Here is a 115343-nt window from a genome sequence, read left to right as displayed (position 1 = left end):
GCGCAACGGCGAACCGCTGCTGCTGATTCTGGCCCATGACCTGGTCGAGGCTTGCCTGCAACGCTACGGCCTGCAAGGCAAGGTCATCGCCACCGCCAGGGGCGAAGCGCTGTCGCTGATCGCGTTCCGCCATCCGCTGGCGGCGGCCGACCAAGACTACGACCGCCTGTCGCCGGTCTACCTGGGCGACTACGTGACTGCCGACAGCGGCACCGGCATCGTCCACTCGGCGCCGGCCTACGGCATCGAAGACTTCATCTCGTGCAAGGCGCACGGCATGAAGGATGACGACTTCATCAACCCGGTCATGGGCGATGGCCGCTATGCCTCGACATTGCCGCTGTTCGCCGGCCTGACCATCTGGGAAGCCTCCAAGCCGATCTGCGCCAAGCTGGAAGAAACCGGCGCGCTGTTCAAGCTGGTGATGTTCGACCATAGCTACATGCACTGCTGGCGCCACAAGACGCCGATCATCTATCGCGCCACCTCGCAATGGTTCGCCAGCATGGACAACGCGCCCAGGGACGGCGGCAAGAACCTGCGCGAAACCGCGCTGCAAAGCGTCGAGGACACCGCCTTCTTCCCGGCCTGGGGCAAGGCGCGCCTGCACGGCATGATCGCCAACCGTCCGGACTGGACGCTGTCGCGCCAACGCCAATGGGGCGTGCCGATGGCCTTCTTCGTGCACAAGGAAACCGGCGAACTGCACCCGCGCACGCCCGAGCTGATCGAGCAGGTGGCGCAGCGCATCGAACAAGGCGGCATCGAAGCCTGGCAGGCGCTGGATCCGAAGGAATTGCTGGGCGACGAGGCCGACCAGTACCTCAAGAACAAGGACACGCTGGATGTCTGGTTCGACTCCGGCTCGACCCACCAGACCGTGCTGCGCGGCTCCCACAAGCAGGAGCTGCAATTCCCGGCCGACCTCTACCTGGAAGGTTCGGACCAGCACCGCGGCTGGTTCCACTCGTCGCTGCTGACCTCCGCCATGCTCAACGGCCGCGCGCCCTACAAGGCCTTGCTCACGCACGGTTTCGTAGTGGACGGCGAAGGCCGCAAGATGTCCAAGTCGCTCAAGAACGGGGTGGAGCCGCAAAAGGTGGCCGACTCGCTGGGCGCGGAAATCCTGCGCCTGTGGGTGGCGTCGAGCGATTACTCCGGCGAGATCTCGATCTCCGATGAAATCTTGAAGCGCGTCACCGAATCCTACCGCCGCATCCGCAACACGCTGCGCTTCCTGCTGGCCAACACCTCGGACTTCGATCCGGTCCGGCACGCCGTGCCGATGGCCGAACTGCTGGAAATCGACCGCTACGCGATCGCCAACATGGCGCGCCTGCAGGCCGAGGTGCTGACGCACTTCGACGCCTACGAATTCCACCCGGTGGTGGCCAAGCTGCAGATGTATTGCTCGGAAGACCTGGGCGGCTTCTACCTCGACATCCTCAAGGACCGCCTGTACACCAGCGGCGTCGAATCGGCCGCGCGCCGCTCCGCGCAGACCGCGATCTGGCACATCACCCAGGCGCTGCTGCGCCTGATGGCGCCGATCCTGTCGTTCACCGCGGAAGAGGCATGGAGCTTCTTCGCCGACAGGGAAGCCTTCGAGCAAAGCGGCGAAACCATCTTCTCGCAGACTTACTATGCCCTGCCCGAGATGGCGGATGCCGACGCGCTGCTGGCCAAGTTCGCGGTGCTGCATGAAGTGCGCGCGACGGTGACCAAGCAACTGGAAGAAGTGCGCATCGCCGGCAACATCGGTTCCTCGCTGCAGGCCGAAGTCGAAGTCAAGGCCGCCGGCGACAAGGCGGCGGTGCTGGAAAGCCTGGGCGACGACCTGAAATTCGTGCTGATCACTTCCGCGGCCCGCGTGACCCAGGTCGCATCCGTGGAAGAAGAAGCCGTGGTCGTCACGCCTTCGACCCACCAGAAATGCGAACGCTGCTGGCACTATCGCGCCGATGTCGGGTCTCATGCCGAGCATCCCGGCCTGTGCGGCCGCTGCTTCGCCAACCTGTTCGGCCAGGGCGAGCAACGCCGCTTCGCCTGACCTGACCGATGCAAGCCGTCCTGCGCCTGGCTCCCCGGCGCAGGACGGCGTCCCAGCCTTCAACCAGAACTCTCATGGCAACCAAAAAGCGCTCCTCCTCTTCCTCCGGCCCCTCCGCCTCGCTGTCGGGCCTCTTGCCGTGGATCGGCATCGCCGCCATCGTCCTGCTGCTGGACCAGCTCACCAAGATCACCGTCCTCAAGCTGTTCCACTATGGCGAATCGCTGCCGGTGACCGGTTTCTTCAATCTCGTGCTGGTCTACAACAAGGGCGCGGCCTTCAGCTTCCTGGCTGCCAGCGGCGGCTGGCAGCGTTACCTGTTTACCGCCATCGGCATCGTCGCCGCGATCTTCATCGTCCACCTGCTGCGCAAGCACCCCGGGCAGCGCATGTTCTGCTGGGCGCTGGCGCTGATCCTGGGCGGCGCCATCGGCAACGTGATCGACCGCGTCGCCTACGGCCATGTGATCGACTTCCTCGACGTCTATGTCGGCAACTGGCACTGGCCGGCCTTCAACCTGGCCGATAGTGCGATTTGCGTAGGTGCGGTATTGTTCGTCGTGGACGAACTGCGCCGGGTTTCCAAAAAGTAAAGAACCCGCCGTTCGCCTCATCAGGGACAAGGGACAAGACATGGATCTCGCTGGCAAGAAAATCGTACTCGGCCTGACCGGCGGCGTGGCCTGCTACAAGGCCGCCATGCTGGCGCGCGAACTGGGCCGCGCCGGCGCCGCCGTGCAGGTGGTGATGACGGCCGCGGCCACGCAGTTCATCACCACGGTCACCATGCAGGCGCTGACCGGCAACACGGTCTATACCGACCAGTGGGATGCGCGCATCGCCAACAACATGCCGCACATCGACCTCACGCGCGATGCCGACGCCATCGTGATCGTGCCCTGCTCCACCGATTTCATGTCCAAGCTGGCGCATGGCGCCTGCGACGACCTGCTCTCCACGCTGTGCATCGCGCGTCCGGCGCGCGTGCCGCTGATGGTGGCGCCGGCCATGAATGTGGAGATGTGGCAGAACCCGGCCACCCAGCGCAACGTGCGCCAGTTGCGCGAAGACGGCATCCTGCTGCTGGGCCCCGACGCCGGCGCGCAAGCCTGCGGCGAAATGGGCGAAGGCCGCATGCTGGAGCCGGCCCAATTGCTGGAAGACATCATTGCCGCATTCCAGCCCAAGTTGCTGGCGGGGCGCCGGGTGCTGCTCACCGCCGGGCCGACCTTCGAGCCGATCGACCCGGTGCGCGGCATCACCAACCTCTCGTCCGGCAAGATGGGCTACGCGCTGGCGCGCGCGGCGCGCGAAGCCGGCGCCGAGGTCACGCTGGTGTCCGGCCCGACCGCGCTGCAGCCACCTCACGGGGTACAGCGCATCGACGTGCAGACCGCGCAGCAGATGCATGATGCGGTGATGGCCAACGTCGCCGGGCAAGACCTGTTCGTCGCGGTGGCGGCGGTGGCCGACTGGCGCGTGGCCAACGCCAGCGCGCAAAAGCTGAAGAAGAATGCCGACGGCGGCGCGCCGCAATTGCAGTTCGCACAAAATCCCGACATCCTGGCCGAGGTCGCGGCCCTGCCCAAGCGCCCCTATTGCGTGGGCTTTGCCGCCGAGTCGGAGAACCTCGAACAATACGGCGCCGCCAAGCGGGCGAAGAAGAACATCCCGCTGCTGGTGGGCAACCTCGGCCCCCAGACCTTCGGCCGTGACGACAATGCCCTGATGCTGTTCGACGAACAGGGCCACGCCAGCCTGCCGCCGGCCGACAAGCTGACGCTGGCGCGCCAGCTGGTGCGCGAAATCGCGCGCCGCATGGCCACCTGAAATCCCGCGGCCCGCGTCCTTCGCGGGCCATGTTTTTTTACCCTATTGAAGCAGATCTCCGCCTCCATGAAGACCATCGACATCAAGATCCTCGACCCGCGCATGCAAGACCAGTTGCCCGCCTACGCTACGCCCGGCAGCGCCGGCCTGGATCTGCGCGCCTGCATCGACGCGCCGCTGACGCTCGCCCCCGGCAGCACCCACCTGATCCCCACCGGCCTGGCGATCCACCTGGCCGATCCCAACTATGCGGCCGTGATCCTGCCGCGCAGCGGGATGGGCCACAAGCACGGCATCGTGCTCGGCAACCTGGTGGGGCTGATCGATTCCGACTATCAGGGCCAGTTGATGGTCTCGACATGGAACCGGGGGGCGACCGAATTTGTCCTAAACCCCATGGAACGCCTGGCCCAGCTGGTGATCGTCCCGGTACTGCAGGTCGGCTTCAATGTGGTGGAAGAATTCGACAGCAGCGCGCGCGGCGCCGGCGGTTTCGGCAGCACAGGCAAACACTGATGGAGAACCGAATGTCCGTACCCTACCTGCCCGCGTGGCGGAAGATCAGAAGTCTCGCCGTACTGGCGCCGCTGGCCGTATTGGCGGCCTGCGCCACGCAGGAAACCGGCGTCTCCGTTGCGCCCGCCGCCAGCAGCGGCAGCCCTGCCGCGGTCGTGACGCCAGCGCCCAAGCCGGCGGAAACCCCTCAGCAAAAGGAACTGCGCGATCTGATCGCGCAACAGGATCGCCTGTACCGTGTGGCGGCGCCGCTGTTGACCAGCAATGCGCAACTGTGCCGCGGCAATGCGCGCAACCTGCTTGGCTTCACCGCCAAGAACAAGTACTCGTTCCCCATCGAATATGCCGATACCGCGCGCAGCCTGGGCTATGACGATCGCCTGCAGGTGACCGGCGTGCTGCCCGGCAGCGGCGCCGAGCAAGCCGGCATCCAGCGTGGCGACCTGCTGGTCATGTTGGCCGGCAAGCCGATGCCGCAAGGCACCGACGCCGAGCGCCAGGCCGCCGTGCTGCTCTCCCCGCTGGTGGTGAAGAAAGCGCCGATCAGCCTGGGCGTGCTGCGCAACGGCCAGCAACGCAACATCAATGTCCCGCTGACGTTCGCCTGCGCCTTCAGCATCGAGCTGGGCAACGCCGACAACGTCAATACCTATGCCGACGGCCGCCGCGTGCTGATCACCCGCGGCATGCTCAAATTCACCCAGACCGACGAGGAACTGGCCTACCTGATCGCCAAGGACATGGCCCACAATATCCTCGGCCACGCGATCCGCCAGCGCATGGTGTCGACCATTGCCGAAGTCATCGACAACCTGCTGCTGCCGCATCCGGATCCGACCACCACCGCCGGCACCGCAGGCATCCGCGTCTATCCCCAGGATCTCGACGCGGCCGCCGATACGCTCTCGCTCTACCTGCTGGCGCGCGCCGGCTACAGCATCGACAACGTGCCGGCCTTCTGGAAGCGCCTGTCGGACCAATATCCGGCCAGCGTGACCAATGGCTATACGGCCCTGCACCCATCGACGGCGTATCGCCTCTCGATGATCGACAAGGTGACGCAGATCGTGAAGGCCAAACAGCAGTCGGACAAGCCGCTGGTGCCCTGAACGGCGAACTAATCAAGCAAGAAACGGCGCGCAAGGATGACCCTTGCGCGCCGTTCTTGTTTCCAGCCTGCGCCAACCCAGGCGTCATCGTTGCCACGGCAAGCGCGCATGAAAAAGCCGGAACGATGTTCCGGCTTTTTCGTGACTGCGGCCTGAAGCTTATTCCACTTCCAGCTTTTCCTGCGGCTCTTCGGGAGGCGCCGAGTCGTCGCCTTCCGGGAACTCCAGCTTGACCTGGTCCTTATCATCCATCTCGACAGTGACGCGACCGCCGCTGACCAGCTTGCCGAACAACAGTTCGTCGGCCAGCGCCTTGCGGATCAGATCCTGGATCAGGCGCGACATCGGACGTGCGCCCATCAGCGGATCGAAGCCCTTCTTGCCCAGGAACTTGCGCAGGCTGTCGGAGAAGACGGCTTCCACCTTCTTCTCATGCAACTGCTCTTCCAGTTGCATCAGGAACTTGTCGACCACGCGCAGGATGATGTCTTCATCCAGCGGACGGAAGCTGATGATGGCGTCCAGGCGGTTGCGGAATTCAGGCGTGAACATGCGCTTGATATCCACCATCTCGTCGCCGGCTTCCTTCTTCTCGGTGAAGCCGATGGTGCGCTTCTGCAAGCTCTCGGCGCCCGCGTTGGTGGTCATGATGATGATCACGTTGCGGAAGTCGGTCTTGCGGCCGTTGTTATCGGTCAGCGTGCCATGGTCCATCACCTGCAGCAGGATATTGAAGATATCCGGATGCGCCTTTTCGATTTCATCCAGCAGCAGCACGGCATGCGGCTTCTTGTTGATCGCCTCGGTCAGCAGGCCGCCCTGGTCGAAACCGACATAACCCGGCGGCGCGCCGATCAGGCGGCTCACCGCATGGCGCTCCATGTATTCGGACATGTCGAAGCGCACCAACTCGATGCCCAGGATGAAGGCCAATTGCTTCGCCACTTCGGTCTTGCCCACTCCGGTCGGGCCGGAGAACAGGAAGGAGCCGATCGGCTTGTCGGTCTTGCCCAGGCCGGCGCGCGCCATCTTGATGGCCGACGCCAATGCCTCGATCGCCGGATCCTGGCCGAACACCACGTTCTTCAGGTCGCGGTCGATGGTCTGCAGCTTGACGCGGTCGTCCTGGTTGACCGATTGCGGCGGGATACGCGCGATCTTGGAAATGATTTCCTCGATCTCGGACTTGCCGATGGTCTTCTTCTGCTTCGACTTCGGCAGGATGCGCTGGGCCGCGCCGGCTTCGTCGATGACGTCGATCGCCTTGTCGGGCAGATGGCGGTCATTGATGAAGCGGGCCGCCAGTTCAGCCGCCGAGGTCAGCGCCGAAGCGGAATACTTCACGCCGTGGTGCTCTTCGAACTTGGACTTCAGGCCGCGCAGGATCTGGATAGTCTGTTCGACGGTCGGTTCGTTGACGTCGATCTTCTGGAAACGCCGGGACAGCGCGTGGTCCTTTTCGAACACGCCGCGGAATTCGGTGTAGGTGGTCGCGCCAATGCACTTCAACTGGCCGCTGGAGAGCGCCGGCTTGAGCAGGTTGGACGCGTCCAGCGTACCGCCCGAGGCCGAACCGGCGCCGATGATGGTATGGATCTCGTCGATGAAGAGGATGCCGTTGGGGCTGTCCTTCAATTGCTTCAACACCGCCTTCAGGCGCTGCTCGAAGTCGCCGCGATACTTGGTGCCGGCCAGCAATGCGCCCATGTCGAGCGAATACACGACGGCGTTCTTGAGGATTTCCGGAACCTCGCCCTGGGTCACGCGCCATGCCAGGCCTTCGGCGATGGCGGTCTTGCCCACGCCGGCTTCGCCGACCAGCAGCGGATTGTTCTTGCGGCGGCGGCACAGGGTCTGGATCACGCGCTCGACCTCGGACTCGCGGCCGATCAGCGGATCGATCCGGCCTTCCGCGGCGGCCTTGTTCAGGTTCTGCGTGAACTGGTCCAGCGGGCTTTCTTTCTGCTGGCCCTCGACCTGCACATCCTCGGCGCCTTCCGGCGCCTTCTGCGGATCGGCCTGCTGGTCCTTGCGCACGCCATGCGAAATGAAGTTGACCACATCCAGGCGGGTCACGCCCTGCTGGTGCAGGTAGTAGACGGCGTGCGAATCCTTCTCGCCGAAGATGGCCACCAGCACGTTGGCGCCGGTCACTTCCTTCTTGCCGTTGGAAGCCGATTGCACATGCATGATGGCGCGCTGGATGACGCGCTGGAATCCCAGCGTGGGCTGGGTGTCCACCTCGTTGGTGCCGGGCACGGTCGGGGTGTTGTCGGTAATAAAATTGGTCAGCGTTTTGCGCAAATCGTCGATATTCACCGAGCAGGCGCGCAGCACCTCGGCCGCGGACGGATTGTCCAGCAGCGCGAGCAGCAGGTGCTCCACGGTAATGAATTCATGACGCGATTGTCTGGCTTCGACAAAGGCCATATGCAAACTGACTTCAAGTTCCTGCGCAATCATGCTTCCTCCATCACGCATTGCAGGGGATGCCCTGCCTTTCGAGCGTGGGTTAAAACGAGTTCCACTTTTGTGGATGCAATATCTTTGGGATATACACCACACATACCCTTCCCATCGCGGTGAACCTTGAGCATGATCTGCGTCGCAGTTTCACGGTCTTTGTTGAAGTACTCCTGGATGACGGCGACGACGAATTCCATCGGCGTATAGTCATCGTTCAACAAAAGAACTTGGTACATAGGGGGCGGCTTAAGTTTCGCCTCTTGCCGCTCCAGCACTGTACCGCCATCATTTTCGTGCTTGGTTGCCATGCGTTTATTTGACCATCAAAAGCTGTGCAACGCACAATGATTACGTAAGATCCAGATGGGGAGATATTACGCGTTTTCCAGATGCTGCGCAGATGACGGTGATTTATCCTAAATCAAGGGCCGTCGTAGTCATCCAAGAAACAAGCGGCCAAACTTTAAGCTGAAAACCGCTTGACTTTTAGATTTCCAGCGAGAACAATGGATTCATTGATTAGTAGTTACTACTTGTCAATGCTGAAGGTATGTATGTAAGGGGGCACGGTTTAAGGGGGGCTGCGTGACGCGCGATGCTTCTTGCTTTAACGGCTCGTGTGATAGTTTAAAATTTGAAAGATGCTTTTATGGCAACAGGTACAGTCAAGTGGTTCAACGATTCCAAAGGTTTTGGTTTCATCACTCCGGATGACGGCGGCGAAGATTTGTTCGCTCACTTCTCGGCCATCAATATGAATGGCTTCAAGACCCTGAAAGAAGGTCAGAAAGTCCAGTTTGATGTCACGCAAGGCCCCAAAGGCAAGCAAGCTTCGAACATCCAGCAAGCCGCTTAATCCCGGTTAGCACCTGAAAAAGCCTCGCATCGCGAGGCTTTTTCATTGCCGCACGCGCGCCCTCTCCCCGCACTTTTGCCAGGCCTGTGCAGCCTGTACGGGCAAGTTTGGGCCGCCATGCAAAAAAGCCGGGCATTGCCCGGCCTTCGCCGTTCCCACATGTGTCAACGTACTCACATGTTTTCGATCATTACCTCACCAAATCCCGAGCAGGAAACCTGGGTCGCACCTTCAAGCAAGCGTGCGAAGTCGTAAGTCACGCGCTTGGACGACACCGATTTCTGCATTGCATTGATGATCAGGTCGGCGGCCTCGGTCCAGCCCATATGGCGCAGCATCATTTCGGCCGACAGGATCACCGATCCCGGGTTGACGTAATCCTTGCCGGCATACTTGGGCGCGGTGCCGTGGGTGGCTTCGAACATCGCCACCGAGTCGGACATGTTGGCGCCCGGCGCGATGCCGATCCCGCCGACCTGGGCCGCAACGGCGTCGGAAATGTAGTCGCCGTTCAGGTTGAGCGTGGCGATCACGCTGTATTCGGCCGGACGCATCAGGATCTGCAGGAAGAACGCATCGGTGATCGCATCCTTGATCATGATGTAGCGCCCGGTCTTGGGATTCTTCAGCCGCATCCACGGGCCGCCGTCGATCAGTTCGGCGCCGAACTCCCTGGCCGCCAGCGCATAGCCCCAATCGCGGAAGGCGCCTTCGGTGAATTTCATGATGTTGCCCTTGTGGACCAGGGTCACCGAAGGCTTGTCATTGTCGATGGCGTACTGGATCGCCTTGCGCACCAGGCGCTCGGTGCCTTCGCGCGACACCGGCTTGATGCCCAGCGCCGAGGTCTCGGGGAAGCGCAACTTCTTGACGCCCATTTCATTGACCAGGAAATCGATCACTTTCCTGACCTCAGCCGAACCGCTCTGCCATTCGATGCCGGCGTAAATATCTTCCGAATTCTCGCGGAACACGACCATGTCGGTCTTTTCCGGTTCGCGCAGCGGCGACGGCACGCCCTTGAAGTAGCGCACCGGACGCAGGCAGACATACAGGTCCAGATGCTGGCGCAGCGTGACATTGAGCGAACGGATGCCGCCGCTGACCGGCGTCGTCAGCGGCCCCTTGATCGAGACCAGATAGTCCTTCACCGCCGCCAGCGTTTCATCCGGCATCCAGACATCCTTGCCATAGATCCTGGTCGCCTTTTCGCCGGCATAGATTTCCATCCAGTGGATCTTGCGCGCGCCGCCATAAGCCTTTTCCACCGCCGCGTTGACCACCTTGAGCATCACCGGCGTAACGTCCACGCCGATGCCATCGCCTTCGATGTAGGGAATGATCGGATTATTCGGGACATTCAGGGTGAAGTCGCCATTGGCGGTAATCTTCCGGCCTTCGGCAGGCACTTGGATATGTTGGTACGACATCGTGGTCTCCGGCGTTTAAGCAGAACAAGCGGGGAATTTTAAGAGATTTCGCGAAAGCAGGTCGGAAGAATGCTCAGGGAAGGCAAAACTATCGTCGGCCAGACGCCATGTCCTCTATAAGACATAAGATATGCCCTCGATTATGCATGAGGATTTTACGGAATCCCATGATTTTGCGACGCCAGGGACTGTTAACATTCAATTTACGCTTGCGAGCTGCTCCCGAAGGGTCGCATCTCGCAAATTAAATGTTAACAGGCCCTAACGCATGCCTCTCATATTATTCAACAAGCCGTTCCAGGTGATGAGCCAGTTCTCCGCTCATCCGGAGCGCGAAACCCTCGCCGGCTACATCCAGATCCCCAACGTTTATCCGGCCGGCCGCCTCGATGCCGACAGCGAAGGCCTGCTGCTGCTCACCGACGACGGCAAGCTCCAGCATGAAATCAGCAACCCGCGCCACAAGCAGCCCAAGACCTATCTCGCACAAGTGGAAGGCGACGCCTCCCCGGAAGTGCTGCAGCGCCTGCGCGATCCGCTCGACCTGGGCGACTTCGTCACGCAGGAAAGCCAAGCCCGGCTGATCCAGGAACCTGGCTGGCTATGGCCGCGCAATCCCCCTATCCGCGAACGCAAGAGCCGGCCGACCAGCTGGATCGCGCTCACCATCAGCGAAGGCAAGAATCGCCAGGTGCGGCGCATGACGGCGGCGGTCGGCCTGCCGACGCTGCGCCTGGTGCGCATCGCCATCGGCCCGTTTTCGCTGGCCACGCATCCGCTGCTGCCAGGGGAATGGCGCGAGGTGGATCCGGATGAGCTGAAACCTTAGGCGACAAGGCACGCGCTGGAATTATCAAAACAACATCAATCGTCCATCGCACGCCCGGCGACGCCCAAAAAAGATCAAAAAGGTTGTCAACCTCTGTTGTCTGCTACCGTTATTGTCAGTGATTCGCACGAATCATCGTTTGCCTCACATCCCTAACATGTTGAATTGAAGGACGCAAAATGAAAAAATTGATCGCCGCTCTGGTCGCTGGTCTGTTCGCAACTGCCGCTTTCGCACAAGCGCCGGCCGCTCCGGAAGCTTCGAAGGCTGAAGCTGCCGCTCCGAAGGCAAAGAAGGCCAAGAAAGCCAAGAAGGCTAAGAAGGCAAAGAAGGCTGCTGAAGCTAAGTAATTAGCGTCGCGCAATTCAAAAAGGCAGGCCAGTCCTGCCTTTTTTCACGTCCGGACGCTTCATTTCCCGCCGCCAAGCATTGCCGGATTGACATGTTCCCCGGTCGCGCCAAAGCACAACTGCGGCGAATCGCTATAATCCTGCAGATTCAACTCCCCGATTGATCGAACACCAATATTGACCATGCGCCAACTCAATCGCACCCGCCTGTTCGCCGGCATCGCCGCCACCCTGCTCACGGCATTGTGCCTTGCCGACGCTGCCGCCCAGACGCCGCAACAAGTCCGCCGCTTCCCGACCACCCAGCTCAACATCGGCATCCACCTGATCAAGGCCGAAGTCGCCCAGACCGAAGCCGAGCGCGAGCAGGGCCTGATGTTCCGGGAAAAAATGGGCGATAACGAAGGCATGCTGTTCCTGTTCGGCGCACCGGCAGGCGTTTGCATGTGGATGAAGAACACGCTGATCCCGTTGTCGGTCGCCTTCATGGATGACAAAGGCGAGATCATCAACATCGAGGAAATGAAGCAACAGACCCTGGATTCGCATTGCGCCAAACGCGGCGCGGTCTATGCGCTGGAAATGAACCAGGGCTGGTTCAAGCAAAAGAACATCAAGCCCGGCGCCAAAATCGAAGGACTGCCCAAGTAAGTCCCCAACGGCGCCTCGGGGCGGAATGCCCCGGCGCCTGCAGCGAACAGCGCGCGCCGAACCGGAAACGATACAAACGCAAAAACCCGCCTGAAAAGACGGGTTTCTGTTTTACTGCAACCGCACTGCGCCGGACTGGCCGGCTCAGCCAAAGGCCGGCGAATTAGGCAGCCAAGGCCTTCAGGGCAGCAGCCAGGCGGCTCTTGTGGCGAGCGGCCTTGTTCTTGTGGATGATCTTCTTGTCGGCGATGCTGTCGATGGTCGACACCGATGCCTGGAACACGCTGGTTGCCGCAGCCTTGTCGCCACCGGCGATTGCCTTGCGAACGGCCTTGATAGCGGTGCGCAGGGTCGAACGCTGGCTCGAGTTGTGCGCGTTTTGCTTAACTGCTTGACGTGCACGCTTGCGTGCCTGTGCGGTATTTGCCATGAAATTATCCTAAATCGAGAGTCGTATGCGCCGCAAACCCTTAGGACTCGCGAAGCCAAATTCTGTAAAGCCTCGGATTATAACCATTTTTCCCTGCTTGGGCAAATACCTTATCCCAACAAGGAGGCCTCCGCGCCGATCCGTTGCATTCAGGTCAAAACGGCACACGCCATCCTGGCTTGCCGCCAGCTGCCCTACCCGACCAGCATAGCAAATGAGCATGCGGATTCAATGACGGACATCAATGTTGCAATAAAGAAATTTCATTGATGTACAGAACCGATTTCAAATCAGGACACTCTACCGCCACCGCTCATCAGGCCACAACGCTTGCCCGCGCCGCCGATTCCCGGCCGCCGGACTGCGCCGCGCCGCTATAATGCCGCACCATGAACTTGCATAAAACGCTCGCGACCATCTCCGGCATGACGATGCTCTCCCGCATCACCGGACTGGCCAGGGAAATCCTGTTTGCCCGCGCTTTTGGCGCCTCCGCCTATACCGATGCGTTCAACATCGCCTTCCGCATTCCCAACCTGCTGCGCCGGCTGTTCGCCGAGGGCGCCTTTTCGCAGGCCTTCGTCCCCATCCTCGCCGAATACAAGAACCAGCGCGGCGAGGAACAGACCAAGCACCTGGTCGACCATGTCGCCACCGTGCTGATGTGGGTGATGCTGGTCACCTGCGTGGCCGGCATCGTCGCCACCCCCTTCGTGGTCTATTTCATCGCCACCGGCCTGAAATACAATCCGGAAGCGTTCGACGCCTCGGTGACGATGACCCGCATCATGTTTCCCTATATCGGCTTCATGGCCTTTGTGGCGCTGGCCGGCGGCATCCTCAACACCTGGAAGGAATTCAAGATTCCGGCCTTTACCTCGGTGCTGCTGAACCTGGCTTTCATCGTCGCATCGCTATTCGTCGCGCCGTTCATGAAACAGCCGATCTACGCCATGGCCTTCGCCGTGCTGGTCGGCGGCATCCTGCAAGTGGCGCTGCAATTGCCGGCGCTGGTGAAGATCGGCATGCTGCCGCGCCTGTACTGGAACCCGATGATCGGCCTCTCCGACGCCGGCGTGAAGCGCGTGCTGCAGAAAATGGGCCCCGCCGTCTTTGCCGTTTCGGCCGCCCAGATCAGCCTGATGATCAACACCAACATCGCTTCGCGCCTGGAGCACGGCAGCGTGTCCTGGCTCTCCTACGCCGACCGCCTGATGGAATTCCCGACCGCGCTCCTGGGCGTGGCGCTGGGGACCATCCTCCTGCCCAGCCTGTCCAATGCCCATTCCGCCGATGACATGGACGAATACTCGGCCCTGCTCGACTGGGGCCTGCGCCTGACGTTCATGCTGGCCATGCCGGCGGCGGTGGCGCTGGCCACCTTGTCGGAGCCGCTGACGGCCACCCTGTTCCACTATGGCAAATTCGACAACCTGTCGGTCACCATGACCGGCCATGCGCTGGTGGCCTACGGCGTCGGCCTGATCGGCCTGGTCACGGTCAAGATCCTGGCGCCGGGGTTTTATGCCAAGCAAGACATCCGCACCCCGGTCATGATCGCCATCGGCGTACTGATCGCCACCCAGTTGATGAACGGCATTTTCGTGCCGATGTTCGCGCATGCCGGCCTGGCCTTGTCGATCGGCCTGGGCGCTTGCCTGAACGCAGCGCTCCTGTTCGTGGGATTGCGCCGCCGCAAAATCTACATGCCGCGTCCGGGCTGGGGGATCTTCCTGGCGCGGCTTACCGGTGCGCTGCTGGTGCTGGCAGGCGTGTCATTGTGGATGGCCGGCCAGTTCGACTGGATCGCCTTGCGGGCCCATCCGCTGGCGCGCATCGGCGCGCTGCTGCTGGTGATCGCGGTATGCGGGCTCGCCTATTTCGGGCCGCTGCTGGCGATGGGATTCAGGTTGCGCGAATTCAAGCGCATCGCCCGGCGTTAAGAACCTGAACAGGTTCCAGGAAGACAAGCAAGTGGAAGAGAATAAACCGGGGCGACCTTGTGTGCCAGAGTAGCTGGCCAGAAACAACAAGTATTTTTTCCGGCGCGTTGCCGAGCGTGACGCACGCCAAAATATTTTGATAGGATGGACGCCATGACGCTCACCTCCCTCGACTATTTTGCTTCGCTGGTGCGCCAGGACGATTCGATCCCGCTATTCGAATCCGCCTTGACGCTGGGTCAGGACTTTTATCCCGAAATGGACTTCGCCGAACAGGAGGTCGAACTCGACCTGCTGGCGCAAAAGCTGCGGCTGCGCTTGCCGTCGGATGCTTCGCAGATCCAGAAGCTGCGCATGCTCAACCATTTCTTCTTCCAGGAAATGGCCTTCGCCGGCAACATCAACAATTATTACGACCCCGACAACAGCTATATCCACCGCGTCATCGCGACGCGGCGCGGCATCCCGATCTCGCTGGCGGTGGTCTATATCGAACTGGCGCAACAGGTCGGCCTGGACATGAAGGGCGTCTCTTTCCCCGGCCATTTCCTGATGAAGCTGTCGGTGCAGTCGGGCGAGATCGTGCTGGACCCGATGAACGGCTCCAGCCTGTCGCGGGAAGAATTGGAAGAACGCCTGGAACCGTACCTGGAACGCCAGCACGAACAGGACTTCGGCGATGAACTGCCGCTGGGGGCTTACCTGCGCGCCGCCCATCCGCGCGAGATCCTGGCGCGCATGCTGCGCAACCTCAAGGCCATTTTCATGGAAAGCCAGCGCTGGCAACAGGTGCTGGACGTGCAGGAACGCCTGGTGATCCTGCTTCCCGAAGAGATCACCGAAAAGCGCGACCGCGGGCTGGCGCGCGCCAACCTCGGCCTGCCCCAGGCTGCGCTGGAAGACCTGGAAGCCTACCTGGCGCTGCGCCCGCATGCGGACGATGCGCAAAACCTGCGCGAGATGCTGCCCGACTTGCGCGACGCCCTGCGCAAGCCCAACTGAGACCCTGTCAAACAGGAACGGCGGCTCCGGACTCCGTCCGGGCGCCGCTTACTTGCGCGTCTCGATCTCTTCCCAGCGCTCCAGGCTGACCAGCAATTCCTCGTCGATCTCGGCAAAGCGCTGGTTCAGCTTCACCGCGTCGTCGGCATTGCTCTTGTACAGATCGGGATCAGCCAGCTTTTCCGAGATCGACTTCTGCTCCGCCTCCAGGGCGGCGATACGCTTGGGCAGCTCCTCCAGCTCACGCTGCTCCTTGTAACTGAGCTTCTTTTTCGGCTGTGCGGGCGCCACGGGCTGTGCGGCCGCCATGCTCGACTCTGCCTTGACTTCGTTCTTGTCGGCCTTGGCCGCCGGCCTGGCCGACGCGGCGGGAGAGGCCGCGCGCACGCGCTCCCAATCGGAATAACCGCCGACATATTCGCGCCAGACGCCATCGCCTTCGGCGGCGATCACCTGGGTCACCACGTTGTCCAGGAACATGCGGTCGTGGCTGACCAGGAACACGGTGCCGTCGTACTCTTCCAGCAATTCCTCCAGCAGTTCCAGCGTGTCGATATCAAGGTCGTTGGTCGGTTCGTCCAGCACCAGCACGTTGGCCGGCTTGGCGAACAGGCGCGCCAGCAGCAGGCGGTTGCGTTCGCCGCCGGACAGCGTGCGCACCGGCGAACGCGCGCGCTCGGGCGAGAACAGGAAGTCGCTGAGGTAGGTCATGACGTGCTTGCGCTGGCCGTTGACCTCGACCCAGTCGCTGCCCGGCGCAATGGTGTCGGCCAGGCTGGCTTCTTCATTGAGCTGGGCGCGCATCTGGTCGAAATACGCCACCTGCATCTTGGTGCCTTGCTTGACCGTGCCGCTGTCGGGCGTTTCTTCGCCCAGGATCAGCTTGAGCAGGGTGGTCTTGCCGGCGCCGTTCTGGCCGATCAGGCCGACCTTGTCGCCGCGCATGAGGATGGAGCTGAAGTCGCGCACCACGGTCTTGGGGCCGTAGGCCTTGTTGACGTTTTCCAGCTCCGCCACGATCTTGCCCGAACGCTCGCCGGCCGACACCTCCAGCTTGACCTGGCCCTGGCGGTCGCGACGGTCGCTGCGCTGCACGCGCAATGCCTCCAGCCGGCGCACGCGCCCTTCGTCGCGGGTACGGCGCGCCTGCACGCCCTTGCGGATCCACACTTCTTCCTGCGCCAGGAATTTGTCGAACTTGGCGTTCTCCACTTCTTCATTGGCCAGCAGCTCGGCCTTGCGCGCCTGGTAAGTACTGAAATTGCCGGGGAAGGACAACAATTTGCCGCGGTCCAGTTCGATGATGCGGGTCGAGACGTTGTCGAGGAAACTGCGGTCGTGGGTAACGAACAGGATGCTGCCCTTGAAGTCGCGCAGCAACCCTTCCAGCCACAGGATGGAGCCGAAGTCGAGGTGGTTGGTCGGTTCGTCCAGCAGCAGCACGTCGGGATTGCCGACCAGGCCGCAGGCCAGCGCCACGCGCTTTTGCATGCCGCCCGAGAGTTCGCCGATCCTGGCGTCGCGGTTCAGGTTGAGCTTGTCCAGCGTGGTCTCGACCTTGTTGCCGATGGACCAGGCATCGGCCGCATCCAGCACGGTCTGGATCTGGTGCATGCGTTCCAGCAAGGCGTCATCGTTGTCGCCGCCGAACTGGCCGGTGATCGCCTCATATTCGGCCAACAACGCGGGCAATTCGCCCAGGCCGGAGGCCACGGCGTCGAACACCGTCATCTCGACCGGGAAATGCGGCTCCTGGTCGACATAGGCGATCTTCAGGCCCTGTTGCATCACCAGCAAGCCATCGTCCAGCCTGGAGCGACCGGCGATGACCTTCAGCAACGACGACTTGCCGGTGCCGTTGCGGCCGATCAGGCCGACGCGTTCGCCGGTCTCCAGCGAGAATTCTGCATGATCGAGGAGTGCGACGTGGCCAAAGGCCAGTTGCGCGTCGCTAAGGGAAATGACTGCCATAGGGAGATGTGCCGCGGCCTGCTGCACCGCGTCTGGAATGTGCGTAAAGAGCGGCATTGTACCGACTGCGGCGAGGAAATGCGGCGCCGCATGGCAGGTTTGTCGAAATGCTTGCCAGGAAGTACATAAAAACATTCCCCGAAACACTTTTTACATCCTGTTAAGCATTGCCGGCGCCCGTCTTTCCGGGCCGGCAGGCTTGATGCTGTAAGATAGCGCATCCAGATTTCCGCCTACTCCATGCATCTTCCAACGTCTCCGGGCCGCTTGCGCCGTCAACGCGGCTTCCTCAATCCCAATATCGCCAAATTCATCGGACTGTCCATCCTCGGCCTCGGCATCGCCGGCGCCCTGCTGGTGGTCTATGCGCTGATCTTCATCAATCCGCGCCTGCCCTCGCTGGACCTGATCACCGACTACCGGCCCAAGGTTCCGCTGCGCATCTATTCCGAAGACAAGGTCTTGCTGGGCGAATTCGGCGAGGAAAAGCGCAGCCTGGTCAAGCTGGACGACATTCCGGCCGACATGAAGAATGCCGTGCTGGCCATCGAAGACTATCGCTTCTACCAGCATGGCGGCATCGACTACATCGGCATCGCCCGCGCGCTGGTGACCGACGTGCTGCGCGGCAGCGCCTCCCAGGGCGCCAGCACCATCACCATGCAGGTGGCGCGCAACGTGTTCCTGACCAAGGAAAAGACCTTCTCGCGCAAGCTCTATGAAGTCCTACTGGCCAACAAGATCGAGAACGCGCTGACCAAGGACCAGATCCTTGAGGTCTACATGAACCAGATCTACCTGGGCCAGCGCGCCTTCGGCTTCGCCGCCGCCGCCCGCACCTATTTCGGCAAGGACCTCAAGGACGTCTCGCTGGCCGAAGCCGCGATGCTGGCCGGCCTGCCCAAGGCGCCGTCGGCCTACAACCCCATCGTCAACCCCAAGCGCGCGCACATCCGCCAGCAATACATCCTGCAGCGCATGCTGGACGTGGGCTTCATCACCCAGGCCCAATACGACGTGGCCGCCAAGGAAGAACTGAAGGTGCGCGCACCGGGCAGCCAGTACAACACCCACGCCGAATACGTCAACGAAATGGTGCGCCAGATGGTGTATGCGCAATACAAGGAAGACACCTACACCCAAGGCTTCAACGTCTACACCACCATCAACGCCGCCGACCAGCAGGCCGCCTATCTTGCCGTGCGCAAGGGCGTGATGGACTACGACCGCCGCCACGGCTACCGCGGCCCGGAAGAGACGGTGGAACTGCCGGCCAACGCCGACGACCGCGCCAGCGCCATCGACGATGTGATGGACGACCATCCCGACAACGACGACATCCTGGCCGCCGTGGTGGTGGCCGCCGGCCCCAAGCAGGTCGACGCGGTGCTGCGCTCGGGCGACAAGGTGAGCATCAAGGGCGACGCCCTGCGCTTCGTCGCCAACGCGCTGTCCGACAAGGCCAAGAAGGAAATCCGCATCCAGCCGGGTTCGCTGATCCGCGTGATGCAGGATGCCAAGCAGAACTGGCAGGTCGTGCAGTTGCCGCAAGTGGAGGCGGCACTGGTGTCGGTGGTGCCGCAGGATGGCTCCATCCGCGCCCTGATCGGCGGCTTCGACTTCACCCAGAACAACTTCAACCACGTCACCCAGGCCTGGCGCCAGCCGGGTTCCACCTTCAAGCCTTTCATCTATTCGGCGGCGCTGGAAAAGGGTTTCGCCCCGGCCAGCATCGTCAACGATGCGCCGGTTTCCTACCCGGCCGGCCCCGGCCAGCCGAACTGGGAACCGCGGGATGACGAAACCCCGGCCGGGCCGATGAGCGTGCGCACCGCGCTGCAAAAGTCGGTCAACCTGGTGGCCATCCGCACGCTCGACTACATCGGCGTGCCCTATGCCAAGGACTTCATCACCGGCACCTACGGCTTCGACCCCGACAAGGTTCCGCCCTACCTGCCGATGGCACTGGGCGCCGGCCAGACCAATCCGCTGCAGCTTTCCGCAGCCTACTCGGTGTTCGCCAACGGCGGCTACAAGATCCAGCCCTACCTGATCGCGCAGATCACCGACTCCCGCGGCAAGGTCTTGTCCAAGGCCGATCCGCTGGTGGTGGGCAACGGCGCGCCGCGGGTGGTGGCCGAACGCAACAGCTACATGATGACCAACCTGCTCAAGTCGGTGGCCCAGCGCGGCACCGGCGCACGCAGCAACAGCCTCGGCCGCGCCGACCTGGCGGGCAAGACCGGCACCACCAACGAAGCCTTCGACGGCTGGTTCGCCGGCTACCAGCGCTCGCTGGCTACCGTGGTATGGATGGGTTACGACCAGCCCAAGAGCCTGGGCGGCATGGAGTTCGGCGCGCAGCTTGCCTTGCCGATCTGGGTCGATTACATGGGCAAGGCCTTGAAGGGCGTCCCGCAATTCGACCAGCCGGTGCCGGACGGCATCCGCTTCATCGATGGCGAACCGTATTACGACAACTTCACGCCCGAGAATGGCCTGGTGACCAACGTCGGCGTGACGGTGGTCGACGCGATTTCCAACTTCTTCGGCTGGACGCCAAGCCAGGCGCCGGCCACGGGCACGCAGCCCGCGCCTAACGCACCTAACGCACCGGGCACGCAACAAGCGCCGCCGTCATCGCGCAACGCGCCTGCCAACAATTTCGACAGCAAACTGTACCAGGGGCATTGAAGCGAAGCGGACCGGAACCCAAAAAGGAAAAAGCGCAGAAGACATCTTCTGCGCTTTTTTTATGCTGGCGCCCCCGACACGGATCGAACGTGTGACCTATCCCTTCGTACCACTATGGCTTTCGCCACCAGATGAATGTTTGTGGTCTGGACTATACCTTGGCCTTGGGCGGCTATCGCCATTGAGGCAACGTCGCCGACAGGCCGGAGCCGTCTAGTCTCTACACCTTCCGGTTCCCATGCTTGCCTGGAACCGGCTTGGCTCGGTATCGCCAGCAGCCGCACGCCATGTTGGCCGATGCGCTGTCAGGGTTCACCGAATTTGACTCCATTCACGCGGCGCCTTTCGGCATCCGGTGCCCAATTGTCTTTAGGAGGGGATCGCTCTATCCACTGAGCTACGGGGGCAGCAGGTCGCTATTGTAGCCGCTGCGCCCCGGCTTGGAAAGCAAAGGCCGCGCCGCGCGCAGTGTTGTGCGCATGCGCCATGCAGGGATATGTATGGAATGCCGGCCTGCGCCCTTCCACTACAATGGCCGGATCGCTGCCCAGGCAGCGCCAGAAAAAACCATAAAAATCGCATCGGCCCCGGCCATCCCGGCCGATGCCGGTAAAGGGAGACCGACGTTGGCGTTCATACCGTACAGCCGGTTCGCGCGATGCCTGATGTTGCTGGCATGCAGCCTTGCCATCGGCGCGGCGCAGGCGCAAACCCCGTGGACACAAACCCCGCCGGCGCCTCCTGCGGTTGCGACCGCTGCCATTCCCGGCATGCCGGAGCGGGTTGCGGCCTGCATCGCCTGCCATGGCAAGGAAGGCCGCGCCACTCCGGACGGCTACTATCCGCGTATCGCGGGCAAACCCGAAACCTATCTGTACAACCAGTTGCAACACTTCCGCGACGGCCGGCGCCAGTATCCGATGATGAACTACCTGCTCGGCAACCTTTCGGACGACTACCTGCATCAGATCGCCGCCTTCTTCGCCAACCAGCATCCGCCTTATCCGGCGCCAGCGCCGGCCGATGCCTCGGCCGCCGTCTTGCGGCACGGCCAGCAGCTCGTGACGCAAGGCATCAAGGAGCGCCAGATCCCCGCCTGCGCCGCCTGCCACGGGGCGGCGCTGACCGGCGTGCAGCCCGCCATTCCCGGCCTGCTCGGCCTGCCGCGCGACTACATCAATGCGCAACTGGGCGCATGGACCAATGGCGTGCGCCAGGCCAGATCCCCCGATTGCATGGCGGCGATTGCCCATAAACTCACCCCGGAAGACATCAACGCCGCCAGCAGCTGGCTGTCGGCGCAACCGGTGCCGCACAATGCCGCGCCGGCAACGTCACTGCCGGCGCCGTTGCCGCTGACCTGCGGCAGCATGGCGCCGGCAGGAGGGCCGGGATCATGAAAAAAGCGCTCTGCATTATCGCCGCTACCGTGATGGCCGCTGCCATCGCAGTACCTGCCGCAGTCGTGGCATGGCAGTTGCTGCGCAACGAAGATCCCGGCATCGCCACGCCCGTTGCCGACCGCGCGCAGCAGATCGAACGCGGCCAATACCTGGCGCGCGCCGGCAATTGCATCGGCTGCCACACCCCGCGCGGCGGCGACGCCTATGCCGGCGGCCGTGCGATCGCCACCAAGTTCGGCACGCTCTACTCCTCCAATATCACGCCGGACAAGAAGACCGGCATCGGCAGCTGGGATGCCGACGACTTCTGGCGCGCGCTGCACCATGGGCGCGCCAAGGATGGCCGCTTCCTCTATCCGGCCTTCCCCTTCCCCAGCTATACCAAGGTCAGCCGCGACGATTCCGATGCGCTGTTCGCCTTCCTGCAGACGATCCCGGCCACAGACCGCCCCAACCGGGAACACGCGCTGCGCTTTCCCTACAACCAGCGCATCCTGCTGGCCGGCTGGCGCGCCCTGTACTTCGAACCGGGCGAATACCGCGCCGATGCCGGACAATCGGTCCAATGGAACCGCGGCGCCTATCTGGTCCAGGGGCTGGGGCATTGCAGCGCCTGCCACACCGCGCGCAACGCCTTTGGCGCCACCGTCGCCCAGGCGGAATTGGCAGGCGGCATGATCGCGATGCTGGACTGGTATGCGCCGCCGCTCAACGGCGACCGCGAAAACGGCCTGGGCAACTGGGAAACCGCCCATCTCGCCGCCCTGCTCAAGACCGGCGTCTCGCCGCGCGGCGCGGCCTTCGGGCCAATGGCCGAGGTGGTGGGACGCAGCCTGCAATACCTGGACGACGCCGATATCGACGCCATGGCCATCTACCTGAAGTCGCTGCCGCCGGACGCGTCATCGGCACGCCCGCCAGCGCAATCGCCGGAACCGGCCGAAGCCGCGCGCATCATCAAGCTCGGCAAACAGCTTTACGGGGATTTATGCCTCGACTGCCACCGCGACCAGGGCCAAGGCATGCCGCCCGGCTATCCGCCGCTCAATGGCAACCAGGCGCTCACCGCTTCATCCCCGGTCAATGCCATCCGCATCGTGCTCAACGGCGGCTACCCGCCCTCGACGGCGGGCAACCCTTATCCGTTCGGCATGCCGCCCTTCGGGCCGAGGCTGAGCGACCAGGAAGTGGCGGCCGTGGTTTCCTACATCCGCAACAGTTGGGACAACCGGGCCGGTTTCGTCTCGCCGTCGGAGGTGAACCGCTATCGCGGCGTGCCGCTGGATTGAACGTTACAGACGTAAAAAAAGCGAACCGGACAGATGGCTCGCTTTCTTGTCCAGCCTGCATGCGGCAGGTCAATCCTGCGCTTCCACACACATCCGGTATCCCACGCCGCGCACCGTCTGCACATAGTGCGACAGATCGCCTAACGACTTGCGCAGGCGCATGATGTGGACATCCACGGTGCGCTCTTCGATAAAGGTATGGTCGCCCCACACCTTGTCCAGCAGTTGCGAGCGCGAGAAGATGCGGTCCGGATGCGCCACCAGATAGCGCAACAGCTTGAATTCGGCCTGGTCCAGCGCCACCGGCTGCCCGGCCACCGACACCTGGCGGCGCTCGACGTCGATGCTGATCTCGCCGTACTTGAGCAACTGGCTGCCAATCTCCGGCGTCTTGCGGCGCAACAGCGCCTGTACCCGCGCCACCAGTTCCTTGGGCGAGAACGGCTTGGTCACGTAATCGTCGGCGCCTTCATTCAAGCCTTTGACCTTGTCCTCCTCCATCCCCTTGGCGGTCAGCATGATCACCGGCAGCGCGGCGGTGCGCGGCTCCCGGCGCAGCTCGTTGAGCAATACCAGGCCGGAACTGTCGGGCAGCATCCAGTCCAGCAGCACCGCATGCGGCAGCGACTCGGCGATCGATTTGCGGGCTTGCGCAACATCGGTGGCAATGGTCGTGACAAAACCCGCCCCTTGCATCGTGAAACGCAACAATTCAGCGATGCTGGGCTCATCTTCGACCAGCAGGATATGGGGCGACTCTTTTGACATGGTCCTTCTGCCTGGAAACTACGTCACGGCTTGGGCGCCCACGGACAAACCCGCAAGCGCCATGGAGTTACAGCACCTTGTCGGCGATGCGCTGGGCCATGCTGCGCGCCAGCTCGGCATCCTCGGCTTCGACCATCACGCGAATCAGCGGCTCGGTGCCGGAAGGACGCAGCAATACCCGGCCGCGCTCGCCCAGCGACTCTTCCACGGCCGCCCGCTCGGCCTGCAGCGCCGCATTCGACTTCCAATCGTAGCCGGCCGGGATCCTGACATTGACCAGCGACTGCGGAAACAGCTTGATGTCGGCCGTCATCTGCGCCAGCGACTGGCCGCCGCGCTTCAACGCCGACAGCACCTGCAAGGCAGAAACGATGCCGTCGCCGGTGGTGTGCTTGTCCAGGCACAGCAAGTGGCCCGAACCTTCGCCGCCCAGCAGCCAGCCCTTTTCCTGCAGCACTTCGAGCACATAGCGGTCGCCCACCTTGGCGCGCTCGAACGGGATGCCCATCTTCTTGAAGGCCACCTGCAGCGCCATATTGGTCATCAGGGTGCCCACCGCGCCGTCGACCGGGCCGGTAGCGAGGCGGTCCTTGACCATCAGGTACAGCAGCTCGTCGCCATTGTAGATGCGGCCCGATGCGTCAACCATCAGCAAACGGTCGGCGTCGCCATCCAGCGCGATGCCGAGGTCGGCGCGGTTGGCGCGCACCGCATTCGACAGGGCCTGGGGCGCCGTGGCGCCGCATTCTTCGTTGATGTTCAGGCCGTTGGGCTTGTTGCCGATGGTGATGACCTCGGCCCCCAGTTCGTGGAACACGTGGGGCGCGATGTTGTAGGCGGCGCCATGCGCGCAGTCGAGCACGATGGTCATGCCGCGCAGGTCCAGCGCATTGGGGAAGGTGCTCTTGCAGAATTCGATGTAGCGGCCCTGGGCATCGTCCAGGCGGCGCGCCTTGCCGAGTTTTTCCGAGGGCACGCAATCCATGGGCTGTTCCAGCGCCGCTTCGATGTCGGCCTCGAGCGCGTCGGGCAGCTTGTTGCCCGACGCCGAAAAGAACTTGATGCCATTGTCGTGGAAGGGATTATGCGAGGCCGAAATCACCACGCCGGCCGACAGCCGCAACGCCCGCGTGAGGTAGGCGACGGCCGGCGTGGGCACCGGGCCGGCCAGCATCACGTCCACGCCGGCGGCGGCAAAACCCGCTTCCAGGGCGGCTTCCAGCATGTAGCCGGAGATCCGCGTGTCCTTCCCGATCAGCACCGTGGGACGCGCAGCCCCGTCGCGCGCCTTGGCCAGTACCTTGCCCGCGGCATAACCCAGGCGCATGACGAAATCGGGAGTGATGGGCGCGACGCCCACGCGGCCGCGAATGCCATCGGTGCCGAAATATTTTGCTGCCATAAATCGTTTCCTTCTAAATTGATTGCCGCTCTGTGGCGGCATCGCGGGATGCCGGCATGGCACGCCCTGTCATTCCATTCTATTTTTTATTTACCGGGATCAATGCTCTTCCCGTCCGGCTTGCCACATGTTGAGCGCATCGACGGTTTCGGCCACATCGTGCACCCGGATGATCATCGCCCCCTGCTGGGCCGCCGCCAGCGCCGCCCCGATACTGCCTGCCATGCGCTTTTCCAGCGGTTTTCCCGTGACCGCGCCGACCATGGATTTGCGCGACATCCCCGCCAGCAAAGGCAGGCCGAGCGCGCCGATCATGCGTCGGGTGTTCTTGAGCAAAGCCAGATTATGCGCCAGTGTCTTGCCAAAGCCAAAACCCGGATCGATACAGATGCGCTCGCGCGCCACGCCGGCCGCCGTCATCCTGTCCACCTGGCGGCGCAGGAAATCTTCCACCTCCGCCACCACATCATCGTAATGCGGCTCCTGCTGCATGGTCTGCGGCTCGCCCTGCATGTGCATCACGCACAGGCCGGCTTCGCTGTCCTTGACGGCGTCGATCGCCCCCTCGGCGCGAAAGCCGTTGATGTCATTGATCATGTCGACTTCAGCCAGCAGCGCCTCGCGCATGACAGCCGGCTTGTAGGTATCGATCGAGAGCGGCTTGCCGCAGTCGCGCAGCGCATAGATCACCGGCATCACGCGCGCCAGTTCCTGCTCCAGCGACAGCGGCGCGATGCCGGGGCGGGTCGACTCGCCGCCGATGTCGATGATGTCGACGCCGTCGGCGATCATCTGCTCCGCATGGGAAAGCGCGAATTCGAGCGAATTGTGGCGCCCGCCGTCGGAAAAGGAATCCGGCGTGACATTGAGAATGCCCATCACCAGGGGGCGACGGCCTTGTTGCATCGGCAGGCGGAACCTGCCGCATTTCAGGAATGCTGGTGTCATCGTGCGTTGTTGCCTGTTTCTTTGTTGCTGTCTTGTATTTTTCTTGTATTGCCCGGACGGCCCAGCCTCGCAACCGGACATGCGGCGACCGATGCAATGGCCGCGCCGGGCAGAAAAAAGGGTGAGGATCGCTCCTCACCCTTTGATCGGTTCGCTTGCCAAACCCGGCGGCCGGGATGATCAGGCCGGCGCAGTGGCGTTGGGCGAGATGTCGCCCGGGCGATTGTTGTCCGACGAGGACTTCTTGGCCGGCACGCCGTTGCGCGGCGGGCGCGGCTCGTCGCCGTTCATGATGTCGCTGATCTGGTCGGCATCGAGGGTTTCCCACTCCAGCAGCGACTGCGCCATCACTTCGACCTTGTCGCGGTTTTCTTCCAGCAGCTTGCGCGACAGCGCGTATTGCTCGTCGAGGATGCTGCGGATTTCGGCATCGACCTTTTGCTGGGTGGCTTCCGACACGGTCTTGGACGCCATGCGGCCGAAGTAGGCATCTTGCTCGGAATCCTCGTAGACCATGGTGCCCAGGGTCTCGGACATGCCGTAGCGGGTCACCATCGCGCGGGCCAGCTTGGTGGCGCGCTCGAAGTCGTTGGAAGCGCCGGTGGACATCTGGTGCATGAAGATCTCTTCGGCGATACGGCCGCCGAACAGGATGGAGATTTCCTCCAGCATCTTGTCCTTGTACATGTTCACACGGTCATGCTCAGGCAGTTGCCAGGTCAGGCCCAATGCGTAACCGCGCGGCATGATGGTGACCTTGTGCACCGGATCGGCCTTGGGCAGCAGCTTGGCGACCACTGCGTGGCCGGACTCGTGGTAGGCGGTGTTGCGGCGTTCTTCTTCGCGCATCACGGCCGACTTGCGTTCCGGGCCCATGACGATCTTGTCCTTGGCGTCTTCGAAGTCCTGCATCTCGACCAGGCGCTTGTTGCGGCGCGCGGCGAACAGGGCCGCCTCGTTGACCAGGTTGGCCAGGTCGGCGCCGGAGAAGCCGGGAGTGCCGCGGGCCAGGATGTCGGCCTTGACGTCCGGGGCGATAGGCACCTTGCGCATGTGCACGTACAGGATCTGTTCGCGGCCGCGGATGTCGGGCAGGCCGACCATCACCTGGCGGTCGAAACGGCCCGGACGCAGCAGCGCCTTGTCCAGCACGTCGGCGCGGTTGGTCGCTGCGATCACGATGACGCCGGAATTGGCTTCGAAGCCGTCCATCTCGACCAGCATCTGGTTCAGGGTCTGCTCGCGCTCGTCGTTGCCGCCGCCCATGCCGGCGCCGCGATGGCGGCCGACAGCGTCGATTTCGTCGATGAAGATGATGCAGGGGGCGTGCTTCTTGGCGTTCTCGAACATGTCGCGCACGCGGGATGCGCCCACGCCGACGAACATTTCAACGAAATCCGAACCGGAGATGGTGAAGAACGGCACCTTGGCTTCGCCGGCGATGGCGCGCGCCAGCAGCGTCTTGCCGGTACCCGGGGGGCCGACCATCAGCACGCCGTGCGGAATGCGGCCGCCCAGTTTCTGGAATTTGGTGGGGTCGCGCAGGAACTCGACCAGCTCCTGCACTTCTTCCTTGGCTTCGTCGCAGCCGGCGACGTCGGCGAAGGTGACCGAGTTGCTGTTCTCATCGAGCATGCGCGCCTTCGACTTGCCGAAGGAGAACGCGCCGCCCTTGCCGCCGCCCTGCATCTGCCGCATGAAGAAGACCCACACGCCGATCAGCAGCAGCATCGGGAACCAGGAAATGAAGACTTGCGACAGGAAGGATTGCTCTTCCGGCTGCTTGACGTCGAACTTGACGCCGTTATTGAGCAGGTCGCCGACCAGGCCGCGATCCAGGTAGGTAGCGGCGGTCTTGACCTTGGTGCCGTCCTGCGTGGTGGCAACGATGGTGCGGTCTTCGATGGTCGCATCCTTGATGTGGCCGGCCTTCACCTCGCTGATGAAGTCGGAATACGCGATCGCCTTTGCGTTCGACGCCATGGTGCGGCTGTCGAACTGTTTGAACACCATAAACAGAACGAGCGCGATGACCACCCAGATGGCGGCTTTGGAAAACATGTTGTTCACTGGAACTCCTCCGACGCCGATGCGCCACGTTGCCTTTATATGCCCCGATTTTACCCGGATTCAAACACCCTTACTAGGAAACCGCCCATCCCGTCGTGCTTGCCTGCAACGCCGCGCCGGCCTGATCGCCAACGCGGGCATTGCCAAACCAATATCGGAATCACGACTCGGGGAAATATGCGATGAAAGCAAACTACATCGATCTTGCCGAAATGACAGCCACCTCAAGCATAAGTTGCTTCCTATAATGCGATATAGGGCTGAAGCGGCGCAAAACAAGACGCAAAACAGGCTGGAACCGGAGAATTGGAGATAAGGCCGACCTTCGATCCACTTTATCCGATTTTCAGCGAGGATTCTTCAGGATTTTCCCCAACAGGAAGATTTCGGAAGATTTGTCCCGGCTGGCCTTGGGTTTCTTGGAGGCCACCGTCTTGAACTCGGCGCGGAACTTGTGCACCAGTTCGTTGTAGCCGGTGCCGTTGAAGCATTTCACCAGCAGCGCGCCGCCGGGCTTCATGTGCGCCTGGGCGAACTCGATTGCCAGATCGATAAGATACTCGACCCGCGCCGCATCGGCGATCGCCACCCCCGACAGGTTGGGCGCCATGTCGGACAGCACCAGATCGACCTTGCGCCCATCCAGCAAGGCCTCCAGCTGGCGCAGCGGCTCTTCCTCGCGGAAGTCCCCCTGGATGAAATGCACGTCGGCGATCGGGTCCATCGGCAGGATATCCAGGCCGATGATGATGCCGTGGATACCGCCGCCCTCGGCCCCCGCCAGCTTGTTGCGCACATACTGGCACCAGCTGCCGGGCGTGCAGCCCAGGTCGACGATGATCTGTCCCGGCTTGACCAGGCGCTCTTCTTCATCGATCTCTTTGAGCTTGTAGGCCGCACGCGCACGATAGCCTTCCTTCTGCGCGAGCTTCACATAAGGATCGTTGATATGGTCGTGTAACCAGTTTTTGTTTAATTTGTTCTTTGCCATTCGCGTAGAATACTGTTTTTATCTCTTTCAGGGACAGCTTCGCGCCGCCCGGCGCGGTTCCGCCATCGCATTCCCATGTTGAAACTTACCCCCGCCGAGCGCAGCGAACTGCGCGCCCAGGCCCATGCCTTGAATCCGGTCGTGATCGTCGGCGAAAGCGGCCTGTCCGACTCCGTGCTGAAGGAAATCGACAAGAGCCTCGACTCCCACGGCCTGATCAAGGTCCGCGTGTTCGGCGACGACCGCGAGGCCCGCATTGCCATCTACGAAACCGTCTGCGAACAGCTCAAGGCGGCGCCGGTCCAGCATATCGGCAAGCTGCTGGTGCTCTATCGCCCCAAGAAGGAAGACGAGAAAAAGAAGCCGGCCGGCAGCAAGGGCGGCCTGCGCGAGGTCACCATCGTCAAGACGCATACGACCAAGCGCCCCACCGTCAACAAGATCATGCTCAAGGGCAATGAACGCGTCACCGCCGGCGGCAACGTACGCAAGGCCAAACCGCGCCAGCGCAGCACCAAGAAGCCGCTGGGCTGAACATGCCCGCTTTCCGGGATAACCGGGAAAACGGAAACCGCCGAAAAACAGAATGCCCGCAGATTGCGGGCATTTTCATTGCTGCAACTACTGCCTGGAGTCGGGGATACCGCCGCGGCATGAGCCAGCGGCGGCACCCGCCTTCATCAGACGTAGCGCACTTCCAGGATTTCATACTCCTTCACGCCGGACGGCGCTTCCACCGCCACCACGTCGCCGGCGCTCTTGCCAATCAATGCGCGCGCGATGGGCGAGGTCACGGAAACCTTGGCTTCCTTGATATCGGCTTCGTCCAGGCCCACGATCTGGTAGGTCACCTTCTCGCCGCTGTCCAGGTTTTCCAGGTCCACGGTGGACGCGAACACCACGCGGCCTTCCGCGCTCAGCTCGGTGGGATCGACGACCTGGGCCGAACCCAGCTTGCCTTCCAGGTCGGCAATGCGGCCTTCGATGAACGCCTGGCGTTCCTTGGCCGATTCATATTCGGCATTTTCCGACAGGTCGCCCTGCGCGCGCGCTTCGGCGATCGCATTGATGACCTCCGGACGATCTTTGGATTTCAAACGTTGCAGCTCTTCTTTCAGGAGTTCTGCACCACGCTTGGTCATGGGAACTGTGCTCATAAGTCTCTTACTCAAGGTTATGGAATTGAGGAAAACGCCGACGGCGCCCACCGTAACAGACTGAAAACGCAAAAAGAAAACACCGTCGCCGACAGGGCAACTGGTCGAGGTCTTTTCATGGGAACAATCTTTACCGGTGAACGAAACGCCGCTGCAGATGTTCCGTCAGCTCGTCTCCAACACGTGCGTCCGACTCAGAGCCGCTAACAAAATCCCACTGGCCGCGCTGCGGTGGCAGGATTTTGTTAGCGGCCCCTGGACGGCGCTGCCCTGCAACATTGAACATGTTGTGGCCGCAGGGAGTCGTCCTAAAAGTCAGAGAGGGCATCGATTGCTCAGATGCCCTCTGCGCTTGCCGACCCTGATTCAGCCGGCAAAGTAACGTGTTGTGGGTTTAGTGTATAGCTTTATGCAGGCCTTGTAAATCGTAGACATCCAGCGCGTCCAGATGGCGCATGCCCTCCACCGCGGCTTCGGCGCCGGCGATGGTGGTGAAGGTGGTCACGCGCGCGGCCAGGGCCGAGGTACGGATCGCTCCGGAGTCGGCAATCGCATTGCGCTTTTCCTCAACGGTGTTCACCACCAGGGCGATCTCGTTGTTCTTCACCATGTCGACGATGTGCGGACGGCCTTCGACCACCTTGTTGACGGTCGTCACCGGAATGCCGGCGGCGCTGATGGCGGCCGCAGTGCCCTTGGTCGCCACCACCGAGAAGCCCAGTGCGACCAGGTCGCGCGCCACTTGCACGGCGCGCGGCTTGTCGCTGCCCTTCACCGACAGGAACACCTTGCCCGAGGTCGGCAGCTTCACGCCCGCCCCCATCTGCGACTTCACGAAGGCTTCGCCGAAGGTCTTGCCCACGCCCATGACTTCGCCGGTCGACTTCATTTCAGGGCCGAGGATGGTGTCCACGCCCGGGAACTTGACGAACGGGAACACGGCCTCCTTGACGCTGAAATAAGGCGGCACCACTTCGTTCTTGATGCCCTGGCTGTCCAGCGACTGGCCGACCATGCAGCGCGCCGCGATCTTGGCCAGTTGCAGGCCGGTAGCCTTGGACACGAACGGCACGGTACGCGAGGCGCGCGGGTTCACTTCCAGCACGAACACGGTGTCGACCGTCTTGCCGTCGACTTCGGCCTGCTGGATCGCGAACTGCACGTTCATCAGGCCGACCACGTTCAGGCCCTTGGCCATCAGCGCGGTCTGGCGCTTCAATTCGTCGATGGTGTCTTTCGACAGCGAGTACGGCGGCAGCGAGCAGGCCGAGTCGCCCGAGTGCACGCCGGCCTGTTCGATGTGTTCCATCACGCCGCCGATGAAGGTGCGCTCGCCGTCGGACAGGCAGTCCACGTCGACTTCGATGGCGTCGTTCAGGAAGCGGTCCAGCAGCACCGGCGAGTCGTGCGAGACCTTGACGGCCTCACGCATGTAGCGCTCCAGGTCGCGCTGCTCGTGCACGATTTCCATCGCGCGGCCGCCCAGGACGTAGGACGGGCGCACCACCAGCGGATAGCCGATTTCCTGCGCCAGGCGCAGTGCGTCGGCTTCGGTGCGGGCGGTGCGGTTGGGCGGCTGGCGCAGGCCCAGGTCTTGCAACAGCTTCTGGAAGCGCTCGCGGTCTTCGGCCGCATCGATCATGTCGGGCGAGGTGCCGACGATGGGCACGCCGTTGGCTTCCAGGTCCAGCGCCAGCTTCAACGGGGTCTGGCCGCCGTACTGCACGATCACGCCGACCGGCTTTTCCTTGTCGACGATTTCCAGCACGTCTTCCAGCGTCACCGGCTCGAAGTACAGGCGGTCGGAAGTGTCGTAGTCGGTGGAGACGGTTTCCGGGTTGCAGTTGACCATGATGGTTTCGTAGCCGTCATCGCGCATCGCCAGCGCCGCGTGCACGCAGCAGTAATCGAACTCGATGCCCTGGCCGATGCGGTTCGGACCGCCGCCCAGCACCATGATCTTCTTCTTGTCGGTGGGATTGGACTCGCACTCTTCGTCGTAGGTCGAATACATGTAGGCGGTGTCGGTCGAGAACTCGCCGGCGCAGGTATCGACGCGCTTGAACACCGGACGCACGCCCAGCTTCTTGCGCAGCTCGCGCACCACGGTGTCGGTCGTCTTCAACAGCTTGGCCAGGCGCCTGTCGGAGAAGCCCTTCTGCTTCAGCTGGAACAGGGTGGCCTTGTCCAGCGATTCCAGCGCCACGTCCTTTTCCAGCCACAGTTCGATGTCGACGATCTCCTTGATCTGCGACAGGAACCACGGGTCGATGTGGGTCAGGCCATGCACTTCTTCCAGCGAGAAGCCTTGCGCGAAGGCGTCGCCCACGTACCAGATGCGGTCCGGGCCGGGCTCGCCCAGCTCTTCCTCGATGGTCTCGCGGTCGGTGGTCTTTTCGTTCATGCCGTCGACGCCGACTTCCAGGCCGCGCAAGGCTTTCTGGAACGACTCCTGGAAGGTGCGGCCGATGGCCATCACTTCGCCCACCGACTTCATCTGGGTGGTCAGGTGCTTGTCGGCCTGCGGGAATTTTTCAAACGTGAAGCGCGGGATCTTGGTCACGACGTAGTCGATCGACGGCTCGAACGAAGCCGGGGTCGCGCCGCCGGTGATTTCGTTGCGCAGTTCGTCCAGCGTGAAGCCGACCGCCAGCTTGGCGGCGATCTTGGCGATCGGGAAGCCGGTCGCCTTGGAAGCCAGCGCCGACGAACGCGACACGCGCGGGTTCATTTCGATGACGATCATGCGGCCGTCAGCCGGGTTCACCGAGAACTGCACGTTGGAGCCGCCGGTGTCCACGCCGATCTCGCGCAGCACCGCCAGCGAGGCGTTACGCATGATCTGGTATTCCTTGTCGGTCAGCGTCTGCGCCGGCGCCACGGTGATCGAGTCGCCGGTGTGCACGCCCATCGGGTCGAGGTTTTCGATCGAGCACACGATGATGCAGTTGTCGGCCTTGTCGCGCACGACTTCCATCTCGTATTCCTTCCAGCCGATCAGCGATTCTTCAATCAGCAGTTCGGAGGTCGGCGAGGCTTCCAGGCCGCGCCTGCAGATGGTCTCGAATTCTTCGGCGTTGTAGGCTATGCCGCCGCCGGTGCCGCCCATGGTGAAGGACGGACGGATGATGACCGGGAAGCCCAACTCCCGCTGCACCGCCCACGATTCTTCCATCGTGTGCGATACGCCCGAGCGCGCCGAACCCAGACCGATCTTGGTCATGGCGTCCTTGAACTTGGAACGGTCTTCAGCCTTGTCGATGGCTTCCGGCGTGGCGCCGATCAACTCGACCTGATACTTGTCGAGTACGCCGTGGCGGTGCAGGTCGAGCGCGCAGTTCAGCGCGGTCTGGCCGCCCATGGTCGGCAGGATCGCATCCGGCTTTTCCTTGGCGATGATGCGTTCCACCGCTTGCCAGGTGATCGGCTCGATGTAGGTGGCGTCGGCCATTTCCGGGTCGGTCATGATGGTGGCCGGGTTGCTGTTGACCAGGATGACCTTGAAACCTTCTTCACGCAGGGCCTTGCAGGCCTGTGCGCCGGAATAGTCGAATTCGCAGGCCTGGCCGATGATGATCGGGCCGGCGCCAATGATCAGGATGCTTTTAATGTCGTTACGCTTAGGCATTTTGTTTCTTCTCCATCATCGCCACGAATTTGTCGAACAGCGGGGCGATGTCATGCGGTCCAGGGGATGCTTCGGGGTGGCCCTGGAAGCAGAAAGCAGGCTTGTCGGTGCGCTCGAAACCTTGCAGCGAGCCGTCGAACAGCGAGACGTGGGTGACGCGGCAATTGGCCGGCAGGGTCGCCTGGTCCACGGCGAAACCGTGGTTCTGCGAAGTGATCATCACCTGCTTGCTGTCGAGGTCTTGCACCGGGTGGTTGGCGCCGTGGTGGCCGAACTTCATCTTCAGCGTCTTGGCGCCGGAAGCCAGCGCCATGATCTGGTGGCCCAGGCAAATGCCGAAGGTCGGGATGCCGCGCTCGATCAGTTCCCTGGACGCGGCGATCGCGTAATCGCAAGGTTCCGGGTCGCCGGGGCCGTTGGACAGGAAGATGCCGTCCGGATTCAGGGCCAGCGCCTCGGCGGCAGTCGCCTGCGCCGGCAGCACGGTGACCTTGCAGCCGCGCTGGGCCAGCATGCGCAGGATATTGAACTTGACGCCGTAGTCGAACGCAACCACATGGAATTTCGGGGTGATCTGCTGGCCGTAGCCGCGGCCCAGTTGCCACTCGGTCTCGGTCCAGTTGTAGGCCTTCTGGGTCGACACCACCTTGGCCAGGTCCATGCCGGCCAGGCCCGGGAAGGCGCGCGCCAGTTCCAGCGCTTTCGCGGTGGCGGCTTCGATATTGGCCTCGCCGGCGACGATGGCGCCGTTCTGGGCGCCCTTCTCGCGCAGGATGCGGGTCAGCTTGCGGGTGTCGATGCCGGCGATGGCAACGATGTTGCCTTCCTGCAGATAGTCGGACAGCGATTGCTGGGTGCGGAAGTTGGACACCAGGCGCGGCAGATCCTTGATGATCAGGCCGGCGGCGTGGATTTGCGACGCTTCGACGTCTTCGCGGTTGACGCCGGTATTGCCGATGTGGGGGTAAGTCAGGGTGACGATCTGGCGGCTATAGCTGGGGTCGGTCAGGATTTCCTGGTAACCGGTCATGGCCGTGTTGAACACCACTTCGCCAGTGGTATTGCCCGCGGCGCCGATGGAAAATCCTTGAAAGACAGACCCGTCTGCGAGCGCGAGGATTGCCGGAATCGCGGAACCGGAAAGAAGAGGCAGCAAGGGTAACTCCTGAGATTGTTACCGTCGCTGCTGGATGACCGGAAGACCTTGCGCACCAAACCGACCGGCGCAAAGACCCCGACTCATTCGGTTCGGGTGCTTGTTGGCCTGCTGGAACGAGGTGGAGGATGGGTATGCGCTACGACGGAATTTAAATTAGCTAAACCGCATAATTATAGCGCAAGAGACTCCCTCCGGCAAATCCAGGATCGCCGAAAGTTACCGCAAGATGCGTCCAAATGAACGCAAATAGCGGGGTTCGCCGGCCAGGCGCGGCCTGCCGGCGAGGAACGGAATTACAGCGCCAGGGCGGCGATGCCGGCCTTGGCGATCTGCACGTCTTCCGACGACTTCACGCCCGACACGCCCACGGCGCCGACGTAATGGCCATCGACCACGACCGGCAAGCCGCCTTCCAGCAGCGCATCCAGCTCGGGCGCCGACAGGAAGGAGAAGCGGCCGTTGTTGATCATGTCTTCATAGATCTTGGTTTCGCGGCGACCCAGCGCGGCGGTGCGCGCCTTGCCCGGGGCGATGTGCGCGGAGATCGGGGCGGCGCCGTCCAGGCGTTGCAGCCACAGCAGATGGCCGCCATCGTCGACGATGGAAATCGTCACGGCCCAGTTGTTGGCCTTCGCTTCGGCTTCCGCGCCGGCGGCGATCTTCTTGACATCGTCCAGCGTCAGGAATGGTTTGGTTTGCATGTTGGCTCCGGTGTGCTGAAAAAAATTGAACGGTGATTGTACGGCGAGAAAGATGTTTTGACATCAGGCCTGAACAAACTCTTCAGTAAGCGTTTTTCATGCAAGCCGCCGGGGACCAGCAACCTGATACCGGCCGTAAATCGTTTAGCGCAAAAAAGAAATTACTAACAATATCCGCCCCTTGCATGAAAAATGCTTGCCGATGGGAAGCAGAAAAATCCCGGCCAGGCCCTAGAAATAATGCAATTATTGCAAGCTGGCATGAAATTAGCTTTTGACACGCTATAAGAATTCACTTACAGTCCCGCAATCCTACTTCCAGAGGATCCTGATGACTTTACGCCGATCTGTCCGATTCCGACGCCAAACCGTGCGAGCGTGCGTGCTCGCGGCCGGACTCTGGATCAGCGCATCGGCTGGCGCCGCCGACCTCTCCCTGGCGGCCCAGGATCTTCCCCCTCCCCAGGCACAAACCCCGCAAGCCCTGCAGCAGATCAGCAAGACCAATCTTGCCATCGCCCGCCTGCAAGCCATCACCGACCGCGCATCCGAACTGGCAACCCAGGCCCTGGCCATGCTGGGCATCAACTACCGTTACGGCGGCAATTCGCCCGATACCGGCCTGGATTGCAGCGGACTGGTGCGCTACGTCTTCAAGGAAGCATGGGGCACCGACCTGCCGCGCACCTCGGCTGAAATCAGCCGCGTCGGCGAAAAGATCGGCAAGGACAACCTGCAGCCCGGCGACCTGGTGTTCTACAACACCTTGCGCCGCAGCTTCTCCCACGTCGGCATCTACCTGGGCGATGGCAAGTTCATCCACTCGCCCTCCAGCGGCGGCCAGGTTCGCATCGAGAGCATGGACGAGTCCTACTGGAAGAAACGTTTCAGCGGCGCGCGCCGGATCGCCACGGACGACAGCGATACCCAATAAGCACCATCCAGCGTCATCCGGCACCATTCTGATGCATTGCATGCGACAAAGCCGCCTTCTGGCGGCTTTGTCTTTTCCGGCGCTGATGCTGCTGATGCTGACGTTGCCTTGACCCCGCTCAATTCCCCGCCAGCAACTTCAGCTTGCGCTTGATCTCCGGCATGGCCGCCATCGCCGCCTGCTCGCCGGCCAGGATGGCCACGTTGCGGCTGGCGAAGTCGCTGCCCTTCATGGCGCCCAGGCTGGGCTGCAGCACGATGTCGGCGTTCTTCAATTCATACTGGTTGATGGTTTGCCCCATGATGGCGAACGTCTGCAGCAGCACGTCCAGCGAACTGGCCGACGCCTGCCCCTCGGGCTGCGCCGAGATGTTGACCGCGATCACGAAGTCGGCCCCCATCTGCCGCGCGAAGCGCACCGGCACCGGCGCCACCAGGCCGCCGTCCACATAATAGCGGTCGCCGATCTTGACCGACTGGAACACCCCCGGCACCGCCGACGACGCCCGCACCGCGATACCGGCATTGCCGCGCTGGAACAGGATCGGCTGGCCGCTCTTCAGGTCGGTCGCCACCGCGCCGAATGGGATCTTGAATTGCTCGATGGGCAAGTTGTTCAGGGCCTTGTTGACGTAGTTCTGCACGCCCTCGCCCTTGAGCACGCCGGCGACCTTGGCGAAGAACGGCACCGACCAGTCGGAAATGGTGGCCTCGTCCATCTGCAGCGCCAGCTTCTGCAGCGCGAAACCGTCATTACCGGCCGCATACAGCGCGCCCACCAGGCTGCCGGCGCTGGTGCCGGCGACGATATCGGCGTCGATGCCCTGCGACTCCAGCGCCTTGATCACGCCGATATGGGCGAAGCCGCGCGCGGCGCCGCCGCCCAGGGCCAGGCCGATGCGGATTTTCTTCGGCGCCGTCGCGGCCGGCGGCGCCGGCGTGGCGGCGGCCGATTCGGCCGGCTTGGCGTCGGAAGAGCCGGGCAGCCAGGTGGTCGTGCCGCAGGCGGCCAGCAACAGGGAAGATGTCAGGACGGCGAGGGTCGCCAGGTGTGAAGCGATACGCATGGAGAGAAATAGTAACCAGGAGAAACCAGCAGCCATACACAAGTCGCCACGATGGCGGCCGCGCCCGCTGACGACGCCGCGTCATTTTACTTGAAGCCACTTGCAACGGCCGCGCCCGCCCGCTGGTGTAGAATGCGCCGCCCGGTTCCGAATCCGGCTCCGCCATGCAAACGATAGAACGAAGTCCATGAATATCGTCATCAACGAAGAACTGCAAAAGTACATCGATCCCCTCACCCCCAACGAATACGCCGCGCTTGAGCGCAGCATCCTGGCCGAAGGCTGCCGCGACGCGCTGGTGCTGTGGGGCGAGGTGCTGATCGACGGCCACAACCGCTACGAGATCTGCCGCAAGTACGAACTCGAATTCAAGACCGTGCAGAACGACAGCTTCAAGTCGCTGGAAGACGTGCTGCTGTGGATGATCGACAACCAGCTGGGCCGCCGCAGCGTCTCCGATTTCCAGCGCGGCATGCTGGCGCTGCGCAAGCGCGACATCCTCGCCACCCGCATCAAGGCCGACGCCAAGCCGTCCAAGGCCGCCGCTGACGCCGCCGACGCCGATAATGCCGCTGCCGAACCCAACACATCCGGCGGCGCCAACGCCGCGCCGGCCGATGGCGGCGATCCGCCATGGGACACCTCGTCCGATGGCGCCGCGCCGATCAAGACACGCGAAGACATCGCCCGCGCCGCCGGCATTAGCAGCGCCACCATCGGCCAGATCGACCGCATCCGCAAGACTGCCGCGCCGGAACTGGTGCAGGCGGTGCGCAGCGGCGCCATCTCCATCAACGCCGCCGCCGCGGTGGCTTCGCTGCCCAGCGATGTCCAGGTCAACGCGGTAGCCGGCGGCAAGAAGGAACTGCGCGAAGCCGCCAAGAAAGTGCGCGAACAAAAGGCCGCCACCCGCACGCCGCGCGCGCCCAAGGCAAACGATGGCGAAGGTGAAGGCGCAGGCAGCGCGGTGGCCGTCGTGGAAGGCATGGAAAACGAAGTCACCGCCGCGCTGCGCCGCGAAATCGGCGCGCTGCAGGCGCGCGTGACCCGATTGACGCAAGAGAACCAGGGCCTGCAGGCCGAACTGGCGCTGCTCAAGGGCAGCGGCGCCTGAGTCGCGCATCCGCCCGCCATGCCCACCTTCACCATCGCCGCGCGCGCCGAGATCGAACTGGATATCCGCAAGAGCCGCTTCATCGGCATCGTCATGCCGGTGGCCGGCCGTGAGGCCGCGATACAGGAAGTCGAACGCATGCGCGACGCCCACCGCGGCGCCACGCATGTGTGCTGGGCGCTGATGGCCGGCGGCCATTCCGGCATGTCGGACGATGGCGAACCCTCGGGCACCGCCGGGCGGCCGATGCTGGAAGTGCTGCGCCATCATGAACTCGATGGCGTGCTGGCGATGGTGGTGCGCTACTACGGCGGCATCAAACTGGGCGCGGGCGGCCTGGTGCGGGCCTACACCGAAGCGATCGCCACCGCGCTCAAGCACGCCGAACGCATCGAACGAGTGCTGCAAGCCGAGCTCGACATCGGCGTCAGCTATGCCGCCGAACCGCAGCTGCGCCACTGGCTGGCGCAACACAACTACGCATTGCTGGACAGCCGCCACGACACGCTGGCCCACTTGCGGCTGCGCCTGCCGGCGGCCGAGCTCGATCAGGCCGAAGAGGCGATTCGCCGCATCGCTTCGAACGCCTCGATCAAACGCATCATCTGATCCATGCGTTGGCGGTCGCCCGGCAGCGGCCGGCGCGACCACAACAAGTCGAACTCGGCCAGCAACAGGTAATACCCGATCTCATCCAGTTCGGCAGGCGTCGCCATCATCGCCCTCCTCCTTATTGCGCCAGTAGCTTCAATGCGCGCGCGTCAGGCGCCGGGCCAGTTGCACCGCCAGCGCCGGCGCCAGCGCGAATACCGCAAACAGCACCGCCGCCGCATCCTGCGCGCCGGCCACGCCGCCCGGCACGGTAAGACCGGCTTCGTTGGCCGTCAGGCCGACCAGCGCCGCCCCCATCGCCATGGCGTACAACTGCACGGTGGTCACGGCCGACGACGTCAGGTTCTCTTCGCCCGGCTTGGCCGCATGCAATGCGCGCGCGATCAGGTGCGGCCAGCCCAGTCCGATCCCCATGCCGGCCGCGGCCAACGCCAGCACGATACTGGCATCGGCAGCCAGGCTCGCCGCCAGCAGCCGGCCCGGCAACAACAGCGCCAGCGCCATCAGGCCCAGCGCCATCAGCAGCGGGCCGATACGCACCATGCGGTCGGCCGCCGCGCCGCTGCGTCCCGAACTGGCGAGCGAACCGATGCTCCAGCCTCCCGCCATGGCGGCCGTCATGTAACCGGCCGCCAGCGGCTGGTAGCCATGCAGCATCTGCAAGAAATACGGCACGAAGATTTCGGTGCAACTGCCGATCACCAGCAGCGACACGCAGGCAAACACTTTTCCCATTTCTGAGGAAAGCGCATAGCCGCTGCGCGGCAACAAGCTGATGCGATGGCGCAAATCGATGCGCATCACCAGCAAGCCCAGCAAGGCGCCGCCGGCAACGCAGGCCGCGGCTTTCCATCCGGCATCGGCCTGCGCGGCCAGCGCCACCAACAGCACCGAAGCCGCCAGCAGCAGGATACGGCCCAAGGGCATGGCGTTGTCCTGCGTGTTATCCATCTTGACTGAACGCGGCCCCAGTTGCGCCGTCACCAGGATGGCCTGCAACAGCAGCAACGGCATCAGCGCCCAGAACGCCAGGCGCCAATGGCCGCTGGCGGCGAACAGCCCGCCCACCGCCGGCCCCAGCAAGGTGGAAATGCCCCACATGCCCGACACCAGTGCGATCGCGCGCGACCACAGGCGCTGCTCGAACACCAGGGGAATCAGCGCATACCCCAGCGCCGCCAGCAGGCCGCCGCCGATGCCTTGCACCGCGCGCCCGGCCAGCATCCACGTCATGCTGCCGGCGGCGGCGCACACCAGCGCGCCGGCGCCGAACACCGCCAGCCCCAGCAGGTAGGTGCGGCGCGCGCCCAGGGTCGAGAGCAGTTTGCCGGTCAGGGTGGAACCGATGATGGAAGCCGCCACGAACAGGGTCACGTTCCAGGCGTAGTAATCGAGGCCGCCGATGTCGCGCACCACCGACGGCAGGATGGTGGTGACGATGTGCACATTGATCGCATGCAGCGCCACGCCGCCGGTCAGCGCTACCGCGCGCGGCGCGTTGCGGGCGTTGAGCAGTTCGCCCCAGGACGCGATGCGTCCGGCGAGTTCGGAGGGCTGCAATGCCGCTTCGGTGGAAGAGCTGTTGGTCGTCATATCATGTCTTTCATCTCTGGCTGCGGCCGGTGGCCGGGGCGCCTGCATGGCCGGTTCGACAATTCCCCGAAGCAGGCATAATATGCAAGCAGTTATTTGGATATTTAGACCGAATCTTAGAATGTTCCCATGGATTTAACAAGTAAACACTTGGAAAATAAATTGTCCGCCGCGACGGACCAGGCCGGGCCGTCCACCCCCGAGCGCATCCTGTTCCGCCTCAAGACGCGCGGCCCCGCCTCCACCGCCGAGCTGGGACGCGAGCTTGGCATGACGGCCGAGGCCGCGCGCCAGCAAGTCCAGAAACTGGTGGCCGAAGGCTTGATCGCCGGCCACCAGGAACATGCCGCGCCGCGCGCCGGCCGCCCGCGCCAGAACTGGGACCTGACCGCCGCCGGCCATGCGCGCTTTCCCGATTCGCACGCGCAACTCACGGTGCAACTGATCGGCTCGATCCGCCAGCTGTTCGGCGAACAAGGCCTGGACCAGCTGATCGGCCAGCGCGAACAGGAAATGCGCGCCGATTACCAGCGCCACTGCGCCGGCATCGCGGCGCTGCCGAAGCGGCTGGAAAAGCTGGCCGAGATCCGCAGCGCCGAGGGCTACATGGCGCGCATCGAGAAGCAGGGGAAAGATTGGCTGCTGGTGGAAGACCACTGCCCCATCTGCGCCGCCGCGCAAAGCTGCCAGGGGTTTTGCCGCTCGGAACTGCAGCTGTTCCGTGAAGTGGTGGGAGACGAAGCCAGCGTCACGCGCGAAGAGCACCTGCCGGCGGGCGGGCGACGCTGTGTCTACCGCATCGCACGCGCCTGAATTTTTCTTATCGTTGACATCGCGCATTTCACGTAATAATATTAGTTACATGAAACGCAGCGACCGCCTCTCCATTGCCTTGCACATCCTGTTGCACATGGGCCAACGTCCCGGCACCGCGATGACCTCGGAACAGATCGCCGGTTGGGTCGACACCAATCCCGTTGTCATCCGCCGCACCTTCGCCGGGCTGCGCGAGGCCGGCATTGTCACGTCCACCAAAGGCCATGGCGGCGGCTGGTCGCTCGCGCGGCCGATGGCGCAGATCAGCCTGCAGCAGGTCCAGCAAGCACTCGGTGAACGCCTGATCACGCTGGGCGCACGCGAAGAATCCCCCGGCTGCCTGGTCGAGATCGCCGTCAATCGCGCACTCGACGATGCCCTGGACGAAGCCAACCGCCTGCTCGACCAACGCCTGGCCGGCATCACGCTGGCCGACCTGGCGCGCGACATCGGCCCGCACTTCAAGCTGGGCCAGCCGCCGCCGCATTAACGTTCGCCAGGAACCGCCCTTCCCTGCCGACATCTTTACGCGCCTTGCATCGCAAGGCGTGCGGGGCAGCTCATGCCCGCATCCGCGCAAAGCCGCCGGCGTTCCATGCATCCTCCATGAAAGGAAATTCCATGCAATACGATGTCATCATCGTCGGCGCCAGTTTCGCTGGCGCCTCGGCCGCCATGCAGCTGGCGCGCGCACGCCGCAACGTCCTCATGGTCGACGCCGGCCAGCCGCGCAACCGCTTCGCAGAAGCCTCGCACGGCTTCCTTGGCCAGGACGGCGTCGCCCCGCATGAGATCATGGCGATCGCCATAGAGCAGTTGCTCGCCTATCCGACTTTCGCGCTGGCAATGGCGCAGGCAGAGCACGCCACTGCCGACGACCATGGCGTTGCCGTGACACTGGACGACGGCAGGCGTTTCAGCGCACGCCGCCTGCTCCTCGCCACCGGCGTGCGCGACGAGCTGCCCGCCATCCCCGGCCTGCAGGAACGCTGGGGGCAGACCGCCATCCACTGTCCGTACTGCCACGGCTACGAAGTGCGCGACCGCAAACTGGGCGTGATCGCCACCACCCCGCTGTCGGCCCATCAGGGACTGATGCTGCCGGACTGGGGGCCGACCACCTATTTCACGCAAGGCCAGTTCGAACCGGAAGAGCAGGAGTTGAAGCAGATGGCCAAGCGCGGCGTGACGATAGAACGCACACCGGTCATCGCGGTGCTCGGCACTGCTCCCGACATCGCAGCCCTGCGCCTGGCCGATGGCCGCACGGTGGAGATCGGCGCGGTATTCGTCGGCCCGCGCGTGCACATGGCCAGCCCGCTAGCGATGCAACTGGGCTGCGCCTTCGAACAAGGGCCGATGGGGCCTTATATCCGCACCGACGAATTGCGCCAGACCTCGGTGAAGCACGTCTTCGCCGCCGGCGATGCCGCCGCAGCCTTCCACAACGCCACCATGGCGTCGGCCTCGGGCGTCATGGCGGGAGTCAGCGCGCATCGCTCGCTGGTGATGGAATGAAATGAAAAAAGAGCACCACACGGGTGCTCTTCGATACATCGGCCTCTGCCGGTCGCCGTCGTCCCGGTTTCCGCCTGGACGACGGCGGAGCCGGTACCGCCGCCTTACATGCCCATGTAGCGACCGGGACGATGGTTCAGCGCGATCACCAGGTTGGCCGCCACCGCGCCCGCGATCGACGCCAGCAGCACCGTCGGCGTGACCACGAACAGCGACGCCAGCACGATCACCACATCCACGCCCATCTGCAGCTTGCCCGCGCGCAGGCCGTAGCGGTCCTGCAGGAACAGCGTCACCACATTGATGCCGCCCAGGCTGGCGCCATGGCGAAACAGCATCACGAAACCGGTGCCCATCAGCAAGCCGCCGAGGATGGCGCAATAGAACAGGTTGAGCTTCTCATATGCGATGAACTGCGGATGCAACAGCGAAAAGCCCGACACCAGCGCCACCGCGCAAAACGTCTTGCCCATGAAACGCAGGCCCATGCGGCGGAAGGCGAAGTAGTAGAACGGAATGTTGATGGTGAAGAACACCACCCCGAACGGCCACCCCGTCAGGTAATGCACCAGGAAGGCCAACCCGGCGGTGCTGCCGGTGAGCAGGCCCACATGGCTGTACATGTTCACCCCCAGCGAGACGAACAGGGTGCCGATCACCAGCGCCAGCGCATCCTCATAACCCTTGTGGCGCACATCGGCCGGCGCCGCCGGCTTGGCGAGCGCCTCAGCCACGCAGCACCTCGGCCATCGCTTCGGCCACGCGCGCCACGTTGCCGTCGTTCAGGCCGGCCACGCAGATGCGGCCGCTGGCCACGGCGTACACGCCGAACTCGTCGCGCAGGCGCTCGACCTGGGCGGCGCTCAGCCCGGTGTAGCCGAACATGCCGTTCTGGCGCAGCAGGAAACCGAAATCGCGGTCGGGCACGGCAGCCTTCAGTTGGTCACTCAGCTTGACGCGCATGTCGCGCACGCGCACACGCATCTGTTCCACCTCGGCTTGCCATTGCGTGCGCAGTGAGGCGTCCGACAGCACGCGCGCCACGATCAGCGCGCCATGCATCGGCGGGCTGGAGTAGTTGCGGCGCACGGTCAGCTTCAACTGGCCCAGCACATTGGCGGCCTGGTCCGGATGCGGACAGAACACCGACAGCGCCCCCACGCGTTCGCCATACAACGAGAAGATCTTGGAGAACGAATTGCTGAGGAAGAAGGCGATACCACGGCGCACGCATTCGCGCACCGCCCACACGTCTTCCTCCAGGCTCGCGGCGAAACCCTGGTAAGCCAGGTCGAAGAACGGCAGCAGGCCGCGCTGCTCGACCGTGTCGATGATCCGCACCCATTGCTCGCGCAGCGGGTCGACCCCGGTGGGGTTGTGGCAGCACGGGTGCAGCAGCACCACCGCGCCCCTGGGCAACGCATCCAGCGTGGCCAGCATGGCGTCGAAGGCCAGGCCATGGGTCTTGCCATCGTAATAGGGATAACGCTCGGTCTTGAAGCCGGCGCCTTCGAAAATGCCGATATGGTTGTCCCAGGTCGGATCGGGAATCCAGATGGTCGGCTGCGGGAAGAAGCGCGTGATCAGGTCGGCGCCCACCTTGAGCGCGCCGGAGCCGCCCAGGGTCTGCACCACGGCCAGGTGTTCCGGCGCCGGCTGTTCGGCGCCGAACAGCAGTTGCGCCACCGCCTGGCGGTAGCCGGCATGCCCTTCCATCGGCAGGTAGGTATAAGGTGTGGCGACCCCGGCCAGGGCCTGGTCGACGCCGCGCACCGAAGGCAGCACCGGCACGGCGCCGTGGCCGTCGGCGTAGATGCCGATGCCGAGGTTGACCTTGCCGGGGCGCTCATCGCGCAGGTACTGCTCCATCAGGCTCAGGATGGGGTCGCCGGCATAGGCGGGAAGATGGGAAAACATGACAACCTCTCGAAAACAAAACAGGAAACCCGGAAATCGGCGCACCAGCGCATCGGCGCCGGCAACCCGTCATGTTAACGCGGCGCCCCCGGGCCTGCACAGGAGAATCCGGCGCCGGCGGCTATTGCTGGCCCAGCGCCCGGTACAGTTCGTTGGCGCGCGTCAGGTGGGCGCGCATCGCCTCGGCGGCGGCATCGCCGTCATGCGCGGCAATGGCGTCGACGATGCGCTGGTGTTCGGCCAGCGTCAGTTCCTCGGCGCCCGGCGCGCGCACCAGCGTGGTGTAGAACTCGCTGGCCCAGCGGAACATCGATTCGACGATGGAAGGGAAGATGGGGTTGCCGCTGATGTCGGCGATCTCGCGGTGGAAGGCCATGTCGCGCTCGATGAACTCTTCCAGGTTGACCATCGAGGCGCGGTGCTCCGCGATCGCCTGGCGCAGGCGCGCCACCTGCTCCTCAGTGGCGCGCTCGGCGGCCATGCGGGCGGTGCTGGTTTCCAGGAACACGCGCGCTTCCTTCATGTGCCGCAACATGTCGGGCTTGGTGCGCAGCAGGTGCTGGGCGCCGGCGGCGATCTGGGCGATCAGGCGCTCGGCGGTCGGGTCGACCACGCGCGCGCGCTCGCCATGGGCGATCTCGACGAAGCCGGAGCGTTCCATCGCCTGCAATGCCTCGCGCACGGCGGGGCGGCCCACGCCGTACTGTTCCATCAGTTCGCGTTCGGACGGCAATTGCGAATCCGGCGGAAACTCGCCGGCATGGATACGGCCCATCAGGCGTTCCAGCACTTCCTGGTATAACTTGCGTCGCTGTATCGGTTCCGGCATGGGAGAAGCTGTCTCTGACTTTTAGGCATCGTTGGACGCGAACTCTACCACAATCCCAGTCCCCGCCTGACTTTGCGCCGGTTTTGCTGCGCCCGGCATCAAGCCGCGGCACGCCCTTCCAGCACATCGCCAAAGAAGCTTTTGGCGCCGATCTGCCCGCCCTTCAATACCAGTTCCAGCCCGTCGCGGCGCGCATTGTCCGACCATGCGCGGCACAACGGTGCGCCCGGCGCCAAGCCGGCGCGCACCGACAGCGCGGCGATGTCGAGCGCGCCGGCCACCTCGCCCGAGCTGTCGCCGCCAGCGATGGCGATGCGCTGCACGTCATTGGCATCCAGGATGCGCCGCATCGTCTCGGCCAGCGCCACGCCGACAGCGCGGGCGGCATCGGCGCGGGCCATGCCGGCCGCGCGGGCAATGGCGTCGAAATCGGTGACCGACGGATCGTCCGGCCCTTCGGCGGAAAACACCAAGGGGCTGTGGCCGGAAGCAATTGCCGCACCGGCGCGCGCGACCAGGCGCGCCAACTCCGTCTCGCGCGTGCCTTCGGCCAGCACCGCCGGCAAGTCCATGCGCTCGACGGCAAAACCATGCGCGCGCGCCCAAGCGATCTGGCCGGCCGTTACCGGCGAACAGCTGCCGCTGACGGCGGCGATCACCGGCACCGGGCCGGCCTGCGGCAACGAAGGCTGGTCCGCAATCCAGCCGCGCGCGCGCCAGTAGGCCGCCAGCGCATATTGCAAGCCCGAAGAGGAAGCGCTGAACACGCCCGCGCCCTTGCCTTCCCACACCAGTCGGCCGGCTTCGCGCAGGGTTTCCTCATCCAGCACATCCACCAGCACCACCGGCTTGTCCTTGCCGCGCAAGGCAGGCAGGCATGCGTGCGCAACCGAGGCGCCGTCGCGCAACTGCACCATGTCCACCAGTTCGATGCGGCGCCCGGTCTGCTTGCCCAGATGGCGGCGCAGGTCGGCCTCATCCATCGGCGTGACGGGGTGGCGCGACATGGTGGGATGGCGATCCAGCCGGTGGCCGACGCCATCGACCGCGGCGAACAGGTTGCCGAACATCTGGTAGCGCTTCAGGCGCGGCGCGCCCACCACCATCGGCGACCAGTCGCCCGGCATGGCGCGCACGCCGAGGTCGATGGCGCGGCCGATGGAGCCGGTCGCAGGCGCAGAGTCGAACGTGGAGCACACCTTGTATTGCAGCAGCGGCGGCTGCAACGCCGCCAGTACATCGAATGCCGGCGGCAAGTGTTCTTCCATCCATTGCGGCGAGCGCCCGCGCGAGGAACCGGCGATGCCGATGCAGCGCGCATCGGGAAAGCGCGCCAGCATGGCCCGGTCCGGCGTGCGCAAAAACAGCACGGTGGACAGGCCGGCGGCCGTCATCACTTCCATCGCATCGGTGGAGCCGGTGAAATCGTCGCCGTAGTAGGCCAGCAGCAAACCCGGCGGCAATGCGTTGCCTTGCGTTGTCATTTCCAGAATCCCAGCGCGGCCTGCAAGGCCGGGTTGCCCTTGGCGTGCTGCGCCAGCGGCACGCCTTCCATCGCCGCCACCCAGGCCTCGCGCAGCGCTTCGACGCCGGCCGACACGCCTTGCGGGTGGCCGAAGATACCGCCGCCGGCGGTATGGATCAGGTCGGCGCAGCCGATCGCAGCATAGGTGTCGGCCGCTTGCAGGCCGGTCTGGCCGGAGCTGAATACCGGCATGGTGGAAACCATGCCGGCGCCCTCGATCACCGGCGCCAGCACCGAGCGCGCGGCGGCGATGACGCTGTCGTCCGGTTCGCTGAACTTGTTGCGCAGGCCATTGACGTGCATGTGGTCGGCGCCGGCCAGCCGCCATAGCTGCTGCCAGGGCGCGTAGTCCCAGCCCAGTTGCGGGCAACGCGTGAGGTAACCCCAACCGGCGCGGTGCGCATGGATCGGCAGTTGCGCATGGCGGCGCAGCTCCTGCAGACCGACCAGGCCGATGGCGTTCAGGCTGGCCATCACGCAAGTGCCGCCGGCGGCCAGCACCAGGTCGTGGCGGCGGCGCATCTGGTCGAGGTCGCCAGTGAGGTTGAAGGCCACCATGACCTTCTTGCCGGTGCGTTCGGCGTGTTCGTTGATGACGCGCATGACGGCGCGCACGCGTTCGTCGAACGGGCAGCGACCGCCATCGGCTTGCAGCTCGTCGTCCTTGATGAAATCGATGCCGCCGGCCACCAGCTCGCGCACCTGCTGCACCGTCTCGTCCACGGACAGGCCGATGCTGGGCTTGATGATGGTGCCGATCAGCGGGCCATGCGCGATGCCGGACAGCTTGCGCGTGCCCTCGATGCCGAAGGCCGGCCCCGGGTAAGCGTCGGCGAAGGCCTTGGGCAGTTTCAGCCCGGTCAGGCGCAGGCCCGACACCTGGCGCAGCTCGAACAGGTTGCCGGCGATGGTGGCCATCAGGTTGGGCAAGGAGGCGCCGGTGTTTTCCAGCGGCCACGACAGTTCCAGTTCGCATTGCGTGTAGCGCTCGGCGCGCATGCCGCCCGGCAGGCTGGGCTCCTTGCTGTGGCCGAGGATGTCCAGCCGTTCGACACGGGCGCCGGAGCGCTCCTTCAGTTCCGGCGTTTCGGTGGCCAGGGCGACGAAGGTGCCGCTCGATTGCTCGCCGGCGATGACCTCGGCGGCGCGCGCGGGGTCGTCGCCGGTTTCCAGCCAGTAGCTGGCGTAGATGCGTTCCATGCGTTGTCTCTCGTATTCGTTCTTCATGCGCTGCGACGGGCCGCCATCATGTGGTGCGGTCGGTGCGGTTGGTGCGGGCGGCCCGGGCGCGCTCAGGTGATGCGGCGGATGCTCTCCGCGATTTCCTCATGCTCGAACACCTTGAGCCAGTCGTCGCGCAGCAGGCGCGGCAAGCCGTTCTGGATGGCCTTGTTGCAGGCATCCGAGAAGGCGCCCGGGATTTCCTTGAAGATTACCGCGCCCAGAATGTTCATGTGGCCCAGCAGGAAGTCGCGCGCGGCTTCTTCCGGCACGCCGCGGCGCACGGTCTCGTCCATGGCCTGCTTCATCGCGTAGAGCAGCGTGGCGCACACGGTTTCCGACAGGCCCGGCTCCAGGATCGCCATCTGCTCCACGGTCAGGCGATAGCTGCGCAGGATCGGCTGGTAGATCACCTTGGCCACGTCCTCGCCGAGGTCGAAGGCCGACTCCGGGCCTTGCATCAGCGCGCTGGTGATCGACTGCCTGGCCGCACCGCCGCCGAAGAAATCGCGCCGGCCTTCGGGCGTGGTCTCGTCGTTGAAGATCGGCGGATGGCAAGGGTGCGCGACAAAATAGACCAGGTCCGGACGCTCCGGCAGGTGGCCGGCGAAGGGCGCGGCCGCATCCAGCGTCATCACCATCACGCCGGCGCGCAGCTTGGGCGAGATCTCGGCGGCGACCTTGCCGATCAGGGTATCGGGCACCGCCAGGATGACCACGTCGACATTGTCCAGCGCGGCATCGATGCCCACGCAGTCGATGCCGGCCTCATCCTTGAGGCGCTTCTGCCCGACCTCGCTCACTTCCACGTGGGCGACCTGGTAGTCCGACTTCTTGAGGTTCTTGGCCAGGCGCACGCCCATCTTGCCGCCGGCGCCGAACAAGGCGATTTTTTCTTTCATGATGACTCTCCGTTCAAAACTGCATCTCTGCACAAATGATTCGACAACAATCGTTTTATTCCGCAATGGCCCGGCCTTGCAGCTCGGGGATGTCTTCCCGCGCGCCGGCGCCGATGGCGAAGATCACCACCGCCGACAGCAGCATCAGCGCCCCCACCACGAACATCGGCGCCTGGTAGGAGCCGGTCGCATCCTTGATGGCGCCGGTGATGAAAGGCGCCATGAAACCGGCGGCGTTGCCCACGGTATTGATCAGCGCGATGCCGGCAGCGGCCGCCGCGCCCGACAGGAAGCGCGCCGGGATCGACCAGAAGGTCGGCAGCGCCGAGAAGATGGCGCAGGCCGTCACGGTGATGGCCAGCACGGTAGCGGCCGGGGTCTGCATGTACAGCGCGGCCGGGATGCTGACCGCGCCCAGCAGCGCCGGCAGGCCGACGTGCCAGCTGCGCACGCCGCGGCGGGTGGCGTCACGGCTCCACAGGAACAGCGCGATGGCGGCCGGCAGATACGGGATCGCCGTGATCAGGCCCTTCTGGAACACATTGAATTTGGCGCCGAACTGGGTTTCGAAACCGCCGATGATGGTGGGCAGGAAGAAGGCCAAGGCATACAGGCCGTAGATCAATCCGAAGTAGACCAGCGACAACATCCATACGCGGCCGTTCTTCAGCGCCGCCGTGGCGTGCGGCACATGCCGCGATTGCTTGCTGCCCTGCTCGGCCTGCAGCGCGGCGGTGAGCCATTTGCGCTCGGCTTCGTTGAGCCACTTGGCGTCGGCCGGCTTGTCGGCCAGGTAGAACCAGGCGATCACACCCACCACGATGGCCGGCAAGGCGACGCCGGCGAACATCACGCGCCAGCCTTCCAGGCCGAACAGGCCATGCGCCTCGATCAGCAGCGCCGCCACCGGCGCGCCGATGACGATGGTCAGCGGCTGCGCCAGGTAGAACAGTGCCAGGATGTGGCTGCGGTGCCGCGCCGGCACCCACAGGCTCAGGTACAGGATGGCGCCGGGGAAGAAACCGGCCTCGGCCACCCCCAGCAGGAAACGCAGCGCGTACAGCCCCTCCACACTGCTGACCCAGGTAAACAGCAGGGCCACGATGCCCCAGGTGACCATGATGCGCGCCAGCCAGCGGCGCGCGCCGTACTTGTGCAGGGCCAGGTTGCTGGGGATTTCCAGCAGCACGTAGCCGATGAAGAACACGCCGGCGGCGAAACCGAACTGGGCCGCGGTCAGCGCCAGGTCGCGGGTCATGCCGTTGGGACCGGCGAACGAGATCGCGGTGCGGTCGAGGAAATTGATGAAGAACATCAGGCCGACGAAAGGCACGAGCCTCATCGCGACCTTGCGGATGGCCGATTTCTCGACCGCGCTGGCGGTGGTTTGCATATTGTCTCCTGGCTGGTTGCGAGGCTATTGCCCTTCAACAACAACCTCTCTTGTTGTGTGTGCGCCAGGATCTGCGGGGGCTGCGAACGCCTGTGCTCGCCTGGCTGCCGTCTTTTGCTGGTTCTGCGGTTTTGCTGGTTGCTGCTGCTTGATGCCTGGTATCGCCGCGCTGTGCGCTGTTATGGCCAGTTAGCGCGCCTTTCCCTTACAAAAGGCGTGTTTTCACAACTGGTATCATCACTATACCAGTTTACTTTTTCAGCGATCGATTAATTTTTTGCAAGCGAAAGATGAACGCGGGCGACGATGCCGGATGGCAACCGGCTTCGGGCCCGCGTTCAGGTGAAGGAAGAAATGTGGAAGGGATGAGGCGGAAGATCAGGCTGCGGCCGGCTTGCGTCCGCTCCCCTGCTCCAGCAGCAACTGCACGAAGGAGCGCGCCGCCGGCGACAGCTCGCCGCCCTTGCGCGTGACGATGCCGATGGTCTGCGACATCGACTTCAGCGCCACCGGCAGGATGCGCAGCACGCCGCTGTCGACGAACATGCCGGCCACGCTGGTGGGCAGGATGGCGACCGTGTCGCTGGCCTGGCGCAGCACCGCCACCGTCACGAAGGTGGACGCCGTGGCAATGGCGCCGGCCGGCAAATCCAGCCCGGCCAGGTCGAACTCGCGTTCCAGCACCGCCCGCAACGGCATGTGGCTGGGATAGGTGACCCAGCGGTAGCCCCGCAGGTCGGCCAGGTTGACCGACTTGCTGCGCAGGCGCGGATGCTCGCTCGACACCACCACCGACAATGGCTCGTCCGACAACGGCTGGTAGTGGTACTTGCCGGGGTTGTCCGACACGCTGGAACGCCCCAGCAGCAGGTCGATGTGGCCATCGTCGAGCAAGCCCAGCATGTGCACGCTGGTGTCTTCGATGATGTCGATGGACAGCTCCGGATGGCTCTTGTGCAACGCATTGACGGCCGGCACCACCAGCTCCGGCACCGCCCCCATCACGGCGCCGATGGCCAGCCGGCCGCCGCGCCCGGAGCGGATCTGCGCCATCTCCTCGCACAGGGCGCCCAGGTCGGTCGCCATCAGGCGCGCGTAGCGGATCACGCAATGGCCGAACTGGTTGGGGATCAGCCCGCTTCGGGTGCGCTCGAACAATTGCGCCTCCAGCACCGCCTCCAGCTCGGCCAGCGACTTGCTGGCGGCCGACTGCGTCATGGCCAGCGCATTGGAGGCCTTGTGCAGGGATTTATGGTCGTCCAGCGCGATCAGCAACTGAAGCTGCTTCATGCGCAGGCGCGACAGGAGGCTGTTGAGGCTCTGCTGGCTGGAGGCGGGTTTCATGAGATGGGCGGCGCAATAGATGGAGCAAAAGCAGGTGAGTCGCAAAAGCGATCACATGATGGAAAGTCTTCACTATACAGCCCCAGCCGCCGGACGTATATTCATCGCCATCCGGAGCACAGGCATCCGGCCAGCCCCATTCCAAACACAAGCGGAGACACTGATGAGCACCCCTATCTACCGCGGCGTATTCCCCGTCGCCCCGACCATTTTCGACCAGAACGGCAAGCTCGACCTGGAAGGCCAGAAGCGCGCCATCGATTTCATGATCGACGCCGGTTCCAATGGCCTGTGCATCCTGGCCAACTTCTCGGAGCAGTTCGTGCTGTCCGACGAGGAACGCACCCAGGTGCAAAACACCGTGCTGGAACATGTGGCCGGCCGCGTGCCGGTGATCGTCACCACCACCCACTACGGCAGCCAGATCTGCGCCGAGCGCAGCCGCGCCGCGCAGGATGCCGGCGCCGCCATGGTGATGGTGATGCCGCCGTACCACGGCGCCACTTTCCGCGTCTCGGAAAAGCAGACCTACGAATTCTATGAACGCGTCTCCGCCGCCATCGACATCCCGATCATGATCCAGGATGCGCCGGTGGCCGGCACGCCACTGTCGGCGCCGTTCCTGGCGAAGATGGCCAAGGAAATCGAAAACGTCTCCTACTTCAAGATCGAGACCGCCGGCGCCGCCTCCAAGCTGCGCGACCTGATCGAACTGGGCGGCGACGCCATCGTCGGCCCGTGGGACGGCGAGGAAGCCATCACCCTGATCCCCGACCTCGACGCCGGCGCCACCGGCGCCATGACCGGCGGCGGTTATCCGGACGGCATCCGCAAGATCACCGACGCCTACTTCGCCGGCGACACCGAGAAGGCCGCCGAGCTGTACATGCACTGGCTGCCGCTGATCAACTACGAAAACCGCCAATGCGGCCTGGCCGCCTGCAAGGCGCTGATGCTCGAAGGCGGCGTGATCAAGTCCGACATGCTGCGCCATCCGCAGCCGCCGATGCACCCGAAGGTGCGCGAAGGCCTGCTGCGCGTGGCGCGCCGCTTGAATCCGCTGGTGCTGACCTGGGGCAAGTAAGAAGTAAGGTAACGAGTAACGAGAAAACGGGAGCGAGGCTCCCGTTTTTTTATCCGCCCGGCGCCGCCGATGACAGCACGGCGCGTTACGGTGAACTATGTCATCCTGCCGCTTTGCGCTTGCCAGACACAGGAGATTGCCTTGAACCACTTCCGCCCCGTCGAACTGCACCACGCCAGCCGCCTGGTCAACCACGGCCCGACCGTGCTGGTCACCGCCGCCCGTGGCGGACGGCGCAACATCATGGCCGCGGCCTGGTCGATGCCGGTGGAATTCACGCCGCCGCGCATCGCGGTGGTGATCGACAAGAGCACCTATACGCGCGAGCTGATCACCGCCTCCGGCGGCTTCGGCATCATCGTGCCGGGCGCGGCGCTGATGGACCTGACCTATGCGGTGGGCAGCGCAAGCGGGCGCGACATGGACAAGTTCGCGCACCACGGCATCGCCGCCGGCGCCGGCCCGGTGTTAGGCATGCCGACGCTGGAACAAGGCTGCGCCGCCTGGCTGGAATGCCGCTGGATCGAAGAGGCGCATACCGAGAACGCCTACGACACCTTCTTCGGCGAAGTGGTCGCGGCCGCCGCCGACGCCCGCATCTTCGATAACGGCCACTGGAATTTCACCGAAGAAAACGCCGGCTTGCACACGCTGCACCACCTGGGCGCCGGCAAGTTCGTCGTCGCCGGCAATCAGAAACAGGCCGCGCTCCCAGCAGGCAAGTAAGCTCGCCGTCCTTGCGCGACAGTCATCGGGAATGATGCCGTCATGTGGTAATACCTTTTTACCTTTGATGTGATCTCGTATAATTCCCAAGCCCGGAACCCTACAACAAACACACGTCCGGGCGCGGGCAGAAATGCGGCAAACGGCATGTCTGCCTGACCACCATCAAAAAACAAGGAGACAACATGTCCTACGCCAATCCGGCTGCCGCCGCGCAGCCGATGGACGGCGAATCCGCCGTCGGCCGCCGCGTCATCAGCAAGCTGCACCGCAAGATCGTCTGGTACTGCTTCTTCCTCTTCATGATCAATTACCTGGACCGGGTCAACGTCGGCTTCGCCGCGCTGACGATGAACGCCGACCTGGGGCTGTCGGCCAAGGTCTACGGGCTGGGCGCGGGGATCTTCTTCCTCGGCTACATCGCCTTCGAGATTCCCAGCAACATGATCCTGCACCGGGTCGGCCCGCGCATCTGGATCGCCCGCATCATGATCACCTGGGGCCTGGTCGGCTGCGCCATGGCCGCCATCGAAGGGCCGCTCAGCTTCTATGCGCTGCGCTTTTTGCTGGGGCTGGCCGAAGCCGGCTTCGCGCCGGGCGTGCTGCTGTACATGACCTACTGGTTCCCGAAGAAGGAACGCGGCAAGGCCGTGGCCGGCTTCATGCTCGCCACCGTGCTGTCCTCGGTGGTCGGCGCGCCGCTGTCGGGCTGGCTGCTCAGTTCCACCCACGGCTGGGCCGGGCTCTCCGGCTGGCAATGGATGTTCATCCTGGAAGGCCTGCCGGCGGTCATCATGGGCGTGGTCACGCTGTTTTACCTGGTGGACCGCCCCGAGCAAGGCAAGTGGCTCGACGCCGAGGAACGCCAATGGCTCACCGCCACCCTGGCGGCCGAGCAGCAAAGCAACGCCTCGCATGCCCAGCATGATTTCGCCACCATCTTCCGCGACCCGCGCATGTGGATCCTGACGCTGATCTACATGTTCAACGCCGTGGCGATCTACGGCGTGGTGCTGTGGCTGCCGCAGATCGTCAAGAGCCTGGGCGGCCTGAACAACTTCCAGACCGGCCTGGTCGCCGCCATCCCCTTCATCTGCGCCGCCGTCGGCCTGGTCCTGGTGGCGCGCAGCTCGGACCGCACCGGCGAGCGCAAGCTGCACACCGCCTGCGCCGGCCTGTGCGGCGGCGTGTTCCTGGCCGCCAGCGCGCTGTCGCCTTCGCCGCTGCTGGGCCTGGTGCTGCTATGCATCGCCGCCATGGGCTTATGGGCCACGCTGGGCGTGTTCTGGACGCTGCCCACGCAATTCCTGGCCGGCGCCGCCGCGGCCGGCGGCATCGCCATGATCAACGGCTTCGCCCAGATCGGCGGCTTCGTCGGCCCCTACCTGGTGGGCTGGATCCGCGAAAGCACGCAAAGCTTCTCGACCGCCCTGCTGGTGCTGGCGATGAGCCCGATCATCGGCTTCTTCCTGTGCCTGACGCTGAAAATGCGCAACGACAGGACCGGGCGTTAAACCACCCTGGCGCCGGACGCATGGCGGCCGGCGCCATTATTTTTGCGGGAACGACATGACAAGCACCTCATTGGCCCAACGCCTGCGCCAGCCCGGCATCGTGGTGGCGCCCGGCTGCCACGACGCGCTGGGCGCGCGCATCTACCAGCAGGCCGGCTTCGAAGCCGTGTACATGACCGGCAACGGCCTCTCGGCCAGCCTGCTGGGCGCGCCCGACATCGGCCTGCTCGGCATGAGCGAAATGGTGGAACGCGGACGCGCCTTCGCCGCCGCCGTCGATGTGCCGGTGATCGCCGATGCCGACACCGGCTACGGCAACCTCAACAACGTGGCGCGCACGGTGCAAAGCTATGAAGCCGCCGGCGTACAGGCGATCCACCTGGAAGACCAGGTCACGCCCAAGAAATGCGGCGCCATGAAGGGCCTGGCGCTGGTGTCGAAGGAAGAACATGCGGAGAAGATCCGCATCGCGGTGGCCACCCGCAAGAGCGCCGACTTCCTGATCATCGGTCGCAGCGACGCCCGCATCCCGCTCGGGCTGGACGAGGCGATCGCGCGCGGCCAGGCCTACGCCGCGGCCGGCGCCGACCTGGTGTTGCTGGAGATGCTGCAATCGGAAGAGGAAATGCGGCGCGCATTGTCGGCCATCGACGCGCCGCTGATGTTCAACGCGGTCGACGGCAAGACGCCGCCGCTGAACGCCGCGCAGTTCGAGCGCCTGGGTTTCCGCTTGCTGAGTTTCCCGATCTCGGCGACGCTGGCCTACACCCACATGATGCAGCGCCTGGCCGAACATATCCGCGCCACCGGCAGCGCCTTCGGTGTACCGTCGGGCTCGGTGGCGATCGCCGATTACGAAGCAGTGCTGGGGCTGGAGCGCTACCAATAACCATCGGCGCCCGCCGCTTCAGTCGATGTATTTGAGCCCGGCCGCGGCCAGCGGCTCTCGCATCTTGTACATGTCCAGCCCCAGCACGCCGGCAGCCAGTTTGGCGCGCTTGTCGGCTTCGTTGTTTTCCCGCGCCTCGGCGGCATCGGCCACCCGCTGCGCGATGGCCGCCGGCACCACCACCACGCCGTCGGCGTCGGCCACCACCACATCGCCCGGATTGACCAGGGCGCCGGCGCAAACCACCGGGATGTTGACCGAGCCCAGCGTGGCCTTGACCGTGCCCTTGGCGCTGATGGCGCGCGAAAACACCGCAAACCCCATTTGCTGCAAGTCCTTCACATCGCGCACGCCGCCGTCGATCACCAGACCCCTGGCGCCTTGCGCGCGATAGGACGTGGCCAGCAGGTCGCCAAAGAAACCGTCTTCGTTATCGGCGGTGCAAGCCGCCACCACCACATCGCCCGGCCGGACCTGCTCGGCCGCCACATGCAGCATCCAGTTGTCGCCCGGCTGCAGCAGCACGGTCACGGCGGTGCCGCACATGGCGGCGCCGGCATAGGCGGGACGGATATGGGTCTTCATCAGGCCCACGCGTCCCATCGCCTCATGGATGGTGGCCACGCCGAAGCGCGAGAGCTTCTCGACGGCTGCCGCGTCGGCGCGTTCAACATTGCGCTTGACGATGCCCAGTTGATTGATCAGGGGTGTGCTCATGTTTTTACAGTCCTTGGCTCTTGAGTGCGGCATCCAGTCGCGGATACACCCGGCGTGCATTACCTTCGAAGATCTTGCCGCGTTCCTCGTCGCTCAACGCCGCCGCCTGGATGTAGCGTTTGGTGTCGTCGTAGTAATGCCCGGTCTCCGGATCGATGCCGCGCACCGCGCCGATCATCTCGGAAGCGAACAGCACGTTGTCCACCGGAATCACCTTGGTCAGCAGGTCGATGCCCGGCTGGTGGTACACGCAGGTATCGAAGAAGATGTTGTTCAACAGGTGGTCCTGCAACAACGGCTTCTTCATCTCCTGCGCCAGTCCGCGGAAACGCCCCCAGTGGTAAGGCACCGCGCCGCCGCCGTGCGGGATCAGGAACTTCAGCGTCGGGAAGTCCTTGAACAGGTCGCTGGTCAGGCATTGCATGAAGGCGGTGGTGTCGGCGTTCAGGTAATGCGCGCCGGTGGTGTGGAAGCAGGCGTTGCAACTGGTGCTGACGTGGATCATCGCCGGCACTTCCAGCTCCACCATCTTCTCGTACAGCGGATACCAGGACTTGTCGGACAGCGGCGGCGAACTCCAGTGGCCGCCGGACGGGTCCGGGTTCAGGTTGATGCCGACGAAGCCGTACTCCTTGACGCACTTCTCCAGCTCGGCAATCGAGGTGCGGATATCCGCACCCGGCGACTGCGGCAGCATGGCCGCGCCGATGAAGTGCTGCGGGAACAGTTGCGCCACCCGGTGGCAGAGTTCATTGCAAATCGCCGCCCAGGTCTGGCTGGTTTCCAGGTCGCCGATGTGGTGCGCCATGAAGCTGGCGCGCGGCGAGAAGATGGTCAGGTCGGCGCCGCGTTGCTTCATCAGGCGCAACTGGTTGCCTTCGATCGATTCGCGCAGTTCGTCGTCGCTGATCTTGAGTTCGGACGGCCTGGGCCCCAGCGCCGGCGTCTTCAGGTTGGCGATCTGCCGGTTGCGCCAGTCTTCCAGCGCCTTGGGCGCCGTCGTGTAGTGGCCGTGGCAATCGATGATCATGCGGGTTCTCCTGATGAAAAAAAACGGCAGGCCGCCCACAGGGGACGACCACGCCGAAAACTAGAAGCGGTGGTTGATGCCGACGGTATAGGCCATCTGGTGCCCGACCCCGGCGGTGTTCAGGGTGGAGACGACCGCCGAGCGGTACTTGTTGTAGTCGGCCTCGACATACAGCTTGGTGCGCTTGGACAGGAAGTAGTCCAGACCGACGATGGTCATGTTCTTGCTCTGCGCCTGGTCGGTCGACACGGCGGTCTTGTAGAAACCGCCGGTCAGCTTGACGCGGTCATTGAAGGAATAGCTGGCGCCGCCGAAGATGTTGCGCGTGACGGTGTTGGCGATATTGGCCGGCATGTCGATGGTATCGATCATGTAACCGCCGGAGATGCCGAAGCTGCCGATCTTGTACGCGATGCCGGTCAGGTAGTAGTTCTCGTTGCGAAAGGCGGTGCCGACCTGGACGAAGCGCCGGTTGTAGGACGCGCCCACGGTCAGGTCGCCGGCGTAGTATTGCAGGCCCACGCCGCGCGCCGAGCCGTTATTGAAGCTGCCGGCATTCTCGCCGAAGGAGTTTTCCAGTTCCAGCTTGAAGCCGCCGAATTCGCCGGTGTATTTGAGGTCGTTGGAAAAACGCGTGCCGCTGGATGCCTGGGTCAGCGGAATCAGCGAGGTGTAGTTGAAGTGGAACGGATCGTAGTCCGCAATGAAGTCGTGGGCGATGGTGTACTGGCGCCCCATGTCGATGGCCCCGAAACCGCCCTTGATGCCGACGAAGGATTGCCGGTTGAACAGCGTGTTGGTGGTATTGTCGAGCGCGCCGGTGGCCAGGTTGAATCCGTTTTCCAGCAGGAAATGCGCCTGCATGCCGCCGCCCAGGTCTTCCGTGCCGGCGATATCAAGCTTGTTGGAACTGTTCCAGCCGTTGGTGCCCATGAATACCTTGCTGCCGCCGGCATGGTTGGCATTGGTCTGGTAGCGCACGCCGCCGTCGACGGTACCGAAGATGGTAATGCTGGTTTGCGCATGCGCCGCAGGCATCAACGGCGCGGAAATGGCGACAGCGGCGCAGGCAGCGCAAGTAAAGGCGAATTTTTTCATGAGTGATCTCCCCCGCATGCCCCAGGGCATTCGGTCTGGTTGGTTATTGGTTTATATTGTTTGCGACAGCCGGGCCGCTTGTTGTCCCGTTTTTTGTCCAGCTTGTTGCCGCCGGCCCGGCATTCAATGGCTGGAACGGGTCAGTGCCTGGCCGCCGCCCTGATGGCGACTTCGGGTTCGACATAACCCGCATCCAGTTCAGCTTGCAGCCTGACGCGATCGAGCGCCTGTTCCCACCTTGCGACGACCACGGTAGCCACCGCGTTGCCGGTGATGTTGACGAACACGAAGGCAGAAGACAGCAGGCGGTGCACGCCGAGGATGATCGCGATCGACGACACCGGGATCGCATTGGTCGCCGCCAGCGTCGCGGCCAGCACGGCAATGGCCGAACCCGCCACGCCTGCGCCGCCCTTGGACGTGATCAGCAGCACCATCAGCAGCCCGACCTGCTGCTCCCAGCCCAGTGCGGTATTGGTGGCCTGCGCCAGGAACACCGACACTGCGGCGAAGTAGAGGCAGGTGCCGTCATGGTTGAACGAATAGCCGCCGGGCAGCACCAGGCCCACCACCGACTTTTCGCAGCCCAGTTGCTCCAGCTTGCGCAGCAGTTGCGGGAACACGCTTTCGGATGAGCTGGTGCCCAGCACCAGCAGCAGTTCGGAACGGATATAGCGCATCAGCTTGAGCAGCGAAAAACCGCTGAAATGCGCCACCGGCCACAGCACCAGCACGAAAAACAGCAGGCAGGTCAGGTAGAACTCGCCCACCAGCTTGCCCAGCGACACCAGCGAGCCGACGCCGAACTTGCTGACGGTGAAGGCGATGGCGCCGTAGGCGGCGATCGGCGAGACCTTCATCGCCAGCCCGATGATCCAGTACACGCCCTGGGCGAAGCTGTCCAGCACATTGAGCATGGGCTTGGCGCGCTCCCCGGCGGCGGCCAGGCCGAAGCCGAACAGCACCGACACGAACAGGATCTGCAGGATGTCGCCGTTGGCGAAGCCCGAGACCATGGTCTTGGGGATCAGGTTGAGCAGGAAGGTGCTGGTCGAGACGAAGTGGTGCGCCTGCGTGATGTAGCTGTCGGCCGCGCCGGTGTCGAGCGCCTTGACGTCGATGTTCATGCCCACGCCGGGCTGCAGCAGGTTGATGGTGACCAGGCCGATCACCAGCGCGATCGAGGTGACCACCTCGAAATAGATCAGCGCCTTGACGGCCACCCGCCCGACCTTCTTCATGTCGCCGGCATTGGCGATGCCGCTGACGACCGAGCAGAAGATGACCGGGCCGACCACCATCTGGATCAGCTTGATGAAGGCATCGCCCAGCGGTTGCGAAGCCTTGCCGATGTCGGGCCAGTAATGGCCGACAACCACGCCGATGACGATGCCGGCCAGCACCTGGAAGGAAATGTCGCGGTAGAACGGTTTCCGGTTTTTGTGTCGCGGGACGGGTAGATCTTTCATGTCCACGTTGTGCTCTCCTCTCTAAGATGGTCTGATGGTTTCCATATCGCTCTTGTTGGCGACTTCGGAACGACAGGCGGCGCCGCTATGCGGTACCGCAGTCGTCGCCCAGGTAGTGCAGGCAATCGGCGAAGATTTCATCCACGCCGATCTTACGCGGCATCAATTGCTGCCGTTCGCAAAAACCGATGATCTGTTCCAGCGGGCCGCGCATCGCTTCCAGCCCATCCGGCAGGCGCCGGCGCAGCGCGACCGGATCGGCCACCGCATCCTTGCCCTGGCGCAACAGGCTGTAGACCGCGCGCACGCTGTCCGGCCGGGCCTCGGCCACGGCCCGGTGCATCACCGCGATGTGGTTGTAGGGCACGAAGCCGTGCTGCTCGTGCCACAGCTTGTCAGCTGCGACATGGTCGGGGATCAGCGGCGCGATGTCTTCATGGCTGGGCAGGTCGTTGCCGAAGACGGCGGCGTCGAGCTCGCCGTCCAGCAGCATCTGCAGCATTTCCTTGCCGTCCGGCGCGCGCGTGACGAAGGCCGGGTCCAGGTATTCCTGCAGGTGGCCGCCTTCGAAGGTGATCCACTCGATCTTCTCCGCCGGCACGCCATAGGTCTGGTCCAGGATGGCGCGCACCCACATGCCGGTGGTCTGGGTATAGGCGCGCACGCCGACCCGGGCGCCCGGCATGTCGATCACGCCCAGCGGGCCACGGCGCTTGTTGTAGACGATGCATCCTTGCTGCAGGCGCGCCGCCAGCACCGTGGGCAGCATGAGCAGCGGCTTGCCGTAGGCCCTGGCCTGCAGGTAGGTGACGATGGCCATTTCGCTCACGTCATACGCCTGGATGCGCGCCATGGGCGCAAAGGCGCGATGGATGGGTTCGATCTCCAGGCAGTCCAGGTGCAAGCCCGGAACCGTGATATCGCCGCGCATCAGTTTTTCGGTGTGCGGGTATTGCTTGAACGCTGCGCTCAGGTGCAGCACGCCGTTGTCCAGCTTCATTTGCCTGCTCCCATGCGCGTGAGCTCGGGATAGATGGCGCGCGCGGTGTCGCCGAAGATCCACTTCAGGTCGGCCTCGGACAGCATCGACAAGCCGGCCCTGGCTTGCTCCAGCAGCGATTGCAGCGAGCCCTCCGCCGACGGGAAGTTCGACCCCCAGGCGATACGGCTGGCGCCGAACGCCTCCAGCACCTTGGGGAAGAACGCCTGCGGCGTCGACAGGCCGCGCCCGGCTTCGGTAATGGTGCGGTTGGTCAGCTTGAGGTAGACGCCGGGATGGGCCGCCAGGTCGAACAGCGACTGCGCCGAGGCATACGGCGCACCGCCGGCCAGGTCGGGGCGCGCCAGATGGTCGAGCAGCACCCGCACCCTGGGGAACAGGCCCAGCATGCGCTGCAGCGCCGGGATCCCGGCCGCCGTCATCTGCAGGCAGATCGAGATATGGTTGGCCTGCGCGTATTCCCACACCGGATAGGAGCGCGGATCGTCCAGCCAGTTGGCCTGGCCGGGCATGGTGGTGCCGGTCAGGAACAGGCGCAGGCCGGACAAGCCCGCGGCCAGCCAGTAACGGAACTTGTCGAGCGCGTCCGGCGCCAGCACGTCGATGGAAAACACGCCGCAGAAACGCTGCGGATGGGCGGCCACCGCGTCGACCACGTAGCGGTTGTCGTTGCCATAAGCGGTGGATGCCTGCACCACCATCGCATGCGCGATGCCGGCCGCATCCATCGACGCCAGCAGGCTCTCGAAATCCGCCGGACGGTGCGCCGACCAGTCCGACTGCTTGCCGCCGACCGGCGCCAGCGGATAGCGCTCGTGGTCCGGCGAAATGGCGTGGGTATGCGTATCGACGATGTCGTACATTGTTAAGCTCCAATATTTCCTTGCCTTGAAAAGTAGGCCAAGTGTATTGAAGCTGCTCGAATTTAACTAATTTCATCTACGCCTCATTCCATAAATTTATATTAAGCTTAATAACCTGGAACGAGCGAGAAACATATGCCTGACGAGAATTTGCGCTTGCGCCGCCTGGCGCTGTTCGATGCGGTCTGCCGCGAAGGCGGCATCAGCCACGCGGCGGCGGCGGTCGGCCTGACGCAACCGGCGGTCAGCCTGGCGATCAAGAAACTGGAGGAAGGTTTCGGCGCGGTGCTGTTCGACCGCGGCTATGGCGGCAGCGACCTGACGCCGGAAGGCGCCCTGCTGCACCGGCGCGTACGGCGCATGCTGGAACAGATCGAGGCTGCGGTCGCCCAATTGCTGGCCGGCGCCAGGTCGCGCACGCACGACGCCGCCGCAGTCTGCCGCCACCTGACCGATGCCCAGGTGCGCTGCCATATCGCCATCGCGCAACTGGGCTCGGCGGCGGAGGCCGCGCGCCATCTCGGCATCTCGCAGCCGGCCGTGCACCGCGCCGCCCGCGAACTGGAAGCCACCGTGGGCGCGACGCTGTACCGGCGCCGCGTGCACAGCGTCGCCGCCAATCCCGTGGGCATCGAATTCGCGCGGCGCCTGGGCATCGCCTTCAATGAAATCAGCCAGGCCGCGGTCGAACTGGTCGCCGCGCGCGGGCTGGCCAGCGGCCAGGTATCGGTGGGAGTGCTGCCCTTGCTGCCGCAGCGCCTGCTGGCGCGCACCATCGGCCGGCTGCAGGAAGACTATCCGAATGTCGCCGTCACCATCCGCGAAGGCGCGCATTCACGGCTGTTGGAGGATCTGCGTTTCGGCAAGCTGGACATTATCGTCGGCGCGCTGCGCGAGCCGCGCCTGGAAGGCGGCGTGACGGAAACCGGGTTGTTCACCGATCCCTACGCCGTGGTGGTGCGCCGCGGCCATGCCCTGGCCAGCCGCAAATCGATCTCCAAAAAAGACCTCACCGCCTATGGCTGGGTAGTGCCGCAGCAAGACATGCCGCGCCGCACGGTGGTCGAACAGATGCTGGCCACCCTGCCGCAGCGGCCGCGCGTGGTGGTCGAGACCAGTTCATTGGCGATGATGATGGCCATGCTGGAAGAAAACGACTGCATCTCGCTGCTCTCGCGCTCCCACATCCTCTACGGCAACTACCGCAACGACGTGGTGGCGCTCAACATCGTCCCGCCCAGGGCCGAACGCACCGTCGGCTTCACCACCCGTGCCGACTGGCTGGCCACGCCGGTGCAGCAGGCGTTCATCGAGCATTTGCGGGAGCAATGCCGGATTGACCATTGAAACGGCGCAGACCGATCGGGCTCAGGCCCCTATGCGATACACCTCTTGCGCGCACGCGCTGAAAAGCGCGGTGCGCTCCGGCGCGGACAGCGCCATCGTCAGGCGCTTGAATGCATTCCATAAGCTGACGTAGCCGAACATCCCCTTGTCCACCGGGAAATTGCTTTCGAACATGCACCGCTGCGGCCCGAACAGGTCGATACAGCACATCACATACGGCCGCCATGCCTGCGCCAGTTCGGCCGAGGTCGGCGGCGCGGCGCGCAGATGGAAGTCCCAGCCGCCCACCGGCATGCCCAGGCCACCCAGTTTCAGCCAGACATTGGGCAGCGCCGCGATCCTGCGCATTGCCGCTTCCCACTCGCGCATCACCTCGTCGCGCTTGCCGGCATAGGGGCCGGCGCCCAGCGGTCCGCCGGCATGGTCGAGAACGAAACGGGTATCGGGACAAGCCTGGGCCAGCGCCAGCACTTCATCCAGCTGGGTGTGGTAGGCCCAGATATCGAGCGACAGATCGTGCCGGGCCAATTGGCGCGCGCCCGCCTGGAAACGGGGATCGGCAAGCATGCCCGGCGGCGGCGGGATGGGGTTGGTCCGAATGGCCGGATCGGCATGCCATGCGGTGGTATTGCGGATGCCGCGCAGGCGGCCGTTCCCTGCCTGTTTCAGGGCTTCCAGCACCGGGACAACGTCATCCCCCAGCATCAAATCCGCAAAACCCACGATCGCGGCGCAGGCGCGCGCCGGACCATACAGGCCGGAAGCCGATTGCGCCGCCAGGCCGTTGATGAATTCCACCTCGCCGACCGGCTTCATCCGCTCCGGCCCGTCGGCGCGATACATCGAACGGCATTGCACGAAGATGCTGGCGATGACATTGTGGCCGGCGCCGATATCGGCCAGAAATTCGTCAAACAGATAGCGCCCGCTCGCCCGATCCCAGATGTGGTGGTGGGCATCGACGATGGGCAGGTCCGGTTCCAGCACTTCTTCGCGCGTCAGCGCGAGCCAATCCTCCCGCACATGCAAGTGCGGGGAAGATTGCATGGAAGGCGTCTCAGCCATACGCTTTGGCCGGGACGAACTCGCAGCCCAGCTTGACCAGCGAGGCATCGACCCAGCCGCGGTCATTGCTGCCGGCGACGATCGCCGCCATCTGCTCGGCTTCGGCATCATTCTTGGCCTTGGCTGCCGCATAGACGGCGCCGATGTCGCCGTAGGCCACGCACAGCAAGCCGTCGCTGTCGCCCACCACCAGGTCGCCCGGCTCGATCACCATGCCGTCGATGGCGATGGGCACGTTGATCTCGCCCGGGCCGTCCTTATACGGGCCGCGATGCGTCACGCCGGCGGCGAATACCGGGAAGCTCCCGGACTGAATGGCATCGAGGTCGCGCACGGCGCCATTGATGACGATGCCGCCCAGCTTGCGCCGGATGGCGTGGGCCACCATCAGCTCGCCGATGATCGCATTCGAGAGGTCGCCGTCGGCATCCACCACCACGATGTCGCCCGGCTCCGCCATATCGAGGGCCTTGTGCACCATCAGGTTGTCGCCGGGGCGCGACTTCACGGTGAGCGCGGCGCCGGCCAGCTTGCCGCCGCGATGCAGCGGGCGCAGCCGAGGGCCGCCGGCGCTCATGCGCGACATGGAGTCGCTGATGTTGGCCACCGGGATGGCCGAGAACTTTTGCACGATCTCATCGGCCACCTTGCGCTGGCGTTCGAGAATCCGGAATCCTGCTGTCATTGTCTATGCTCCTTGGAAAACCTGGCCGGCTTGCCGGCTTGCCTGCTTGCCTGCTTAACGCAGCGTCGCGCAAAAGCGCTGGACGCGTGTGCAGGCCTCGCGCAGGCGCTCGGTCGCATCCGCGTACGAAAGGCGGAAATTGGGGCCCTGGCCAAATGCGCTGCCGTGCACCAGCGCCACGCCTTCGGCTTCCAGCAGCGCGGAAACGAAATCCTCGTCGGTCTCGATGATCTTGCCGGCCTCGGTACGCTTGCCGATCAGGCGTTGGCAAGAGGGGAACACATAGAACGCGCCCTCCGGGACCGGGCAATCGATGCCTTCGGCGCCATTGAGCATCGACACCACCAGGTTGCGGCGCTCCTCGAACACGGTGCGGCTGGTGTGGATGTAATCCTGGGGGCCGCTCAGCGCTTCCAATGCCGCCCACTGCGACACCGAGCTAGGGCCCGATGTGACTTGCCCCTGGATTTTTTCCATGGCCTTGACCAGTTGCTGCGGCCCGGCCGCATAGCCGATGCGCCAGCCGGTCATCGCGTAAGCCTTGGAGACGCCATTCATGGTCAGCGTGCGCTCGTACAGCTCGGGCGCGACCTGCGCCGGCGTGGTGAACGTGAAGCCGTCGTAGACCAGGTGTTCGTAGATGTCGTCCGACAGGATCCACACATGCGGATGGCGCTTCACGACCTCGGCCAGCGCTTCCAGCTCCGCGCGGGTGTAGGCGGCGCCGCTGGGGTTGCAGGGGGAGTTGAACATCAGCCATTTGGTACGCGGCGTAATGGCCGCTTCCAGATCTTCCGGGCGCAGCTTGTAGCCGTTTGCGCGGGTAGTCGGCACAAAGACCGGCACCCCGCCGAACAGGGCCACCAGCTCCGGATACGAGACCCAGTACGGGGCCGGGACGATCACCTCGTCGCCCGGATTGATGGTGGCCATCAAGGCATTGGCGATGACTTGCTTGCCGCCGTTGCAGACGATGGTCTGCGCCACGGTGTAGTCGAGCTGGTTTTCCCGCTTGAACTTGGCCACGATGGCTTCGCGCAGTTCGGTAATGCCGGCCACGGCAGTGTATTTTGTCTCGCCGCGGGCGATGGCGGCATAGGCCGCTTGCTTGATATTTTCGGGGGTATCGAAATCGGGCTGGCCGGAACTCAGGGCGATGATGTTGCGTCCTTGCGCCTGCATTTCGCGGGCCTTCTGGCTGATCGCAATGGTGGCCGAAGCTTTGATACGCGCAAGCGAATCGGAAATGAATGCCATGTAGGTCTCTTGGTCGATGTTGGATGAGTGGATAGGGGCCGATAAATGGAGCCGATATAGGGAGCCGATATGGGGAGCCAGCCTCAGGCGTGGCGGATGTCGGCCACGAATTTCTGCGCGCGCGGATGCTGCGCGTGTTCAAAGAAGTCTTGCGGCGTGGCGCGCTCCAGCACTTCGCCGTCGGCCATGAAGATCAGGCGGTCGGCCACTTCGCGCGCAAAGCCCATTTCGTGCGTGACGCAGACCATGGTCATGCCCTCGGAGGCCAGCTGCTTCATGACTTGCAGCACTTCGCCCACCATCTCGGGGTCGAGCGCGGAAGTGGGTTCATCGAACAGCATCACCGGCGGCTTCATGGCCAGCGCGCGGGCGATCGCCACGCGCTGCTGCTGGCCGCCCGAAAGCTGCCCCGGATAAGCCTCGGCCTTGCCTGCCAGGCCCACTTTCTCAAGCAGGCCCATGGCGGTTTCGCGCGCCTCCTTGTCGGACAGCTTGAGCACGCGCATGGTGGCCAGCATGACGTTGCGCATCACGCTCATGTGCGGGAACAGGTTGAACGACTGGAAGACAAAACCGATGCCGCTGCGCAGTTTGTTGATGTCGACGCCGTTGCCGTGGATATCCTGGCCGTCGACGTAAATCTGGCCGTCGTTGATCGGCTCCAGGCGATTGATGGTGCGAATCAGCGTGGACTTGCCCGAGCCCGACGGCCCGCACACGATCACCACCTCGCCGCGCTTGATTTCCTCGTTGATGTTACGCAAGGCGTGATAGTCGCCATACCATTTATTGACGTTGTTGAATCGGATCATCACACGCTCCTGAATTGACGTTTGTGCTTGATGCGGCGCTCGACCAGGCCGACCAGCGAACTCAGGCTGTAGCAGATGGCGAAGTAGGTCATGGCCAGCAGGAAGTAAACCTGGAAGGGCTTGGTCAGCAATTGCGCGTTGACCTGGTAAGCCGAATAGGTGAGTTCGTTGACGCTGATGATGTACGCCAGCGAAGTGTTCTTGATCAGCGAGATCAGCTGGTTGAGGATGCTCGGGATCATGTTGAACAGCGCCTGCGGCAGCACCACGTCCCACAGCGTCTTGAAATAGCTCATGCCCAGCGAGCGCGAGGCTTCGACCTGCCCTTTCGGTATCGCCTGGATGCCGGCCTTGACGACCTCGCCCAGGAACGCCGTCTCATAGGCAACCAGGGCGCAGATCACGGTGGTGGTGGCCGAAATGGTGGCGCCGATCATCAGGGGCACGATGAAATAGGCCCAGAAGATCAGCATCAGCACCGGCAAGCCGCGCACGGTCTGCACCACCGCGGTGGCGGGCAGGTAGACCCAGCGGATCGTGCTGGTGCGCGCAATGCCGCATGCCACCGCCAGCGGGAAGGCGCAGACCAGGCCGGTCACCGCCAGGATGAGCGTGAGCGCCAGGCCGCCCAGCGGGCCGTGCGGAAACTCGCCCACCAGCAGCTGCAACCCATACGTGGTGACGATGTTGTAGAGATCGCCCATGTCAGCGCTCCTTCACTTGCAAATGGCGATTGTTGAAGTACGCGCCCAGCGCCATGATGGCCCACGACATCAGCAGGTAGAACGCCGACGCCAGCGCGAACGTTTCGAAGGTGCGATAGGTCTCGTTCTCGATCTGGCGGCTGGCATAGGTCATCTCCGCCACGCCGATCGCCATGGCCAGGCTGGTCGACTTGAACAGCGACAGCGACTGGTTGACCAGCGGCGGCACCGAGACCCTAATCGCCTGCGGCAGCAGCACGTCGCGCATCGACTGCACATACGACAGGCCCAGCGCGCGGGCCGCTTCCATTTGCGTGGCCGCCACGGAACGCAGGCCGCTGCGCAAGTCTTCCGACATATAGGCCGCCGAGTTCAGCGCCAGCGCGATCAGCGCGAAGATGAACTCGCCGTTGTGGTCGTTGATGAATCCGGTGATCGACGACGGCAGCAGCTCGGGAATGCCGAAATACCACACGAAGATCTGCACCAGTCCCGGCACGTTGCGGTGGTAGTTGACGTAGGCGGCGATCAGCCATTCCAGCGGCGGCAGCGCCAGGGCCCGCAGCGCCACCAGGAGCACCGCCAGCGCAAAGGCGCACACCCACGCCGCGGCGAACAGCCCCAGCGTCGTCAAGGCGCCGCCGATCAGCCAGTCGAGATATTGCCCGTGCAATACCGCACTGAAGTCGAGATTGATCATGCCGGCGCATCCTTGCGCCGCGGCTTGCTGTCGACCGCGCTATCGGCCGCACGACCGGCATGCGCGGCGGCGGATATGGCCAGGGCAACGACAGCCGCAGCCAGCCCCAAGCACCTCGTATCGATGAACGTCACATTCATTTTCCATCCCTTTGCAAATCGGACAAGCGGATCAATTTCAATAAATCATAATTACATTATGATTTTTAAACAAGCGGATTTCTTCTTTATTTTTCAGTCAGTTAGAGAATGGATCAAGGCAGTGCAGCATCTGCAAGAAAGCGCGTCGGCACTCCCATCGCGAGTGCATGTTTCGATGAAAATGCTTATTTTGGTGCGACGCCGCGTGGCGCGGATCGATGACCTGACAAGTTCAGGACGGGGCGGGAGCGGGCATCCGCGAGCTGGCGAACTGGCGGATGCGGCAGGAACCTGGCTTGTTGAAATTGAGGCCGCGTCTCATGCAAATGCATGAGGACATGAAAAAAACCCTTCGCTACCATTGGAAAAAACTCAGGGGCCGGACCATGCAATCCCAACGTTTCCGCATCTTGTCGACATCCGTTTTCCTCCTTGCCATCGCCGCGGCGCCAGCGGGTTCCGCGGCCGCAAACGAAGCGGAGACCCACTGGATCGCCGACGCCAACGGCTGCCAAACCCGCAACGGCAATCCATCCCCCGGCGAGAGCATCATCTGGTCCGGCGCCTGCAAGAATGGCTACACCGAGGGCCCCGGCGAACTCCAATGGTTCAAGGACGGCGCGCCGACCGGCACTTACCGGGGCGCCATGGTCGGCGGCGTGGCCCATGGCCGCGGCAGTTACCAATGGGTCGACGGCACGCGCTACGAAGGCGAATATGTCGACGGCAAGCGCAATGGCAAAGGCAGCTACGTCTGGTCCAACGGCGACCGCTACGAGGGCGACTGGCAAGACTCGAAACGTACGGGACAAGGTGTTTTCACCTGGGCCAGCGGCGACCGTTATGAAGGCGGTTTCCTCGATGGCAAGAAGAGCGGGCCAGGCATCTATCGCTGGGCCAATGGCGAGCGCTACGAGGGCAGCTACAACAATGACGCAAGAGCCACCGGCAATGGTTACGACCAGAACGGCAATTTGCTCAACATCTATGTCGACGGCCTCGCCACCCGCCAGTCAGTCGCAAGCGATAACGGCCCATCCGGCGCATCGGGCTTCTTTTCGGTGCTGGGCGCGCTGGCCCAAGGCGTAGCCGCGGCCGGCGGGAAAAACGCCGGCCAGTGGCAGGCTGCCGCCACCGCCCTGCAATCAGGCTCCGGTGCCGCGACCGGCTCCGTGCCCGCCAGCAGCGGTGCAGCACCCGCACCCGGCAACCTCAACGCCGTGAGCGGCTCCGCGTCAACCGATGGATCGGGCGACAGCCACTTCAAATACGACAATGCCGTCGACCAGTGCGTCAAAGTGCACCACCACAAAGAAAGGGCGATGGTGACCAACACTTGCGGATACCGCCTGCAGGTATTGGTGTGCACGCTGGGCGGTCTCAAGGGCACCGAATGCGCCCCCGGCATGACCGACGTCAGCGCCATCCAGCACAATGTGCCTCCGAACTATTCGATGAAGGGCCTGGGGGACTTTTACGACGCCGCAGTCAGTTGGGCCTATACCGGCGGCACCGTCGTATTCACCGCTTGCAAGGATCCGTATTTCCCCCACATCAATTCATGGAACGGAAATCGCTACAAGGCGGTTTGCCGGGCTTACAAATAAATGACGCTTGCAGGAAAACGCCGCAGCTGACGCTTGCCCCCCCTTCCCTGCGGCGTCCCTACCCGACTGTGCAAACCGCTCGCCGCCAAGCCGGGAGGCTGTATAGGGTTTTGCATCAACAGCTTATATGCGGGAAACCGGCGCCTTGCCTTGCACTCCGCAATGAGCGGGGTAAGCACCCATAAACGGCAAAAAACCCCTTGGCTTATTTGCCTGTCGCGTCGAATTCATTTGGGAAATTCGCCTCTTATAAATCAATGACTTAGAAATGCGAATAACCGAAGAAGTGCAGCGATATCTCGGGAAATCACTTCCCAAATGAATTCGGAATTTCTTTTTCAAAAGAAATATAGTTTCAAATAAGAAATTATTTCCCCGCAAAGGAGTGGAATATTAGTGCATGCCACTCTGTAACGCCGTACCCATCAGCGATTTGCACTTGAGTGGTCTTCCCCCAGCGTCACGGACACTTCCACTAGGCGCATTTTAGATTTTCAAACTGTACCGGGCTGAGATAGCCGAGAGTGGAATGGCGCCGACGTGGATTGTAAAACCTTTCGATGTAGTCGAACACGTCAGCACGTAAATCATCTCTTGTCCGGTAATGCTTTTTGCTCAGGCGCTCAGTCTTTAGCGTGGAGAAGAAACTCTCCATGGCGGCGTTGTCCCAGCAATTTCCACGCCGGCTCATGCTGCATACGATGCCGTGAGACTCAAGCAAACGCTGGAAGTCCTCGCTGGTGTACTGGGAGCCTTGGTCGGAATGATGCAGCACGGCCCGAGGTCGCCCTCGACGAAACACTGCCATCAGCAAGGCATTCATCACCAGTTGCGCCGTCATCGTCGGTTGCATCGACCATCCGACAACTCGCCGTGAGTACAGGTCCAGGACGACCGCGACGAACAACCAGCCTTCACCAGTCCAGACATAAGTGAAGTCGGCCGCCCACTTCTGATTCGGCTCAGTTGCTGCAAATTGCCGGTCCAACAGATTCGGCGCAATCGAGTGTACCGTCACCGCACGTTGCCCCGGTGTACGACGGCGTTTGTGCCGTGCCTTGATACCAGCGGCCTTCATCAACCGGGCCACGCGGTTCTCACTGCAAGCAAAGCCAGCATCTATAAGGTCTCGCACTACGCGTGGGGAGCCGTATGTGCCATCGCTGGCTTCGTGACTGTGCTTGATGGCCTGCAGTAGCTGCGCGTTCTCACGCTCGTGCTGGCTCATTGGTCGGTCGAGCCAGTCGTAGAAGCCGCTGGTGGACACGCCAAGCACGCGGCACATGGTTCGCGTGGGCCATATGGTTCGGTGCTTGGCGACAAAACCGTACTTCACTTGAGGTCGGCTGCGAAGTAGTCGAGTGCTTTTTTAATATGTCGCGCTCCATCTTAACCTTCGCCAGTTCATGCCGCATGCGCTCATAATCCTGATTGGTGACCTTCTCTGTGCCGCCTGCATGCCCGTCTACTTTGGCTTCTCGGCACCAGCGCCCTAACAAATTAGCGCCAATGCCGAGGTCGCGGGCAATGCCTGCTTTACTTGCGCCAGACTGGCCTACCAGCTTGACTGCCTCCCGCTTAAACTCTTCAGAAAATAACCGTCGTTCACGTGTCATGTAATACCTCCGATGGGGACATCATACCTATCGAAAGTGTCCGTCATGCTGGGGGAAGACCACATTACCCAATCCACGCGCACGCAAAGCATCCTGCACCTCTGATATGGAGCATTTACATTTAGGTCCAAGCGTCACCGACTTTATTGCAGAATGCATCACCAGATAAGAAAAAATAATGGCACTACATACATGCGCGCCCATTTGCGGTCATGTGAATATTTTTTGTGATCAACATACTTCACAAATCCCCTTGAGCAGAGATATTCTCACATTTTGGTAATTTTTGATTAACCGTAAAAGACGAAAATCACTTAAACCTGGGGCGAATATGAGCAGCGAAAAAAAAGGGGAAGCAGGAAATCCGCAACGATGGTGGGAGAGTTATCTTGTTCGATATTTCCTAGGCTCAATCGTTGGAATGATTTGCGTGATTGTTTTAGTCACACATGTTGATTCGGAAATCACTACGCTGCTCAAGGATACACTTTCATCATCTGCAAATGAAAAGGGAGCCAGCTTACTTCCGATGGCTATCGGCTTAATCCTGTTCGGATTGGCATATTGCTACACTGCGAGTAGTCCCATCACTGTTCTCCATAGCGCGAGAATGCTTCCAAATTGGCTTGGTAGGTTTTCGAGGGCCTTCTGGTTTGGCTGGCTTATCAACCTAATGATCACGATGTATCGCCTCCTTTTCGAAGGAGATGCGATGCTCTCTCCGCAGATGATTCGCGTTGTTTCTGTCGTTGCTGTGCTGATGGTCATAGGCATCAACACTCTTAGACTGTTCTCGATGTCCGACGAAATAAAGCGTGTCGTCACGCTATCTTTTGGAATCGTGCTTTTTACCGCCTCCTTGACTACGATCACGCAGTATTGCGGCAACACTCCTCCTCAGGCAATTCTGCTAGCCTTTTCTCTTCCTGTCGTCTGGATAGTTTTGACTCAATATCTCACCTTGCTTAGTCTGTTCAAGCACACTCATATTGATTGGAATAAGCAAACTAAGAAGCCGACCTACCCGCAAAAAAATGATCCGAATCGCTTTTATTACGATTTCTACAGACAGATAACGGCTGCTCGGCTGACTGAAAATTCACGCGATATTCGCGATAGCTATACACACTTACGCGAGCATTCAAACTCCGTATTCGTCGTGTTGATTGAACTGAACATTCTGGCTGGCCTGCTTTTCTTGCATTCGATCCAAGTCAAATGGGCATCACATATCACTACCGCTACCGGAATTCCCATTTTTTGGATCTTCGTATTGGTTCTACTTGGAATTTGGCTGGTGCCAACAATGTTCATGTGGTCACTGGCAAATCGCCTTGAGCTGGTTTTTTCCATGCGCCCTGGTGATTTCGTCGGGAACGCCTTTCCTCAAGGAACACCTGGCGCCGGAGCTGCTACTCCTCCGCCTCCAGTTAGTGGATCAACGATTCCATAAGCGCCTGCTCTATCAAGTTTTAGATCTGAAAGCATTGCCAATCAATTTCGTTCAAATCTAGACCTGCACAATTGGCGGCCGCCAACGACAAAGTCAATCGCTAGCGGCCGCCCACATCTTGTCAAGGGCTGCACTCACTTTACATGGCCCTGACCACTCACTGCTAACAAATAACTACCGTATCTAGCCATGAACTTCATTGTTGTAGGAAGAGGTGAATCCATTCCATCTTCGGCACGAGATGTCGTTTTTCTTCGCGAGGATTATTGGGACGACTGGAGCAAATTTCGTACACAATTCTATTTGTTCTACATTGATCAAAATGGAACGAGAGTCGACATCGGTGAAGTAAAGATCGGCCAGCGAGGACTCCAAGCTGGAGCCACTGTAGGACCGAATGTAAGAGCTCCGGCGGTCCCTCGTAGCCAATTTGCATCCCTTCCACAAGGATTTTTCTCGCTCGGACAAAGCGAAAACTACTACGAGTCCATTAACCTCTTGCAAGAAGAAACAAGGCTTCAAATTCTCACTGGGCTGTTCGATTGTGCATTTGATCTGGATCTGTTCGCAGAGGTGCAAAATGAACTCGTCATGACCGAATCGCTTCTGCGACACATCTCTTACACCAGTGTAACGACCAGATTTCACCGGTTGACGCAAGGTGATAGCGTGCTCACCAATTTCCGATTCCAGTACGAATTCCCAGTGGCACTTGAAGGAGTCCTACCACCTCCGCCCTTAGACTTTACGACCTTACCTGAGTCTTCACCGCCCACAAATGTTCACGTTCTTATCGGTAGAAACGGCGTCGGAAAAAGTCATTTCATGCGAAATCTTGTCAGATCTCTGATTTCGCCAAATGCCGGTACATTTGGGACTCTGTCGATGCTGAACGTCGACGGATCTAATTCAACATCATCATTTGCAGGGCTCGTTTCGGTTTCTTTTAGTGCTTTCGACGAACCGATCGAGCCACAAGTAGATTTAAATGGCTTACGTTACACAACCGTTGGAATACGTCAGAACAGACAAGAATTTCCGGCCGCGCCTGCGCCTGGCCTAATTCCTTCGCCCCCATCGACCAACGTAATGACGTCCATCGAGCTGGCGACTGAATTTTTAAAGGCGATGACCGCATGCGTATCCGGCCTGCGATTAAATCGCTGGACGGCTGCCATACGCACGTTGGAGAACGATCCACTTTTTGCTGAAGCAGATGTAAGTCAGCTCATTGAGCTCATTAATAACGAAGAAAACGAACGGGTTCGTACATTCTTCAAGAAACTTAGCTCTGGGCACGCAATAGTTCTACTCACGGTCACCAAACTGGTGGAGCTTGTGGACGAGCGGACTTTGGTTCTCCTCGACGAACCCGAGGGCCACCTCCATCCTCCGCTCTTATCCGCATTTATCAGAAGCCTGACGGAACTCCTTCGTCAAAGAAATGGCGTGGCAATTATCGCTACCCATTCACCAGTAGTGCTACAAGAGGTTCCCAAACAATGCGTGTGGAAACTTCGCAGATCTGGGTATATCTCGGTACCGGAAAGGCCGACTATTGAGACGTTTGGTGAAAATGTTGGGATCCTCACTCGAGAAGTCTTTGGCTTGGAAGTCACCAACTCTGGGTTTCATAAATTGATCAAAGATCGCGTTGAGGGTGGCGACGACTATTCAGCGCTTTTAACCCATTTTAATAACGCACTGGGCGCTGAAGGACGAAGCATCGCGGCGGCCCTTATCGCAGCACGAGATCAAGGAGATCCGTTATGAGGGCATTGCCTCGCCCGGTAATTTCGGCGCGCACGGCCTTCGAAACCTGCCTCTTGAGTATTACAGATCAAGAGTTCGTAGGCAGGTTGCGCTCTGTCGCTGGTCTGATCGAATCTGCAGATGCACACTACCTTCAACAGAGCAATCTTCGTAGTTGGTTCTCTATTCAATCAGCGACAGATGTCGGCGGAGTAGTCACGCTTGATGAAATGAAAACGCGAATCTACACGCGAACATTTAGCCGCCAAAACTCTCCGGCTCGAACCATTTACGACACATTGAGAGCAGCAAGCGGAATTTGCCCTCTGTGTGGACAACGTGATGTGGGCACGCTAGATCACTATCTACCGAAATCATTGCATCCAGCGCTTGCCGTCACTCCGATCAACCTTATTCCGGCATGCATGCCGTGCAATAAAAAGAAGAGCGATGTCCATCCTGCCACTGCTGCGGATCAAACATTACATCCCTACTTTGATACGATTGACGACACGAGGTGGCTTCAAGCGGAAGTAGTTCAAACCATCCCCATCACCATCAGGTTTTCGGTAGTTCCCTCTCCAGCTTGGGTTGCGCCGCTCTCTGAGCGCGTCCAAAGGCATTTTAGATTTCTTAGATTGGCTACTCTTTATGCCACTCATGCCGCGACAGAACTAGGAAACATTAAATATTCCCTTCAACTTAGATCGAGAAGTGCTGGCGCCGCCGGCGTTCGCCTCCATCTCGAAGAAGCAGCCGCGAGTCGCCGGCATAGCCAAAGAAACTCCTGGCAGACTGCGCTCTATGAGACCTTGAGCGCGTCCGTATGGTTTCATGAAGGTGGGTTCGAAAATATTGCCTAGATATGCGACGCCGCTGCTCTTTAGCCGTGAATCATCACACGCTAGAAACCAACGGCAATGTATCTAATCGCTCCAGGATAGCGTCTCGCGCGGAGATTGGAGCCTCCAATTCTCTCAGTACGGCAGACCAATTCTCCATCGCAAGAGAACGGTCTGCCGGACTGAGGGGCTTGCCCAATGCGCTCCGAAATACCACGAGCGTGGCTTGATATAGCCGCCACTGCTCTTTTCGTTAACACATTCAGCTCTTTTGTTCTAAAATAGCTCTCGAGTCGAAACGCAGGCTCGCCCGCCCACAAGGCGAAGTCGGATTCGACAGCGTGATTAAACCGAGTCTTGGAATGGCCTTCTATGGCTACTTCGACTCGATGTGTGGGCGCATCAGAGTCTAAGTGGCCCGGAGTCCATCCATGCCCCACACTACATTTACGCCCTCCCAAATCGACCAACTTCGCCGAGACGTAAGACGCCTCGCGCGCAGTAAGTCCATCAAGCTTGGCCATGCTCAAACAGAAATTGCCCTGAGCAAAGGATTTCGTACCTGGTCTTTGCTGATAAAACACTCAGCGCGTAGCTCTTCTCCACCTCAAGTCCAGTTTCATCAGCCTGAAGCCAAAATGCGCTTTTATCTTCATGGAGATCAGGTCGAGAACAATACCGATGAGTACTTCTGTCGGCAGTGCGATCTCTTTGTCGATGCTTCACATTTCGCTGCGCAGCATGGTGAAGAAACGTATGAGCGAGCGTTACAGACGCTTGAGAGTTGGATGCGGTCGGAATCTGAAAGCCGATACCGACGTCCAGCGACAGCACCTAATATTCTTCTAGAGGAAGCCATCAGGCGCCGTGACCATTTTCAAATGACTCGTAGTGCTTTCCATCGATGGCTAGAACATCAGAGGGACAGAGATGGTGCGATCGGAGATTTGGCACAAGATGCTCTCAATGACAAGCGATTCCCTACGCAGGAGATGGATTTGATAAAACTTCTCCGGTATTTACGCCACCGCAATGCGGCTCCAGAAGCTTTACGAGCACTAAAAGATGCTTGGCGTGAATTTCATTTTGAGTCAATCCAATAGCGCGTTAAGAGAAGTCACAATGTGGCTACGCTAAGCATCTTTTGATGGTGGCGGCGAGGCGCGAGGAACTTCATAATGCCAACGGCAAACATATTGCCCGAATTTTCTTGCACTTCGCCGGAAACAAGTTTATGCGCCGCTCGCCCCATATATTTTTTCTGCATTCTCAGGAATAACCTTCAAATCGACTTCATTCTCAATCAGCACTTCGGCCATCCCCCAAACACCGTGTTCATCTCGAATCCGTGCTAATGCTCTCGCCGCTTTCTTTTCGTACTTGGCCGCTTCGCGTATTGCAATATCTTTTGCGACGTTGAATCGTTGCATAGTTATGCCGTCAATCGGATTAAATGAGTGAATGACGTAAAGAATACGACCCGAATCAAGCTTCGCCTCGAAAACTGGCGGCTGGTCCCATGATATCGTCACATGCGGATTACCTGAGAAGGGCGTGAAAAATACAAAGTCAAAACGCACGCCCCAGCCTATGGGTGGTGCAGGAACATGCTGAGCCTTCTTAACCGGCCGCGCCCGGCCGTACTCTAGTTCGGAGGCAGAAATAAATATATAAAACTGCCGAGTAACGCTGCCATGAGGAGCCAAAGGATTATTCCAGCGTGCTATGTGCCGATTGCTTTTGGCAAAGGGAACGTCATTCACGTGCTCTGACCTCACAGACCATTGATATGTCCCACTTTCATGCAAGCTAATCTTGTCTTGGTGTGACCCGCTATTTGAAATATAGATATCATCCTTCTGAATTGTGAGGCTCCAAGTCAACGAACATCTCTGCTCGTCTGCAACAAAAAAACGAAACGCAGTTTTCTTTGCCATAAATACTCTTTTTTCGGCCCGCACTTATTCAGTGAGGTCTTCTCTAAAAAGGCCAGGCCATCATCACAGGATGTATGGCAGCAATCTGAGCATGGCTCTACGGCCAAATAGCTAGTTCTATATAGTGACTAGGAATTAGGGATCAATCCATGTTGCAGTAACGTCTCGCCACTGATTGTGTTCAGAAACACTTGGTATTGATCGTCCGTCACCTTTCGGCGGAAAATATTAACGACGGTTGCAAAGGCCAGACGGAGTTTTTCCTCTTCATCCGCACCTTCTATATTCGGAATAAAATCCACCAACTCAATCCCGGGAATATTTCTCCAACGACGCCTGTCAACGAGCCCCTTTAACATAGTAAAGGTCAATTGATTAGCTGATTTGTGGTTATTGCAATCAGAGAAAAATGGAAATAAATTCCCCGAAATGTTGTTTGTTTCCTTCGTAAGAACTTTCCCGTTTGTCGCTTCAATGTGGTCTATTTGAAAGACCGACTTGTGATAAAACCCAAGGCAATAAAAGCAAAGCTTAGCAGAGTAAGAAAACAGAAAGTCCGGACGAATCGAACAAACTAAAAAAACACGAGACACTGCTTACGCTGTTAATCCGATGGAAAAATGAACGCACTGCACAAAACAATGACAGTGCCGATGCGGGCGCTGCTGAAGAAAAATTGAAGGTCCTTGACCAAGTACAAGATCTCTAAGTGGCCGAATGGCAGAAGAAACTTTACTTACAATTTCATTTGCCATCGATTTTATTCTCGCCGAAAATTCTTTCTTCCCCGGCTACGGCATATCTACAAAATAGCTCTGAAATATCTCAAGGCGCTCTGAGCCGGATTCGATATAGACGGTGCCGTAGCATGTAATTTTCTCTTTATCCCTTTTGAATATTTCCTCTACAGGTATTACTCCGCCAACGCGTCTGTCGTACCACGCTTTTAAATCCGCTGTAAGCTCCTCAGAGTACTGAATTTGACCATCATCGGATCTGATAAAACATGCCTGGACCTTAATACCCTTGATGTTCGATATGATCTCAAACTGCTCCTTAGGCATCTCGAAAAATCCCGCGCTTTTAGTTACTCTTGCCAATTCCACTCTGTCTATATTGGCGCCCATCGCCATTGGGCTAAGGCTTGATAGGCACGCTAGAAAGTTCTCGTCACTGATACCGAAATCATGAAATGCAAAGTAAGTCAGGAGTAATTCGATCTTGCTTACAACAATACCAATTGGGGTATGCTCACCCTCTGGAAGTTTTGGGGTATTTCCGTGAGCAATCGCGTCTCGAATTTCCTTTATTTTCGTAAAGTTGGCGCTAGTCAGATTAATGATGGCTCGGATCTTATCGTTCATTTGATCCAAAACGTGGTTCAGCTTCTCACTGAAATTCAATTCTTTGCCGTTCATGAACCGTTCTTGAATCACCTTTTGTACGGCGGCTATCTGGATCGGCGTCAGCGCCGGAGATATATTTTTCAACGAATCTGGAATTTCCGCCCCCATTCGAGTTTCTCGTTTGGACTTCGGCTGCTTCATTCCTTTACAGCGTTGGCTTACATACCTATCAAGTAAGCTCACGTAGCCTAAGGTTCTGAATTCCCAGAAACCATTGTAGTGCTGCATTCCAGCTAGGCGAACCCACGATACCGCTCTATATTCGGACTGATAGTAGTTGTTAAATATGTCCTGCCAAAGGTTGTCAAGTAATGACTTTCTCACAAAGAAATTGGCCCATGTTTTTTTTCTTCCATTTACGTTCGGCCGTTCGAAGGTCGGAAAAAATGCATCCCCACATTGTCCATTAGTTGACACCACACCGACGCAAGACAGATACATCGGTGTCGCGACCAAAATAGATAAAAGAGTCGCCAACTCCAGTGGCTTTCGTCTTAGATCATCAAGACTGAATAGGCAATTTTCTGCGTTGAAAGTAAAAATGATATGTTCGTGAACGATGTGATCTTCACCTTCCTCCCATATCTGCAAAACAGATTTGCTAGACAAGGTGAAATTCTGCTGGTCATTCGAAATCCTCACATCAATCTGCTTCGCCCTCCCTAGGCTTCCCTCGTTATCAAGCTTTTCCTCTATTTTCCGAAATGGCATAAACCATTCGTTAATATCGAAGAAGCGAATATTGATTCCTTTAAACTCGGCGTCCATATCTCCAGCCACGACAAAGCCGATTGATACGACAAGGCCAGACAATGAACAGTCAAAAAGTGAAAGCTCTCCACCGTCCTCTGTTGTCGCCAGGAGCTTTCTAAACTTCGTCTCGTTCTTTAGCGTGGAATAACCGGCAAGTCCGCTAAATACCAGATGAGGCCATGAACCCAGACCAAACGAGAGATCGGCAGCACCGAGACTTCCTAGCTCAGCATGAGTAACTTGCACACGGTAGCTATATTTGGTCGAAAAATTTATCTGCGAAGACATAGTTTCACTCAGTCTATTCAGGCACTAATCCTCTGGTTTAGAGGCTATACAAATCAACGAGACTTCTTCGCTTCTCTTTTCTAGATTAATTCAAAGTGCGACTCAACGCTTTGCTAAAAATCGTTGGTGATCCAAAACAAGTGGAATGACTTGCTTATAACGATCGAGGAATTTTTCCTAGATCACCGATTAGCCACTCACAGAGGGGCCAAATTTTTAACTATGGGAAATTACATTGAAAAATAGCGGAGCAACATTTGAAAGCTACGTTCAATACGTCTACCAAACGCTGTTGAATACTCGTGGAGAAATGATCCAAGTGTCGAGACGGGCGATCTTTTCTGGCCTCGCCGGCGAAAAATATGAACTAGATATTTACTATGAGTTCGAGAAAGCAGGTATTCGACACAGAGTCGCAATTGAATGCAAAGACTGGAGCCGCCCCGTCAGCCAAGGACAGATACTAGAGTTTCATCAAAAAATAAAGAACATCGGGAATGAGCTTGTTGGCATCGTCGTATCTCGAGCTGGATTTCAATCTGGCGCCCAGGAAGTCGCCAAAAGGCATGGCATTCTGCTGGAAACGCAACGAACACTTCCCACCCTCGGGCAAATATTGGGTCGCCAAATTGTAAGTACCGCTATACATGAACCAAATCTCACTGGTGAACCGTTTTGGGTCGTCGCTGCTCTAGACGAGAAAAATGAACACCATAGCACTGGGAGCTACTACGCGCTCCCGGAGAAGAGTCCCATACGGATACCGCTCTTTCTCTCCAGATTTCATGCAAAAAAATTCGCAGCACACCTGCCGGATAAAGAGCAATGGGGTGTCTTCGGAATGCCCCAGTACAAGCTGCGATTTCTCATTGCCACGCTTGAAATGGCGAATTTACAAGCGGGAATTGTGTATGAACGTCCAGATGAATTAGGACGCATAGCCATAACGCGTATAGCCACTCGTGAATTAAAAGAGGAATATCTTTTATAGCGCGACAGCTTGGATGGGCCCATAGAACTTGATCCACTAGGATCCAAGCTAGGCACAGTCAACAGGAACAAAGCGGCTCGTGGTCAGGAAATAAGAACTGCTGCAGATACATCGAGCGCATCAGCGATGCGCTCGATGTTGTAGATAGTGACGTTCTTTTCTCCGCGTTCAATCATCCCAATATAGGTTCTATGTACACCAGCGGCCTCCGCTAGCGTTTCTTGGGAAATGCCCAAAGCGAGCCGACGTTCGCGCACATTTGCAGCGAAAATGCGGACAAGGCGGCTTTCTTGTGGAGGTACGGGCATGGCTGGAGTGTCAGCCCGTTGCATACTATAGTTCTACATACTATGATTAGCATTTGATCTATACCAGCTCCAATCAGATCTTTCATGGAAAAATTACCTGCCCACATTGCTCGCGACAATGCATTCCCAAACTGTGGCACTACCAACCTATGCCAGGCGTGTTTCGTCACATGGCAACACAGCACATTTTCCCGTTCTGCGGCTCCGTAATGTATGAAAGCGGTGGGAAAGCAAATCTTCTCGGCTGGATAGTTCTTGTGGCTCTCATTGTCATCTTTGGAATCGGCTTAATTGCCGAGTTGGCCAAGACGACCGACGTAATAAAAGTCGCGGGGATAGTTGCCTCTCTGGCTTTTTGGGGAGGTATCGCCTATCTCTTTATGCGTCGCAAAAAAGATAAAAAGAGAAGAGCACTTGATCCCGGAATTGATAGGATCTTAAGTACTTCAAGATCATTTAAACGATCTTACTGGGCGTGGTATTGCGGTTTAGGGCCGCGCTCTACCTAGAGAGACGATCGCTTGATTGGAGCGTTCTTCTGCCTATACTGAAGTCATGCGTTCCCAAAGGAGATCATGGTGATCAACCCCGAATTGCGCGACAGGATGGATCTTTCGATCGCTCTTGAGACGATGGAACGCCTTCAGCAAGAAGGCGGCGATCTTGGAGGCATCTACTGGTACAAAATTTCTCTCCTTTTAAAAGGAGCCGAGGCTTACCGTGAACGAGCCGCAGTAGCTGAAGATAAGTTAGAACGGATTGAAGCGGTCTTACGTCTTCAATGAATGCGCGAGATGCGATGCTTTCACATGCTGCTTCAAAGAAAATACGTTTGAGCCAGCTCAAATAAATGATAGATGTCAGAATATTTTCTAGTTCATTAATGTAAGTGGGCTATGCATATCGTATTTCTCAGTCAGAAGAAGTGATGAATCATGTCGGTGAAGATCTTGTAGAACTGCGAGTCCCATTGACCATGTGAAGCAACTACTTCAGTGGCTTGAGCACCAGAAACAGCAACAAGGGAAGCAACTGCAATGAAGATGATTAGATAGAAGCGGACGTCTTTTCCTTTATGAAATTGATTTGTGCGCATACATCTTCACTTTTCGTAATTTCAAGAGTATTTCGAAACTTAACGCTAGTATTTCAATTGAAATGACATGCTGCATCGAGCATCACTAGCGGGCCCCAAAGTCAAAATTCTCCACCGTTATCCCAAACTGCTCACACTGGAAACGTGGTCGACTTTTGTTCAGTCGATCTGGACAAGACAGTGATGCGATAATCGCGCCTGGTTACTTCTTGCCAGATCACGATGAAAGCCAAGCCTTTAGATCTCCTTTGCCCAAGCTGTGGCATGACTGTTCTCCAAGTCCACTCCCAGGCACGCCCGATACAAGACAACAAGATTACTTGTCCAGCATGCAGAGGGCAGACGAAGATCGCTTTGATGCAAACTGCTTACGGAGATACATTCCAGGCATATCTTCGGGATTTTGAGAACAAGGGAAAAATCCCTCTTTACGAACCACATCTCACGCCGTACGGGAAATCGCGCCCAAACCGGAACATTCCAAAGGCAAAGCGAAAAAGTGATCAGATAAAAGCAAGTGGAAGCTGATGGGATCAGACCTAAAATTCCTGCCAGTCCAATTTTCTGTCCAAAGGCAGGTACTCGTGAAGGACGCAACACTATGGATGTTGACTATTTCCTCAAGAGACGCGTTGATGCAATCGCCCAATTTTACGAAGAAGCTAGTAGCCGTTTCGTAGAAACAATGGGAAAGATTGAAAGAGAGGAGCCACCATTTGAGCCTATTTATGCAGAGGATGGTGAGCCTCAGTTTCTAGAAGAATGGCTCCAGCAAAGCTATTCGCTAGAGTTAATCGGCCGCAGTGCTATTTCCAATCTCTCAAATACGTTGAAAATCTATTTCGAGACATGGAGCAATTTGCTTTGGGAAAAGTCACAGTCGTGCCGGGAAGCGGCCCCCGAACTATTTAGACGAAGTTTTGTGCGCGGCTACTTGACATGTTTTTCCGAAATCACTGGCCTAGATTTGGCAAACTGCCCTGCTGATATCGATGTTATTGAGCAAGTTATCTTAGCGCGCAATTTAGATGGGCACGCAGGATCACTCACCTCCGAAGCAATTCGTCACAACGAATCTACATTAAAAAAATTTCCTGTCCCTTTGTTTGCTGACCCCAACGACATGTATTGGCAGCGTCCGGGCAACAGAAACGATCCCTTCGGATTTGGCGGTCCAGCCTTACATGTATCAGCCCACCGATTCCGCCATGCGGCTGAGCAGATTCGCGCGCTATCAAATTGGCTTGAAGAACCTCTGCAGAGATTTAGATACGGGGGCTGAAGAGCTCGATCAAGTGACGAATTATCGATAAGAGTTTGCGATGCCCAATCTCGGCCCGTCGTCAATTATTGACTTGTTCCCCCACCCGATTTTCTAATTAATTCGGTGAGATACACTTGAGATCCCATAAGGAGTGCTCTGTGGTGAGTCGCCCCAAAATTGACGAACACTCAGCCGGGAGTCCGGCGCCTCCTACAGGAACGCCGATAGGAAAAGTTGGTACCGAAAAGAAAGCGGCGATCGGCGTCCTTGAGAGTGCCGAGCTAAGGCAGGCCGGCGTCTGGTCCCAAATGGACTTTGTCGACAGAATTCAACTTCGTCGATCAGGTATCCCGGCACGGCGTGTGAGTGAGCTGGCATCGATCTTGGATATACCGAAAGAAGTATTGATGAAGTCGTTAGGTCTTTCCCGAACCACCGTCGACCGTAAAGTGATGCACGCGCGAGTACTGTCACCCGGAGAGTCGGAACGCGTGATAAGTATGCAGGCTCTGATCGGAAAAGTGCAGCTCATGACCGACGTAGATCGTAGGTCAGACTTTGATGCCACGAAGTGGCTTGCAAATTGGTTGATGGCGCCACTTCCCGCGCTGGGTGGCGTACCACCTGCAAGTTTTCTGGATACGATGGAAGAACAGAGACACGTCGAAAATCTACTGGAGATGACCCTGAACGGTACGTACACCTTGGCATATGCATTCGCATCAGGAGCTCCTGGCTTTTTGCAGGAGATTCGTCTCCTAAGTTGCACCACGGTTAGAGCACGGACCAGCGAATCACGAAAAATCGGATGATCATGTGATCATCTTCGAAAGTAAAGAAATGTGATTCAACCGGCGAAGCTCCATTCCAAAATCGAATAAACAATCGAGCGTTTCAAATTAAATGCTGCAACAGTCCTTCGTAAAAAAGGCACCAATTGGCCGAATAAGGCTGTGGCCGTGAATTTCCCGTTGGCAAATAATCCCAGGTAGTGCCTCGCGTATTGCCTCTCTTTCTCCTAGCCATGCGCAAAGCCATATTTAGATACCAACCTATTTTATTGCATTTAAACAACTAAATTCCAAATTGAAAACTACTACATTCTGTAACCCATTGATTTAAGCACCTCGTATTTCCCAAATGAATTCGACATTTCCTAAATGAATTCGTAACGACATTGCCTGCAATGGATCACCCGATAACCAAAACTTATCCCCTCCGCCCTATTGGTCTTACCAATAAACTGGTATTATCCAATCCGCAAAACGACAAGGCCCGCCATGCCGCTTGCGCCCCCAAAGGCTTGCAGCGGCGATCCGCCGGCGCCGATTTGAGACAACTTATTTTCTAAAGGAAACAAGATGAAATTACTCCGCTACGGCCCGGTTGGGCAGGAAAAGCCCGGCATCCTGGACCAGGCTGGCAAGATCCGCGACCTGTCGGCGCACATCGCCGACCTCAACGGCGCCGCCCTGGGCGATGCGTCGCTGGCCAAGATCCGCGCGCTCGACATCAACAGCCTGCCCGTGGTGGACGGCAATCCGCGCATCGGCGCCTGTGTCGGCAATATCGGCAAATTCATCTGCATCGGCCTGAACTACGCCGACCATGCCGCCGAATCCAACCTGCCGATCCCGGCCGAGCCGGTGGTGTTCAACAAGTGGACTTCGGCCGTGGTCGGCCCCAACGACAACGTCAAGATCCCCCGCGGTTCCAAGAAGACCGACTGGGAAGTCGAGCTGGGCGTGGTCATCGGCAAGGGCGGCGCCTATATCGACGAGAAGGATGCGCTGTCGCACGTGGCCGGCTATTGCGTGGTCAACGATGTGTCCGAGCGCGAGTACCAGATCGAGCGCGGCGGCACCTGGGACAAGGGCAAGGGCTGCGACACCTTCGGCCCGATCGGCCCATGGCTGGTCACCCGCGACGACGTCGCCGACCCGCAGAAGCTGGGCATGTGGCTGGAAGTGGACGGCAAGCGCTACCAGAACGGCAACACCAGCACCATGATCTTCGGCGTGGCGCACATCATCGCCTACCTGTCCAAGTTCATGAGCCTGCAGCCGGGCGACGTCATCTCCACCGGCACGCCGCCGGGCGTGGGCATGGGCGTCAAGCCGGAATCGGTGTTCCTGCGCGCCGGCCAGACCATGCGCCTGGGCATCGACGGCCTGGGCGAGCAGCAGCAAAAGACCATCGACGCTTAAGCCATCCCGGCAGTGTCGCCGGCAAACATCAATAAGAATAACAATGCGCGCAGGCCGACCGGATTGCGCGCCGACCTCAAGATCAGATCGCAAAGAAGGAGAAGACAATGAATCATTACGACTTCCAGGGCCGCAGCGCCATCATCACCGGCGGCGCCCAGGGTTTCGGTTACGCGGTGGCCGAACGCCTGCTGCAGGGCAAGGCCAAGGTCGTGCTGTGGGACATGGACGAGAAGGCGCTGGCTGAAGCGCGCGCCAAGCTGGAACCGCTGGGCAATGTCGACACCATCAAGGTCGACATTTCCAATGAAGCCGACGTCAAGAAAGCCATCGAAGCCACCGAGAAGGTCACCCAGTCGATCGATATCCTGGTGCACAGCGCCGGCATCGCCGGCCAGAACAACCCGGTAGCCGACTACTCGCCGGAAGAGTGGCGCCGCGTGATCGACATCGACCTCAATGGCGCGTTCTACGTCAACCAGGTGGTCGTGCAGCGCATGATCGCCCAGAACTACGGCCGCATCGTCAACATCGCCTCCATCGCCGGCAAGGAAGGCAACCCGACCGCCTCGGCCTACAGCGCCGCCAAGGCCGGCATGATCGCCCTGACCAAGAGCCTGGGCAAGGAAACCGCGACCAAGAACATCGCCGTCAACGCCATCACCCCGGCCGCCGCGCAAACCCGCATCCTGGAGCAATGCACCCAGGCGCACATCGACTACATGCTGTCGAAGATCCCGCGCGCGCGTTTCGTGAAGGTGGAAGAACTGGCGGCCATGGTGGCCTGGCTGGTGTCGGAAGAGAACTCCTTCACCACCGCGTCGGTGTTCGACCTGTCGGGCGGCCGCGCGACCTATTGAGCGACGCCATCGACCGGCGCGCTCGCCCGCGGCCTGCATAGGGGCATGATGCAGGCCCGCCGGCGGCGGCCGGTCGCCGATATCGTCAATATAAAAAGCAGCACGGCGGACGGAGTCCTTCCGTCCGCCAATCCAACCGCACAACAACAATAAGCGACCTCCGCGTACCGCGCGGCGGCATCGGACTTTTTTGCGCCTTCGGTTTTAATCAAAAGCCTTTCGAGGAGAGACATCATGGCAGCAGTACCCTATCCGGCCAGCGCGGCGGACATTCAAGAATCCGACCTGTACCGCAGAATCACCTGGCGCTTCGTGCCCTTGCTGATGGTCTGCTTCGTGTTCGCCTACCTGGACCGCGTCAACATCAGTTTCGCCAAGCTGCAGATGCAAAGCGACCTGGGTTTCTCGGACGCCGTCTACGGCCTGGGCGCGAGCATCTTCTTCGTCGGCTACTTCCTGTTCGAAGTGCCCAGCAACATGATCCTGCACAAGGTCGGTCCCAAGCGCTGGATCGCCCGCATCATGGTCACCTGGGGCATCGCCTCGGCGGCGATGATGTTCGTCAGCAACGAGACCAGCTTCTACATCCTGCGCTTCCTGATCGGCTTGCTGGAAGCCGGCTTCGTGCCGGGCGCGCTGTACTTCTTCACCAACTGGTTCCCGTCGGTGCGCCGCGGCCGCATCAACTCGCTGTTCATGGCGGCCATCGCCGTGTGCGGCATCATCGGCGGCCCGCTGTCGGGCGGCATCATGAAGTGGAGCCATGGCATGGCCGGCATGCACGGCTGGCAATGGCTGTTCCTGCTGGAAGGCATTCCGTCGATCCTGCTGGGCGTGGTGTGCTACCTGGTGATCGACGACAAGATCGAAGACGCCCGCTGGCTGAAGCCTGAAGAAAAGAAGCTGCTGATCGAGCGCATCGCCGCCGAGCCCAAGAGCGAAGCGGTGCACTCCTTCGGCGCGGCATTGAAGCAGCCGTCGACCATCGTCATGTCGCTGATCTACCTGGTGCTGGCTTCCGGCATCTATGGCCTGGTGTTCTGGATGCCGCAACTGATCAAGACCGCCGGCACCGACGACACTTTCATCATCGGCCTGATTTCGATGGTGCCGTACATCTGCGCCGGCCTGGGCATGATCTTCATCGGCCGCAGCTCCGACCGCACCGGCGAACGCCGCTGGCACCTGGCCAGTTGCGCGCTGATCGGCGGCATCGGCTACGCGGCCGCCGCCTACTTCGGCGACAACACGCTAATCCTGGTGATCGCGCTGTCGGCGGCCGCCACCGGCATCATCGCCGGCATCGGCCTGTTCTGGATCCTGCCTCCGCGCGTGCTGTCGGGCGCAGCGGCCGCAGCCGGCATCGCGCTGATCAATTCGGTCGGCCAGTTGGGCGGCATCATCACCCCCTACATGGTCGGCAAGATCCGTGACCTGACCGGCAGCGCCGCCATCGGCCTGTACGTGGTCGCCGCCGAATGCCTGGTCGGCGCCGCCCTGCTGCTGTGGGCGCTGCCGCGCCGCATCTACTTCCGCGAACCCGCGCAGAAGTGATCCGACATAGCGCGTAAAACGCAAACCCGCCATGCAAAGCCCCCAAGGCCCGGAGTGTCGTCCTGGCCTTGGGGGCTTTTCATTTCGCGGGCTTTTTGCTTGAGCGCTTCGTTGTTTGCGCGCTTCGTTTTCAGAAATCGACCGTGGCCGACAGCAACAGCGTCCTTGGTTCCCCGACGGCAAGGCCGCCATAGCTGTCAACTCCCGCCCAGTACGACTTGTTGAACAGATTGAGTACGCTCAGGCGATAGGTGGCGCGCTTGCCGAAAGCCATGGTCTTGTACCGCGCGCCCACATCGAATTTGGTCCAATCCGGGATGCTTTGCGTGTTCGCCTGATCGACGTATTGCTTGCCGGTGTAGAACATGTTGCCGGTCAGCGTCAGCCCCGGCAACGAACGCACATCGAATTCGGCGCCCAGGTTGGCTTGCCATTCCGGAACGCCGATGGCGGTCTTGCCGACGGTGGCGGCATTATTCGTCCTGGTCAGCTCCGCCTTGATCCATGCGGCGCTAGCCAGCAGGCGTATGCCTGGCGTCACTTCTCCATAGACATTCAGTTCCAGGCCGCGATTGCGCTGCTGCGCATCGGCCGAGTAAATCAGTCCGGTTTGCTGGCCGCTCGGTTTGCTAATCTCGAAGGCGCTCAATGAAGATATCAGATCGCCCTTTTCCCATTTGACGCCGACTTCGGTCTGCTTGGCCTTGTAGGGCGCGAAAACTTCGCCGCCATTCGATGCGCTCGTCGGCGCGGTATCCCCTTTGCTCAGCCCCTCGATACGGTTTGCGTACAGTGAAACATTATTCCAAGGTTTCACAACGACGCCAATCAGGGGAGTCACGGCGCTTTTGTCATAGCTGGTGGTGATGGCCCCATTGCTGCCGAAGTTATAGGACTGCACGTTCTGGTGGCGCAAGCCCAGCGTGAGTTCGACGCGCTTGTCCAGCATCGACAGGGTATCGCCGATCGCAATGCCGGATAGCTTGTCTTCCGAAATCTTGGGCACGGAAGCCGGCTCGGGGACATACTGCGCCGCATTGCTGGCGGGTTGATACAGGTTGCTGGTCAGCGAAGTTGCCGCATTGTTGACGCCGCGACCGAGCGTGTCCCTGTACCGATTGACCATCAGCGTCAGGCGGTGCTCGACAGGCCCGGTGTTGAAGCGCGCCTTGAGGCCGGTGTCGATGGTAGTCCGGTCCACATCGAAGCGATAGTTGGAAACCTGCATGGACAGGTCGCCGGCGCTGTTGAGGATGTTGGGCGTAATCGAAAACAGGCGCGACACACGCGTGCGGCCGCCGCCGGCGTCGACAAACCAGGTGAGCGAATCCGTCAGATCCAACTCCGTTTTCAGCAGCGCCGACTGGTCGGCAATCTTCGAATACTCCCAGTCCTGGGTAATATTGCGCCGACCGTTGGGCGCCGATGGAACAGGTATGCCGGCCACGATATGCGGCAGGCGCGACGGCGCATTGATTTTCTCGTCTTGCGCAATCAGGTCCAGCGATGCCCGGAACCGGGCGCCTTGATAATCCAGGGACAGGGCACCAACGCCAGCCGTGCGGGACTGGTTGTCCAACCCCGTGTCGCCGCTCCTATAGCCGCCATTGAAGCGCAGCCCGAACTCCTTCTCGTCCCCGAAGCGCTTGCTCACATCCACATGGGCGCCGGCTTGCGAATTGCTTGCGTAGTCCAGCGTCACCTGCGCCAGGTCCTGTCCCGTGGCGCGCTTCGGGACGATGTTGATGCCGCCGCCCACGCCGCCGCTTGGCGCCATGCCGTACAAGAGCGCGGTCGGCCCCTTGATGACTTCGATGCGCTCGATATAGTCCGTCGCCACGCGGTAGTTTGACGCAACGCCATAGGTCCCATCGAAGGCCGTCTCGCCGAAGTTGCCGGCGCCTACCGCAAAACCGCGAATCGTAAACGAATCGAGGATCCCCCCGGGCTGGCTGGAGAAGCGTATCGATGCATCGTTGACGACCATGTCGCCGACGGTGCGCGCCTGCCGGTCCTGTATCGCCTGCGCGGTGTAGTTCGATGTATTGAAGGGGGTATCCATGACATCGGCATTGCCCAGCAGTCCAAGGCGTCCGCCGCGCGCCATCTGGCCGCCGGCGACGGTTCCGGGGAGCATTCCCTGGTCGGCGCTTGAGGTGACCGTCACCTGCGGCAGGGTTGAACCGGTGGCCGCGTTGGGCGCATTGGGCGCATTGCGAAGGGAGTAGCCGCCGTCCGGCTGTTCGACCGCGTCCAGGCCGCTTCCGCGCAGCAGGGCATGCAACGCATCGGCGGGCACGTAGTTTCCTGTGACGCCCTGGGTGCGCAAGCCCTGAACCGCATCGCCATCAAAGGCGACGTTGACACCCGACACGCGGGCGAATTGCTCCAGGGCCGCTCGCAGCGGGCCAGCCTGGATATTGAATGTCCTGGCGCCGGCGGCCTGCGCAGAATTCGCCTGCGCATTGACCTGCATGTGCACCAGCGCCATTCCCAGGGCAACGCTGAGCGCACTGCATCTCAAGTAACGGCGGGGCATGCTATCTGCCGGCCGCCTGGCGGCCGATTGGGAGGAGACGCGGGAAGTGAACACTGATTTTCCTAAAGAGGTTGAAAGATGCTTCCTCTGTAGGACGAACCAGATTCGGAAACCCCTCAAAATCCGCACACTATTTTTTTGGATTCTATTTTTTTGGATTCTATTGCTGGCGTTTCGGCCCGATTCGCACCCAATAGCGTGTCAAATAAGCAATCTCGAGGGGCTGGGCGGTGGACAGGAAGCGCAATGTGGCATCGGTATCGGCAATCTGATAGAAGCCCGACACGATCATCCCCGCTACCGAGTCGTCGCATGTCATGACGCCCCGGCGATATCGGGCCAGCTCGGAAACCAGCGCATCCAGCCGGGCCTTGTCGGCAATGATCAAGCCATCCGCCCAGTCTGCCGGCCCAATGCCCGTTGGCGCCGCCAATTCGCTCCGGTCGCCATAGAGCCACCAGGTCTGGCCAGGCTGGATAAGGACCCCGGCGCCTCCGGCGCGCGGCGTCAATTGGATGCTCCCCTCTTGGAGGCTGACGCGCGCGCGGTCTGCGTCAAGCCGCACGGCAAAGCGCGTGCCGAGCGCTTGCACGGTCCCGAATGGCGTATCGACCCAAAAGGGACGCTTGGCATGCCCCTGCGCCACGAATCGCGCGTCGGCGCCGGTGTTGAACAACATCTCGCCACGGCGGGCGGTGATGGTCCGGCTCCGGTCGTTCAAGTCCACACTGATCGCGCTGTCCGAATTGAGCCTGATGACAGTTCCATCCGCCAACTGGACAGTCCGGATCTGGCCGAACGCCGTAGATTCGTCGGCAAGCAGACGCTGCCACGTGGCCCGCTCACGCGCCAGCCACGCCGCTGGAACTCCGGCAGCCGCAAGGAGCATCAACTTCAAGGCGGTGCGCTTGCGCGCCTTGGCCTCTGCGCGAGACTTGTCCGCTGCGTTGAGGACGCTGGCGGCCAGCGCTCCCGGCAACTTCCGGAAGTTCGCCTGAATGTTCGACACGCGCGCCCACGCGGCGGCATTGGCCGCATCCGCCGCCAGCCAGCGCTCAAACTCAAGCCGGGTCGACGCCTCGGGCTGATTGAATTCGATCTTGACGGCCCATTCGACAGCCTCGGCAAGCGCCTGGTCGACGGCGGCCGATATGCCTCGCGTACTGATGCCTCGCGTACTCATGGCGCCACATCCAGGAAGCAGCAATGCAGCAGGGCCGAAGCGATATAGCGTTCAACGGTAGCTCTTGAAACGCCCATCCGTTCGGCAATCTGCGGGCAAGTCATCCCTTCAAGCTGCGCCAGCAGAAACGCCGTTCGCACCTTGGGTTTCAAGGCGTCGAGCATTTGGTCGATTTGAACCAGCGCTTCCAAAAGCAAGCACCGGCTCTCCGGCGAAGGCGCCGTGGCTTCCGGCATGGCGGCCAGGTTTTCCAGCCAGGCACGTTCCAATTCGCGCCGGCGCCATTGCTCAACGATGAGATTGCGCGCAACGGTGCTGAGATAGGCCCGCGGTTCGCGATAGTCCGCGCCATTGGGCCGCGCCAGGATCCGGACGAAGACATCGTGCGCCAGATCGGCTGCTTCAAAACCGTCGCCTACCTTGCGGATGATCCAGCGATGCAGCCAGCCATGATGCTCCCGATAGAGCGACTGGACATTTTGCCTGGAAGCAGAAGTGGACGCCGACATGGCACGCTACAGGCAATCACACGCCGGCCGGCCGTCATGCCGGCGGTCCGGGCGACCGGCTTCCCGCTTCACTTCATCGGTATCTTGCTTGGCGTAGGACAGTGGCATGCGAAACGTCGTGGCTCTCGGTGGCGATTGAGCCGGCCCGCTATATTGCCTATGTTCTTGTTTCTAATCGGCAATCGGGCGCGGCGAATTGCACAATATAATAACAATCATTCGCATTAAGAACAATCGATATCCGGCCTGCGTCACAAGTGAGAGGCAAGAGGCAAGAGGCAGAGGCAGAGGCAAGAGGCAGAGGCAAGAGGCAGAGGCAAGAGGCGAGCGGCATCCTGCAGGATGGCGAAACGACAAAGCCCTCATGGCCATTTCCCGGCTGGCCATGAGGGCTTCGCGTTACTTTGTTTCAGGGTGCGCCTTGGCTGGCGTGGTATCGGCGCCGGCTCAGGGCGCCACCGCTCCATTGCCGGCGGCATCGTCGTGCCACCCGCCGCCCAGCGCCTTGTACAACGACACCGTGGCCTGCAGCCGTTGCAGCTTGATCTGGCCCAACTGGTTCTGCGCTTCCGACAGGATGCGCTGGGTATCCAGCACCACCATCAAATCCTCGGCGCCGGCGCGGAAACGGATTTCAGACAGGTCGAAGGCGAAGCGCGCCTGGTCGACTTCCCCGTTCTTGAGCCGATAGCGCTCTTCCAGGCTACGGATCGCCCCCAAGGCCTTTTCCACTTCCGAGAGGGAATTGATGACGCCCTGGCGGTATACCTGCACCAGTTCCTCCTTCTGCGCGATGGCCAGATCGCGCTGGTTCTTCAGGCGGCCGCCGTCGAAGATCGGCGCGATCAGGCCGGCGCCGATGCTGGCGAACAGGTTGGGGCCGTCGAACAGCGACAGCAGCGCATTGCTTTGCGCGCCGGTGGAGCCGGTCAGCGTGATGCTGGGGAACAGCGCCGCGCGCGCCACCGCGACGTTGGCGTTGGCCGCGGCCAGATTGGCTTCGGCGCGGCGGATGTCGGGACGGCGCGTCAACAGTTCCGAGGGCAGGCCAGCCGAAATGCGCGGCATCTGGATACGCGCCAGGCCCTTCTCCTGCACGGTAAAGTTCTGCGGCGGGCGGCCAAGCAGGATCGCCAGCGCGGTCTGCGCGTCCTGCGCCTGTTGCTGCAGATCGGGGATCAGCGCCTTCTGGTTGGCCAGCGCCGAGCGCTGGCGCGCCAGGTCCAGCGGCGAGGCGGAACCGGCGCGGCTTTGCGCTTCAACCAGCCGCAGCACGCGCTCGGCGGTGCTGACGTTCTGGCGCGCGATCTCCAGCCGGTCGCGCAGCGACAGCACCTGCAGGTAGGTCGAGACGATGCCGCTGGTGACCGTCAGCGCGACCGTCTCGCGGTCATAGCGGTTGGCGCGCAGCGAGGCTTCGGCGGCGTCGCGGCTTGCGCGGTTCTTGCCCCAGAAGTCCACCTCATAGCTGACCTGCAAGGCGGCGCCGGCGGAATTGACCGGCGAGCCGCCCGAGATCGGCAAGTCGCGCGCGGCGCTGGCATTGATCTCGACATTGGGCAACAGCGGCGCGCCGGCAATGCGCGCCTGCGCCTCGGCCTGCTTGACGCGCGAGAAAGCGGCCGCGATCTCGAAATTATTGTGCTGCCCTTCATCGACCAGCGCGCTCAGCTCGCTGCTGCCGAATTGCCGCCACCAATCCGAATCCGGCCATAGCTGCTCGGCATGCGCGACGTCGGCCAACGCGCCGGTGCTCCATTGATCGGGCACCTGCATCTCGGGAAGCGGATCGGTGCCGACCATGCGCGAGGCGCAGCCGCCCAGCGCCAGGGCGCATGCCAGCGCCAACGGCAACGGGGACAACGATGCAAACTTGGGTGGACGGCTGGAGTTCATATGTCAGATACGTAGAAGATAATGCGCCGGCTTTGCACTAATGCCGTTCAGTTAAGCGCTGAACGGCATTTTTGTTTGTGGAGTCCAGACTCCGTTCGCCCTGAGTAGCTGCGCAGCAGCGTATCGAAGGGCAGGCAAGACCGTTGACGCTGATACGCTGACACGCTGGCTTCGATACGGCCCTGACGGGCCTACTCAGCCCGAACGGACTCGGTGATGAGGGGTTCAGAATTAGCCTTAACTGAACGGCATTACCGTCTTTGCACCATTTTTACAGCGTCGGCGCCGCAGGCATCAGTACCTGCTCCCCTTCCTTCAAGCCCGATGTCACTTGTGCGCGCTCGCCATCGCGGATGCCGATCTTGATCTTGCGCGCTTCCAGCTTGTTGCCATCCAGCACCACCTTCACGGTCTGGGTGCCGTCCATGCCGGGCTTGGTCACCAGCGACAGCGGGATGCTCAGCGCCTGTTCCACGCGCGCCAGCACGAAATAGACATCGGCGCTCATGCCGCTCATCAGCTCGCGGCTGGGGTTGGCGACATCGAACAGCACGGTATAGAACGCCTTCTTGCCCTGGCGGCCGGAGTCGTCGGTGGGCAGCAGCATGATCTGGCGCAGCTTGCCGCTCCAGCGCTTGCCGGGATAACCGGGCGTGGTGAAATACGCGGTCATCCCCCGCTGCAGGCGCGTGACGTCTTCTTCGGCCACCGGCACCTGCACCGTCATGCGCGAGAGGTCGGCAATGCGCATCAGCACTTCCTGGTTGGCGCCCAGCATCTGGCCCACGCGCGCGTTCATGGTGACGATGGTGCCGCTCACCGGCGCCTCGATGCGGGTCTGCTTCTGGATCGCCTCGTCGTCCTTGATCGCGGCTTCGGTCTGCTGGATCTGGGCATTGGTGGCGTCCACCCGGGCCGCGGCCGAGTACATGTTCATGCGGCTGGATTCGTACGACTCTTCGCGCGTGGCGTTCTCGGCCTTCAGCTGGGTCTGGCGCTGGAACTGCAACTGGGCGAAGTCGAGCTGGGCATTCTGCCCCGCCAGCTCCGCCTTCAGGCGCGCCAGCTGGGCGCGGTTGCTTTCGATGCGGCCATTCTGCACCGCCGGCGACACCGTCACCAGCAGCTTGCCGGCCTTGACCGTCTCGCCGATGGCGACATCCACATCGGAGATCTGGCCGGCCACCTTGGAGCCGACATCCACATAGGTTTGCACCACCACATTGCCGGTGGCATTGACCACTTGCTCGATGTCGGCCTTCTCGACCTTGACCGTCTCCAGCTTCACCGGCACCGCCCTGGCCGCTTGCGGCGCCGGGCGATGCTGCCACAAGGCGATCGCGCCCGCCACCAGCACCGCCAGGATGGCGCCGCCCCACAGCGCGCCCCGCTTGCGGCGTACGCGGCCATCCCCAGCGGGCACTGGGGCCTGGGTTGCTTGCCGGGAATCGTCGTGCTGTTCGCTCATGTCGATTGCGTGTGCCAGAACTCGTTTCAGAAAAAGATCACGGCCGGATCGCCGCCAGCCAGTCGGCATGCACTTCCGGCCCCCTGCCCCATACCGCCTGGTGCAACTGCGACAGCAATTGCGGCTCTTCCAGCAGGCTGTTCTTTTGCTTGTCGCTGAGCGCATCCGGGCCGTCTCTGAGCGCCGTGCGCACCAGCTTCTCGCGCAGGTGCTGCGTCAACTGCGGCACGCCGGGATGCGCATGCGCGGTAGCGCAGACCAGGGCGTTGAACGATGGATCGACAACCGCATCGACGAAGCCCGGCAGCTCAGGGGTCTCGTTCAGATGGCGCACGGTTTCGCGCAGTTCGAACGGCGGATCGGTTTCTTCCGGGATCTTGAACAAGCCGGCGCGGCGGAAACCGCGGCCGAAGGACACCCGTGAAGACAGCACCGAGGTCGGTATCGAGATCGCCAGCGAACCGGCGATCGGCAACAGCCACCAGATGAAGGATGGGTTGAGCCAATAGACCAGCGCGCCCCAGGCCAGGCCCAGCAGCGAGTGCCAGCCGTGGCGGCGCAGCGCTTCGCCCCAACCGGTTTCATTGTCGGCGCGCGGCGGCGATTTCCAGCCGACCGCCCAGCCGAGGAAGGCGCCCAGCACAAAGCGCGTGTGAAACAGCATGCGCACCGGCGCCAGCACCATCGAGAACAGCAGTTCGATCACCATGCTGACCAACAACGCCAGCACGCCGCCGAAGCCGCGCGCGCCCTTCACCGCAAACAGCAGCACCGCCAGGATCTTGGGCAGGAACAGGATGGTCGCGGTGGCCGACACCAAGGCCAGCGCCTTCTCGGGATGCCATTCGGGCCAGATCGGATACAGCTGGCGCGGCTCGACGAAATAGGTCGGGTCGATCAGCGTATGCGCGGCCAGCAGCAAGGTGGACAACAGCAGGAACAGCCCCCACAACGGCGCCGACACATAGGCCATGACGCCGGTGACGAACACCGCGCGGTGCACGACATGCATGCCGCGCGCCAGGAACAGGCGGAAGTTCATCAGGTTGCCCTGGCACCAGCGGCGGTCGCGGCTGAGCTCGTCGAGCAGGTTGGGCGGCATTTCCTCATAGCTGCCGTCGAGGTCGTAGGCGATCCATACCGACCAGCCGGCGCGGCGCATCAGCGAGGCTTCGACGAAATCGTGCGACATGATCGGGCCGGACAGGTGGCCACGGCCCGGCAGCGGCGCCAGCGCGCAATGCTTCATGAAGGGCTGCAGGCGGATGATGGCGTTGTGCCCCCAGAAGTGCGACTCGCCCAATTGCCAGTAGTGCAGGCCGGCCGTGAACAGCGGGCCGTACACGCGCGTGGAGAACTGCTGGATGCGCGCGTACAGCGTGTCGCGCCCGGCCGCGCGCGGCGCGGTCTGGATGATGCCGGCGCCGGGATGCTCTTCCATCAGGCGGGTGAGCTTGGTGAGGCAGTCGCCGGTCATCACGCTGTCGGCATCGAGCACCACCATGTAACGGTAGTCGGCGCCCCAGCGCCGGCAGAAGTCGTCCAGGTTGCCGCTCTTGCGTTTGACGCGGCGGCGGCGGTGGCGATAGAAGATGCGGCCGAAGCCGCCGGTCTCGCGGCACAAGGCAGCCCAGGCGGCGGTCTCGGCGGCGCAGATGTCGGCCTCGCCGCTGTCGGACAGCACGAAGAAATCGAAATGCCGGATCTGCCCGGTGCGCTCCAGCGACTCATAGGTCGCCCGCAGGCCGGCGAACACGCGCGCCACGTCTTCATTGCAGATGGGCATGACGATCGCGGTGCGGGCCTCGGGGGCGATCTCCTTGCTGCCGGCCTTCTCATGCGAGATCAGGTATTTGTCATCGCCGCGCATCAGGACCAGAAAGCCCGTCATGGCGGTCCAGAAACCGGCCGACACCCACAGGAACAGCAGCGCGAACAGGCCCAGCACCAGCATCTCCAGCGGCTTGGTGCCGTGGTAGGGCAGCACGTCGCTCATGAAGTAGGTGGCCATCGAGGTCTGCAGCACCATCAGCACCAGCAGCGTGATGCGGCGCACGTTGCCGGTATGCTGCCAGTGACCCTTCGGGTCCGGGGCGTCGGAGCTGTCGAGGTGGTCCTCGACGTAATGCGGCTCGTCATCGGGCACGGCTTCGGCCGCGGCCTTGGCCTTCTTGCCCCGGCGCCAGCGGCTGGGACGGCGCTCCAGCCGGCGGTTTTCCTCTTCCACCCAGCGGGAGAAGGGGTTGAGTTCGCCCCAGGGGCGCGGCACCATCGATTTGCGGTTCAGCGGCGGCGCCAGCGCGATATGCGGCCGCCCGCGGTCGCTGTCGATCAGCGGCGCACTGGCCGCGGCATCCGCGGCCGCCGGATACATCAAATGCAAGCGTGCATCGACCGAGGCTTGCGCCATCACGGGAGAGGCCTGGGCATCCTGCCCGGACGCATCGGCCAGCACGCGGTGCAGGTCGGCCACCGGATCGCCGGAGCCCAGCTCGCCCGCCCGCTGCGCAAGTTCGCGGCGCTGCTCGGGCGACAACGGCAGGCGCGCGAGATAGTCTTCAAGCGCCTGGGATGCCGCCGATGCCTGCCTTAGTTGGGGGGTAATATGTAGCTCCACGTTTCTGACAAGGTTGCGCCGCCGTTGGCATTGCGCAGGAAACCGCGCAGCTCGACTGGCTTGTTATCTTCCACCCGGCGCAGCTTGACTTCGATGCGCCAGCCGCCGGTCATGTCGTTCTTACGCGTGTTCACGCTCACGATCTTGCCGTTGGCATCGGCCTCCACCACGCCCTCGACGCTGGCGGTGGCAGCCAGTTTCTTCAGCGCGGCGCCGTCGAAGTCGATGGCCAGGGCCTGGGAATCGTCCTGCTTGCCATCCTGCCGGGGACGGTAGCCATGGCCGAAGCGGGTCTGCGTGACCCAGGCCAGCGGCGGACGCTTTTCATTTTCCTTCTGCCACAACAGCCGGTATTCCACATTCATCGGCTGGCCGACCTTGGGCATGTTGTTCGGCACCCAGTAGGCCACGATGTTGTCGTTGGTTTCGTCCGGGGTGGGGATCTGCACCAGCTCCACCCGGCCCGAACCCCACTTGCCCTTGGGTTCGACCCAGGCGCTGGGGCGCGCCTGGTAGTTGTAGTCCAGGTCCTGGTAGCTGGAGAATTCGCGGTCGCGCTGCATCAGGCCGAAGCCCAGCGGGTTGTCGAACGAGAATGACGTCACCAGCAGGCGCTTGGGATTGACCAGCGGGCGCCACAGCCATTCGCCGGTGCCCGACTGCATCGACAGGCCGTCCGAGTCATGCACCTTGGGACGGAAATCGTCGCCCGGGCCCGGCTGGTTCTCGCCGAACAGGAACATGCTGGTCAGCGGCGCGATGCCCAGTTTGGTCACGTTGGCGCGCAGGTAGATCTGCGCCTTCACGTCCATCACGGTATCGGCGCCGGGCTTGAGCACAAAGCGATAGGCGCCGGTGGCGCGCGGCGAGTCCAGCAGCGCATACACCGTCAGTTCGCGGCTGTCAGCCGAGGGGCGTTCCAGCCAGAATTCGGTGAAACGCGGGAATTCCTCGCCGGAATACAAGGCGGTGTCGATCGCCAGCCCGCGCGCGGACAGGCCGTAGCCTTGCCCCTTGCCCATGGCGCGGAAATAGCTCGCGCCGTGGAAAGTCAGCACATCGTCCTTGGCCTTGGCCGAGTTGACGGGAAAGCGGATACGAAAGCCGGCGAAACCGATATTGCGCAGCGCGCGCGGATCGATATTGCGGCTGGCACTGTAATCGAACAGTGCCGGGCTGAAATTGATCTCGCGCACCGCGCCGCCGACCACCTCGTTGACCTTGACCGGCTCATTGAAGGTGCCGCCCAGGTGGATGAAGGAAAGCTCGAACGGCAACTTCTGCGCGCGCCAGTACGACTTCTCGGCGCGGAAGTGGATCTGGTTCGCCTGCTCGTAGCTCAGGTCCTTGATCGACTTGGGCAGGTCGTCGGATGGTTTTTTGTACGATTTGGCCGCCAGGGTCTTGGCGCGTGCGGCCACCGTATTGAAATCGAAGGCGAAGGCTGCCGAATGAACCGCCAGCAAGCCGGCAATGGTTGCCGGAATGACAAGCCGGCGCCACCATGCCGGCCTTGCGGCACGGCGCGGGAACGAGCCCGGCACAGGCCATTTGATGAGCTTGAACGACATTATTGTTTTGTCTGACATGCAATTTTCTGGTTGAAATGCTTCCGGCCCGCGGCAGCCGTACGCCGCGACCGGCCCGGAAAGCAAGGCGCTAGTTTACCCAAATGTTGCGTGAATTGTTCGGGCCGATGGCTTGAACACGGCATTTGCCAGAGATATTAACCTCCGGCAACCCGACGATGACCATACCGAACCGGATGGGGGCGACGCCTGCGCCGAACGGCCAACGCAACCCGATGGCGATGTTGCCGAACCGGGCTCGCCGCCGCGCGGCGGCGGCCACCCCATTCCATCGCTCCCAGTGCCGCCTGGTGATTGCCCAAGCGCATCTTGGGCGTGTGCCGGGCAGTCTGTCGAACATTTTCGATCCAGGCACTGTCAGGTATAAGGGCGACGGCGCCGCAGAAAGTTCCGTAGTGCAGCATGGCTCCTGTAACATGATGCGTTTGGCAGGCGCGCGTCCTGCCGCGCTTAAAACCTGAACGGTATACACGTATGTCTTCCTCCTCTCCAGCGGGCGACCTGGCCATCGTCGTCGCCACCGACCGCAACAACGGCATCGGCATCAACAACACCCTGCCCTGGCACCTGCCGGAAGACCTGGCGCACTTCAAGCGCACCACCTCGGGCCACGCCATCCTGATGGGCCGCAAGACCTTCGAGTCGATCGGGCGGCCGCTGCCCAACCGCCGCAATATCGTCATCACGCGCAATGCGGACTGGCAACACGCGGGGGTGGAAACCGCCGCCTCGCTGCCGGCGGCGGCCGAGCTGGCCGGCGACGGCCCCGCCTTCATCATCGGCGGCGCGCAAATCTATGCCGAAGCGCTGCCGCTGGTGAACCGCCTGATCGTCACCCGTATCGAGCAAACCTTCGACTGCGACGCCTTTTTCCCCGCGCTCGATCCGCAAATCTGGCAAGAAACCGCACGCGAGCGACACCACGCCGAAACTTCCGGATTTGACTACGCGTTTGTGACATACGAAAGACGCTAAGCGGGCGCGCCGGCCGCTGTTGCTTTTTTCCGTTTTTTGCTTAATATGCGCACCTCTTTTGCGCATATCTGCGACAATCCGCTTTCTTTTTTGGCGCGCAAGCTTTCCGCCCAGGCGCAGTTTCTTTTTGCCCTTCTGAACGCATGCCGCCCGCTATGGCGTCTCCTGCGTTCAAGCCCTGGAGAACACCATGAAATTCCGTTTCCCCATCGTCATCATCGACGAAGACTTCCGCTCCGAAAACACGTCCGGCCTCGGCATCCGCGCGCTGGCCGACGCCATCCAGGCCGAAGGCATGGAAGTGCTGGGCGTGACCAGCTATGGCGACCTGGCCCAGTTCGCGCAGCAGCAGTCGCGCGCCTCGGCCTTCATCCTGTCGATCGACGACGAGGAACTGGGCGCCGGCTCCGATGAGGAAACCGATTTCGCGCTCAAGGCCCTGCGCGCCTTCGTCGGCGAAATCCGCCACAAGAACGCCGACATCCCCATCTACCTGTACGGTGAAACCCGCACCTCGCGCCACATCCCCAACGATGTGCTGCGCGAGCTGCACGGCTTCATCCACATGTTCGAAGACACGCCCGAATTCGTGGCTCGCCACATCATCCGCGAAGCCAAGTCCTACCTGGACGGCCTGGCGCCGCCGTTCTTCCGCGCGCTGGTCGACTACGCGCAGGACGGCTCCTACTCCTGGCACTGTCCCGGCCACTCGGGCGGCGTGGCCTTCCTGAAGTCGCCGGTGGGCCAGATGTTCCACCAGTTCTTCGGCGAGAACATGCTGCGCGCCGACGTCTGCAACGCCGTCGAAGAACTCGGCCAGCTGCTGGACCACACCGGCCCGGTGGCCAACTCCGAACGCAACGCCGCGCGCATCTTCAACGCCGACCACTGCTACTTCGTCACCAACGGCACCTCGACCTCCAACAAGATGGTCTGGCACTCCACCGTGGCGCCGGGCGACATCGTGGTAGTCGACCGCAACTGCCACAAGTCGATCCTGCACTCGATCATCATGACCGGCGCCATTCCCGTGTTCCTGATGCCGACCCGCAACCACCTCGGCATCATCGGCCCGATCCCGCTGGAAGAGTTCACGCTGGAAAGCATCGCCAAGAAGATCGAGGCCAACCCCTTCGCCCGCGAAGCCAAGAACAAGAAGCCGCGCATCCTGACCATCACGCAGTCGACCTACGACGGCGTGGTGTACAACGTCGAGACCCTCAAGCAGATGCTCGACGGCGAGATCGACACCCTGCACTTCGACGAAGCCTGGCTGCCGCACGCCACCTTCCACGACTTCTACAAGGACATGCACGCCATCGGCAAGGATCGCCCGCGCGCCAAGAAGTCGATGATCTTCTCTACCCAGTCGACCCACAAGCTGCTGGCCGGCCTGTCGCAGGCGTCGCAGATCCTGGTGCGCGAATCGGAAACCGTGCAACTGGACCAGGACGCCTTCAACGAGGCTTTCCTGATGCACACCTCGACCTCGCCGCAGTACTCCATCATCGCCTCCTGCGACGTCGCCGCGGCCATGATGGAAGCGCCGGGCGGCACCGCGCTGGTGGAAGAAAGCATCCTCGAAGCGCTGGACTTCCGCCGCGCCATGAAGAAGATCGACCAGGAGTTCGGCCTCGACTGGTGGTTCCAGGTGTGGGGCCCCAACAGCTTCTCCACCGACGGCATCGGCGAGCGCGAAGACTGGGTCATCAAGGCTGAAGACGACTGGCACGGCTTCGGCAACCTGGCGCCAGGCTTCAACATGCTCGACCCGATCAAGGCCACCATCGTCAACCCCGGCCTGTCGCTCGACGGCCAGTTCGGCGAGACCGGCATCCCGGCCTCGATCGTGACCAAGTACCTGGCCGAGCACGGCGTCATCGTCGAAAAGTGCGGCCTGTATTCGTTCTTCATCATGTTCACCATCGGCATCACCAAGGGCCGCTGGAACACGCTGGTCACCGCTCTGCAGCAGTTCAAGGACGACTACGACAAGAACCAGCCGATCTGGCGCATCCTGCCCGAGTTCGCCGCCGCCAACCAGGGCCGCAACGCGCGCTACGAGCGCCTCGGCCTGCGCGACCTGTGCCAGCAGATCCATGAGACCTACAAGGCCTACGACGTCGCGCGCCTGACCACCGAAATGTACCTGTCGGACATGCAACCGGCCATGAAGCCCTCCGACGCCTTCGCCAAGATGGCGCATCGCGAGATCGACCGCGTGCCGCTGGACGAGCTGGAAGGCCGGGTCACTTCGATCCTGCTGACGCCTTACCCGCCGGGCATTCCCCTGCTGATCCCGGGCGAGCGCTTCAACAAGACCATCGTCGACTACCTGAAATTCGCACGCGATTTCAACGAGAAATTTCCCGGCTTCGAAACCGACGTGCACGGCCTGGTCAAGCGCGAAGTCAATGGCAAGCGCGACTACTTCGTCGACTGCGTGAAACAGTAAGGCCCGATGCGCCGGCCTCCCGGCCTGCGCTGCGGAAAAGACAAAGCCGATACCGTACGCCGGTATCGGCTTTGTTTTTGATGGTTCTAATTCTTAGAATGAACCAAGATAAAAATACCCGGCCAACGCGCCGCCGAACAGCAGCCACAAGGGATGGATCTTGGTCTTCAACGCGATGACGGCGGTGGCGGCGGTGATCGCGGCCAGGAAACCATGGGTGATCGAGGCCTGGGCGATCAGCAAGGCGCTGGCCGCCACCAGCCCGCCGGTCACCGGCAACAGGCCGGCCTGCACATGGCGACGCCACGGCTTGTCCTTGAAGCGCTCCCATACGTGCAGCATGATGATGGTGATCAGCGAGGACGGGCCGAACTTGGCGAAGGTGGTCACCAGCATGCCCCAGAAGCCGGCCACGTGCCAGCCGACCAGGGTCACCACCATCAGGTTGGGGCCGGGAGCGGCCTGGCCCAGCGCGAACAGTGCGCTGAAGTCTTCGGCCGTCATCCAGTGATGGACTTCCACCACCTGGCGCTGCATCTCCGGCAGGATGGTGTTGCCGCCGCCGAAAGCCAGCACCGAGAGCTGGGTCATGATGACGGCCAACGCAATCAGGGTCTGGCTCATTTTGCGCCCTCCTTCGCCGTTTCCTTGCCCGCTGCCTCCTTCTCCGCCGCAGCTTGCGGTTTGGCGGAGAACCTGTCGCCGTAGCGTGCCGTCAGCAGCACGCTGATCGGCGTCATCGCCAGCATCACCCACAGCAGCGGAATCCGCAAAAAAGCGATCGCCACGAAGCAGACGATGGCCACCGCCGCCAACACCATGTTCTTGCGCAGCGGCAGCGCGATCTTCACCGCCATCTGGATCAGCAGGCCGGCCGCCGCCGCGGCCAGGCCGGCGAACAGGTGCTTGACGTTGGGGTCGTGCTGGTAATGCTGGTAGATGATGCCCAGCACCACCACCACCGCCGAGGGCACCGCGATCAGCCCGAAGATCGCCGCCAGCGCGCCCTTGACGCCGCGGAATTTCATGCCCAGCGCCACCGACAGGTTAATGATGTTGCCGCCCGGCAGGAACTGGCACAGGCCAAGCAATTGCACGAATTCGGCTTCGGACAGCCAGCGCCGGCGCTCGACCACCATCCGGTGCGCCAGCGGCAACGCGCCGCCGAAAGCGGTCATGCCCAGGCCGAGGAAGCCCAGGAACAGTTCTTTGGAAGTGGGTGGGGTGAAGCCTGCCGTTTGTCCATCTGGCGCATCGGGTGCATTGGATGCATCGGGTACGGCGGCGTTGGCCGGGGTATGTTCGGAAGTGCTCATGTTCATCTCGCAATACTGCTGCGGCGCCATTGCCGCACGAATGAAAGGCTACTCTCGGGGAGGGTTTTTGTCTAATATATGTCAGATACTCAATCCATATTAAACCGATATGTCACCCCACATCGATTTGCGCCTGCTGCGCTACTTCATCGCCGTGGCCGAAGAGGGCCACCTGACCAAGGCCGCCCAGCGCATCGGCATCCAGCAACCGCCGTTGTCGCAGCAGATTCGCGTGCTGGAGAAGGAACTCGGCGTGACCTTGTTCAACCGCATGCCGCGCGGCATGGAACTGACCGAAAGCGGCGCCGCCCTGCTGGACGATGCACGCGCCATCCTGGCGCAGGTGGATGCCACGGTGGCCGGCGTGCGCCGCATCGCCCAGGGCAAGATGGGGCGCATCGCAGTCGGCTTTACCGAATCGGCGTCGCTGCACCCGTTCGTGCCGGCCGTGATCCGCGCCTTCCGCGCCGCGGCGCCGGACGTGGCGCTGACGGTCGAAGAAACCAACACCGCCGAGCTGGTCGAGGCGATCCGCAAGAAGCAGCTGGACCTGGCCTTCGTGCGCTCCCCGGCGGGCGACGCCACCGGCATCGCGATAGAAACCGTACTGGTCGAAGAAATGGTGGCCGCCCTCCCCGCCGACCATCGGCTGGCAGGCAAGGGCCACAAAAAGAGCATCGCGCTGTCGGCGCTGGCCGATGAATCCTTCATCATGACGCGCCGCCCCAGCGGCCCCGGCCTGTACGACACCATCATCGCCGCCTGCCGCAGCGCCGGCTTCAGCCCGCGCGTAACGCAAGAGGCGCGCAAGAACCTGTCGACGCTGAGCCTGGTCGCCGCCGGCCTGGGGGTCGCGGTGATTCCGGCATCGATGATGCACGTCAGCGCCGAAGGCGTGACCTATCTCAAGCTCAACGATGCGCCGGCCCTGAAGGCGCCCCTGCACCTGGCCTACCGCGAAGGAGAAATCGGCGGCGCGGTGGCGCTGATGCGCAGCGAAGCCCTGAAGCTGAGCGCGGCGCAGAAAAAACGCTAGCCTGGGGACGCCGCTGAAACGACAAAGGCCTCCAAGCGGAGGCCTTTGCCTGATCCTGATTGCCCAGTCGGGCGTTCAGGTCTTGGGCAGCGTCACGCCATGCTGGCCCTGGTACTTGCCGCCGCGGTCCTTGTACGAGGTCTCGCAGATTTCATCGCTCTCGAAGAACAGCACCTGTGCGCAGCCTTCGCCGGCGTAGATCTTGGCCGGCAGCGGGGTCGTATTGGAGAACTCCAGCGTGACGTAACCTTCCCATTCCGGCTCGAAAGGCGTGACGTTGACGATGATGCCACAACGCGCGTACGTCGACTTGCCCAGGCAGATCGTCAGCACGCTGCGCGGAATGCGGAAGTACTCGACGGTGCGCGCCAGCGCGAAGGAATTCGGCGGGATGATGCAGACATCGCCCTTGAAGTCCACGAAGGACTTCTCGTCGAAGTTCTTGGGATCGACGATGGTGGAATTGATGTTGGTGAAGATCTTGAATTCGTTGGCGCAACGGATATCGTAGCCATACGACGACGTGCCATAAGACACGATCTTGGCGCCATCGGCGGAGGTACGGACCTGGCCCGGCTCAAAGGGCTCGATCATGCCCTGCTGCTCGGCCATGCGGCGGATCCACTTATCTGACTTGATAGACATGGTGTTTTGACAATCTCTGAAGATGCGCAATTTTACGCGAAAAAGGACGGCGAACCGCTAAAAGCCTGCTTCGCCCCCTTTGCCCGCCTGTTTTTCCACAACAACCAACCCCGGTTCAGCGCTGCATGCTCTCCCACACCTTCTGCAGCCGCTTGACCGACACCGGCATCGGCGTCTTCAGCTCCTGCGCATAGAGCGACACGCGCAGCTCTTCCAGCATCCAGCGGAACTCGGTCATCTTGGGGTCGGCGCGTCCGGCGCGCTCTTTCAGGCCGCGCTGATAGGGCAAGGCCACCTGGTTCCATTCGGCCAGCAGGCGCGTATCGCGCGCGGGGTCGGCGCGCAGCTTGTCCAGCCGTACGTTGATGGCTTTCAGGTAACGCGGATAGTGCGTCAGGTTGGCGTAGTCGGTCTCGGCCACGAAACGCTTGCCAACCAGTTGCGCAAGCTGGGACTGGATATCGGCTGCCGCCTGGGCATGCGCCTTGATGCCCTGCAGTTTCTTGGGCAGCGAGTGGTACTCGGCCAGGATCTGGCCGGCCAGGCGCGCGATTTCATTGACCAGCAGGCCCAGGCGCGCCTTGCCTTCCTCCTTGCGCTTGTTGAACTCGTCGGCATTCTTCGGCAACGGATCTTGCAGGAAGGCGCGCTCCAGGCCGGCATTGAGGATCTGGTCGCGCAATTCTTCCTGCGCTCCCAACGCCATGAACTGCATGCCCATCTGCTGCAGGCCGGGAATGTTCTTTTCCAGGTACTTCAACTGCTCCTTCATCTGCAGCGCGAACAGGCGGCGCAGGCCGGCGTAATGGAAACGCGCCGCTTCGGCCGGATCGTCGAACACTTCCAGGTCGCAATGCGTCTTGCGGTCCACCAGGGCCGGGAAGCCGATCAGCGTCTGTGCCTGCTTGCCGGCGCCGCGCGTGATTTCCAGCAGTTCCGGCAATTCGCCGAAGCTCCAGCCGGTCAGGTTGCCGTACTCGCCAACCGCAACCGGCGCCGCGGCGGCCGGTTGGGCTGCCGCCCGCTGGGCCGGCTTTCCAGATTGCGGTTGCGGTACGTCGTTGCCCTCGTCCTCGTCGCGCGGCGCAATCGCCACCTGCTCGGCCAGCTTCTGGAACTGCTGGCGCGCCTGGCCGCCGAATTCGGCTTGCAGGGCGGCGAGGTTGCGGCCCATCTCCAACTGGCGGCCATGCTCATCGACGATCTTGAAATTCATCGCATGGTGCGCCGGCAAGGTCTCCTGCTTGAAGTCGCTGGCCTTGACCAGGATGGTGATCTGCTCGCGGATGTCAGCGATGATGGCGTCGGTCAGGTTGCCGCGGCCGAAGATCTTTCGCTCTTCCATGCGCTCGCAAAACTTCGCCGCATAGTCCGGCAACGGCACGCAGTGGCGGCGCAGTTTTTGCGGCAGCGACTTCAGCAGCAGGTGCACCTTTTCCTTGAGCATGCCCGGCACCAGCCATTCGCAGCGGTCGGCCGACACCTGGTTGAGCGCGTACAGCGGCACGGTCAGCGTGACGCCATCGCGCGTGGCGCCCGGCTCAAAGTGGTAAGACAGCGCCATGGCGATGCCGGCCACGTTCATGGTCTTGGGGAACAGCTCGGTGGTGACGCCGGCCGCCTCGTGGCGCATCAGGTCGTCACGATTGAGATACAGCAGCTTGGGATCGGCGGCGGTGGCCTGCTTGTGCCACTTCTCGAAATCGACGCCATTGCAGACCTCGGCCGGCACCAGCTTGTCGTAAAAAGCGGCAATCAGTTCATCGTCCACCAGCACGTCGAGCCGGCGCGATTTGTGTTCCAGGTTCTCGATCTCGCGTACCAGTTTCTGGTTGTGCGCGAAAAACGGCGCGCGGGTATCGAAATCGCCGCCCACCAACCCGTCGCGAATGAAGATCTCGCGCGCCTCGTCCGGATTGATGTTGCCGTAATTGATGCGGCGCTGGCTGTACACCACCAGGCCGTACAAGGTGGCGCGCTCGGAAGCGGTGACCTGCGCGGCGCGCTTTTCCCAGCGCGGTTCGCCCCAGGATTTCTTCAGCAGGTGGCCGCCGATCTTTTCCAGCCATTCCGGCTGGATATTGGCCACGCAGCGCGCATACAGGCGCGCGGTATCGACCAGCTCGGCCGCCATCACCCAGCGGCCCGGCTTCTTGGTCAGGTGCGAACCCGGCCAGATATTGAATTTGATGCCACGCGCACCCAGGTATTGGGCATCGTCTTCCGACTTGAAACCGATGTTACCGAGCAAGCCCGTCAACAGCGCCAGGTGCAATTGGTCATACGTCGCCGGCGCTTCGTTGAGACGCCAGCCCTGCTCCTTGACGATGGTCAGCAACTGCGAATGGACATCGCGCCACTCACGCAAGCGCAACTGCGAGAGGAAGTTCTCGCGGCAATGTTCCTGCAGCTGGCGGTTGGATTTCTTGTGCGCGATGGCGTCTTCGAACCACTTCCAGATCTTGAGGTAACTGGCGAATTCGGACTTCTCATCGGCAAATTTCTTGTGCGCGTTGTCGGCCGCGTTCTGCGCCTCCATGGGCCGGTCGCGCGGATCCTGCACCGACAACGCGGCGGCAATGACCAGCAGTTCGGTTAGGCAGGCGTTGTCGCGCGCGGCCAGGATCATGCGGCCCACGCGCGGGTCCAGCGGCAACTTGGCGAGCTGCTTGCCCAGCGGCGTCAGGCGGTTGACGCCATCCTGCTCTTCCACCGCGCCCAGCTCCTGCAGCAACTGGTAGCCGTCAGCAATCGCGCGGCCCAGCGGTGGCTCGATGAAGGGAAAAGTTTCGACATCGGTCAGGTGCAGCGACTTCATCCGCAAGATGACCGAAGCCAGCGAAGAACGCAGGATTTCCGGCTCGGTGAACCTGGGGCGCTGCAAAAAATCCTGTTCGTCGTACAGGCGGATGCACACGCCGGCCGCCACCCGGCCGCAACGGCCGGCGCGCTGGTTGGCGGCCGACTGCGCCACCGGCTCGATCTGCAATTGCTCGACCTTGTTGCGGTAGCTGTAGCGCTTTACGCGCGCCAGCCCGGCATCGACCACATAACGGATGCCCGGCACCGTCAGCGAAGTCTCGGCGACGTTGGTCGCCAGCACGATGCGGCGCGCGTTGCTGATCTTGAAGACGCGCTCCTGCTCCTGCGCCGACAGGCGCGCGAACAGCGGCAAGATCTCCACATGCGGCGGATGGTGCTTGCGCAGCGCCTCGGCGGCGTCGCGGATCTCGCGCTCGCCGGGCAGGAATACCAGCACATCGCCGGAGCCGATGCGGGAAAGTTCATCGACCGCATCCACCACCGCATCCATCAGGTCGCGCTGCTCGCGGTCTTTCTGCGCCTGCGATGCCCGGCCTTCGGCGCGGGCACGCGCCTGCGCCACCTCGGCGCTGACCTGGCTGGCGCCGCTGCGGTCGGCATTGTCGATCGGACGGTAACGGATCTCCACCGGATACAGGCGCCCGGAGACTTCGATCACCGGCGCCGGCACAATCTCGGGACCCTGCGCGCCTTTGACTTCGCGGCCGAAGTGGCGGGCGAAGCGGTCGGCGTCGATGGTGGCCGAGGTGATGATCACCTTCAGGTCGGGACGCTTGGGCAACAGCTGCTTCAGGTAACCCAGCAGGAAATCGATGTTGAGGCTGCGTTCATGCGCCTCGTCGATGATGATGGTGTCGTACTGGCGCAAGAGCGGATCGGTCTGGGTCTCGGCCAGCAGGATGCCGTCGGTCATCAGCTTGATCCAGGCCCCCTTGGACAAGGTGTCATTGAAACGCACCTTGTAGCCGACCAGTTCGCCCGGCGGCGAATTCAACTCCTGCGCAATGCGCTTGGCAGTCGACGAAGCCGCGATACGGCGCGGCTGCGTGTGGCCGATCAGCCCTTTTTCACCGCGCCCGAGCTCCAGGCAGATCTTGGGAAGCTGGGTAGTCTTGCCGGAACCGGTTTCGCCGCTGACGATGATGACCTGGTGCCGCCGCAGCGCCTCGGCGATTTCATGGCGGCGGCCGGAAACCGGCAATTCTTCCGGGAAAGTAACCGGCGGCAAAGGATTGCGCACGGCAGGCGGGACATCGGAGCGAGTCGCCCGTGGCGGCTTGCCGGAAGGGGCTGGAGTGGAAGGCTTGGTAACGGACATGAGGCCGACATTATACCTGTGGGCGCTCCTTCGAAGCCCACAGGCAGGGCTCTATCGCTTGTTCTCTTCAGGCTGCAGGAACGTCACCCCGGCTTATTAAGCAGGATAAGAACATCCCCCTCCCAATATGCGCAACGCCAAACTGAAGAATGTGTACTAAGCAATCAGGTTACCGGCAACATTGCCATAGGAGCAATACGGCTCAGCACAGTGGCCGCCAACCTTGAACCGGTTACTTTGCGGCCTGAGGTGCAGCCAACTTACTCTCCAGCACCCCCTTCTTACCCACCTCTTCACTGACGAGATGCAATTTGGTGCGCGCATCGAGCATGCCCATCTTGATTTCCTGCCAGATGAAATAGAGTTTTCCCGCAACAACGTCGAAGCTCAAACTATCAGTATTTTCCGCTGTCGATGTAACGGTATGCTTGCCAGGCTCAACCTCTGTATAGAAGTAAGTTTTCGCCGCCGTTTGGCCCAGATACTTCCCATCCATGTTGACATTAATCTTCTTTGCGGAACCAAGATTTTCATTACGATAAATATAAACGCCCGCAACATCCGGCTTGGCAACAAACGTTTTCGCAGCCGCATCCTGATGCGGCTCTCCCATCGGAACTGAAGCACAGCCGACGAGTGCCAATGCAATTAGCGCAATACCCAAATAGCGTTGCAACATACTCTCTCCTAACCATCCGTATTAGTAAATGAATGCGTCATGTCTCCGCGATCAAATCACAATGTTCGATCAGGCATAACTGACGGAAGAAGAGTAGCAATCCCCCTGCATGAAAATTAATTATAACGCTCACTTATTCTGGTTATCAGTAAATCCTTTAAGAATCTTTCCAAGAAAATTACCATCGGCTCTATAGGTTGGCTAGGCCGCTACCCTGCCATCGGCCATCATGATCTTCCCCAAAAAATCTGAACAGAAATTAATGTTAGTGTTTTTAGCGTCTCTTGGAGTAGATCTGCCATGACTGGAAGACGGCGATAACCAGTTTTCTATCCTCTGCGCTGATCGCTTCGTGCGGCCGGGTGTTTTATTACTAAGCCGCCTTGAACACGAAAATTATGACACTACAGAAAGGCGACGTTACCCCCATGACATTGATTTCCCGAGGGGCATTTCCCACACAGCTGAGATAACCCTATATTTTTCTAGAGCGAATATATTGCACTATTGCGAATACCCAGAAATAGAACGCTAAAAGAGATCCATATATAAATACAGGTCTGGCATCTGCAATCGACCATGAATAATTTCCGTTATAGAAAAATTCGGCTGCCACTATGATGGCGACTTTCATTACTCCGAAACATAATATGGTCATTAGGTATATTTTTATTAGAAGAAAAATTAAGCGGATCATTATTTTTTCTTTCTAAATTTTTCTGAATTCCATTTATTGCAGCATTTCCAGACTCCGAGCCAAAGTTGCCAACTAAAGCAATGTGACGTAGCACGCAACCGACAACTATTCGCATGCCCGTGTGCCGAAGAAATCTTTCTCTCGAACACACTAATCGAGCAGTATCCCGGTTGTACAAGGCAGCCAATTCTTGAGGTATCTTGACGTAGCCGTTACCACAATAGTCTAGGTTCCGTTACTACCGAAATTTATTCAAGTTCTCCCGACAAACCAAATACCAACCAAGGCGACATTAATTCCTGTTGCAACTACCGCCAATACCAACATGTAAAGGGCATACAAACGATCATATTTTTTCCCGCTAGCAGCGAAAGCAGCTTGGATTCCCTTGCGCTCGTCGATCACAAAAACGATCAGAACTGCACATGAAACAAATCCAACAACGTACCATCCCCACAAAGAAGATATTGCTGTTATGAAGTTCAATCCATAACTTAGGCACCACAAAATAGTTACAACGTTCTGCCAGAAAGGTGACAGATTATCGCCAATACGCATTTCAACCTCCGTCTTACTTATCACTTGTTGTGTGCCATTGAATCCAAGGCTGGGCAATGTTGTCGTTCACTTTAAAGTTAAGATCGATAAGTCCAATTCTAGGCTCGATTCGAGTTATTGCATTCCATTGATTCGGCGCCAGAATTGTCATCTGCCTTGCAACCGATGTAACAAGAGCAGGCTGTAAAAGCGCTGCAACACGTGGATTAGTTACGACACCCGTTGCCAGTCTCGCATTTAACACCCTACCACCAGCCAATCCCCAAGCCATGTCAGCAGCTACTGCAAGACGCTCTTGCTCAGGTGATCCGCCGCTTGCACGCACGGTCCACTCCAACGCACTGCCAGGCATATAAGCGGATTCTGATGAGGAGCCTTTTAGCGCCGTGACAAAATTCGTAAAGTTCAGACCGAAACCCACAGCACTCTTAGCTGTATAAGTCGCGCCAAAGGCGGTCAATGGAACGCCAGCCCACTTCGTCAGCGTCGTCGGTTCAGGCGCGGCAGTCAATCCCACTCCAGTTATTGTCATCGCCCCACCGCTAATGATGCTCAAGCCATCGGCGAACATTCCTATCAGTGAAGAAACAGCTTTGTATGTTGGGTTTACTGTTTCTGACGGAGAGTAATTCACCGCCATTGGAGTCTTTGCATCATCTAACCTGCGCTGAACCATGCTAGCTTCGCGGAAACTCCACACGGTATCTGTCTTCGGCATTCGATCCATGACAGACGATTGCTCTCCATGACGATCGGTACCGACCGACTGGTATTGTGCCATCCCCGTCGCACGTGCAAAGTTACGTGCCGCCAATTCCAATTCTGGCGAACTTTTCATCTGCCGCAGATTCACGCCAGTACCTACTCCAGCAACAGAAGACCACAAGAATTCCCGCTGTGCCTCAGCTAAACCAACAGCGTCCCTTGCTTGGCGTTCCGCCATCGCCTGCAACAACGGATTGCTCATGCGCCGGTTTTCCACATCGCGCTGGAAATCCAATTCCCGATTCTGCTGCTGCGCAGCCATCAGCCGCCGCTCCATCTCAGTCGCCCCCATCGCTCCGCTCATGGCGGCGCCGGCTATCAGTTGCCCCGCATGCGGGGCGCGTCCCATCAGGGCGCCATAGGCCGCTCCCGATGCGATCCCTGAGACGGTATTGTGCGCAAACTGCTTGCCCCAATTAAATCCATTTTGGAGGTCATAACCCATCATGGAGTTGGCGGCCTTGCCCGCTGCATACCCCACACCCGCGGCAGCAGCACTCGCCGCCACCCCGCGCCAATCGAAGCTGTGTTGCAGGCCCGCAGCCGTCATGATGCCCTGGCTGGCGATGTTGCCGATACCCGCTTGCACCATGGCACGCCCAGCCTGGCCAATGTCGCCCAGCTTGTTCAATATGTTGGTGGCCGTACTGCTGTTCAAGGCACTGCCCACGCCCGCCGATACGGCGCCGCCCAGTGCCGACAGACCCACTTGTTTCCAACTGAAACTGTCCTGCTGACCGGTGGCAATCGCAAAGCCCTGGCCGGCGATGGAGCCGACGGCTGCAGCGCCCGCCGCCACCGCAACTGCCGCCAA

Annotated in this window: 101 protein-coding genes (1 of these 101 running past the window's edge); 44 read left to right on the top strand and 57 right to left on the bottom strand. The window is 61.3% G+C overall.

The window, feature by feature from the left end:
* From ileS to AC07N6_RS14115, 5 genes are all read left to right on the top strand, one after another.
* Positions 1-2050 carry the 3' portion of an isoleucine--tRNA ligase gene (gene ileS / locus AC07N6_RS14135; protein ID WP_494782525.1) on the top strand. Its footprint begins 845 nt before the window's first position, so the window shows 2050 of its 2895 coding nt (coding positions 846-2895); its start codon lies off the left edge, out of view; the stop codon is at positions 2048-2050.
* A gap of 74 nt (positions 2051-2124) precedes the next feature.
* Positions 2125-2643, top strand: coding sequence for a signal peptidase II (gene lspA / locus AC07N6_RS14130; protein ID WP_494782524.1), 519 nt, complete (start codon positions 2125-2127; stop codon positions 2641-2643).
* Positions 2644-2683: 40 nt separating this feature from the next.
* Positions 2684-3880: a bifunctional phosphopantothenoylcysteine decarboxylase/phosphopantothenate--cysteine ligase CoaBC gene (coaBC, locus tag AC07N6_RS14125; RefSeq protein ID WP_494782523.1), complete on the top strand. Its 1197-nt coding sequence runs from the start codon at positions 2684-2686 to the stop codon at positions 3878-3880.
* Between the two features lie 66 nt (positions 3881-3946).
* Positions 3947-4396: a dUTP diphosphatase gene (gene dut, locus AC07N6_RS14120; RefSeq protein WP_494782522.1), complete on the top strand. Its 450-nt coding sequence runs from the start codon at positions 3947-3949 to the stop codon at positions 4394-4396.
* An 11-nt stretch (positions 4397-4407) separates the two neighbouring features.
* Positions 4408-5505 (top strand): M48 family metalloprotease, encoded by a 1098-nt coding sequence (locus AC07N6_RS14115; protein ID WP_494782521.1) that lies wholly within the window; start codon positions 4408-4410, stop codon positions 5503-5505.
* Positions 5506-5664: 159 nt separating this feature from the next.
* On the opposite strand, the gene clpA is transcribed toward AC07N6_RS14115, so the two are convergent.
* Entirely contained in the window at positions 5665-7968 is a 2304-nt protein-coding gene (clpA, locus tag AC07N6_RS14110) for an ATP-dependent Clp protease ATP-binding subunit ClpA (protein ID WP_494782520.1), read from the bottom strand.
* Positions 7965-8279: an ATP-dependent Clp protease adapter ClpS gene (clpS, locus tag AC07N6_RS14105; RefSeq protein ID WP_050468104.1), complete on the bottom strand. Its 315-nt coding sequence runs from the start codon at positions 8277-8279 to the stop codon at positions 7965-7967. Before clpS ends, clpA begins: the two co-directional genes overlap by 4 nt.
* A 341-nt stretch (positions 8280-8620) precedes the next feature.
* Between clpS and AC07N6_RS14100 the strand changes: the two genes are divergently transcribed.
* The gene (locus AC07N6_RS14100) at positions 8621-8827 is read left to right on the top strand and encodes a cold-shock protein (protein WP_141917199.1); all 207 of its coding nucleotides are present in this window, start codon (positions 8621-8623) and stop codon (positions 8825-8827) included.
* Positions 8828-9000: 173 nt separating this feature from the next.
* On the opposite strand, the gene icd is transcribed toward AC07N6_RS14100, so the two are convergent.
* On the bottom strand, positions 9001-10257 hold the full coding sequence (gene icd, locus AC07N6_RS14095; protein ID WP_494782519.1) for an NADP-dependent isocitrate dehydrogenase: 1257 nt from the start codon (positions 10255-10257) through the stop codon (positions 9001-9003).
* A gap of 268 nt (positions 10258-10525) precedes the next feature.
* Between icd and AC07N6_RS14090 the strand changes: the two genes are divergently transcribed.
* The 3 genes from AC07N6_RS14090 to AC07N6_RS14080 all read left to right on the top strand — a co-directional run bounded on the left by AC07N6_RS14090 (position 10526) and on the right by AC07N6_RS14080 (position 12087).
* On the top strand, positions 10526-11086 hold the full coding sequence (locus tag AC07N6_RS14090; RefSeq protein ID WP_494782518.1) for a pseudouridine synthase: 561 nt from the start codon (positions 10526-10528) through the stop codon (positions 11084-11086).
* A gap of 179 nt (positions 11087-11265) precedes the next feature.
* Positions 11266-11436, top strand: coding sequence for a hypothetical protein (locus AC07N6_RS14085; protein ID WP_494782517.1), 171 nt, complete (start codon positions 11266-11268; stop codon positions 11434-11436).
* A 183-nt stretch (positions 11437-11619) separates the two neighbouring features.
* Complete coding sequence (locus AC07N6_RS14080) at positions 11620-12087, top strand: DUF192 domain-containing protein (RefSeq protein ID WP_494782516.1); 468 nt, start codon at positions 11620-11622, stop codon at positions 12085-12087.
* A 163-nt stretch (positions 12088-12250) separates the two neighbouring features.
* On the opposite strand, the gene rpsT is transcribed toward AC07N6_RS14080, so the two are convergent.
* Entirely contained in the window at positions 12251-12517 is a 267-nt protein-coding gene (rpsT, locus tag AC07N6_RS14075) for a 30S ribosomal protein S20 (RefSeq protein WP_050468109.1), read from the bottom strand.
* Between the two features lie 389 nt (positions 12518-12906).
* On the opposite strand from rpsT, the gene murJ reads away from it, so the two are divergent.
* Together murJ and AC07N6_RS14065 are read left to right on the top strand one after the other, a co-directional pair.
* Positions 12907-14460 carry a murein biosynthesis integral membrane protein MurJ gene (gene murJ, locus AC07N6_RS14070; protein ID WP_494782515.1) on the top strand — a complete coding sequence of 518 codons (1554 nt, stop codon included), beginning with the start codon at positions 12907-12909 and terminating at the stop codon, positions 14458-14460.
* A 153-nt stretch (positions 14461-14613) separates the two neighbouring features.
* Entirely contained in the window at positions 14614-15462 is an 849-nt protein-coding gene (locus AC07N6_RS14065; protein WP_494782514.1) for a SirB1 family protein, read from the top strand.
* A gap of 48 nt (positions 15463-15510) precedes the next feature.
* Here the strand turns inward: AC07N6_RS14065 and AC07N6_RS14060 are convergent, their stop codons facing one another.
* A complete protein-coding gene (locus tag AC07N6_RS14060; RefSeq protein ID WP_494782513.1) occupies positions 15511-17433 on the bottom strand; it encodes an ATP-binding cassette domain-containing protein in 1923 nt (640 codons plus the stop codon).
* 240 nt (positions 17434-17673) lie between these two features.
* On the opposite strand from AC07N6_RS14060, the gene AC07N6_RS14055 reads away from it, so the two are divergent.
* The 3 genes from AC07N6_RS14055 (at position 17674) to AC07N6_RS14045 (ending at position 22819) form a co-directional block, all read left to right on the top strand.
* Positions 17674-20127, top strand: coding sequence for a penicillin-binding protein 1A (locus AC07N6_RS14055; protein ID WP_494782512.1), 2454 nt, complete (start codon positions 17674-17676; stop codon positions 20125-20127).
* Between the two features lie 665 nt (positions 20128-20792).
* Positions 20793-21527, top strand: coding sequence for a c-type cytochrome (locus tag AC07N6_RS14050; RefSeq protein WP_494782511.1), 735 nt, complete (start codon positions 20793-20795; stop codon positions 21525-21527).
* Positions 21524-22819, top strand: coding sequence for a c-type cytochrome (locus AC07N6_RS14045; RefSeq protein WP_494782510.1), 1296 nt, complete (start codon positions 21524-21526; stop codon positions 22817-22819). The genes AC07N6_RS14050 and AC07N6_RS14045 overlap by 4 nt, the downstream gene beginning before the upstream one ends.
* Positions 22820-22888: 69 nt before the next feature.
* Here the strand turns inward: AC07N6_RS14045 and AC07N6_RS14040 are convergent, their stop codons facing one another.
* The 5 genes from AC07N6_RS14040 to AC07N6_RS14020 all read right to left on the bottom strand — a co-directional run bounded on the left by AC07N6_RS14040 (position 22889) and on the right by AC07N6_RS14020 (position 28998).
* A complete protein-coding gene (locus AC07N6_RS14040; protein ID WP_494782509.1) occupies positions 22889-23587 on the bottom strand; it encodes a winged helix-turn-helix domain-containing protein in 699 nt (232 codons plus the stop codon).
* 67 nt (positions 23588-23654) lie between these two features.
* Entirely contained in the window at positions 23655-24989 is a 1335-nt protein-coding gene (gene glmM, locus AC07N6_RS14035; RefSeq protein WP_494782508.1) for a phosphoglucosamine mutase, read from the bottom strand.
* Between the two features lie 99 nt (positions 24990-25088).
* Positions 25089-25937 (bottom strand): dihydropteroate synthase, encoded by an 849-nt coding sequence (gene folP / locus AC07N6_RS14030; protein WP_494782507.1) that lies wholly within the window; start codon positions 25935-25937, stop codon positions 25089-25091.
* A 180-nt stretch (positions 25938-26117) separates the two neighbouring features.
* Positions 26118-28007: an ATP-dependent zinc metalloprotease FtsH gene (gene ftsH, locus AC07N6_RS14025; RefSeq protein WP_494782506.1), complete on the bottom strand. Its 1890-nt coding sequence runs from the start codon at positions 28005-28007 to the stop codon at positions 26118-26120.
* Between the two features lie 346 nt (positions 28008-28353).
* A complete protein-coding gene (locus AC07N6_RS14020; protein ID WP_494782505.1) occupies positions 28354-28998 on the bottom strand; it encodes an RlmE family RNA methyltransferase in 645 nt (214 codons plus the stop codon).
* Positions 28999-29073: 75 nt separating this feature from the next.
* On the opposite strand from AC07N6_RS14020, the gene yhbY reads away from it, so the two are divergent.
* The gene (gene yhbY / locus AC07N6_RS14015; protein WP_494782504.1) at positions 29074-29532 is read left to right on the top strand and encodes a ribosome assembly RNA-binding protein YhbY; all 459 of its coding nucleotides are present in this window, start codon (positions 29074-29076) and stop codon (positions 29530-29532) included.
* Between the two features lie 146 nt (positions 29533-29678).
* On the opposite strand, the gene greA is transcribed toward yhbY, so the two are convergent.
* From greA to AC07N6_RS13995, 4 genes are all read right to left on the bottom strand, one after another.
* A complete protein-coding gene (gene greA, locus AC07N6_RS14010) occupies positions 29679-30155 on the bottom strand; it encodes a transcription elongation factor GreA (RefSeq protein ID WP_494782503.1) in 477 nt (158 codons plus the stop codon).
* A gap of 394 nt (positions 30156-30549) precedes the next feature.
* On the bottom strand, positions 30550-33783 hold the full coding sequence (gene carB, locus AC07N6_RS14005) for a carbamoyl-phosphate synthase large subunit (protein WP_494782502.1): 3234 nt from the start codon (positions 33781-33783) through the stop codon (positions 30550-30552).
* Positions 33776-34939 carry a glutamine-hydrolyzing carbamoyl-phosphate synthase small subunit gene (carA, locus tag AC07N6_RS14000; protein WP_494782501.1) on the bottom strand — a complete coding sequence of 388 codons (1164 nt, stop codon included), beginning with the start codon at positions 34937-34939 and terminating at the stop codon, positions 33776-33778. Before carA ends, carB begins: the two co-directional genes overlap by 8 nt.
* Positions 34940-35235: 296 nt before the next feature.
* On the bottom strand, positions 35236-35643 hold the full coding sequence (locus AC07N6_RS13995; protein WP_494782500.1) for a GlcG/HbpS family heme-binding protein: 408 nt from the start codon (positions 35641-35643) through the stop codon (positions 35236-35238).
* A 331-nt stretch (positions 35644-35974) separates the two neighbouring features.
* On the opposite strand from AC07N6_RS13995, the gene AC07N6_RS13990 reads away from it, so the two are divergent.
* A complete protein-coding gene (locus tag AC07N6_RS13990) occupies positions 35975-36577 on the top strand; it encodes a C40 family peptidase (RefSeq protein ID WP_494782499.1) in 603 nt (200 codons plus the stop codon).
* A 118-nt stretch (positions 36578-36695) separates the two neighbouring features.
* Here the strand turns inward: AC07N6_RS13990 and AC07N6_RS13985 are convergent, their stop codons facing one another.
* The gene (locus tag AC07N6_RS13985) at positions 36696-37643 is read right to left on the bottom strand and encodes a patatin-like phospholipase family protein (RefSeq protein WP_494782498.1); all 948 of its coding nucleotides are present in this window, start codon (positions 37641-37643) and stop codon (positions 36696-36698) included.
* A 187-nt stretch (positions 37644-37830) separates the two neighbouring features.
* Here AC07N6_RS13985 and AC07N6_RS13980 point away from each other — a divergent pair, with 187 nt between their 5' ends.
* Together AC07N6_RS13980 and AC07N6_RS13975 are read left to right on the top strand one after the other, a co-directional pair.
* Positions 37831-38757 carry a ParB N-terminal domain-containing protein gene (locus AC07N6_RS13980; protein WP_494782497.1) on the top strand — a complete coding sequence of 309 codons (927 nt, stop codon included), beginning with the start codon at positions 37831-37833 and terminating at the stop codon, positions 38755-38757.
* A gap of 18 nt (positions 38758-38775) precedes the next feature.
* Positions 38776-39366, top strand: coding sequence for an IMPACT family protein (locus tag AC07N6_RS13975; protein WP_494782496.1), 591 nt, complete (start codon positions 38776-38778; stop codon positions 39364-39366).
* Here AC07N6_RS13975 and AC07N6_RS13970 read toward each other — a convergent pair.
* Both AC07N6_RS13970 and AC07N6_RS13965 read right to left on the bottom strand, forming a co-directional pair.
* On the bottom strand, positions 39306-39476 hold the full coding sequence (locus AC07N6_RS13970) for a hypothetical protein (protein ID WP_494782495.1): 171 nt from the start codon (positions 39474-39476) through the stop codon (positions 39306-39308). The genes AC07N6_RS13975 and AC07N6_RS13970 overlap by 61 nt on opposite strands.
* Positions 39477-39504: 28 nt before the next feature.
* The gene (locus AC07N6_RS13965; protein ID WP_494782494.1) at positions 39505-40962 is read right to left on the bottom strand and encodes an MFS transporter; all 1458 of its coding nucleotides are present in this window, start codon (positions 40960-40962) and stop codon (positions 39505-39507) included.
* 129 nt (positions 40963-41091) lie between these two features.
* Here AC07N6_RS13965 and AC07N6_RS13960 point away from each other — a divergent pair, with 129 nt between their 5' ends.
* From AC07N6_RS13960 to AC07N6_RS13950, 3 genes are all read left to right on the top strand, one after another.
* Positions 41092-41775, top strand: coding sequence for a helix-turn-helix transcriptional regulator (locus AC07N6_RS13960; protein WP_494782493.1), 684 nt, complete (start codon positions 41092-41094; stop codon positions 41773-41775).
* A 49-nt stretch (positions 41776-41824) separates the two neighbouring features.
* A complete protein-coding gene (locus tag AC07N6_RS13955; protein ID WP_494782492.1) occupies positions 41825-42268 on the top strand; it encodes an Rrf2 family transcriptional regulator in 444 nt (147 codons plus the stop codon).
* A 131-nt stretch (positions 42269-42399) separates the two neighbouring features.
* Positions 42400-43296 (top strand): NAD(P)/FAD-dependent oxidoreductase, encoded by an 897-nt coding sequence (locus tag AC07N6_RS13950; protein ID WP_494782491.1) that lies wholly within the window; start codon positions 42400-42402, stop codon positions 43294-43296.
* A 104-nt stretch (positions 43297-43400) separates the two neighbouring features.
* On the opposite strand, the gene AC07N6_RS13945 is transcribed toward AC07N6_RS13950, so the two are convergent.
* The 8 genes from AC07N6_RS13945 to AC07N6_RS13910 form a co-directional block, all read right to left on the bottom strand.
* The gene (locus AC07N6_RS13945) at positions 43401-44030 is read right to left on the bottom strand and encodes a YitT family protein (RefSeq protein WP_494782490.1); all 630 of its coding nucleotides are present in this window, start codon (positions 44028-44030) and stop codon (positions 43401-43403) included.
* Positions 44023-45213, bottom strand: a complete 1191-nt coding sequence (locus AC07N6_RS13940) for an amino acid aminotransferase (protein ID WP_494782489.1) — start codon at positions 45211-45213, stop codon at positions 44023-44025. The genes AC07N6_RS13945 and AC07N6_RS13940 overlap by 8 nt, the downstream gene beginning before the upstream one ends.
* Before the next feature lie 121 nt (positions 45214-45334).
* Positions 45335-46042: a transcriptional regulator NanR gene (locus AC07N6_RS13935; protein WP_494782488.1), complete on the bottom strand. Its 708-nt coding sequence runs from the start codon at positions 46040-46042 to the stop codon at positions 45335-45337.
* Positions 46043-46140: 98 nt separating this feature from the next.
* Complete coding sequence (gene oiaK / locus AC07N6_RS13930; protein ID WP_494782487.1) at positions 46141-47526, bottom strand: 3-oxo-isoapionate kinase OiaK; 1386 nt, start codon at positions 47524-47526, stop codon at positions 46141-46143.
* Positions 47523-48767, bottom strand: coding sequence for a ribulose-bisphosphate carboxylase large subunit family protein (locus AC07N6_RS13925; RefSeq protein WP_494782486.1), 1245 nt, complete (start codon positions 48765-48767; stop codon positions 47523-47525). Before AC07N6_RS13925 ends, oiaK begins: the two co-directional genes overlap by 4 nt.
* A gap of 92 nt (positions 48768-48859) precedes the next feature.
* Positions 48860-49690: a phosphogluconate dehydrogenase C-terminal domain-containing protein gene (locus tag AC07N6_RS13920; RefSeq protein WP_494782485.1), complete on the bottom strand. Its 831-nt coding sequence runs from the start codon at positions 49688-49690 to the stop codon at positions 48860-48862.
* Positions 49691-49745: 55 nt separating this feature from the next.
* Positions 49746-51083 (bottom strand): MFS transporter, encoded by a 1338-nt coding sequence (locus AC07N6_RS13915; protein ID WP_494782484.1) that lies wholly within the window; start codon positions 51081-51083, stop codon positions 49746-49748.
* A 378-nt stretch (positions 51084-51461) separates the two neighbouring features.
* Entirely contained in the window at positions 51462-52427 is a 966-nt protein-coding gene (locus AC07N6_RS13910; RefSeq protein ID WP_494782483.1) for a LysR family transcriptional regulator, read from the bottom strand.
* Between the two features lie 163 nt (positions 52428-52590).
* Between AC07N6_RS13910 and AC07N6_RS13905 the strand changes: the two genes are divergently transcribed.
* The 4 genes from AC07N6_RS13905 (at position 52591) to AC07N6_RS13890 (ending at position 56640) form a co-directional block, all read left to right on the top strand.
* Positions 52591-53511, top strand: coding sequence for a dihydrodipicolinate synthase family protein (locus AC07N6_RS13905; RefSeq protein WP_141917281.1), 921 nt, complete (start codon positions 52591-52593; stop codon positions 53509-53511).
* A 141-nt stretch (positions 53512-53652) separates the two neighbouring features.
* On the top strand, positions 53653-54237 hold the full coding sequence (locus AC07N6_RS13900) for a flavin reductase family protein (protein ID WP_494782482.1): 585 nt from the start codon (positions 53653-53655) through the stop codon (positions 54235-54237).
* A 185-nt stretch (positions 54238-54422) separates the two neighbouring features.
* Positions 54423-55751: an MFS transporter gene (locus AC07N6_RS13895; RefSeq protein ID WP_494782481.1), complete on the top strand. Its 1329-nt coding sequence runs from the start codon at positions 54423-54425 to the stop codon at positions 55749-55751.
* A gap of 55 nt (positions 55752-55806) precedes the next feature.
* On the top strand, positions 55807-56640 hold the full coding sequence (locus AC07N6_RS13890) for an isocitrate lyase/PEP mutase family protein (RefSeq protein ID WP_494782480.1): 834 nt from the start codon (positions 55807-55809) through the stop codon (positions 56638-56640).
* A gap of 18 nt (positions 56641-56658) precedes the next feature.
* On the opposite strand, the gene ligK is transcribed toward AC07N6_RS13890, so the two are convergent.
* From ligK to AC07N6_RS13860, 6 genes are all read right to left on the bottom strand, one after another.
* A complete protein-coding gene (ligK, locus tag AC07N6_RS13885; RefSeq protein WP_494782479.1) occupies positions 56659-57357 on the bottom strand; it encodes a 4-carboxy-4-hydroxy-2-oxoadipate aldolase/oxaloacetate decarboxylase in 699 nt (232 codons plus the stop codon).
* A 4-nt stretch (positions 57358-57361) separates the two neighbouring features.
* Positions 57362-58387, bottom strand: a complete 1026-nt coding sequence (locus AC07N6_RS13880) for an amidohydrolase family protein (RefSeq protein ID WP_494782478.1) — start codon at positions 58385-58387, stop codon at positions 57362-57364.
* A gap of 60 nt (positions 58388-58447) precedes the next feature.
* Entirely contained in the window at positions 58448-59485 is a 1038-nt protein-coding gene (locus tag AC07N6_RS13875; protein ID WP_494782477.1) for a porin, read from the bottom strand.
* A 140-nt stretch (positions 59486-59625) separates the two neighbouring features.
* Entirely contained in the window at positions 59626-60960 is a 1335-nt protein-coding gene (gene dctA, locus AC07N6_RS13870) for a C4-dicarboxylate transporter DctA (RefSeq protein ID WP_494782476.1), read from the bottom strand.
* Between the two features lie 79 nt (positions 60961-61039).
* Entirely contained in the window at positions 61040-61954 is a 915-nt protein-coding gene (locus tag AC07N6_RS13865; RefSeq protein ID WP_494782475.1) for a substrate-binding domain-containing protein, read from the bottom strand.
* Positions 61951-62817, bottom strand: a complete 867-nt coding sequence (locus AC07N6_RS13860; protein WP_494782474.1) for an amidohydrolase family protein — start codon at positions 62815-62817, stop codon at positions 61951-61953. Before AC07N6_RS13860 ends, AC07N6_RS13865 begins: the two co-directional genes overlap by 4 nt.
* Positions 62818-62952: 135 nt before the next feature.
* On the opposite strand from AC07N6_RS13860, the gene AC07N6_RS13855 reads away from it, so the two are divergent.
* A complete protein-coding gene (locus tag AC07N6_RS13855; protein ID WP_494782473.1) occupies positions 62953-64164 on the top strand; it encodes a LysR family transcriptional regulator in 1212 nt (403 codons plus the stop codon).
* Positions 64165-64185: 21 nt separating this feature from the next.
* On the opposite strand, the gene AC07N6_RS13850 is transcribed toward AC07N6_RS13855, so the two are convergent.
* The 6 genes from AC07N6_RS13850 to AC07N6_RS13825 form a co-directional block, all read right to left on the bottom strand.
* Positions 64186-65211 (bottom strand): amidohydrolase family protein, encoded by a 1026-nt coding sequence (locus AC07N6_RS13850; RefSeq protein WP_494782472.1) that lies wholly within the window; start codon positions 65209-65211, stop codon positions 64186-64188.
* Between the two features lie 10 nt (positions 65212-65221).
* Positions 65222-65914 (bottom strand): RraA family protein, encoded by a 693-nt coding sequence (locus AC07N6_RS13845; RefSeq protein WP_494782471.1) that lies wholly within the window; start codon positions 65912-65914, stop codon positions 65222-65224.
* A gap of 54 nt (positions 65915-65968) precedes the next feature.
* Positions 65969-67171 carry a pyridoxal phosphate-dependent aminotransferase gene (locus AC07N6_RS13840; protein ID WP_494782470.1) on the bottom strand — a complete coding sequence of 401 codons (1203 nt, stop codon included), beginning with the start codon at positions 67169-67171 and terminating at the stop codon, positions 65969-65971.
* 83 nt (positions 67172-67254) lie between these two features.
* Positions 67255-67983 (bottom strand): amino acid ABC transporter ATP-binding protein, encoded by a 729-nt coding sequence (locus AC07N6_RS13835; RefSeq protein WP_494782469.1) that lies wholly within the window; start codon positions 67981-67983, stop codon positions 67255-67257.
* Positions 67983-68687, bottom strand: coding sequence for an amino acid ABC transporter permease (locus tag AC07N6_RS13830; protein ID WP_494782468.1), 705 nt, complete (start codon positions 68685-68687; stop codon positions 67983-67985). Before AC07N6_RS13830 ends, AC07N6_RS13835 begins: the two co-directional genes overlap by 1 nt.
* 1 nt (position 68688) lies before the next feature.
* On the bottom strand, positions 68689-69387 hold the full coding sequence (locus AC07N6_RS13825) for an amino acid ABC transporter permease (protein WP_494782467.1): 699 nt from the start codon (positions 69385-69387) through the stop codon (positions 68689-68691).
* Here AC07N6_RS13825 and AC07N6_RS13820 point away from each other — a divergent pair.
* Positions 69355-69861: a hypothetical protein gene (locus tag AC07N6_RS13820; protein WP_494782466.1), complete on the top strand. Its 507-nt coding sequence runs from the start codon at positions 69355-69357 to the stop codon at positions 69859-69861. The genes AC07N6_RS13825 and AC07N6_RS13820 overlap by 33 nt on opposite strands.
* 52 nt (positions 69862-69913) lie before the next feature.
* A complete protein-coding gene (locus tag AC07N6_RS13815; protein WP_494782465.1) occupies positions 69914-71134 on the top strand; it encodes an MORN repeat-containing protein in 1221 nt (406 codons plus the stop codon).
* A 475-nt stretch (positions 71135-71609) separates the two neighbouring features.
* Here the strand turns inward: AC07N6_RS13815 and AC07N6_RS13810 are convergent.
* Positions 71610-72750 (bottom strand): IS3 family transposase gene (locus AC07N6_RS13810; protein ID WP_494782464.1). Its coding sequence is split into 2 segments (ribosomal slippage): positions 71610-72495 and positions 72494-72750, totalling 1143 coding nucleotides; the frame shifts between segments, so codons are not numbered across the junction.
* A 331-nt stretch (positions 72751-73081) separates the two neighbouring features.
* On the opposite strand from AC07N6_RS13810, the gene AC07N6_RS13805 reads away from it, so the two are divergent.
* The 4 genes from AC07N6_RS13805 (at position 73082) to AC07N6_RS13790 (ending at position 77900) form a co-directional block, all read left to right on the top strand.
* Positions 73082-74203 carry a hypothetical protein gene (locus tag AC07N6_RS13805; RefSeq protein ID WP_494782463.1) on the top strand — a complete coding sequence of 374 codons (1122 nt, stop codon included), beginning with the start codon at positions 73082-73084 and terminating at the stop codon, positions 74201-74203.
* A 189-nt stretch (positions 74204-74392) separates the two neighbouring features.
* The gene (locus tag AC07N6_RS13800) at positions 74393-75976 is read left to right on the top strand and encodes an AAA family ATPase (protein ID WP_494782462.1); all 1584 of its coding nucleotides are present in this window, start codon (positions 74393-74395) and stop codon (positions 75974-75976) included.
* Entirely contained in the window at positions 75973-76818 is an 846-nt protein-coding gene (locus AC07N6_RS13795; RefSeq protein WP_494782461.1) for an HNH endonuclease, read from the top strand. The genes AC07N6_RS13800 and AC07N6_RS13795 overlap by 4 nt, the downstream gene beginning before the upstream one ends.
* Positions 76819-77228: 410 nt before the next feature.
* The gene (locus tag AC07N6_RS13790) at positions 77229-77900 is read left to right on the top strand and encodes a YozE family protein (RefSeq protein ID WP_494782460.1); all 672 of its coding nucleotides are present in this window, start codon (positions 77229-77231) and stop codon (positions 77898-77900) included.
* A 129-nt stretch (positions 77901-78029) separates the two neighbouring features.
* On the opposite strand, the gene AC07N6_RS13785 is transcribed toward AC07N6_RS13790, so the two are convergent.
* From AC07N6_RS13785 to AC07N6_RS13775, 3 genes are all read right to left on the bottom strand, one after another.
* Positions 78030-78734, bottom strand: coding sequence for a hypothetical protein (locus tag AC07N6_RS13785; RefSeq protein ID WP_494782459.1), 705 nt, complete (start codon positions 78732-78734; stop codon positions 78030-78032).
* 128 nt (positions 78735-78862) lie between these two features.
* Positions 78863-79327: a hypothetical protein gene (locus AC07N6_RS13780; RefSeq protein ID WP_494782458.1), complete on the bottom strand. Its 465-nt coding sequence runs from the start codon at positions 79325-79327 to the stop codon at positions 78863-78865.
* A 198-nt stretch (positions 79328-79525) separates the two neighbouring features.
* On the bottom strand, positions 79526-81181 hold the full coding sequence (locus tag AC07N6_RS13775; RefSeq protein ID WP_494782457.1) for an ApeA N-terminal domain 1-containing protein: 1656 nt from the start codon (positions 81179-81181) through the stop codon (positions 79526-79528).
* A 235-nt stretch (positions 81182-81416) separates the two neighbouring features.
* Here AC07N6_RS13775 and AC07N6_RS13770 point away from each other — a divergent pair, with 235 nt between their 5' ends.
* Positions 81417-82172 (top strand): restriction endonuclease, encoded by a 756-nt coding sequence (locus AC07N6_RS13770; RefSeq protein WP_494782456.1) that lies wholly within the window; start codon positions 81417-81419, stop codon positions 82170-82172.
* 83 nt (positions 82173-82255) lie between these two features.
* On the opposite strand, the gene AC07N6_RS13765 is transcribed toward AC07N6_RS13770, so the two are convergent.
* Entirely contained in the window at positions 82256-82504 is a 249-nt protein-coding gene (locus tag AC07N6_RS13765; RefSeq protein ID WP_494782455.1) for a helix-turn-helix domain-containing protein, read from the bottom strand.
* Between the two features lie 146 nt (positions 82505-82650).
* Between AC07N6_RS13765 and AC07N6_RS13760 the strand changes: the two genes are divergently transcribed.
* Together AC07N6_RS13760 and AC07N6_RS13755 are read left to right on the top strand one after the other, a co-directional pair.
* Positions 82651-82989, top strand: coding sequence for a hypothetical protein (locus tag AC07N6_RS13760; RefSeq protein ID WP_494782454.1), 339 nt, complete (start codon positions 82651-82653; stop codon positions 82987-82989).
* Positions 82990-83055: 66 nt separating this feature from the next.
* The gene (locus tag AC07N6_RS13755; RefSeq protein ID WP_494782453.1) at positions 83056-83265 is read left to right on the top strand and encodes a hypothetical protein; all 210 of its coding nucleotides are present in this window, start codon (positions 83056-83058) and stop codon (positions 83263-83265) included.
* A 131-nt stretch (positions 83266-83396) separates the two neighbouring features.
* Here the strand turns inward: AC07N6_RS13755 and AC07N6_RS13750 are convergent, their stop codons facing one another.
* Complete coding sequence (locus AC07N6_RS13750) at positions 83397-83576, bottom strand: hypothetical protein (RefSeq protein WP_494782452.1); 180 nt, start codon at positions 83574-83576, stop codon at positions 83397-83399.
* 601 nt (positions 83577-84177) lie between these two features.
* Here AC07N6_RS13750 and AC07N6_RS13745 point away from each other — a divergent pair.
* The 5 genes from AC07N6_RS13745 to AC07N6_RS13725 all read left to right on the top strand — a co-directional run bounded on the left by AC07N6_RS13745 (position 84178) and on the right by AC07N6_RS13725 (position 89461).
* On the top strand, positions 84178-84858 hold the full coding sequence (locus tag AC07N6_RS13745; RefSeq protein ID WP_494782451.1) for a hypothetical protein: 681 nt from the start codon (positions 84178-84180) through the stop codon (positions 84856-84858).
* Positions 84859-85001: 143 nt separating this feature from the next.
* Positions 85002-85652: an antitoxin Xre-like helix-turn-helix domain-containing protein gene (locus AC07N6_RS13740; RefSeq protein ID WP_494782450.1), complete on the top strand. Its 651-nt coding sequence runs from the start codon at positions 85002-85004 to the stop codon at positions 85650-85652.
* Positions 85653-86201: 549 nt separating this feature from the next.
* Positions 86202-87047, top strand: a complete 846-nt coding sequence (locus tag AC07N6_RS13735; protein WP_494782449.1) for an ureidoglycolate lyase — start codon at positions 86202-86204, stop codon at positions 87045-87047.
* Positions 87048-87154: 107 nt separating this feature from the next.
* A complete protein-coding gene (locus tag AC07N6_RS13730) occupies positions 87155-87907 on the top strand; it encodes an SDR family NAD(P)-dependent oxidoreductase (RefSeq protein WP_494782448.1) in 753 nt (250 codons plus the stop codon).
* A 234-nt stretch (positions 87908-88141) separates the two neighbouring features.
* Positions 88142-89461, top strand: coding sequence for an MFS transporter (locus AC07N6_RS13725; protein ID WP_494782447.1), 1320 nt, complete (start codon positions 88142-88144; stop codon positions 89459-89461).
* 130 nt (positions 89462-89591) lie between these two features.
* On the opposite strand, the gene AC07N6_RS13720 is transcribed toward AC07N6_RS13725, so the two are convergent.
* The 7 genes from AC07N6_RS13720 to AC07N6_RS13690 form a co-directional block, all read right to left on the bottom strand.
* Positions 89592-92000, bottom strand: coding sequence for a TonB-dependent siderophore receptor (locus AC07N6_RS13720; protein ID WP_494782446.1), 2409 nt, complete (start codon positions 91998-92000; stop codon positions 89592-89594).
* 160 nt (positions 92001-92160) lie between these two features.
* The gene (locus AC07N6_RS13715; RefSeq protein ID WP_494782445.1) at positions 92161-93183 is read right to left on the bottom strand and encodes a FecR family protein; all 1023 of its coding nucleotides are present in this window, start codon (positions 93181-93183) and stop codon (positions 92161-92163) included.
* A complete protein-coding gene (locus AC07N6_RS13710) occupies positions 93180-93692 on the bottom strand; it encodes a sigma-70 family RNA polymerase sigma factor (RefSeq protein WP_494782444.1) in 513 nt (170 codons plus the stop codon). The genes AC07N6_RS13715 and AC07N6_RS13710 overlap by 4 nt, the downstream gene beginning before the upstream one ends.
* A gap of 447 nt (positions 93693-94139) precedes the next feature.
* Positions 94140-95588: an efflux transporter outer membrane subunit gene (locus tag AC07N6_RS13705; RefSeq protein WP_494782443.1), complete on the bottom strand. Its 1449-nt coding sequence runs from the start codon at positions 95586-95588 to the stop codon at positions 94140-94142.
* Positions 95589-95859: 271 nt separating this feature from the next.
* Positions 95860-97056 carry an efflux RND transporter periplasmic adaptor subunit gene (locus AC07N6_RS13700; protein WP_494782442.1) on the bottom strand — a complete coding sequence of 399 codons (1197 nt, stop codon included), beginning with the start codon at positions 97054-97056 and terminating at the stop codon, positions 95860-95862.
* Positions 97057-97093: 37 nt separating this feature from the next.
* On the bottom strand, positions 97094-99673 hold the full coding sequence (gene mdoH, locus AC07N6_RS13695; RefSeq protein ID WP_494782441.1) for a glucans biosynthesis glucosyltransferase MdoH: 2580 nt from the start codon (positions 99671-99673) through the stop codon (positions 97094-97096).
* Positions 99646-101262 (bottom strand): glucan biosynthesis protein G, encoded by a 1617-nt coding sequence (locus AC07N6_RS13690; RefSeq protein WP_494782440.1) that lies wholly within the window; start codon positions 101260-101262, stop codon positions 99646-99648. Before AC07N6_RS13690 ends, mdoH begins: the two co-directional genes overlap by 28 nt.
* 158 nt (positions 101263-101420) lie before the next feature.
* On the opposite strand from AC07N6_RS13690, the gene AC07N6_RS13685 reads away from it, so the two are divergent.
* The 3 genes from AC07N6_RS13685 to AC07N6_RS13675 all read left to right on the top strand — a co-directional run bounded on the left by AC07N6_RS13685 (position 101421) and on the right by AC07N6_RS13675 (position 104692).
* A complete protein-coding gene (locus AC07N6_RS13685; protein ID WP_494782439.1) occupies positions 101421-101723 on the top strand; it encodes a hypothetical protein in 303 nt (100 codons plus the stop codon).
* 13 nt (positions 101724-101736) lie between these two features.
* Positions 101737-102237, top strand: a complete 501-nt coding sequence (locus AC07N6_RS13680) for a dihydrofolate reductase (protein WP_494782438.1) — start codon at positions 101737-101739, stop codon at positions 102235-102237.
* Between the two features lie 190 nt (positions 102238-102427).
* Positions 102428-104692: an arginine/lysine/ornithine decarboxylase gene (locus AC07N6_RS13675; protein WP_141917318.1), complete on the top strand. Its 2265-nt coding sequence runs from the start codon at positions 102428-102430 to the stop codon at positions 104690-104692.
* Between the two features lie 93 nt (positions 104693-104785).
* On the opposite strand, the gene AC07N6_RS13670 is transcribed toward AC07N6_RS13675, so the two are convergent.
* Positions 104786-105316 carry a chromate transporter gene (locus AC07N6_RS13670; RefSeq protein WP_494782437.1) on the bottom strand — a complete coding sequence of 177 codons (531 nt, stop codon included), beginning with the start codon at positions 105314-105316 and terminating at the stop codon, positions 104786-104788.
* Positions 105313-106008, bottom strand: coding sequence for a chromate transporter (locus AC07N6_RS13665; protein ID WP_494782436.1), 696 nt, complete (start codon positions 106006-106008; stop codon positions 105313-105315). Before AC07N6_RS13665 ends, AC07N6_RS13670 begins: the two co-directional genes overlap by 4 nt.
* A gap of 109 nt (positions 106009-106117) precedes the next feature.
* On the opposite strand from AC07N6_RS13665, the gene AC07N6_RS13660 reads away from it, so the two are divergent.
* Positions 106118-107044, top strand: coding sequence for a LysR family transcriptional regulator (locus AC07N6_RS13660; protein ID WP_494782435.1), 927 nt, complete (start codon positions 106118-106120; stop codon positions 107042-107044).
* 75 nt (positions 107045-107119) lie between these two features.
* Here AC07N6_RS13660 and dcd read toward each other — a convergent pair whose 3' ends face one another.
* The 5 genes from dcd to AC07N6_RS13635 all read right to left on the bottom strand — a co-directional run.
* Complete coding sequence (dcd, locus tag AC07N6_RS13655) at positions 107120-107689, bottom strand: dCTP deaminase (RefSeq protein WP_050467054.1); 570 nt, start codon at positions 107687-107689, stop codon at positions 107120-107122.
* 115 nt (positions 107690-107804) lie between these two features.
* Positions 107805-111830: an ATP-dependent RNA helicase HrpA gene (hrpA, locus tag AC07N6_RS13650; protein ID WP_494782434.1), complete on the bottom strand. Its 4026-nt coding sequence runs from the start codon at positions 111828-111830 to the stop codon at positions 107805-107807.
* Positions 111831-112062: 232 nt separating this feature from the next.
* Positions 112063-112509, bottom strand: a complete 447-nt coding sequence (locus AC07N6_RS13645; protein WP_494782433.1) for a DUF2846 domain-containing protein — start codon at positions 112507-112509, stop codon at positions 112063-112065.
* 949 nt (positions 112510-113458) lie between these two features.
* Positions 113459-113764, bottom strand: a complete 306-nt coding sequence (locus AC07N6_RS13640; RefSeq protein ID WP_494782432.1) for a hypothetical protein — start codon at positions 113762-113764, stop codon at positions 113459-113461.
* A 13-nt stretch (positions 113765-113777) separates the two neighbouring features.
* The coding region (locus AC07N6_RS13635; protein ID WP_494782431.1) for a hypothetical protein at positions 113778-115343 on the bottom strand (1566 nt) is incomplete at its 5' end.

This window comes from Herbaspirillum sp. GW821-FHT09A12, from assembly GCF_059418325.1.
Note: the sequence above shows the minus strand (reverse complement) of the source record. Positions and strands in the feature narration are given on the sequence as shown.

What these genes read in the sequence shown, in the direction of transcription:
- lspA (WP_494782524.1), top strand. Translation starts at nt 2,125, where the DNA reads ATGGCAACCAAAAAGCGCTCCTCCTCTTCCTCCGGCCCCTCCGCCTCG.
- coaBC (WP_494782523.1), top strand. Translation starts at nt 2,684, where the DNA reads ATGGATCTCGCTGGCAAGAAAATCGTACTCGGCCTGACCGGCGGCGTG.
- dut (WP_494782522.1), top strand. Translation starts at nt 3,947, where the DNA reads ATGAAGACCATCGACATCAAGATCCTCGACCCGCGCATGCAAGACCAG.
- AC07N6_RS14115 (WP_494782521.1), top strand. Translation starts at nt 4,408, where the DNA reads ATGTCCGTACCCTACCTGCCCGCGTGGCGGAAGATCAGAAGTCTCGCC.
- clpA (WP_494782520.1), bottom strand. Translation starts at nt 7,968, where the DNA reads ATGATTGCGCAGGAACTTGAAGTCAGTTTGCATATGGCCTTTGTCGAA.
- clpS (WP_050468104.1), bottom strand. Translation starts at nt 8,279, where the DNA reads ATGGCAACCAAGCACGAAAATGATGGCGGTACAGTGCTGGAGCGGCAA.
- AC07N6_RS14100 (WP_141917199.1), top strand. Translation starts at nt 8,621, where the DNA reads ATGGCAACAGGTACAGTCAAGTGGTTCAACGATTCCAAAGGTTTTGGT.
- icd (WP_494782519.1), bottom strand. Translation starts at nt 10,257, where the DNA reads ATGTCGTACCAACATATCCAAGTGCCTGCCGAAGGCCGGAAGATTACC.
- AC07N6_RS14090 (WP_494782518.1), top strand. Translation starts at nt 10,526, where the DNA reads ATGCCTCTCATATTATTCAACAAGCCGTTCCAGGTGATGAGCCAGTTC.
- AC07N6_RS14085 (WP_494782517.1), top strand. Translation starts at nt 11,266, where the DNA reads ATGAAAAAATTGATCGCCGCTCTGGTCGCTGGTCTGTTCGCAACTGCC.
- AC07N6_RS14080 (WP_494782516.1), top strand. Translation starts at nt 11,620, where the DNA reads ATGCGCCAACTCAATCGCACCCGCCTGTTCGCCGGCATCGCCGCCACC.
- rpsT (WP_050468109.1), bottom strand. Translation starts at nt 12,517, where the DNA reads ATGGCAAATACCGCACAGGCACGCAAGCGTGCACGTCAAGCAGTTAAG.
- murJ (WP_494782515.1), top strand. Translation starts at nt 12,907, where the DNA reads ATGAACTTGCATAAAACGCTCGCGACCATCTCCGGCATGACGATGCTC.
- AC07N6_RS14065 (WP_494782514.1), top strand. Translation starts at nt 14,614, where the DNA reads ATGACGCTCACCTCCCTCGACTATTTTGCTTCGCTGGTGCGCCAGGAC.
- AC07N6_RS14060 (WP_494782513.1), bottom strand. Translation starts at nt 17,433, where the DNA reads ATGGCAGTCATTTCCCTTAGCGACGCGCAACTGGCCTTTGGCCACGTC.
- AC07N6_RS14055 (WP_494782512.1), top strand. Translation starts at nt 17,674, where the DNA reads ATGCATCTTCCAACGTCTCCGGGCCGCTTGCGCCGTCAACGCGGCTTC.
- AC07N6_RS14050 (WP_494782511.1), top strand. Translation starts at nt 20,793, where the DNA reads ATGTTGCTGGCATGCAGCCTTGCCATCGGCGCGGCGCAGGCGCAAACC.
- AC07N6_RS14045 (WP_494782510.1), top strand. Translation starts at nt 21,524, where the DNA reads ATGAAAAAAGCGCTCTGCATTATCGCCGCTACCGTGATGGCCGCTGCC.
- AC07N6_RS14040 (WP_494782509.1), bottom strand. Translation starts at nt 23,587, where the DNA reads ATGTCAAAAGAGTCGCCCCATATCCTGCTGGTCGAAGATGAGCCCAGC.
- glmM (WP_494782508.1), bottom strand. Translation starts at nt 24,989, where the DNA reads ATGGCAGCAAAATATTTCGGCACCGATGGCATTCGCGGCCGCGTGGGC.
- folP (WP_494782507.1), bottom strand. Translation starts at nt 25,937, where the DNA reads ATGACACCAGCATTCCTGAAATGCGGCAGGTTCCGCCTGCCGATGCAA.
- AC07N6_RS14020 (WP_494782505.1), bottom strand. Translation starts at nt 28,998, where the DNA reads ATGGCAAAGAACAAATTAAACAAAAACTGGTTACACGACCATATCAAC.
- yhbY (WP_494782504.1), top strand. Translation starts at nt 29,074, where the DNA reads ATGTTGAAACTTACCCCCGCCGAGCGCAGCGAACTGCGCGCCCAGGCC.
- greA (WP_494782503.1), bottom strand. Translation starts at nt 30,155, where the DNA reads ATGAGCACAGTTCCCATGACCAAGCGTGGTGCAGAACTCCTGAAAGAA.
- carB (WP_494782502.1), bottom strand. Translation starts at nt 33,783, where the DNA reads ATGCCTAAGCGTAACGACATTAAAAGCATCCTGATCATTGGCGCCGGC.
- AC07N6_RS13995 (WP_494782500.1), bottom strand. Translation starts at nt 35,643, where the DNA reads ATGCAAACCAAACCATTCCTGACGCTGGACGATGTCAAGAAGATCGCC.
- AC07N6_RS13990 (WP_494782499.1), top strand. Translation starts at nt 35,975, where the DNA reads ATGACTTTACGCCGATCTGTCCGATTCCGACGCCAAACCGTGCGAGCG.
- AC07N6_RS13985 (WP_494782498.1), bottom strand. Translation starts at nt 37,643, where the DNA reads ATGCGTATCGCTTCACACCTGGCGACCCTCGCCGTCCTGACATCTTCC.
- AC07N6_RS13980 (WP_494782497.1), top strand. Translation starts at nt 37,831, where the DNA reads ATGAATATCGTCATCAACGAAGAACTGCAAAAGTACATCGATCCCCTC.
- AC07N6_RS13975 (WP_494782496.1), top strand. Translation starts at nt 38,776, where the DNA reads ATGCCCACCTTCACCATCGCCGCGCGCGCCGAGATCGAACTGGATATC.
- AC07N6_RS13970 (WP_494782495.1), bottom strand. Translation starts at nt 39,476, where the DNA reads ATGATGGCGACGCCTGCCGAACTGGATGAGATCGGGTATTACCTGTTG.
- AC07N6_RS13965 (WP_494782494.1), bottom strand. Translation starts at nt 40,962, where the DNA reads ATGACGACCAACAGCTCTTCCACCGAAGCGGCATTGCAGCCCTCCGAA.
- AC07N6_RS13960 (WP_494782493.1), top strand. Translation starts at nt 41,092, where the DNA reads ATGGATTTAACAAGTAAACACTTGGAAAATAAATTGTCCGCCGCGACG.
- AC07N6_RS13955 (WP_494782492.1), top strand. Translation starts at nt 41,825, where the DNA reads ATGAAACGCAGCGACCGCCTCTCCATTGCCTTGCACATCCTGTTGCAC.
- AC07N6_RS13950 (WP_494782491.1), top strand. Translation starts at nt 42,400, where the DNA reads ATGCAATACGATGTCATCATCGTCGGCGCCAGTTTCGCTGGCGCCTCG.
- AC07N6_RS13940 (WP_494782489.1), bottom strand. Translation starts at nt 45,213, where the DNA reads ATGTTTTCCCATCTTCCCGCCTATGCCGGCGACCCCATCCTGAGCCTG.
- AC07N6_RS13935 (WP_494782488.1), bottom strand. Translation starts at nt 46,042, where the DNA reads ATGCCGGAACCGATACAGCGACGCAAGTTATACCAGGAAGTGCTGGAA.
- oiaK (WP_494782487.1), bottom strand. Translation starts at nt 47,526, where the DNA reads ATGACAACGCAAGGCAACGCATTGCCGCCGGGTTTGCTGCTGGCCTAC.
- AC07N6_RS13925 (WP_494782486.1), bottom strand. Translation starts at nt 48,767, where the DNA reads ATGGAACGCATCTACGCCAGCTACTGGCTGGAAACCGGCGACGACCCC.
- AC07N6_RS13920 (WP_494782485.1), bottom strand. Translation starts at nt 49,690, where the DNA reads ATGAAAGAAAAAATCGCCTTGTTCGGCGCCGGCGGCAAGATGGGCGTG.
- AC07N6_RS13915 (WP_494782484.1), bottom strand. Translation starts at nt 51,083, where the DNA reads ATGCAAACCACCGCCAGCGCGGTCGAGAAATCGGCCATCCGCAAGGTC.
- AC07N6_RS13910 (WP_494782483.1), bottom strand. Translation starts at nt 52,427, where the DNA reads ATGAAACCCGCCTCCAGCCAGCAGAGCCTCAACAGCCTCCTGTCGCGC.
- AC07N6_RS13905 (WP_141917281.1), top strand. Translation starts at nt 52,591, where the DNA reads ATGAGCACCCCTATCTACCGCGGCGTATTCCCCGTCGCCCCGACCATT.
- AC07N6_RS13895 (WP_494782481.1), top strand. Translation starts at nt 54,423, where the DNA reads ATGTCCTACGCCAATCCGGCTGCCGCCGCGCAGCCGATGGACGGCGAA.
- AC07N6_RS13890 (WP_494782480.1), top strand. Translation starts at nt 55,807, where the DNA reads ATGACAAGCACCTCATTGGCCCAACGCCTGCGCCAGCCCGGCATCGTG.
- ligK (WP_494782479.1), bottom strand. Translation starts at nt 57,357, where the DNA reads ATGAGCACACCCCTGATCAATCAACTGGGCATCGTCAAGCGCAATGTT.
- AC07N6_RS13880 (WP_494782478.1), bottom strand. Translation starts at nt 58,387, where the DNA reads ATGATCATCGATTGCCACGGCCACTACACGACGGCGCCCAAGGCGCTG.
- AC07N6_RS13875 (WP_494782477.1), bottom strand. Translation starts at nt 59,485, where the DNA reads ATGAAAAAATTCGCCTTTACTTGCGCTGCCTGCGCCGCTGTCGCCATT.
- AC07N6_RS13865 (WP_494782475.1), bottom strand. Translation starts at nt 61,954, where the DNA reads ATGAAGCTGGACAACGGCGTGCTGCACCTGAGCGCAGCGTTCAAGCAA.
- AC07N6_RS13860 (WP_494782474.1), bottom strand. Translation starts at nt 62,817, where the DNA reads ATGTACGACATCGTCGATACGCATACCCACGCCATTTCGCCGGACCAC.
- AC07N6_RS13855 (WP_494782473.1), top strand. Translation starts at nt 62,953, where the DNA reads ATGCCTGACGAGAATTTGCGCTTGCGCCGCCTGGCGCTGTTCGATGCG.
- AC07N6_RS13850 (WP_494782472.1), bottom strand. Translation starts at nt 65,211, where the DNA reads ATGCAATCTTCCCCGCACTTGCATGTGCGGGAGGATTGGCTCGCGCTG.
- AC07N6_RS13845 (WP_494782471.1), bottom strand. Translation starts at nt 65,914, where the DNA reads ATGACAGCAGGATTCCGGATTCTCGAACGCCAGCGCAAGGTGGCCGAT.
- AC07N6_RS13840 (WP_494782470.1), bottom strand. Translation starts at nt 67,171, where the DNA reads ATGGCATTCATTTCCGATTCGCTTGCGCGTATCAAAGCTTCGGCCACC.
- AC07N6_RS13835 (WP_494782469.1), bottom strand. Translation starts at nt 67,983, where the DNA reads ATGATCCGATTCAACAACGTCAATAAATGGTATGGCGACTATCACGCC.
- AC07N6_RS13830 (WP_494782468.1), bottom strand. Translation starts at nt 68,687, where the DNA reads ATGGGCGATCTCTACAACATCGTCACCACGTATGGGTTGCAGCTGCTG.
- AC07N6_RS13825 (WP_494782467.1), bottom strand. Translation starts at nt 69,387, where the DNA reads ATGATCAATCTCGACTTCAGTGCGGTATTGCACGGGCAATATCTCGAC.
- AC07N6_RS13815 (WP_494782465.1), top strand. Translation starts at nt 69,914, where the DNA reads ATGCAATCCCAACGTTTCCGCATCTTGTCGACATCCGTTTTCCTCCTT.
- AC07N6_RS13805 (WP_494782463.1), top strand. Translation starts at nt 73,082, where the DNA reads ATGAGCAGCGAAAAAAAAGGGGAAGCAGGAAATCCGCAACGATGGTGG.
- AC07N6_RS13800 (WP_494782462.1), top strand. Translation starts at nt 74,393, where the DNA reads ATGAACTTCATTGTTGTAGGAAGAGGTGAATCCATTCCATCTTCGGCA.
- AC07N6_RS13795 (WP_494782461.1), top strand. Translation starts at nt 75,973, where the DNA reads ATGAGGGCATTGCCTCGCCCGGTAATTTCGGCGCGCACGGCCTTCGAA.
- AC07N6_RS13790 (WP_494782460.1), top strand. Translation starts at nt 77,229, where the DNA reads ATGCCCCACACTACATTTACGCCCTCCCAAATCGACCAACTTCGCCGA.
- AC07N6_RS13785 (WP_494782459.1), bottom strand. Translation starts at nt 78,734, where the DNA reads ATGGCAAAGAAAACTGCGTTTCGTTTTTTTGTTGCAGACGAGCAGAGA.
- AC07N6_RS13775 (WP_494782457.1), bottom strand. Translation starts at nt 81,181, where the DNA reads ATGTCTTCGCAGATAAATTTTTCGACCAAATATAGCTACCGTGTGCAA.
- AC07N6_RS13765 (WP_494782455.1), bottom strand. Translation starts at nt 82,504, where the DNA reads ATGCAACGGGCTGACACTCCAGCCATGCCCGTACCTCCACAAGAAAGC.
- AC07N6_RS13760 (WP_494782454.1), top strand. Translation starts at nt 82,651, where the DNA reads ATGGCAACACAGCACATTTTCCCGTTCTGCGGCTCCGTAATGTATGAA.
- AC07N6_RS13755 (WP_494782453.1), top strand. Translation starts at nt 83,056, where the DNA reads ATGGTGATCAACCCCGAATTGCGCGACAGGATGGATCTTTCGATCGCT.
- AC07N6_RS13750 (WP_494782452.1), bottom strand. Translation starts at nt 83,576, where the DNA reads ATGCGCACAAATCAATTTCATAAAGGAAAAGACGTCCGCTTCTATCTA.
- AC07N6_RS13745 (WP_494782451.1), top strand. Translation starts at nt 84,178, where the DNA reads ATGGATGTTGACTATTTCCTCAAGAGACGCGTTGATGCAATCGCCCAA.
- AC07N6_RS13735 (WP_494782449.1), top strand. Translation starts at nt 86,202, where the DNA reads ATGAAATTACTCCGCTACGGCCCGGTTGGGCAGGAAAAGCCCGGCATC.
- AC07N6_RS13730 (WP_494782448.1), top strand. Translation starts at nt 87,155, where the DNA reads ATGAATCATTACGACTTCCAGGGCCGCAGCGCCATCATCACCGGCGGC.
- AC07N6_RS13725 (WP_494782447.1), top strand. Translation starts at nt 88,142, where the DNA reads ATGGCAGCAGTACCCTATCCGGCCAGCGCGGCGGACATTCAAGAATCC.
- AC07N6_RS13720 (WP_494782446.1), bottom strand. Translation starts at nt 92,000, where the DNA reads ATGCCCCGCCGTTACTTGAGATGCAGTGCGCTCAGCGTTGCCCTGGGA.
- AC07N6_RS13715 (WP_494782445.1), bottom strand. Translation starts at nt 93,183, where the DNA reads ATGAGTACGCGAGGCATCAGTACGCGAGGCATATCGGCCGCCGTCGAC.
- AC07N6_RS13710 (WP_494782444.1), bottom strand. Translation starts at nt 93,692, where the DNA reads ATGTCGGCGTCCACTTCTGCTTCCAGGCAAAATGTCCAGTCGCTCTAT.
- AC07N6_RS13705 (WP_494782443.1), bottom strand. Translation starts at nt 95,588, where the DNA reads ATGAACTCCAGCCGTCCACCCAAGTTTGCATCGTTGTCCCCGTTGCCG.
- AC07N6_RS13700 (WP_494782442.1), bottom strand. Translation starts at nt 97,056, where the DNA reads ATGAGCGAACAGCACGACGATTCCCGGCAAGCAACCCAGGCCCCAGTG.
- AC07N6_RS13690 (WP_494782440.1), bottom strand. Translation starts at nt 101,262, where the DNA reads ATGTCAGACAAAACAATAATGTCGTTCAAGCTCATCAAATGGCCTGTG.
- AC07N6_RS13685 (WP_494782439.1), top strand. Translation starts at nt 101,421, where the DNA reads ATGACCATACCGAACCGGATGGGGGCGACGCCTGCGCCGAACGGCCAA.
- AC07N6_RS13680 (WP_494782438.1), top strand. Translation starts at nt 101,737, where the DNA reads ATGTCTTCCTCCTCTCCAGCGGGCGACCTGGCCATCGTCGTCGCCACC.
- AC07N6_RS13675 (WP_141917318.1), top strand. Translation starts at nt 102,428, where the DNA reads ATGAAATTCCGTTTCCCCATCGTCATCATCGACGAAGACTTCCGCTCC.
- AC07N6_RS13670 (WP_494782437.1), bottom strand. Translation starts at nt 105,316, where the DNA reads ATGAGCCAGACCCTGATTGCGTTGGCCGTCATCATGACCCAGCTCTCG.
- AC07N6_RS13665 (WP_494782436.1), bottom strand. Translation starts at nt 106,008, where the DNA reads ATGAGCACTTCCGAACATACCCCGGCCAACGCCGCCGTACCCGATGCA.
- AC07N6_RS13660 (WP_494782435.1), top strand. Translation starts at nt 106,118, where the DNA reads ATGTCACCCCACATCGATTTGCGCCTGCTGCGCTACTTCATCGCCGTG.
- dcd (WP_050467054.1), bottom strand. Translation starts at nt 107,689, where the DNA reads ATGTCTATCAAGTCAGATAAGTGGATCCGCCGCATGGCCGAGCAGCAG.
- hrpA (WP_494782434.1), bottom strand. Translation starts at nt 111,830, where the DNA reads ATGTCCGTTACCAAGCCTTCCACTCCAGCCCCTTCCGGCAAGCCGCCA.
- AC07N6_RS13645 (WP_494782433.1), bottom strand. Translation starts at nt 112,509, where the DNA reads ATGTTGCAACGCTATTTGGGTATTGCGCTAATTGCATTGGCACTCGTC.
- AC07N6_RS13640 (WP_494782432.1), bottom strand. Translation starts at nt 113,764, where the DNA reads ATGCGTATTGGCGATAATCTGTCACCTTTCTGGCAGAACGTTGTAACT.